The 87351-nt window shown below is 59.5% G+C and carries 77 protein-coding genes (1 of these 77 running past the window's edge); 31 read left to right on the forward strand and 46 right to left on the reverse strand.

Going from position 1 to position 87351, the window contains the following annotated elements:
• Positions 1–355, forward strand: partial view of a DEAD/DEAH box helicase gene (locus tag MMG91_RS13795; protein WP_095078676.1) — the end only. The gene continues 1319 nt to the left of window position 1, outside the view; only the last 355 of its 1674 coding nucleotides appear in the window; its start codon lies off the left edge, out of view; its stop codon occupies positions 353–355.
• Positions 356–456: 101 nt separating this feature from the next.
• On the opposite strand, the gene MMG91_RS13800 is transcribed toward MMG91_RS13795, so the two are convergent.
• Positions 457–1224 carry a class III extradiol ring-cleavage dioxygenase gene (locus tag MMG91_RS13800; RefSeq protein WP_310659903.1) on the reverse strand — a complete coding sequence of 256 codons (768 nt, stop codon included), beginning with the start codon at positions 1222–1224 and terminating at the stop codon, positions 457–459.
• 105 nt (positions 1225–1329) lie between these two features.
• Here MMG91_RS13800 and MMG91_RS13805 point away from each other — a divergent pair, with 105 nt between their 5' ends.
• The gene (locus tag MMG91_RS13805) at positions 1330–1986 is read left to right on the forward strand and encodes a thiopurine S-methyltransferase (protein ID WP_310659904.1); all 657 of its coding nucleotides are present in this window, start codon (positions 1330–1332) and stop codon (positions 1984–1986) included.
• Between the two features lie 184 nt (positions 1987–2170).
• On the opposite strand, the gene htpX is transcribed toward MMG91_RS13805, so the two are convergent.
• Both htpX and MMG91_RS13815 read right to left on the reverse strand, forming a co-directional pair.
• Entirely contained in the window at positions 2171–3058 is an 888-nt protein-coding gene (htpX, locus tag MMG91_RS13810; RefSeq protein ID WP_008075669.1) for a protease HtpX, read from the reverse strand.
• Between the two features lie 317 nt (positions 3059–3375).
• Positions 3376–4587, reverse strand: coding sequence for a pyridoxal phosphate-dependent aminotransferase (locus MMG91_RS13815; protein ID WP_223483802.1), 1212 nt, complete (start codon positions 4585–4587; stop codon positions 3376–3378).
• A gap of 225 nt (positions 4588–4812) precedes the next feature.
• Here MMG91_RS13815 and msrB point away from each other — a divergent pair, with 225 nt between their 5' ends.
• The 3 genes from msrB to MMG91_RS13830 all read left to right on the forward strand — a co-directional run bounded on the left by msrB (position 4813) and on the right by MMG91_RS13830 (position 6251).
• Positions 4813–5208 carry a peptide-methionine (R)-S-oxide reductase MsrB gene (gene msrB, locus MMG91_RS13820; RefSeq protein WP_305446374.1) on the forward strand — a complete coding sequence of 132 codons (396 nt, stop codon included), beginning with the start codon at positions 4813–4815 and terminating at the stop codon, positions 5206–5208.
• A gap of 99 nt (positions 5209–5307) precedes the next feature.
• Positions 5308–5793 (forward strand): glutathione peroxidase, encoded by a 486-nt coding sequence (locus tag MMG91_RS13825; protein WP_008009392.1) that lies wholly within the window; start codon positions 5308–5310, stop codon positions 5791–5793.
• Positions 5790–6251: a MarR family winged helix-turn-helix transcriptional regulator gene (locus MMG91_RS13830; protein WP_038982224.1), complete on the forward strand. Its 462-nt coding sequence runs from the start codon at positions 5790–5792 to the stop codon at positions 6249–6251. The genes MMG91_RS13825 and MMG91_RS13830 overlap by 4 nt, the downstream gene beginning before the upstream one ends.
• On the opposite strand, the gene MMG91_RS13835 is transcribed toward MMG91_RS13830, so the two are convergent.
• The gene (locus MMG91_RS13835; RefSeq protein WP_310659905.1) at positions 6235–8556 is read right to left on the reverse strand and encodes a response regulator; all 2322 of its coding nucleotides are present in this window, start codon (positions 8554–8556) and stop codon (positions 6235–6237) included. The genes MMG91_RS13830 and MMG91_RS13835 overlap by 17 nt on opposite strands.
• A gap of 154 nt (positions 8557–8710) precedes the next feature.
• On the opposite strand from MMG91_RS13835, the gene MMG91_RS13840 reads away from it, so the two are divergent.
• Together MMG91_RS13840 and MMG91_RS13845 are read left to right on the forward strand one after the other, a co-directional pair.
• Positions 8711–9601, forward strand: a complete 891-nt coding sequence (locus MMG91_RS13840; RefSeq protein ID WP_305446371.1) for an ATP-binding protein — start codon at positions 8711–8713, stop codon at positions 9599–9601.
• On the forward strand, positions 9598–10080 hold the full coding sequence (locus MMG91_RS13845) for a GAF domain-containing protein (protein ID WP_310659906.1): 483 nt from the start codon (positions 9598–9600) through the stop codon (positions 10078–10080). The genes MMG91_RS13840 and MMG91_RS13845 overlap by 4 nt, the downstream gene beginning before the upstream one ends.
• Here the strand turns inward: MMG91_RS13845 and MMG91_RS13850 are convergent, their stop codons facing one another.
• The 9 genes from MMG91_RS13850 to MMG91_RS13890 form a co-directional block, all read right to left on the reverse strand.
• On the reverse strand, positions 10081–13026 hold the full coding sequence (locus MMG91_RS13850) for an HD domain-containing phosphohydrolase (protein ID WP_310659907.1): 2946 nt from the start codon (positions 13024–13026) through the stop codon (positions 10081–10083).
• A 49-nt stretch (positions 13027–13075) separates the two neighbouring features.
• The gene (locus MMG91_RS13855; protein WP_310659908.1) at positions 13076–16720 is read right to left on the reverse strand and encodes a transporter substrate-binding domain-containing protein; all 3645 of its coding nucleotides are present in this window, start codon (positions 16718–16720) and stop codon (positions 13076–13078) included.
• Between the two features lie 8 nt (positions 16721–16728).
• Positions 16729–17355, reverse strand: coding sequence for a response regulator (locus MMG91_RS13860; protein ID WP_007895044.1), 627 nt, complete (start codon positions 17353–17355; stop codon positions 16729–16731).
• Positions 17356–17610: 255 nt separating this feature from the next.
• Positions 17611–18015, reverse strand: a complete 405-nt coding sequence (locus MMG91_RS13865) for a response regulator (RefSeq protein ID WP_305446367.1) — start codon at positions 18013–18015, stop codon at positions 17611–17613.
• 170 nt (positions 18016–18185) lie between these two features.
• Positions 18186–19517, reverse strand: coding sequence for a deoxyguanosinetriphosphate triphosphohydrolase (locus MMG91_RS13870; RefSeq protein ID WP_305446366.1), 1332 nt, complete (start codon positions 19515–19517; stop codon positions 18186–18188).
• Between the two features lie 67 nt (positions 19518–19584).
• Positions 19585–20748: an EAL domain-containing protein gene (locus tag MMG91_RS13875; RefSeq protein WP_007895047.1), complete on the reverse strand. Its 1164-nt coding sequence runs from the start codon at positions 20746–20748 to the stop codon at positions 19585–19587.
• Between the two features lie 123 nt (positions 20749–20871).
• The gene (locus MMG91_RS13880; RefSeq protein WP_310659909.1) at positions 20872–21213 is read right to left on the reverse strand and encodes a hypothetical protein; all 342 of its coding nucleotides are present in this window, start codon (positions 21211–21213) and stop codon (positions 20872–20874) included.
• Positions 21210–21599, reverse strand: coding sequence for a phage holin family protein (locus tag MMG91_RS13885; protein WP_007895049.1), 390 nt, complete (start codon positions 21597–21599; stop codon positions 21210–21212). Before MMG91_RS13885 ends, MMG91_RS13880 begins: the two co-directional genes overlap by 4 nt.
• Position 21600: 1 nt before the next feature.
• Positions 21601–21915, reverse strand: a complete 315-nt coding sequence (locus tag MMG91_RS13890; protein WP_008009371.1) for a YqjD family protein — start codon at positions 21913–21915, stop codon at positions 21601–21603.
• A gap of 305 nt (positions 21916–22220) precedes the next feature.
• Between MMG91_RS13890 and MMG91_RS13895 the strand changes: the two genes are divergently transcribed.
• Complete coding sequence (locus MMG91_RS13895; RefSeq protein WP_305446361.1) at positions 22221–23429, forward strand: ammonium transporter; 1209 nt, start codon at positions 22221–22223, stop codon at positions 23427–23429.
• A gap of 1 nt (position 23430) precedes the next feature.
• On the opposite strand, the gene MMG91_RS13900 is transcribed toward MMG91_RS13895, so the two are convergent.
• Positions 23431–25143 (reverse strand): monovalent cation:proton antiporter-2 (CPA2) family protein, encoded by a 1713-nt coding sequence (locus MMG91_RS13900; protein ID WP_310659910.1) that lies wholly within the window; start codon positions 25141–25143, stop codon positions 23431–23433.
• Between the two features lie 209 nt (positions 25144–25352).
• Here MMG91_RS13900 and MMG91_RS13905 point away from each other — a divergent pair, with 209 nt between their 5' ends.
• The 3 genes from MMG91_RS13905 to MMG91_RS13915 all read left to right on the forward strand — a co-directional run bounded on the left by MMG91_RS13905 (position 25353) and on the right by MMG91_RS13915 (position 27035).
• Complete coding sequence (locus tag MMG91_RS13905; RefSeq protein ID WP_301271539.1) at positions 25353–25601, forward strand: glutaredoxin family protein; 249 nt, start codon at positions 25353–25355, stop codon at positions 25599–25601.
• A 150-nt stretch (positions 25602–25751) separates the two neighbouring features.
• Complete coding sequence (locus MMG91_RS13910; RefSeq protein WP_007895054.1) at positions 25752–26072, forward strand: hypothetical protein; 321 nt, start codon at positions 25752–25754, stop codon at positions 26070–26072.
• 72 nt (positions 26073–26144) lie between these two features.
• Positions 26145–27035: a pseudouridine synthase gene (locus MMG91_RS13915; RefSeq protein ID WP_310659911.1), complete on the forward strand. Its 891-nt coding sequence runs from the start codon at positions 26145–26147 to the stop codon at positions 27033–27035.
• A gap of 89 nt (positions 27036–27124) precedes the next feature.
• On the opposite strand, the gene MMG91_RS13920 is transcribed toward MMG91_RS13915, so the two are convergent.
• A complete protein-coding gene (locus tag MMG91_RS13920) occupies positions 27125–27346 on the reverse strand; it encodes a YgdI/YgdR family lipoprotein (protein WP_038982251.1) in 222 nt (73 codons plus the stop codon).
• Positions 27347–27421: 75 nt separating this feature from the next.
• The gene (mobA, locus tag MMG91_RS13925; protein ID WP_310659912.1) at positions 27422–28024 is read right to left on the reverse strand and encodes a molybdenum cofactor guanylyltransferase MobA; all 603 of its coding nucleotides are present in this window, start codon (positions 28022–28024) and stop codon (positions 27422–27424) included.
• Between the two features lie 81 nt (positions 28025–28105).
• Between mobA and moaB the strand changes: the two genes are divergently transcribed.
• Together moaB and glp are read left to right on the forward strand one after the other, a co-directional pair.
• Positions 28106–28645 (forward strand): molybdenum cofactor biosynthesis protein B, encoded by a 540-nt coding sequence (gene moaB / locus MMG91_RS13930; protein WP_310659913.1) that lies wholly within the window; start codon positions 28106–28108, stop codon positions 28643–28645.
• Positions 28629–29855, forward strand: a complete 1227-nt coding sequence (glp, locus tag MMG91_RS13935) for a gephyrin-like molybdotransferase Glp (RefSeq protein ID WP_310659914.1) — start codon at positions 28629–28631, stop codon at positions 29853–29855. The genes moaB and glp overlap by 17 nt, the downstream gene beginning before the upstream one ends.
• 64 nt (positions 29856–29919) lie before the next feature.
• Here glp and MMG91_RS13940 read toward each other — a convergent pair whose 3' ends face one another.
• Complete coding sequence (locus MMG91_RS13940; protein WP_310659915.1) at positions 29920–30228, reverse strand: hypothetical protein; 309 nt, start codon at positions 30226–30228, stop codon at positions 29920–29922.
• 323 nt (positions 30229–30551) lie between these two features.
• Between MMG91_RS13940 and yegS the strand changes: the two genes are divergently transcribed.
• Positions 30552–31469 (forward strand): lipid kinase YegS, encoded by a 918-nt coding sequence (gene yegS / locus MMG91_RS13945; RefSeq protein WP_305502742.1) that lies wholly within the window; start codon positions 30552–30554, stop codon positions 31467–31469.
• Here yegS and MMG91_RS13950 read toward each other — a convergent pair.
• From MMG91_RS13950 to MMG91_RS13960, 3 genes are all read right to left on the reverse strand, one after another.
• Complete coding sequence (locus tag MMG91_RS13950; RefSeq protein ID WP_305446353.1) at positions 31453–32112, reverse strand: response regulator transcription factor; 660 nt, start codon at positions 32110–32112, stop codon at positions 31453–31455. The genes yegS and MMG91_RS13950 overlap by 17 nt on opposite strands.
• Positions 32109–33002 carry a sensor histidine kinase gene (locus MMG91_RS13955; protein ID WP_305449836.1) on the reverse strand — a complete coding sequence of 298 codons (894 nt, stop codon included), beginning with the start codon at positions 33000–33002 and terminating at the stop codon, positions 32109–32111. The genes MMG91_RS13950 and MMG91_RS13955 overlap by 4 nt, the downstream gene beginning before the upstream one ends.
• 416 nt (positions 33003–33418) lie before the next feature.
• A complete protein-coding gene (locus tag MMG91_RS13960) occupies positions 33419–33889 on the reverse strand; it encodes a hypothetical protein (protein WP_310659916.1) in 471 nt (156 codons plus the stop codon).
• Positions 33890–34351: 462 nt separating this feature from the next.
• Between MMG91_RS13960 and MMG91_RS13965 the strand changes: the two genes are divergently transcribed.
• Positions 34352–35287 (forward strand): chemotaxis protein CheV, encoded by a 936-nt coding sequence (locus MMG91_RS13965; protein ID WP_310659917.1) that lies wholly within the window; start codon positions 34352–34354, stop codon positions 35285–35287.
• Positions 35288–35377: 90 nt separating this feature from the next.
• Positions 35378–36181 carry an MOSC domain-containing protein gene (locus MMG91_RS13970; RefSeq protein WP_310659918.1) on the forward strand — a complete coding sequence of 268 codons (804 nt, stop codon included), beginning with the start codon at positions 35378–35380 and terminating at the stop codon, positions 36179–36181.
• A gap of 74 nt (positions 36182–36255) precedes the next feature.
• Here MMG91_RS13970 and MMG91_RS13975 read toward each other — a convergent pair whose 3' ends face one another.
• The 8 genes from MMG91_RS13975 to MMG91_RS14010 form a co-directional block, all read right to left on the reverse strand.
• On the reverse strand, positions 36256–36540 hold the full coding sequence (locus tag MMG91_RS13975) for a pyrimidine/purine nucleoside phosphorylase (protein WP_007895072.1): 285 nt from the start codon (positions 36538–36540) through the stop codon (positions 36256–36258).
• A gap of 74 nt (positions 36541–36614) precedes the next feature.
• Positions 36615–37163, reverse strand: coding sequence for an exonuclease domain-containing protein (locus MMG91_RS13980; protein ID WP_305446347.1), 549 nt, complete (start codon positions 37161–37163; stop codon positions 36615–36617).
• Positions 37164–37233: 70 nt separating this feature from the next.
• Positions 37234–39195, reverse strand: a complete 1962-nt coding sequence (locus tag MMG91_RS13985; protein WP_310659919.1) for an acetyl/propionyl/methylcrotonyl-CoA carboxylase subunit alpha — start codon at positions 39193–39195, stop codon at positions 37234–37236.
• Between the two features lie 97 nt (positions 39196–39292).
• On the reverse strand, positions 39293–40090 hold the full coding sequence (locus MMG91_RS13990; protein WP_310659920.1) for an enoyl-CoA hydratase-related protein: 798 nt from the start codon (positions 40088–40090) through the stop codon (positions 39293–39295).
• Entirely contained in the window at positions 40087–41244 is a 1158-nt protein-coding gene (atuD, locus tag MMG91_RS13995; RefSeq protein WP_310659921.1) for a citronellyl-CoA dehydrogenase, read from the reverse strand. The genes MMG91_RS13990 and atuD overlap by 4 nt, the downstream gene beginning before the upstream one ends.
• 68 nt (positions 41245–41312) lie before the next feature.
• Positions 41313–42929, reverse strand: a complete 1617-nt coding sequence (atuC, locus tag MMG91_RS14000) for a geranyl-CoA carboxylase subunit beta (protein WP_310659922.1) — start codon at positions 42927–42929, stop codon at positions 41313–41315.
• A 2-nt stretch (positions 42930–42931) separates the two neighbouring features.
• Complete coding sequence (locus MMG91_RS14005) at positions 42932–43831, reverse strand: SDR family oxidoreductase (protein WP_305446342.1); 900 nt, start codon at positions 43829–43831, stop codon at positions 42932–42934.
• On the reverse strand, positions 43821–45635 hold the full coding sequence (locus MMG91_RS14010; RefSeq protein WP_310659923.1) for an acyclic terpene utilization AtuA family protein: 1815 nt from the start codon (positions 45633–45635) through the stop codon (positions 43821–43823). Before MMG91_RS14010 ends, MMG91_RS14005 begins: the two co-directional genes overlap by 11 nt.
• Before the next feature lie 178 nt (positions 45636–45813).
• Here MMG91_RS14010 and MMG91_RS14015 point away from each other — a divergent pair, with 178 nt between their 5' ends.
• From MMG91_RS14015 to MMG91_RS14025, 3 genes are all read left to right on the forward strand, one after another.
• A complete protein-coding gene (locus MMG91_RS14015; protein ID WP_237885704.1) occupies positions 45814–46440 on the forward strand; it encodes a TetR/AcrR family transcriptional regulator in 627 nt (208 codons plus the stop codon).
• Positions 46441–46532: 92 nt separating this feature from the next.
• On the forward strand, positions 46533–47327 hold the full coding sequence (locus MMG91_RS14020; RefSeq protein WP_310659924.1) for a transporter substrate-binding domain-containing protein: 795 nt from the start codon (positions 46533–46535) through the stop codon (positions 47325–47327).
• Positions 47328–47426: 99 nt separating this feature from the next.
• Positions 47427–48440, forward strand: a complete 1014-nt coding sequence (locus MMG91_RS14025; protein WP_310659925.1) for a GNAT family N-acetyltransferase — start codon at positions 47427–47429, stop codon at positions 48438–48440.
• Between the two features lie 105 nt (positions 48441–48545).
• Here the strand turns inward: MMG91_RS14025 and MMG91_RS14030 are convergent, their stop codons facing one another.
• Positions 48546–49094 (reverse strand): RNA polymerase factor sigma-70, encoded by a 549-nt coding sequence (locus MMG91_RS14030; RefSeq protein WP_007894994.1) that lies wholly within the window; start codon positions 49092–49094, stop codon positions 48546–48548.
• A gap of 381 nt (positions 49095–49475) precedes the next feature.
• On the opposite strand from MMG91_RS14030, the gene MMG91_RS14035 reads away from it, so the two are divergent.
• Together MMG91_RS14035 and MMG91_RS14040 are read left to right on the forward strand one after the other, a co-directional pair.
• A complete protein-coding gene (locus MMG91_RS14035) occupies positions 49476–62459 on the forward strand; it encodes a non-ribosomal peptide synthetase (protein WP_310659926.1) in 12984 nt (4327 codons plus the stop codon).
• Between the two features lie 88 nt (positions 62460–62547).
• A complete protein-coding gene (locus tag MMG91_RS14040; RefSeq protein WP_310659927.1) occupies positions 62548–63360 on the forward strand; it encodes an alpha/beta fold hydrolase in 813 nt (270 codons plus the stop codon).
• Between the two features lie 95 nt (positions 63361–63455).
• Here the strand turns inward: MMG91_RS14040 and dsbG are convergent, their stop codons facing one another.
• The 3 genes from dsbG to dsbD are packed head-to-tail and all read right to left on the reverse strand — an operon-like array spanning position 63456 to position 66801.
• Complete coding sequence (gene dsbG, locus MMG91_RS14045) at positions 63456–64223, reverse strand: thiol:disulfide interchange protein DsbG (RefSeq protein ID WP_310659928.1); 768 nt, start codon at positions 64221–64223, stop codon at positions 63456–63458.
• Positions 64199–65065, reverse strand: coding sequence for a TlpA disulfide reductase family protein (locus tag MMG91_RS14050; RefSeq protein ID WP_310659929.1), 867 nt, complete (start codon positions 65063–65065; stop codon positions 64199–64201). Before MMG91_RS14050 ends, dsbG begins: the two co-directional genes overlap by 25 nt.
• Complete coding sequence (gene dsbD / locus MMG91_RS14055; RefSeq protein ID WP_310659930.1) at positions 65065–66801, reverse strand: protein-disulfide reductase DsbD; 1737 nt, start codon at positions 66799–66801, stop codon at positions 65065–65067. The genes MMG91_RS14050 and dsbD overlap by 1 nt, the downstream gene beginning before the upstream one ends.
• Before the next feature lie 153 nt (positions 66802–66954).
• On the opposite strand from dsbD, the gene MMG91_RS14060 reads away from it, so the two are divergent.
• From MMG91_RS14060 to MMG91_RS14080, 5 genes are all read left to right on the forward strand, one after another.
• Positions 66955–67635, forward strand: a complete 681-nt coding sequence (locus tag MMG91_RS14060) for a response regulator (RefSeq protein ID WP_305446333.1) — start codon at positions 66955–66957, stop codon at positions 67633–67635.
• Positions 67632–68957, forward strand: a complete 1326-nt coding sequence (locus MMG91_RS14065; protein ID WP_310659931.1) for an ATP-binding protein — start codon at positions 67632–67634, stop codon at positions 68955–68957. The genes MMG91_RS14060 and MMG91_RS14065 overlap by 4 nt, the downstream gene beginning before the upstream one ends.
• Positions 68958–69170: 213 nt before the next feature.
• Entirely contained in the window at positions 69171–69656 is a 486-nt protein-coding gene (locus MMG91_RS14070; protein WP_310659932.1) for a GNAT family N-acetyltransferase, read from the forward strand.
• Between the two features lie 143 nt (positions 69657–69799).
• Positions 69800–71212 carry an aspartate aminotransferase family protein gene (locus MMG91_RS14075; RefSeq protein ID WP_310659933.1) on the forward strand — a complete coding sequence of 471 codons (1413 nt, stop codon included), beginning with the start codon at positions 69800–69802 and terminating at the stop codon, positions 71210–71212.
• Positions 71213–71293: 81 nt separating this feature from the next.
• On the forward strand, positions 71294–71521 hold the full coding sequence (locus MMG91_RS14080) for an MbtH family protein (RefSeq protein WP_008006457.1): 228 nt from the start codon (positions 71294–71296) through the stop codon (positions 71519–71521).
• A 176-nt stretch (positions 71522–71697) separates the two neighbouring features.
• Here MMG91_RS14080 and MMG91_RS14085 read toward each other — a convergent pair whose 3' ends face one another.
• The 10 genes from MMG91_RS14085 to soxR form a co-directional block, all read right to left on the reverse strand.
• A complete protein-coding gene (locus tag MMG91_RS14085; RefSeq protein ID WP_310659934.1) occupies positions 71698–72666 on the reverse strand; it encodes a metal ABC transporter solute-binding protein, Zn/Mn family in 969 nt (322 codons plus the stop codon).
• Positions 72667–73566 carry a metal ABC transporter permease gene (locus MMG91_RS14090; protein WP_007906536.1) on the reverse strand — a complete coding sequence of 300 codons (900 nt, stop codon included), beginning with the start codon at positions 73564–73566 and terminating at the stop codon, positions 72667–72669.
• A complete protein-coding gene (locus MMG91_RS14095) occupies positions 73566–74303 on the reverse strand; it encodes a metal ABC transporter ATP-binding protein (RefSeq protein WP_305502717.1) in 738 nt (245 codons plus the stop codon). The genes MMG91_RS14090 and MMG91_RS14095 overlap by 1 nt, the downstream gene beginning before the upstream one ends.
• Entirely contained in the window at positions 74300–75229 is a 930-nt protein-coding gene (locus MMG91_RS14100) for a metal ABC transporter substrate-binding protein (protein WP_305502715.1), read from the reverse strand. The genes MMG91_RS14095 and MMG91_RS14100 overlap by 4 nt, the downstream gene beginning before the upstream one ends.
• 35 nt (positions 75230–75264) lie before the next feature.
• Positions 75265–75840 (reverse strand): DUF6162 family protein, encoded by a 576-nt coding sequence (locus MMG91_RS14105; RefSeq protein WP_310659947.1) that lies wholly within the window; start codon positions 75838–75840, stop codon positions 75265–75267.
• A gap of 8 nt (positions 75841–75848) precedes the next feature.
• Positions 75849–76169 carry a hypothetical protein gene (locus tag MMG91_RS14110; protein ID WP_305446326.1) on the reverse strand — a complete coding sequence of 107 codons (321 nt, stop codon included), beginning with the start codon at positions 76167–76169 and terminating at the stop codon, positions 75849–75851.
• Entirely contained in the window at positions 76166–76708 is a 543-nt protein-coding gene (locus MMG91_RS14115; RefSeq protein ID WP_310659935.1) for a thiamine pyrophosphate-binding protein, read from the reverse strand. Before MMG91_RS14115 ends, MMG91_RS14110 begins: the two co-directional genes overlap by 4 nt.
• The gene (locus MMG91_RS14120; protein WP_310659936.1) at positions 76705–77910 is read right to left on the reverse strand and encodes a PepSY domain-containing protein; all 1206 of its coding nucleotides are present in this window, start codon (positions 77908–77910) and stop codon (positions 76705–76707) included. The genes MMG91_RS14115 and MMG91_RS14120 overlap by 4 nt, the downstream gene beginning before the upstream one ends.
• Before the next feature lie 284 nt (positions 77911–78194).
• Positions 78195–78653 (reverse strand): VOC family protein, encoded by a 459-nt coding sequence (locus tag MMG91_RS14125; RefSeq protein WP_310659937.1) that lies wholly within the window; start codon positions 78651–78653, stop codon positions 78195–78197.
• 383 nt (positions 78654–79036) lie between these two features.
• Positions 79037–79492: a redox-sensitive transcriptional activator SoxR gene (gene soxR, locus MMG91_RS14130; RefSeq protein WP_310659938.1), complete on the reverse strand. Its 456-nt coding sequence runs from the start codon at positions 79490–79492 to the stop codon at positions 79037–79039.
• A 94-nt stretch (positions 79493–79586) separates the two neighbouring features.
• Here soxR and MMG91_RS14135 point away from each other — a divergent pair, with 94 nt between their 5' ends.
• The 5 genes from MMG91_RS14135 (at position 79587) to MMG91_RS14155 (ending at position 84316) form a co-directional block, all read left to right on the forward strand.
• Positions 79587–79952, forward strand: coding sequence for an antibiotic biosynthesis monooxygenase (locus MMG91_RS14135; RefSeq protein ID WP_305446321.1), 366 nt, complete (start codon positions 79587–79589; stop codon positions 79950–79952).
• A 140-nt stretch (positions 79953–80092) separates the two neighbouring features.
• Positions 80093–80362 carry a hypothetical protein gene (locus tag MMG91_RS14140; RefSeq protein WP_305446320.1) on the forward strand — a complete coding sequence of 90 codons (270 nt, stop codon included), beginning with the start codon at positions 80093–80095 and terminating at the stop codon, positions 80360–80362.
• Positions 80363–80462: 100 nt separating this feature from the next.
• Positions 80463–81077 carry a LysE family translocator gene (locus MMG91_RS14145; protein WP_310659939.1) on the forward strand — a complete coding sequence of 205 codons (615 nt, stop codon included), beginning with the start codon at positions 80463–80465 and terminating at the stop codon, positions 81075–81077.
• Positions 81078–81281: 204 nt separating this feature from the next.
• Positions 81282–82448, forward strand: coding sequence for an aminotransferase class V-fold PLP-dependent enzyme (locus tag MMG91_RS14150; RefSeq protein ID WP_310659940.1), 1167 nt, complete (start codon positions 81282–81284; stop codon positions 82446–82448).
• Positions 82449–82507: 59 nt separating this feature from the next.
• Entirely contained in the window at positions 82508–84316 is a 1809-nt protein-coding gene (locus MMG91_RS14155; RefSeq protein WP_310659941.1) for an aminopeptidase P family protein, read from the forward strand.
• Between the two features lie 58 nt (positions 84317–84374).
• On the opposite strand, the gene MMG91_RS14160 is transcribed toward MMG91_RS14155, so the two are convergent.
• From MMG91_RS14160 to rhtA, 4 genes are all read right to left on the reverse strand, one after another.
• On the reverse strand, positions 84375–84971 hold the full coding sequence (locus MMG91_RS14160) for a 2-hydroxychromene-2-carboxylate isomerase (RefSeq protein ID WP_310659942.1): 597 nt from the start codon (positions 84969–84971) through the stop codon (positions 84375–84377).
• Between the two features lie 37 nt (positions 84972–85008).
• On the reverse strand, positions 85009–85749 hold the full coding sequence (locus MMG91_RS14165) for an SDR family oxidoreductase (protein ID WP_305502694.1): 741 nt from the start codon (positions 85747–85749) through the stop codon (positions 85009–85011).
• Positions 85750–85847: 98 nt separating this feature from the next.
• Positions 85848–86129 carry a hypothetical protein gene (locus tag MMG91_RS14170; RefSeq protein WP_038982303.1) on the reverse strand — a complete coding sequence of 94 codons (282 nt, stop codon included), beginning with the start codon at positions 86127–86129 and terminating at the stop codon, positions 85848–85850.
• A 168-nt stretch (positions 86130–86297) separates the two neighbouring features.
• The gene (rhtA, locus tag MMG91_RS14175; protein WP_310659943.1) at positions 86298–87185 is read right to left on the reverse strand and encodes a threonine/homoserine exporter RhtA; all 888 of its coding nucleotides are present in this window, start codon (positions 87183–87185) and stop codon (positions 86298–86300) included.
• Between the last annotated feature and the right edge of the window lie 166 nt (positions 87186–87351).

The following is an 87351-nucleotide window of genomic DNA, read 5'->3' on the forward strand; positions in this document are numbered from 1 at the left end:
GAAAGAACGTCCGTTGGTGCCGAACAATGCACCGCGTGGCGATCGTCCAGAGCGTTCCGGTGATCGTCCGGACCGTGGTGATCGCGAGCGTCGTGCTCCGGTTCCATTGGCCGAAGGTCGTGCTCGTTGCCGTACCGCGCTGGGTGCGCGTGATGGTATCGCTGCCAAGAACCTGCTGGGCGCTATCCTGAATGAAGGCGGTTTGGCGCGTGAAGCCATCGGCCGCATCCAGGTGCGTGACAGCTTCAGCCTCGTCGAGCTGCCGGAAGATGGTCTGGAGCGTCTGCTGACCAAACTGAAGGACACTCGCGTTGCCGGTAAGCAGTTGAAGCTGCGTCGCTATCGCGAAGATTGATCCGCTGTCGAGCTGATTGATCGAACATAAAAAATCCCCGACTGGTTCGGGGATTTTTTTTGCCTGATCGTTCCCACGCAGAGCGTGGGAACGATCAAGTGTCAGCCAAAACGATAAATATCCATCCCCAGCGCACCCATAGTGAAGCCCTGATGGGCCACGCTGAACTCACCCCCGGCCGCGCGGGCAAAGTACAGCGGCAGCAGATGCTCGTCGCTCGGATGGTTGCGCACAGCATTCGGAGCTTGCTGACGATAATCGTGCAATGCGGCTTCGTCATTCGTTTCAAGCTTCTCAATCATCCAGTCGCGGAACGCCTTGGCCCAGGGTTCGACGCTTTCCGGGCCGGCGTGCCAGTCCAGTTCGCGCAGGTTGTGGGTGATGCTGCCGGAGCCGATCAACAGCACACCGTGTTCGCGCAGGCTGGCCAAGGCATGGCCGACGCGGGTTTGCAGGGCCGGGCCGCCACGGGTGGGCAGCGAAACCTGCACCACCGCAATGTCAGCCTGCGGATACATCAACGACAAGGGCACCCAAACGCCATGGTCGAACGGTCGCTGGGTGTCGATGCGCACCGGCAGGCCATCGGCCTTCAACAGTTCGACCACCTCCGCCGCCAGTTGCGGATTGCCGGGTGCCGGGTATTGCACCTCGAACAAGGCCTGCGGAAAACCGCCGAAGTCATGCCAGGTTTCAGGCTGGGGGTTGCCGCTGACCAGCAGTTCGCTGCTTTCCCAGTGCGCAGAAACCATCACGATGGCCTTGGGTTTCGGTAATGCTGCGGCCAGACGCGCGAGAGCCGGCCCGCTGGCGCCGGGTTCCAGGGCTAGCATCGGGGAGCCATGAGAGATATACAGGCTGGGGAACATGAATGAGCTCCTGAGAGTAAGATGGCACCATCTTCAGTCAGATCATTGATCTAAATCTAATATAAGTTTTAGGGTCTTTTGATCGAATTTTTCGGGGTTAATTTTATGCAGCCGGAGTTTTGGCACAAACGATGGGCGTCGAATCAGATCGGCTTTCATCTGCCGGAAGTGAATCCTTATCTGCAACGGTTCTGGCCAGCGTTGGGCCTGGAAGAGGGCGCCCGCGTGCTGGTGCCGTTGTGTGGGAAAAGTCTGGATCTGTTGTGGCTGGCGCATCAAGGTCATGAGGTCTTGGGGATTGAGCTGTCGGAAAAGGCCGTGGAGGATTTCTTCAATGAGCATCAATTTGACCCGGACGTCAGTGAGCAGGGGCCGTTCAAGGTCTACCGTGCCGGTTCAATCGAGTTGTGGTGTGGAGATTTCTTTGAGCTGACGGCAGGCGATGTCGCCGACTGCAGCGGGCTGTATGACCGCGCGGCATTGATCGCCTTGCCGCCGGCGATGCGTGAGCAATATGCCGAGCATCTGAAGCGGATTCTTCCGAAGGGTTCACTGGGGCTGTTGATTACCCTGGATTACGACCAGACGCAAATGGCCGGGCCACCATTTGCTGTACTTGATGACGAAGTGCAGCGGTTGTTCGGGGCGACGTGGGAAATGAAGATTTTGGAGGATCAGGACGTTCTGGGCGAGAGCTGGAAGTTTCTTGAGGCCGGTGTCACGCGGCTTGAAGAGCGGGTTTATCGGGTTTCCAGTTTATAGATTTGTGTTATTTGTACCGGCCCCATCGCGAGCAGGCTCGCACATTAGGCAGCGTCCGCCTGAGCGACTCGATCCACTGTGGGAGCGAGCCTGCTCGCGATGGGGTCAGATGAGCACCACAACATCCAAACAGACAAAAAAAGGCCCGCATCACTGCGGGCCTTTTCTTTTGGTGCGGAGCCTGTCAGCCCCGACGACGCAATGCGTCAATACGCTCTTCCAGCGGCGGGTGGCTCATGAACATGCGGGCGAACCCTTGTTTGAGACCACCGTTGATGCCGAAGGCATTCAGGGTGTCCGGCATGTGCACCGGCAGCCCTTGTTCTGCACGCAGACGCTGCAGGGCACCGATCATTGCGCTGGTACCTGCCAGGCGTGCGCCGGCATCGTCGGCACGGAATTCGCGTTTGCGCGAGAACCACATGACAATCGCGCTGGCCAAAATGCCCAGGACCAGTTCAGCGAAGATAGTCGCCACGTAGTAGGCAATGCCTTGGCCTTCTTCGTTCTTGAAGATCACCTTGTCGACAAAGTTGCCGATGATCCGGGCGAAGAACATGACGAAGGTGTTCACCACGCCCTGGATCAAGGCCAGGGTGACCATGTCGCCATTGGCCACATGGCCGATCTCATGGGCCAGAACGGCTTTCACTTCATCCGGCGAGAAACGCTCGAGCAGGCCTTGGCTGACCGCGACCAAGGCGTCGTTCTTGTTCCAGCCGGTGGCGAAGGCGTTGGCTTCATAGGCCGGGAAAATCCCGACTTCGGGCATCTTGATCCCGGCTTCGCGGGACAGTTGCTCGACGGTTTGCAGCAGCCATTGCTCGTGCCGGGTGCGCGGCTGGCTGATGATCTGGGTGCTGGTGCTCATTTTCGCCATCCACTTGGAGATGAACAGCGAGAACAGGGAACCGGCGAAACCAAAGACCGCACAGAAAATCAGCAGCTGATTGAGGTTGAGATCAACCCCGTTGGCCGCCATGAACCCGTTGAAGCCGAAAAGGCTCAGGGTGATGCTGGCAATCAGCACGACCGCCAGGTTAGTGGCCAAGAACAGCAAAATGCGCATCATGGTTGTAGAAATCTCCTCGTGCTAAAGATGTAGCGTACTGCGGGGTATATAAGGTGCTGCACCGGGCTATTCAACCGGGTGACTATTTCAAACTGTGTCCTACAGCAGCAGTCTAGCTGTTTGAAGGGCATTTCCGACGTCGGCATGGGAAACGGTTATCAGCCAATTAGCGTTGCAGGCCCCCGCCGTTGTTAGGCGCGGGCATGAAACGTGTCGTCAGTCAGCGCTTGAAACAACGGTGCAGGGCAGGGGGCAAAGATATGTTGCTGAATTAATCACCGTGCGACTTTCGCAAGCGTCGCACGGTGACAGGCCACTTACTGGCGGTAGGACTTGAGGAAGTTGCCGATCCGGCCGATGGCCTGATCCAGGTCATCGAGTCGTGGCAGGGTGACGACGCGGAAGTGGTCCGGCCATGGCCAGTTGAAGGCCGTGCCCTGTACCACCAGCAGCTTCTCGGAGAGCAGCAGGTCGAGTACGAATTTCTCGTCGTTGTGGATCGGACAGACTTTCGGGTCGATCCGCGGGAACGCATACAGTGCGCCCATCGGCTTGACGCAGCTCACGCCCGGAATGTCGTTGAGCAGTTCCCAGGTACGATTGCGCTGTTCCAGCAGACGCCCTTGTGGCAGCACCAGATCATTGATGCTCTGATAGCCGCCCAGCGCAGTCTGGATGGCGTGCTGGCTCGGCACGTTGGCACACAGGCGCATGTTGGCCAGTATGTCAATGCCTTCGATGTAGCTCTGGGCATGATGTTTGGGGCCGGAAATGGCGACCCAGCCGGAACGGAAACCAGCCACGCGATAGGATTTGGACAGACCGTTGAAGGTCATGCACAGCAAATCCGGTGCCAGCGAGGCGGTGCAGATGTGCACGGCATCGTCGTACAGGATCTTGTCGTAGATTTCGTCGGAGAACACCACCAGGTTGTGCTGACGGGCCAGTTCAAGCATGCCCAGCAGTACTTCTTTCGAATACACCGAGCCGGTGGGATTGTTCGGGTTGATGATTACAAGGGCCTTGGTGTTCGGGGTGATCTTGGCCTTGATGTCAGCCAGGTCCGGCCACCAATTGGCCTGCTCGTCGCACAGGTAATGCACCGGGTTGCCGCCTGCCAGGCTTACTGCGGCAGTCCACAACGGATAGTCGGGAGCCGGCACCAGCACTTCGTCGCCGTTGTTGAGCAGGGCCTGCATCGACATCACGATCAGCTCGGAAACGCCATTGCCCAGATAAATGTCTTCAATGCCGACGCCTTCCACCTGCTTTTGCTGGTAGTACTGCATCACGGCCTTGCGAGCGCTGAACAACCCCTTGGAGTCGCTGTAGCCCTGGGCGGTTGGCAGATTGCGGATCACATCCTGAAGGATTTCATCCGGCGCTTCGAAACCAAAGGGCGCCGGGTTGCCAATGTTCAGCTTAAGGATGCGATGACCTTCCTCTTCCAGGCGTTTGGCGTGCTTGAGCACTGGGCCGCGAATGTCGTAGCAGACGTTGGCGAGCTTGTTCGATTTGCTGACCTGCATGGCGATGTGTTCCCGAAAATGAACGATCCAGGCGGCGTATGAACGACCGTACTGGGAATCCTGCGTATTCACACAGGCCTGACGCCTTGAGTGGCGGCACCCATAATCTGTTTGAATGCGCGTGGTCTGGCTGCCAGACTGGCGTTTGACGAGGCGCAATCATACGTGCCGCCCGATCCGTGGAAAAGGTACAGATCGGGCTTTTTCAGCTGCTGAGGTGTGATCATGGAAAAGTTGGAAAAAACCCTGGAAGAATGGCGTGAAATGCTCGATCCGGAGCAGTACAACGTTTGCCGCCTCAAGGGCACCGAGCGGCCGTTCTCCGGTAAGTACAACGACAGCAAGGTCGACGGTGTTTACCACTGCATCTGCTGCAAAGCGCCCCTGTTCGACTCAAAGACCAAATTCGATTCCGGCTGCGGCTGGCCGAGCTTCTACGCGCCGATCGGCGACAGCGCGATGGTCGAGATCCGTGATGTCAGCCACGGCATGATCCGCACCGAAGTGGTCTGCGCCACATGCGATGCGCACCTTGGGCATGTGTTTCCGGACGGTCCGCCACCCACTGGCCTGCGTTATTGCATCAACTCGGTGTGCCTGGACCTCGTTCCCCGCGAATAATCTCCAAGGGAAGGTGTGTGGGGGGGCTATTGATTTATTAAATTGCACGCAATTCAATTGCTCGCTATGTTTGATCTACCTTCATTCGGAGTTCGTGCCATGAGCGACAACCTGCTGAGCATCCCTTGCACTACCATCAAGGGCGAGCAAAAGACCCTGGCCGATTTCGCCGGCAAAGCGGTGCTGGTGGTCAATACCGCCAGCAAATGCGGTTTCACCCCCCAATACAAAGGTCTTGAAGAGCTGTGGCAGACCTACAAGGATCAAGGCCTGGTGGTGCTCGGCTTTCCCTGCAATCAGTTCGGCAAGCAAGAGCCGGGCAACGAGGGGGCTATTTCCGAGTTCTGCGAGTTGAATTACGGGGTGAGTTTCCCGCTGTTCAAGAAGATCGAAGTGAATGGTGCCGACGCCCATCCACTGTTCGTGCAGCTGAAAAAGCGCGCCCCGGGTGTGCTGGGTTCCCAAGGTATCAAGTGGAACTTCACCAAGTTCCTGATCGGCAAGGACGGCCAGCTGGTCAAGCGCTTTGCTCCGGCGACTAAACCGCAGGACCTGAGCCGCGAGATCGAAGCCCTGCTCAAATGAACACGTTGTCAGTTGATTCGCTGAAGCTCGACAGTCAGCTCTGCTTCAAGCTGTACGCCGCTTCTCGGGCGGTGATCCGCGCTTACAAACCGATGCTCGATCAGTTGGGCCTGACTTACCCGCAATACCTGGCGATGCTGGTGCTGTGGGAATGGCAGGAGGCGGCCCCGGAGCAGCCGACGGTCAAGGCCTTGGGTGAGCGCCTGGCACTGGATTCAGGGACCCTGACGCCGCTGCTCAAGCGCCTTGAGCAACTGCAGCTGGTGCAGCGTCAGCGTTCGGCACGCGATGAGCGTGAGGTGCACTTGAGCCTGTCGCCCGCCGGCAAGGCCTTGCGCGATCAGGTCGGGCCGCTCAAGGCCCGCCTGTTGTGCGATAGCGGTGTCGATCTGGATCGCCTGAATGATCTGCGCGATGGCCTTGATCACCTGCTGGGGCAAATCAAAGCGCTGTCGTAGTGGGTATCCACAAGTCAAGCAGGGCGGCCAGTTCTTCCCGGCGGAAAGGTTTGGCCAGGTAATCACTCATGCCCGCCGCACGGCAGCGTTCGCGTTCTTCGGACATGGCGTTGGCGGTCAGGGCGACGATGGGCAACTGTGGCCAGCGCCCGCTGCGACGAATCTGCCGACTGGCTTCATAGCCGTCCATCACCGGCATGTTGCAATCCATCAGCACCAGATCGAATTCGCTCTGCTCAAGCTGATCCAGCGCTTCGCCGCCGTGGGCCGCGACGCTTACCTCGCAACCGAGTTTTCCGAGCATGCCCTTGGCCACCAACTGATTGACCGGGTTGTCCTCCACCAGCAGGATGCGTCCGCGTCGCTGGGGTGAGATGGCTTCGATCCGGGCCCCGTTGATCGTGGTGAGTTCCGGTTGCAAGATCCGCCGCAGTGTCTGGTAAAGCGCATTGCGCGCAAGAGGCCGTGCCTGTTGCTGCAAGGGCGCGAGGGCGTTGACTTGGTCGCTGGGCAGGAAACTGCCGTAAGCGGTCACCAGCAGAATTGGCGCGGTGAAGGTAGGGCGCAGGCCAAACAGGCATTCGGGGCAGTCGGTAATCAGCATATCTGGCTCCAGACCGATCAACCGGTCATCGATGGAACGCTGCTGGTAGTCGAGCCCCCAGCCGGGCAACAGGCTGCTCAGCAGTTCCGCCAGACCGCTGCTGGCGGCGGTAATCGCGACGACGTTGCCCCGCAATGCGGCCGGAGAAATGGCCCGGGTATGGCAGGGCAGGGGCAGGTCGGCGCAGAACTGGCTGCCGAAGCCTGCTTCCGAGCTGATCGTCAGACGCCCTTGCATGGCTTCGCAGAGGCTATAAGTCAGCGCCAGGCCCAACCCGGTCCCGCCGAATTGCCGGGTAATGCCGGCACCGGCCTGGGTGAACGGCTGGAAGATTTTGACCTGCGCGTCCTGGGCGATGCCGATGCCAGTGTCGCAGACTTCGATTCGCACGCCGTCTTCGAACGTTGAAAGACGCACATCGACCCGCCCGAAACGGGTGAACTTGAGGGCGTTGGACAACAAGTTGCTGACGATCTGCCGGACCCGGGTCGGGTCGCCGAGCACCAGGGCGGGAAATTGCGGGTCGATCAGGCATGCCAACTCGACACTCGGCGCGGCATTTTGGGACAGCAGGTTGGCGGTATCTTCGATCAGCGAACCAAGGTCGAATGGAATGTATTCGAGTTCGAGCTGGCCGGCATCGAACTTCGACAGGTCGAGAATATCGTTGAGCAGTTCCACCAGCACTTTGCCCGAGTCATGGGCGATGGACAGCTGTTGTTGCTGCTCGGCATTGAGCGGGCCGTCCAGTGAAAGCGCGATCATCCCCAGCAGGCCGTTGAGGGGCGTGCGGATTTCATGACTCATGTTGGCCAGGAATACCGAGCGCGCTTCGGCCATGTCCAGGGCAGTGCTGCGGGCGACTTCCAGTTCCTCGTTGGATTGGCTGAGGCGGGTATTGATCGCCTTGAGTTCCGCGGTGCGGGCCGAGACGATGTTTTCCAGTTGCGAGAGGTAGTCAGTCAGGCGGTTTTCGGCGTTGCGCCGTTGCTGGATTTCGGTGGCGATATTTTCGAACTGCTGATTGGCGACCTCGACCAAGACCCCGATTTCATCGTTTTCATGCCCCGTCGGACACTCCAGCAACGTCGGTTCCGCGCTACGCGGATCACGGCCACTGAGTTCGCGGATGACCCGCACCAGCGGTTTGGTCAGCATCACGTAAAACAGCGCCAGCAGAATGCCCGTGAGAATCAGGCTGCGCGCGAAGCCGTTGAGCAGGGTCACTTCGGCCCGGCGCAGGAAACGGCTGCCGAAGGTGTAGGTGTCGACTTCCAGGCGCAAGGTCCCGAGGGATTCGTCCGGCAAGTGGTCGAGGTAAAGGCGGTCTTCGAACTGCCGGTTAGCGCCGAACAGGAAGTCGCTGATCATCCGGTCATTGTTTTCCAGACCCGGGCGTTTGACGCTGGCCAGCACGGTATTGTTGTTGTCGATCAATTGGGCGCCGATGATCGCCGGGGAGCGCAGCAGACCCAGGGCCAGTTCCTGAGCGAGTTCGGCATCGATGTTGTAGGCGATGCGGGATGCGGGGTTATGGCTGATTTCCAGCAAGGACAGTATTTCGCGGTTGATGGAGGCGTCTTCGCTGGCATAATCGATGCCTATTTGCAGCAGGCTGAGCAGCGTGCCCAAAATGAAACCGACCAGCACCGTAAGCTTGGCTTGTTTATACGACAGCCGTTGGCTGAACTTGATATCCATGGGATGTTGAACCACTTCCGTTTCCCTTCGCTGCTCAAGCATAGTCGATCATCAATGGATACCGATGTTCTCGCAAAACACCTATAGGGGGTGTAGACGCTGTGTTTCGTCGCTGTATCGGCATCATTACCTTGAACGTGCCCGAGGAGAAGACGTGGATTCCCGATTGAATGCTTTTCTTGAACGCGCCGATGCCGTTCTGGCCCGTATCGAACCGCTGCTGCCCGCGCCTCGGCAAACCATCGACTGGACGCAATGCCTGGCCGCACGCTGGCAGCGCGAGGGGCGCAGCGGTTTTCTGTTGCCGCTGCAAGTCAGCCTGGACACGCGTTTGTCCGACTTGATCGGCGTTGACCGGCAACTGGAGCAACTGGGCCGCAACACTCGACAGTTTCTCGACGGCATGCCGGCCAACCACGCTTTGCTCTGGGGTTCGCGTGGCACCGGTAAATCGTCGCTGGTGCGCGCCTTGCTGTCGGAACACGCCAAGAGCGGCCTGCGGCTGATCGAGATCGAACGCGATCACCTGGCGGACTTGCCGCGCGTGGTCGAGCAGATCGCCAAGTTGCCTCAGCGCTTTGTGCTGTTCTGCGATGACCTGTCGTTCGAGTCGGGCGAGGGCGATTACCGCGTGCTCAAGAGCGTACTCGATGGTTCGCTCGAACAGGCGCCAGACAACGTTCTGCTGTACGCCACCTCCAACCGTCGCCATCTGGTACCGGAAAAGGAAAGCGATAACGAGAACTGGAAAAGGGTCGATGGCGAACTCCATCCCAGTGAGGCGGTGGAAGACAAGATCGCGCTGTCGGACCGTTTTGGTCTGTGGCTGTCGTTCTATCCGTTTACTCAGGAGCATTTCCTCAACGTCGTCGAACACTGGATCGGCCAATTGGCCGACAAGGCCGGCCTTGAGTGGCAGCGTGATGAAGAGCTGGACATCCTCGCCGTGCGCTGGGCCACGGGCCGGGGCAATCGCAACGGACGTTGCGCGTATCAATTTGCCCGCTATTGGGTCGGGCTGAAGCTGTTGGAGCACAAGGCATGATCGATTTACAAAAAAGCGGCCAGGGCCTGGAGGGCTACGGCATGCTATGGGCACAGCTGGAATCGTTGCTGGCAGACGAGCGTGATTTTATCGCTAACGCCGCACAATTTTCGGCGTTTCTGTTCAACCAGCTCGATGACCTGAACTGGGCCGGTTTCTACCTTAATCGCAACGAAGAACTGGTGCTTGGCCCGTTTCAGGGGCAGATCGCCTGTGTACGGATTCCATTCGGTCGCGGTGTGTGCGGAGCGGCGGCGACCACCTTGCAGACTCAACGGGTTGAAGACGTACATGCGTTCCCCGGGCACATCGCGTGCGACAGTGCCTCGAACAGCGAGCTGGTGGTGCCGCTGGTCAAGGACCATCGACTGATCGGTGTGCTCGACCTCGATAGCCCGAAACTCGCGCGTTTTACTGCTGACGATCAGGCCGGTATCGAGCAACTGGCGGCGATTTTCCTGCGTCTGACCGACTGCTGATCAGGCCATCAAGCCGGCCTTGATCAGCAGGCTTGGCGGGTCGACCGCATCAATCTGTTCTGGGTCGAGAAAACGCTTGGCGTATTGCAAGTAGACTTCGTCGTTGATGAACAGCCCGAACAATTCAGCGTCGATGTGGGCATCACGGCACATGGTGGCCATGATGCCCAGCGCTTCGCTCAAGGACTTGGCTTTCTTGTAGGGGCGATCGGCGGCGGTCAGCGCTTCGAAAATATCGGCAATCGCCATCATCCGCGCCGGCAAGCTCATGTCTTCGCGCTTCAACCGTTTGGGATAACCGGTGCCGTCCATTTTTTCGTGGTGGCCGCCAGCGATCTCCGCGACGTTATTGAGGTGGCCGGGAAAGGGCAGGTGACTGAGCATCAGAATCGTCTGCACCATGTGATGATTGATGATGTAACGCTCCTCGCGGGTCAGTGTGCCTCGGGTGATGCTCAGGTTGTAGAGCTCGCCCCGGTTGTACTTGTAGCGAGGTACGTCGAGCTTGAACCCCCAGGGATTGTCGGCCGGGATCAGTTCGCTGTCGGCGCGTTCGAGCAAGTGTTCAGGTTTATCCGCCAGCAGCGGCTCGCTGACTGGCAGGGTCGGCGTCGGGGTCCGGGCCTGGCGACGGTTCTCTTCCCACGAAACCCCAAGTCGATCATCCAGGGTTCGGGTCCAGGTGCGTTGGGCGATGGTGTTCAGGCGTTGCAGGTCGGCCTCGGCCATGGCCTCGCTGCCGAGGTTGCAGCGGGCGATGAACGCGAAATCATCATCCAGCGCCGCCAGGTTCGCATTGCGCAATTGCGCCAGATGCTGCTCGTCACCTCCCAGGGCGATGGCCTGCCAATAGTTGATCCAGGCATCACGCTTGAGCACTTCGAAACGGGTGCGGATTTCGTGGATGCGGTCGTTCAGGGTCTCAAGCTTGGTGGCTTTGTCGACCACGTATTCAGGGGTGGTGACTTTGCCGCAATCATGCAGCCAGGCAGCGATGTGCAGGGCTTCCCACTCATCGTCGGTGGGCTGATAGCTGCTGAAGGCCGGGTCCTGACTGGCTGCGGCCGCCTGCGCCAGCATCAGCGTCAGTGCCGGCACCCGCTGGCAATGACCGCCGGTATAAGGACTCTTGGCATCGATCGCGCCAGCCAGCAATTGAATAAAAGAGTCCAGCAACTGTTTCTGTTTGGCTTGCAGGCGCTGACTTTCGATACTCACGGCGGCGGCACCGGAAACCGCCTGGAGAAACGCGATGCGATCCGGGCGAAGTTTTTCCAGATCGTCTTGCGTGCCGCTGTCGGTCAGCAGCAGGACCAGCAGGCCGACGGTTTCGTTATGACGATTGTGCAGCCGTATACCGATCAGATGAACCCTCGGGCACTCCAGTGCGAGCAAAACCTTCTGCAAATCCGCCGCCTCTTCGAAACCCAGGTGGGTGACGACATTGTTGGCGCTCGACAATTTCTGCATCCATTGAGGGCTCTGCGGATCCTGAGGTGTGTGTCCTTGAATGTCGAATGACGGCAATGCCTGTGAGCTGCCATTGACGATCAGCGCATGAGGCTCCACGCGATCGTCATCACTTTCCCGCAGGTAGAGCAGACCGGCCTGGGCCTGGCCGATCTTCACGGTTTCAAACAGCACCCGTTGCAGCAGCGGGGCGAAACGGGTCTCGGCACTCAGGCTGTCGGTGATCTGGAAAAAACTCGCCAAGGTGTCTTTCATGCGCGCCATCGACACGCTTAATTGGTCGACTTCAAGCACCGGCGAGCGACGGGAGGCCGGAAAATTGAAATCGAAACTGCGAATCGCATCGGCTTCCTGCACCAGGGCGTGCAAAGGTTTGACCAGAATTCTCGAGGTCAGCCAACCCATCGGCAGGCACAACAGCAGGGTCGCCAAGGTAATCAACGCGCCTTGCCAGCGCATGCGGTAGGCATCGACGAGCAATTCGTCCTCAGGCACCAGTAGCGCCAGTTGCAGTCCCTTCGGGCCACCCTCCTGGATGCTGCTGCGTGCCACGATCCATTGGCGGCCTGCGGCGTTCAGGCGTTTGACCTTGTGGGGGCTGGTGAGCAGGGCTGCGAGGGTGGGGCTCAAGTCTGCGGCTTTGATCAGCCGGGCCGTCTGCTCGTCGACGATCAGTTTGCTGCTATCTGGGTAAGCGATGGCATTACCCTCGGCATCGAACAGCACAATTTCGGTACTGGGGGTCACTACATGTTCGGCCAGGGTCGCCGACAGTTCAGCCAGCGTAAGGTCGGCCCCCATCACCGCCTGCTCGCCACTGCGCCGGGCCAGTGTGGTGCCGACGTTGCGGGTGGAGAAAAAAAGGTAGGGCTCGGTGGTGATCTGATCGTGATTGCCGAGGGCGCTGGAGAACCAGGCGCGGGTACGGGGATCGTAGGTCTCGTCGGGGTTGTCCTGATGGCTGATGAGGGCCAGGTTCTGATCGAAAAACAATGATTGGGAGCGGCTCTGACCGCTGCTTGAGTGTTCGATGCTCCACACCTCATACGCCGCCGAGTCCGGTGCCTTCACCAAGTTTTTCAGGGCGGCGGTACGCAGGGGACGAACCATGAAGAAGTCGCCATTGCCATAGCCCAGGTACAGCGAGGCCAGATCGGGGTTGTCCTTGAGCGATTGGCTGAAGGGCTTGAGCAACGCCAGGCGTTGCTCAAGCTCGGGCGCCTCGGTTGCCGGATTGTCCGCCAGCAGGCTCAGCAAATGACGAATCGGCTGATAGGTGCGATGCAGGTCCAGACGGACATCCTGCTCGATGCGGTTGAAGAGCTTTTCGCTGCTGGAAAGAATGATCTGGGTGGTTTGCCGATAATTGAAAATGCCCAGCACCACTCCGGTCAGTAACAACAGGAAGGTGAACATCACGCTGATATGGATGTGCAGAGGGAACCGGCGTTGCTCCGGGTGCAGTGGGCTGGGCATTGCAGCTTTCTCCATGATGATGAACTCACTGCTCAGCCTTCAAGCATAGTTAATGCTCCTTCATTCTGCTTTTGTCATAGCGTGCCATCTGGTGTTGCAATGCCTGCTCCAGTTCAAGCATGGCGCGCGCCATGGACGTGCTGCAATCGGCCACTTCATCCTGGTGGAGCCTGTTATTGCAGGCCTGCTCAAGCGCCTCGCAGCTGTCGATCAGGCGGGAGGCCTGGACGATTCGGGCCGCACCCTTGATTTTGTGGGCAATGTCGAGGAATGACTGGCGGTCCTTTGAGTCGGATAACGCCAGCAGCGCTTTGCGGTCCAGGCGGTTGCTGTTCAGCAGTTCGGCCAACAATCGCTGGTTCAGAGTTGTGTTGCCACCCGTCAATAGATGCAGCCCCTCCAGACTGAAGACAGGAGCGCGGACCGTTGGCCTGATGCCTTCGACCCAGTGGCTCAACGCCGCCAGGCTGAGGGGTTTGAACAGGCAATCGTCCATCCCGGCCAGCTTGCAGCGTTGTCTTTCCTCCGGTTGCGCATTGGCGGTGAAGCCCAGAACAGTGCAGGGAGGACGCTGCATGTGTTGTTCATGTTGGCGAATGGCACGGACCAGCTCATATCCATTCATGATCGGCATGTTGCAATCGGCAATCACCAGGTCGAATGGCTGATTCTTCCATACCTCGAACCCCGCCTCGCCATCCGCTGCGACGTTGTACCGATGCCCCAGAAACTCCAGTTGCTGGCACATGAGCAAGCGATTGGCCGGGTGATCATCGACCACCAGAACGTTCAAGGGAGCAGTGCTCGGATGGATTTGCGGCTCGACCGGTTCTGGCATCCGTTCCGTCGGCAGGGTGGCCAGGTTCAGCGAAACCCGAACCTGTGTGCCGACACCCGGCTGACTGTTCAATTGCAGGCTGCCGTCCATCATCTTGCACAGGTTGCGGCTGATCACCAGGCCCAGCCCCGCACCGCCTCTGGCTAACTGGCCGGAGTTATCGGCCTGGACGAAAGGCTCGAACAACCGCTGTTGATCCTGCTCGCTGATCCCCGCACCACTGTCTTCAACCAGCAACTGCAATTGGACCCGGCCGGGTTCGTCGGTCGGCTGCAACTCGACGCTGATTCTGATTTGGCCCTGTTGCGTAAACTTGATGGCATTGCTGACCAGGTTGGACAGCACCTGCTTGAAGCGCATCGGGTCCAGTAACACATCGAAGGGTGGTTTGGCAGGACTGAATTCCAGTTGCAGCCCAAGATTTTTCTGTCGGGCCAGCCCGTCGAAGATCCGCACCACCGAGGCTGCGGTTTCAACCAGATCGACGCGCTCCGGGCTCAGGCTCAAACGCCCGGATTCAATGCGCGCAATATCGAGAATGTCCCCGATCAGTTCCAGTAGGTCTTTCGCCGAGTGGTACGCGACATCGATGGCCGGTCGATCCGGATGGCTGTGATCGATACGTTTGAGCGTCAGTTCGAGCATGCCGATGATTGCATTCATGGGCGTGCGGATCTCATGGCTCATGGTCGCCAGAAAGGTGCTTTTAGCTCGGTTGGCAGCATCGGCTTGCTCTTTCGCGACCCGCAGTTCATCGAACAGTTGCCGCCGTTCGCTGATGTCGACCCAGCCGCCAATGATGCCTTGCACGTCACCGCTCGAGTCTCGATAGGGAAGAACCCAGTGATAGATCGTCAGCTTGCGGTCGCCGATGTGCAACGGACGGTCGAGAATCAGCGGCGTTCCCTCGGCCATGACGCGCTGGTAGTCCGCCTGATATTCCCGTGCTTCGAAAGCGTTGCCGAGGGCGCCCTGTATGACGCCTTTACCAATGATGTCTTCGCGTTTCGCACAGAAGGTTTCCAGGTAACTGTCGTTGCAGCTTCGCAGCAATCCCTGGCGATCACGCACATAAATGGGATGAGGCGTGCCATTGACCAGTGAGCGCATGAATTCCAGTTGATCGTTCAATGCCCGTTCGGCCGCCTGCCGCTGTTTTATCTGGCGCCTCATATAGGCGTTCCAGGCAACGGATATCAGCAGCAACACGCCGGCGCTGATAACGATCTGATAGAACACCCGGTGATAGTTGCGCCAGGTACTTTGCGAGGCCGCGGAATAGCCACGCCAGCGGCTGTTGATGATGCCCAGCTCTTCCGGTGCAATGCTCAATAGTGCCTTGTCGAGAATCCCATTCAGTTCTTTGGCGTCGCGCCCGGTCGCCAGGGAAAATGCTGCCTGTCGGGTGCCGATGGTGGTACTGATCTGAAGTGCCTGTTCGAAGATCCGTGATGAGATGAAGTAGTTGGCGATCACCAGAGAATTCACCGCACCTTCTGCCTGGCCCTCGGCGAGCAACTGCACGGCGCTGAATGTGTCCGGGGTTTCAACCAGGTTGATCCGCGGAAATTCGCTGCGCAGGTAATCCACCAGGGGATTGCCTTGGGCGATCGCCAGGCGTTTGTCCTGCAATTGCGTGAGGTTTGTCGGGCTGTCGGCCGCTTTGCGCGTCAGCAGCACAAAGGAGTTTTCCAGATAGGGGCGGCTGAAGTTCAACGTCGTTTCACGTTGGACGCTAGGGAGTAGGGCAGCGATCAGGTCGGCCTGATGGTTAACGATCTGCTCGACCATCGCATCATCGCTTCGGCTGCGCAGGATTTCGAAACGCAAACCGGTGCGCAATCTGATCAGCTCGAGCAGATCCGCCGTGACGCCCCGAAAGTTGCCATCGCTGTCGAAAAACGTCAGTGGCGCAAACGCTTCATTGACCACGACGCGCACGACCGGATGTTGTGCCAGCCAGCGTTCTTCGCGGTGGCTGAGTTGCAGTTTGTGATCGGTGAGAAGAATGTCGCTGCCGGCACTCCAGCGTTTGGCAATGTTTTCTCGCTCGCTGGTGGGAATGGCCCTGAGTACCGTGTTGATGATCCCGAGCAGATCCAGGTTGTCCTTTTGCACGGCAAAGCTGAAACCGTGGGCTTCGTGTTGACCGAAGTTGGCCATGCGGATGTTGTTCAGATACCCCTTGTTGATCATGTAGTGGGTTGAAATGGTGTCGCCGAGAAAAACGTCCGCCTGGTCGAAGGCAACCGCATTGATTGCATTCTGGTAGGAGGGATAGGAGGTGATGATTGCCTTCGGATACAGCGCCCTGACCTCATTCAGAGGCAGATAGTGATACACCATGCTGAGCCGCATGCCGGCAAGCCCATCGGTCAGCGATCTGGTTTCTCCTTCTCGTGTCACCAGTACGGGTTGGTCCACCGCATAAGGCATGGATAGGGCAATCTCGGCATTGTCGGCCTCGAACCCATTGGCGGTGCCAAGCATGTCGACCTGGCCTTTTTCCAGCGCCTCGATCGCGGCTCCTCGGGACGCGAAGCGCTGAATTTTGATCGGCAATCCCATAGCGTTGCCGAGGATGCCCGCGTAATCGGCGGTGAAACCTTCATAGTCCTGGCCGCTGAGCGTCAGGTCGAAAGGAGGATAATCCGGAGCAGATGTACCCAGGATCAATTCACGTTTTTCTTTGACCCATTGTCGTTGTGAGATATCCAATTGGACTTCCATGTGCCCAGCCGTCGAGCGACTGAGCAGGGTGTAGTGCTCGCTGGTCGTCTGTGTCGCGAGAACCGGGGTGCTCAGGCATAAACCCGCGGCCATGAGTATCAGATAATCCTTGAAACGACTGGGCATCCTGTTTCTCACACTAACGCGTTACGTTTTGCCATATCGATGAGTTCAACCAGGGATTTGGCTTTGAGTTTTTGCATGAGTCGTTTTTTATAGGTGCTGACCGTTTTGTTGCTAAGAAACATGCCCTTGGCAATCTCTTTGTTGGTGCGACCCTGGGCGAAAAGTTGTAATACCATCAACTCCCGATCGTTAACGGATTTGAATAATTCCAGATCGGCCCAGCGCGCGTCGTCTCGACGGACAGGGTTCAAGGCCTGACTGGGGAAATAGTTGTAACCTGACAAGACTGCTTTGATCGCACTCATCAGTTCACTCAGGTCTTCCTGTTTGCATACATACCCCGATGCACCGGACTGCATGCAGCGAATACCAAAAAGTGTCGGACACTGTGCCGTCAATACCAGTGTTTTGAGTGGTGTACTCATGGCGTTGAAACGGGAAAGAACTTCCAGCCCATCCAGTTTGGGAATGCTGATGTCGAGGATGATCAGGTCAGGCATGCATTCGCGGACCATCTGCATTGCATCGACCCCATTGTCAGTTTCGCCGACGACTTTGTAACCTTCATGTTCCAGCAGCATTCGAACGGCGAGGCGAATGACAGGGTGATCGTCGACAATAAAAACGGAGTTCATAATCAAATCCCATACGTGCACAAATAAAGCGCGCACCTTAGCTCAGATAGTTGAGGGGCCGCATGAACTGAGGTCGCTGTAGCGGCAATATAGGAAAAGTCCTACAAATGAAGAAGAATAGGACTACGTATCAACTAGGTTTTGCATGAAGAAGGGCAAAAGTTCGATCGGGAAAGTCAAGAGATCGAAAGCATTGAGTTAGAGGTGTGAATTGATGTTTTGATCATGGCGTTAGTGTGTTTGGTTTTTTGCGCTTTATGGAGAGGCCAAGGTCAACAAGTTTCTGAAGTCTGATTGTTTCAGTGGTTTGATCAAGTAACCGAGCAAGGGCAAATCATGGTTGCAGGCCATTACTTTAAGTTCGTCCAGTTCGATGGATGTCAGACTGCTTAGAAGTATTGCCTGTCTGATCATCCCCCGGTGGCTGGCGTATGCAATCAAGTCGAGACCTGGCAGGTCGGGCAGGCATTGGTCGCACAGAAGAATATCGAACGGTTGCGCAGCCTTGAGCATGTGTTGCAAGGCGCCTTCGGCACTGTCGGTGGTAGTCAATTGAGTGAAACCATAACTCTCGAGCAGGTATTGGGTCGCTCTTAGTTGAAAAGGATGATCTTCCACCAGCAAGATGCGCCAATCATGTTTGAACATAGGGATTTTCATGCTTCATCTGTCGAGCATTGGGACTTTGATTGTTTCGCGATATGGCCGAACAATCGATCAGTCAGCTCTGCACAAGGTGTAGGGCGATTCTGTCAACGTTGAAATACAAATGAATATCGAGACATTCGATCAGCCGCTCAGCGTCTCTGACGCGGCTGATCGATACGTTTTTATCGGGGGCTTGAACGACCGGTCATTTCCAGCGCCATTTCACCGGCATAGCTGTCGGTCATGCCGGCAATGAAATCAATCATGCGCAAGAAAGAGGTATGCAATGGGCCATGAGGATCGGGCGCATTGTTGCCCAAGAGGTCGAGTATGCGGCGGTTCTTGAAGGATGGCGTGCGGCCGTTGTGCTGCTCCAGTGCCGCGCCGCAAAAGGCGTTGAGCAGGATTTCCAGGGTGGTGTAGGCGCCGATTTCGTGGAGCGTCTTGCGCTTGTCCTGGAAGATTTTTTTGCGCGCCATGTCCTTGGCATTCAAGACGCAGCGTTTGGCTGGGCCATGCATGTGTTCCACCAAATCGCCAGGCAGCGTGCCGGCCAGCAGCGCGTCTTGTTGCTCGACGAAGGCTCGGGCTGCTGCGTTGGTCAGGTGTTCGATGGCTTTGCCCCGCAGGATCGCCAGTTTGCGCCGACGCGAATCCTGTGGGCCGAGCTGGCGATAGGTTTCCGGGAGATCGTCGCCCACCAGGTCCAGCAGCAGGGACTCGACTTCGGCGTATTCCAGCAGCTCCATCTCCAGACCATCTTCCAGATCGATCAGCGCGTAGCAGATGTCGTCGGCGGCCTCCATCAGATACACCAGCGGATGGCGCGCCCAGCGTTGTTCGTCCAGCTGGGGCAGGCCGAGTTTATGAGCGATCTGTTCCAACAGCGGCAGTTCGCTCTGATAGCAGCCGAACTTGTGCTTCTTGTAGCCCAGTGAGTCGGCGTGCCGAGCAGTCCACGGGTATTTCAGGTAGGTGCCCAGCGTGGCGTAGGTCAGCCGGGTTCCTCCTTCGAACTGGTGGTATTCAAGCTGGGTAAGCACCCGGAAACCTTGGGCATTGCCTTCGAAATTGAGGAAGTCATTGCGTTCGGCTTCGCTCATCGCATCCAGCCAGCCACGGCCAGCGGCCTGCTGGAACCAGTGGCGGATCGCGTCTTCACCGGAATGACCGAAGGGCGGATTACCGATGTCATGGGCCAGGCAAGCCGATTGCACCACCATTCCCAGGTCGCTCGGTTCGCACCAGTCGGGCAGGGCACTGCGGATGGTTTCACCAACGCGCATGCCCAGCGAACGGCCGACGCAGCTGACTTCCAGCGAGTGGGTCAGGCGCGTGTGGATGTGGTCGTTGCTGGAGACCGGATGGACCTGGGTCTTGCGCCCGAGACGGCGAAACGCGCCCGAAAAAATAATGCGATCGTGGTCTTTATGGAAAGGGCTGCGGCCGAGTTCTTCCGGGCTGTGCACAGGCTTTCCGAGGCGTTCGCGGGTAAGCAGGGTTTGCCAATCCAAGGCTGGTTTCTCCGTCAGGTGACTGATTCCCTAGCTTCCCGGTTCGAGCCGATACCTGCAAGAAGAACTACAGCCCCGCAGCATCAATATCGATGAGCAGCAGTCGCTCGCCGTTATCGAAAAATTGCCCGGCGGTGAGGCAGTACTGATTGCTGGTGGCATCGCGGTAGGTGTTGGAAAGCGTCAGCCGGCGCTCATCCCAACCCTCGGCCAGCAAGTGATAGAAGTAGGGGCGCCATGACCAGTTATGGCCCAGGTAGCGGTTATCCGCCTCCCAGCCGTTGTTGCGCCATTCCAGATTGGGGGTCAGCTGCGTACCGTGGCGGTCGCATTGATAAAAACGCAACAGCCAGGGAAACGCTTCCAGTTGCGGCAAGGTGCTGAGGGGCGCGCTGGCTTGAGCCCAGGCTTGCAGGATGGTCATCAGTTCGCTGAGTTGCTGGCGCATGATCATCAGGCGAGCGCGCTCAGCCAGTTTTTGCTGAACATAGCGCTGGCGCAGTTGCGCGAAGCGCTCGACAAAGGCATCAGTGGCGAAGAAATCAGCTTGCGCACGGGCGAACAGAAAGCCCTGTACGTAGCGCGAACCACACTCCAGGGCAAAATTCAGTTGAGCTTCGGTTTCCACGCCCTCGGCGATAATCCAGCAGCCGGTTTTCTCCGCCATTTGCGCCAGTGCCTTTACCACGTCGCTGCTGGGGCCACCCAATGCAGCGGCCTGGAATAGCCGCATGTCGAGCTTGAGAATGTCCGGTTGCAGGGCCAGCACGCGATCAAGTTGAGAGTAACCGGCACCGAAATCATCAATGGCGATCCGCGCCCCGGCTTGTCGATAACGGGCCACGACTTCGGCAAGACGCTGGCTGTCGCCGCCCAATTCGGTGATCTCGAAGACGATTCGTTGCGCGTCGACGCCATGCCTGCTCAGCTGCTTGAGGCTCGGCAGTGCCTGGTCCCGGCGCAAGCGACTGATCCAGCGGGGCGATATGTTCAGGCTGAGAAACCAGTCCGGGGGCGCTTCATGCAGACGGCTCAGCGCATCATCGCGAATCTGGCGATCGAGACGACGCAGGGCGATGGCGGGGGTTCGCGGGTCGGCGAACAGCGGTCCTACTGAGGTCAATTGGCCGTCGGCCTGACGCAGTCGACCTAGCGCTTCGACGCCAGCGATGCGGCCCGTGGCAGTATCGATGAACGGCTGAAAGCAGGCGAGCGGTTGCCCGTCGATCACGAGGCCTCCTTAGTGAGGTTTTATTCTGGGTAAACCTGGACACCAAGCAGGTACGCAGGATTAACCTCTCGGTAAAGAGGTTAATCCTGGTGGTATTGCAAGAATGCAGCCAAACAGGACTGACTAGTTTTTGCGCGAAGAGCTCTGCATGATCAGCTTGATCAGTGGCCCCAGCGTGACGCCCAGGCGAGCCAGCCGAGTCAGGCTGCCGATACCGCCACCCTTGGCACCTTTGCCGGTCAGAAAGCCCAACCCGACCACGGCCGCGATGCCCCACAGCGGGGCGTGTTTGATGCCGAGGCCGTCTTGCAGGTTTTGCGTCATGCCACGCACCCGTTGCAGGGGGTGCAGCAGGTGTTGGGATTCGTGGCGAATTTCCTGGCGATGCATTTCCATGCGCAGGCGAATCAGCGCCTTGCGCATTTCTGTGCGCGAGCTGTTGCGGGGAAGTTCAGGCATGTTCATGGCAACAGACGCTCCCGATCATTGGCCAACTCTTCCAGGGTGCCGTGGAAGGGCGAGGACTCATCGAAAATCGCTGCTCTCAAGCGCATCGCACAGAACAACGCTGCGAGGGTATAGAACACACAAAGCCCGATGATTGCTGCCAGGCGATAGGTGTCCCAAAACAGGATCAACACCAGCGTCGACAAGCCCACCAGCAATAACAAGGCAAAGACCAGCGTCAGGCCTGCAAACAGCAACAGGCTTACGGTGCGTGCTTTTTGTTCCTGCAATTCAATGCCGAACAGTTCGACATGACTGTGCAGCAGTCCAAGAAACGCGGCACCGAGGCGCCGCGGTGATGAGCCGGTGCCCGTCGCGGACGGGCCGGATTCGCCGATCGCCATATCAGCGCCGAGTGGCTAGCAGGCCAATCAGGAAACCCACGCCAGCCGCGATTCCGACCGATTGCCATGGGTTGGCCTGGACGTAATCTTCCGTGGCGGTGACAGCAGCTTTGCCGCGCTCGCGCACCGAGTCTTCGGTCAATCTCAGGGTTTCCCGCGCGCGCAGCAGACTGTCATGGATCTGCTGGCGCAACTCATCGGCTTGATCGCCAGCCAGGGATTTGGTGTGTTCCAGCAACCTTTCAGTGTCGGTGACCAGCGTCTGAAAATCTTCCATCAGAACTTCTTGAGCAGTCTTTGCTGTGGTGCGTGCCATTGGTGATCTCCGTAAGTGGCTTCTGAAGCGTTCGAGTATGAGCTTTGCGTGAAGGTTCAGTACAAATGACTGGTACAACTTTTGCTGTGTCGTGGTGCGTCAGCCTGCGCCATTGCGCTGTTGCCGGGCATGATTTCAGTAAAACCTTAACTCAAATAATCAAAACTCGCGCAGAGGCTGCGGTTTTGTGCGCCAAACCGGTTCATCCAGATTAGTACTGCGGTCTGGATGAGCTGCAACTTGGTGCGTCAGTCGTCTGCGCGAACTGCTTTGGTGCTTTTTTCAGCCTTCAGGTCTGCCAATCCATGGAAAATCTGCAAAGTGCTGTGGACAGTCTGGTCCATAGCTCCAATACGTTGTTCATTCTTATCGGTGCGGTCATGGTCTTGGCCATGCACGCCGGTTTTGCCTTTCTCGAGGTGGGTACGGTTCGACAAAAGAACCAGGTCAATGCCTTGTCGAAAATCCTCAGCGACTTCGCCATCTCGACCCTGGCCTACTTCTTTATAGGCTATTGGATTTCTTATGGGGTCACTTTCATGCAACCGGCGGCGGTGATTACTGCCGACCATGGCTATGGGCTGGTGAAATTTTTCTTTCTGCTGACCTTTGCTGCGGCGATACCGGCAATCATTTCGGGAGGCATCGCCGAGCGTGCCCGGTTCGTCCCTCAGTTGTGTGCGACGGCGCTGATCGTGGCATTCATCTATCCCTTCTTCGAAGGCATGATCTGGAATGGCAACTTTGGTTTGCAAGCCTGGTTGCTGGAACGGTTCGGTGCCAGTTTTCATGACTTCGCAGGCTCCGTGGTGGTTCACGCCATGGGCGGCTGGCTGGCACTCGCGGCGGTGTTGTTGCTCGGCCCAAGGCAAGGTCGTTATCGCGACGGAAGACTGGTGGCATTCGCACCGTCGAGCATTCCCTTTCTTGCGTTGGGTTCGTGGATTTTGATCGTCGGCTGGTTCGGCTTCAACGTGATGAGCGCCCAGACCCTGCAAGGGGTCAGCGGGCTGGTGGCGGTGAACTCGCTGATGGCCATGGTCGGTGGCACCGTGGCGGCGTTGATCGTCGGGCGCAATGACCCGGGCTTTCTGCATAACGGCCCATTGGCGGGACTGGTGGCGATCTGCGCCGGCTCGGACTTGATGCACCCGGTGGGCGCACTGGTGACCGGTGCCATCGCCGGGGCACTGTTTGTCTGGTGCTTTACTGCGGCTCAAGGCAAATGGCGTATCGATGATGTGCTGGGCGTCTGGCCTTTGCATGGACTGTGTGGTGTCTGGGGCGGGATCGCTTGCGGCATCTTTGGCCAAACCGCCTTGGGTGGTTTGGGGGGCGTGAGCCTGATCAGTCAGTTGATCGGCACTTCTCTGGGGGTGATCGTAGCGCTGGCCGGCGGTTTTGCGGTGTATGGCGCGATCAAGGCGTTCCATGGTCTGCGCCTGAGCCAGGAAGAGGAGTATTACGGCGCGGACTTGTCGGTGCACAAGATCGGTGCCGTGAGTCAGGATTGAATCACCGTTCCTCATCGTCGGCACCGGGGTAAAAACCGTGCAGCAGACGATAACGGTCACGCCGTACCTGGTCGACCCGGTCTCGCACCTGCTGGCCGGGTATGCCCAGCATGATCAGCGCGTGGGAGGCGAGCATCAGGCTCGACTCCAGCAACTCGGGTACGACTTCGCTGGCGCCGGCGGCCTTCAACTCGGCCAACTGACTGTCGTCCCGTGTGCGCACCAGGATCGACACGCTCGGGTTGAAGCGGCGTGCTTCCTTGAGGATCAACAGTGCGATGTCCGTCTGGTCCACGGCGACCACCAGCAGTCTGGCGCGTTCCAGCCCTATCGCGACCAGCAACTCGCCGCGACGTGAGTCGCCGTAATGAACACAGCTTTCATTGACGGCTGCTTCCTGAACCCGCACCGGGTCGGTATCCAGCGCAATGTAAGGTTGACCTACATTACGCAGGACCCGCCCGATGGATTGGCCCACGCGGCCGTAGCCACAAATTACTACGTGATTGTGCAAGCCTGCATTGAGCGCGCTGATTTCTTCGAGCTCGGCTTCTTCGTTGGGCTTGTGGTGCAAACGTGTGGCGATGTGGGGAGCTGCGCGCAGCAGTAAAGGCGTTACCAGCATCGAGCAGAACGTGGCGGCCAGCAGCAGGCCACCGAAGTCAGCGGGCATCAGTTTGTTCTGCTGCATCTGCGCCATCAGGGCAAAGCAGAATTCGCCCCCTTGAGCCAATGCCAGGCCGCTGCGCCAGGCGGTTTCGACATCGCTGCCGCGCCATTTGACCAGCAGCGCGACCACGGTGCCTTTGATCAGCAGCAACCCCAGCGTCAGACCGAGAATCAGCAGGCCGTGGCTGGCAAACAGTCGCAAGTCGATCAGCATGCCGATGCTGACGAAGAACACCCCGAGCAGAATGTCGCGAAACGGACGGATGTCCGCCTCGATCTGATGCCGGTAGTGGCTTTCCCCCAGTAGCATGCCGGCGAGAAAGGCGCCCAGGGCTGGGGAGAGACCGAGCAGGTGAGTCAGCCAGGCCGTCAGCAGAACGATCACCAGCGCCAACAGCACGAACAGCTCAGCGGAGCGGGCCCCGGCGACTTCATGAAACAGACGTGGCAAAAACCAGCGACTGACCAGCAGCAGACCGACGAACAGCACGATAGTCTTGCCCAACGTCAATGGCAGCGCCCAATACCAGGCCTGGTCGCTGCTGCCGGCGAACACCGGCACCAGGGTCAGCAGCAACACCGCGACCACGTCCTGGAACAACAGCACGGCAATGGCATTCTGGCCGTGGCGGCTGAAAAGCTCACCGAGGCTGCTCAACTCCTTGCTGACAATTGCGGTGGACGACAGCGCCAAACCGGCACCGAGTAACAGTGCAGATATGGTCGGCATGCCAAACAGCATCAGCAAACCGCCCAGCACAATCGCGGAACCCAGCACTTGCAGGCTGCCCAGGCCAAATACCACCTGGCGCAATGCGAGCATTTTCGACAAGGAAAACTCAAGCCCGAGAGAAAACAGCAAAAAGACCACGCCCAACTCGGCAAGGTCGGGTAAATCTTCGCTTTCATTCACCCAGTTGAATGCTGTCGGCCCGATCATCAGCCCCACGCACAGGTAGCCCAGCACCGGTGGCAAGCGCAGGCGCTGGAACAGTGCAATCACCACCAGAGAGGAGGTGAAGATGATCAACAGATTGGCGAACACATAAACTCCGGGTGAGGGTTCTGGCTACTCAAGCGTAGAGGCAAAAAAGAGGCGAGCATCGCGCAAGTGGCAGTTGAGGCGAATGATTTGCGTCAGGAGTTTGCCGAAATCTCTTGAAATCAGCCATTGCTCAGACAGATCGGGCAGCGGCTCGACGGCTTTTGATAGCGGGCCTAGAATGAGCGCTTACTTCGATGGGTCTTGTCGTCATGCCTCCTGAATGTCGCCTATTCGGCACCCTTGGTTGCCATCTTTGTGAAGTCGCCGAAGCACTTCTGATGCCCTTTGTCGAAAACGGTTTGTTGGTGGAGTTGGTCGACATCGCCGAAAACGAAGACTGGGTCGAAGACTATGGTTTGCGTATACCGGTGCTGCGGCGTCTTGATAACGGCGCTGAACTCGATTGGCCCTTCGATGCGGATCAGGTTGTAGCGTTCCTGAGCCGCGACGCCGGTTGAAGACGCCCCACCTGTCGCAGTCCTCGTTTCATCCATTGGCGAAAGGTTGGTTATTCGGTTACTGTATGGGCATACAGTTATTCAGATTGCCTGCCATGCGTTCCCTGTTTCGGGTTTGGCAGTCGATCCCGGACGTCAGAGGGATGAACCTTGGTCAATGTCGAACAATTGAAGAACAGCGTGAACCGGATGTCGGCGGACGTGGTGCGCGAGGCCGTCCTCGAACTGCGTTTGGATGGCCTGGTCACGGAGGGGAAAACGCCCTTCAACAAACTGCATTTCAATACCTGTTTCGCCGAAATCGAAGCCTTGTTCCAGCGTGCGGGCTATCACCGGCAGCTGGATGTCGTGGGCTATCAGGGTTTGTTGTATGCGCTTTATGACCCGGGTCGCTGGGAAGCGGTGGATGTGCTGCGCTGGCTCAAGGAGTTCACCGAGGCGGCCGCTCGAACACAGTCGATACCGGCCTGAGGATTCTCTTCTAGGTTCGTTCCGGCCACTGTTGGATAATGCCGCCCTGCATTGAGGGTTAGAGCTTTTCGTATGTCCATTTCATCTTTTTCTGCTGCACATAACCAGGCCAGCACGCTCTATCTGCCGCCGGGGTCGTGGCAGACCGTACTCGATTGCCTGTGCGAGCACTTTAGCGCCATCGGTCGTGAACAATGGCTGGACAGAATTGCTCGCGGTCGTGTCCTCGATGGGCAAGGGCTGCCGATCGCCCTGGACCTGCCTTACAAGGAAGGTCTGCGGATTCATTATTTTCGTGAGGTGCCGGACGAAAAACCGATCCCGGTGGTGGAGTCGATCCTCTATGCCGACGAGCATCTGGTGGTGGCAGACAAACCCCACTTTCTGCCCGTGACTCCGGCGGGCGAATACGTGGAGCAGACATTGCTGCGACGGCTGATCCGTCGACTGGATAACCCGCATCTGGTGCCTTTGCATCGCATTGACCGGCATACGGCGGGGCTGGTGCTGTTTTCAGCCAACCCTCAGAGTCGGTCGGCGTATCAGTCATTGTTTCCTACACGACAGATCGAAAAGCGCTATGAAGCTATCGCCCGGGCATTGCCGGAACACTCCTTCCCGCTGATCCATAAAAGTCGACTTATCGATGGCGAGCCGTTTTTTCGCATGCAGGAAGGTCCGGGTATCAGCAATACCGAGACGGCTGTCGAGGTCAGGGAAAAGAACGGTGAACTCTGGCGTTATGCGCTGTACCCGGTGACGGGCAAGAAACATCAGTTGCGAGTTCACATGACAGCCCTGGGGGCCAGCATCTGCAATGATCCGTTCTATCCGCGGGTGCTCAAGGACGTTGAAGATGACTATGCCAACCCCATGAAGCTGTTGGCCCAAGGGCTGCGATTTGTCGATCCGGTCACGGGGCAGGAAAGAGAATTCGAAAGCGCCATCACCTTGCAGTGGTGATCGCAGGGTTAACGATTCTGCTTTTCTTCAGCCACGAAAAAGCCCGCTTTTAAAGCGGGCTTTTCTGTATCCGGTTGTCGCCGTAAAGATTACAGATCTTTAACGGTACGGACCTGATCTTTGTTGACGCGGGTTTGCTTGCCATCCAGTTGTTCGAATTCGTAAAAGCCCGATTCTTCATCGTACTTAGGCGCGTCGACGGCCTGGATTTCTCGACCGTCATTCAAGGTGATCACTGTAGGTGATGCGCAACCGGCGAGGGTGGCAAGGCCCAGTGCGAGCATGAAAGTGGCGAGGGTCCGTTGAGTCATGTGTGTGTCTCCGAATGGGAATTCTTTTGATTGCTGAGCTTGAGACGTATACAACGCGCGCAAGTTCCTTCGCTGTCAGTCTGACACAGTGCGGTGTGTGCTTAACAGTTCCGGCGTATTGAGATTGGCCAGGCGAGCGTCGTTATCCGGGCATTGCAGGGCTGTGGCGCCCAGTTTGCGCATAAGGCGGCCCGGGCTGCGCTCGCCTTCGTTCCAGGCGGTCTCGAAAGCGGCTGAAAGGGCGACGGGAATCATGCACAGCAAGGGTTCCCAGTGTTCGCCATGGCGCAGCATCAGCGGTTTGTCCGGATGCTGCCCGGCAGTTTCACGCATGCTCTGGAGCAGCGCCGCATCGATGCGTGGCACATCGCAGGGCAGCACCAGCAGATGAGGATGGCGGGCAGCTTTCAGGCCTGCGCGAATACCTGCCAACGGTCCCGGAAAGTCGCCTTCGTCGTCATGGACCAACAGATCCGCATAAGGCGCATATTTTTCCAGGTTTCTGTTGCAGGAGATGATCAGGTCATCACTCAGCGGGCGTGTCTTGCGGTGCAGATGCACGATCAGCGGTTCGCCGTGCCAATCCAGCAAACCCTTGTCCTGACCGCCCATGCGTTGGCCGCGCCCGCCAGCCAGGAGCAGAATGGAGCAAGGCGCCAGAGGTGTATTCGAGGTCATCGCACTTCTCCATGGGGGCGGCGAAAAAATGAGGCGCTGTGATATAACACCGGGCTGTTTCTCCTACAACTGGACGAGCCTATGAAAGCCAAGGCTGATGTACCTTTCGCACCGCTCAACATCGCGGTGCTGACTGTCAGCGATACCCGTACCCTGGAAACCGATACCTCAGGCCAGGTCTTCGTCGACCGTTTGAGCGCTGCCGGTCATAACCTGGCGGCCCGTGTATTGCTTAAAGATGACCTCTACAAAATTCGCGCGCAAGTCGCCAACTGGATTGCCGATGAAGTCGTGCAAGTGGTGCTGATCACTGGCGGTACCGGGTTCACCGGTCGCGACAGCACACCCGAAGCCGTGAATTGCCTGCTGGATAAGCAGGTCGATGGTTTTGGTGAATTGTTCCGGCAGATATCGGTAGCGGATATCGGTACCTCGACTGTTCAATCCCGGGCCTTGGCCGGTCTGGCCAATGGCACGCTGGTCTGCTGTTTGCCGGGCTCGACCAATGCGGTGCGCACCGGTTGGGACGGCATTCTCGCCGAGCAACTGGATTCGCGTCACCGTCCATGCAATTTCGTGGCCCATCTGAAACAGGCGGCACCCTGTGAAACCCGTGGGTAAGCCAGGCAAGACTGGCAGTCTGATGGCTGTCGAGGTGGCACTGGCGCGCTTACTGGAAATGGCCGACGCCTCGAAGATTCGCGAACACGAACGCTTGCCGTTGGCGCAGGTTCAGGGGCGTGTACTGGCCGCTGACCTGGTCTCGACACTTGATTTGCCGCCTTGGCCCAACAGTGCCATGGACGGTTATGCCTTGAACCTGGCCGACTGGACAGGACAGCCGTTGGTGGTCAGTCAGAAGATTTTTGCAGGCCAGGCCCCGGAGCCTTTAAAGCCAGGTACCTGTGCACGAATCTTCACCGGCGCGCCGGTGCCCGCAGGCGCCGACTGTGTCGAGATGCAAGAGAATGCCGAGGTTCAGGCGGATGAGCGGGTACGTTTCACCGAGACCATGAACCCAGGACAGAACATCCGTCCACAAGGTCAGGAAACCACTGTTGGTGAGTTGATCTTGCCCGTCGGAACGCGTCTGGGGGCTATCGAGCAGGGGCTGGCGGCATCGCTGGGATGCGCTGAGCTGGACGTGGTTCGCAAGGTTCGTGTTGCGGTGTTGTCTACCGGTGATGAGTTGATTGAGCCCGGCCTGGCCCTTGGGCCGGGACAGATCTACAACAGTAATCGAGTATTGCTCTGCAGCTGGTTGCAGCGCTTGGGTTGTGAGGTGATCGATGCTGGCATTCTTCCCGATGATTTAGCGACCACTCGTGCCCGCCTTGGTGAGTTAAAGGATGTCGACCTGATTCTTTCGACCGGTGGCGTATCGGTAGGAGAGGCCGACTTTCTGGGCATTGCCTTGCGGGAAGAGGGCGAATTGACTCTGTGGAAGCTTGCCATCAAACCAGGTAAGCCGCTGACGTTCGGGCATTTTCGTGGCGTGCCTGTGATTGGTTTGCCCGGCAATCCGGCGTCGACCCTGGTGACTTTTGCTCTGTTGGCAAGGCCCTACCTTTTGCGCCGCCAAGGCGTAAAAGAAGTTGAGCCCCTGAAGTTTCAGGTGCCGGCAGGGTTTGTCTGGCCAAAGGCTGGTAACCGACGTGAGTATTTGCGCGGACGTCTGGAGAACGGCCGGGCAATCATCTACGGAAATCAGAGCTCTGGCGTACTGCGCAGTGCTGCCTGGGCTGACGGTTTGGTCGAAGTGCTGGAGGACCGTACGCTGATCGAGGGTGATTGGGTGAGCTTCATCCCGCTGAGTGAAGTCTTGAGCTGAACAGGCACTGGTTTTGCCACGCAAGCCCGGTTAATGGCATTGGGCTTGCGTGCATGATCATTCGTCAATTTGCCAGAAGTGTTACCACCTGGTCGAAGCGGCTGTTGGCGATCCAGGCCAGAAGTCCCAGGATCACGGCTGTTCCGCCAGCTGAATAGGCAAGCCTGTGTTTGATGGATTTGACGTCACCCCGGACTTCATCCATGTCTCTGCGGATGTACTTGAGGTGAGTCTCCAGTTCAATGACGCGAGGTTCCATATCAACTTCTCCGGCGGGCTTTGCGCTGTTTTTGATTTCAGCCTGATGATTGGCGCGATTTTCTGCGAACGGCGCGACCGGGGTTATCGGTAGTCTGAAGTCATGGCTTTGCATGAAGTAGCTGGCTCCTTGCGTTAAAACCATTCAAGTGACCAATGCCATTGTTGCTTGCGCTTTTTGAGGCCCTCAAGGGGGTTTCATTCATTGTTGTCACGTCCCTGTGTAAATTAACGGGTGATAACTGATAACCGGATCCAACGGTGTACCAATTGTTCGGGTGGGTCAATTGAGCCGATTCCTTATGTTTTGTAAGAAAAAATACCGCTCTGTAGGACGCACGTTTCCTTCCCTTGGAAATAATTGGAATCCTGTCGACTTTTATCAGGGGCTGCGAGGTCAACATATCCTATGGAATTGCGGATATGGGAGTAGCAAAAATGAGCGATCGCAACGCGCTGTTGATTCTGCATGGCAAGCAGGCACTTAATGAGGAGGTCCGTGCAGCCGTCGAAGGCAAGCGCCAGCAAGGCTGGAAACTGGCTGTTCGACTGACCTGGGAGGCCGGTGATGCGCAGCGGTTGGTGAAGGAAGCTCTGACGGCAGGTTATACGCAATTGATTGCCGGCGGCGGTGATGGCACCTTGCGTGATATTGCCGAAGCCATGGCGGCGCATTCGACGCAGGCAAGCCTGGTGCTTTTGCCCTTGGGCACCGCCAACGATTTTGCTCGCGCCGCCGGTGTGCCTCTGGAGCCCGCGCAGGCGTTGGATCTTCTGGAGACTGCCCCGCGAGCCATTGATCTGGGCGAAGTCGGCGGGCAGGTTTTCCTGAACATGGCCACGGGCGGCTTTGGCAGTCAGGTCACGGCCAACACCTCCGAGGATCTGAAAAAGATTCTTGGAGGCGCCGCTTATCTCTTCACGGGTTTATCGCGCTTTAGTGAGTTGCATGCGGCCTATGGCGAGTTGCAGGGACCGGATTTTCACTGGCGCGGCGAATTGTTGGCATTGGGCATCGGCAATGGCCGACAGGCTGGCGGTGGTCATGTGCTGTGCCCTCAGGCGCTGGCTGACGATGGACTACTGGATATCAGCATTTTGCCCGCGCCACAGGAATTGGTCGGTACCTTGAAAGACCTGCTGACCGATGGCTTCGGAATCGACAACATGTTTGTGCGCGCTCGTTTGCCATGGGTCGAGATCAAAGTTTCGGAGGGCCTTTATATCAACCTTGATGGTGAGCCTCTGGAAGGCGACAGTCTGCGTTTCTCGGCGCGCCCGGCGGCATTGCGTGTGCATTTGCCCGAGGGCTCGCCGCTGCTGAGCGTCTCGAGTCCAGCTAATCGTCCAGACTGATGATTTGCTCACGCACGGCGAACAGCACCAGGCCGGCCACATCATAGATCTGCAAGCGTTTCATGATCTGCGAGCGGTGGGTTTCGACAGTCTTGATGCTCAGAGCCAGGCCATTGGCGATCTCCCGGGTGGATTTGCCACGAACAATCAGTCGCAGGATTTCCAGTTGACGTGCCGTCAGGTTGTGCGAGTCCTGGGCTTGCACCTGATTTTTCTGGGTTCGGGTCAGTGCCTGATTGATGACGGTATGGGCAATGGCCGGGCTCAGATAGCGTTCGTTATTGCGCAAGGCATCCAGGGCATGTTCGAGTTCGGTGGCTGTGGTGTCCTTGAGCAGGTAGCCATGCGCCCCTGATTCCAGTGCTTGCATGATAAGCGCCGGGTCAGTGTGCATCGACAGGATAAGTACTTTGCACTGGGGGCGTACGCGCTTGAGTCGCTGCAAGGCTTCAAGACCACCGGTTTCCTTCATGGAAATATCCAGCAGAATGATGTCCGGGGACAGCTGCTCGACCATCTCGACCAACAGCGAGCCGTCATTAGCCTCCCCGATTACCGCATAGCCGGGAATATCCAGCACCAGAGCGCGCACGCCAGCCCTGATAAGCGAGTGGTCGTCCACCAGAAGTAAGTTACAAGTCAATGCATAACCTTATTCGTACTGGCCCGTTCTAGCGCACGGGGCGCCCACGGGAAGAGTGCTTCTATTTGAGTGCCTTTGCCGGGTTCGCTGATCACGGTCAGTGTGCCACCTAATTGATCGATCCGTTCCGACATCCCGGCCATTCCGCGTTGCCCTTCGCGAGCGGGATCTGCCGCTGGCGCGAAACCCAGGCCATCATCGCGGATCAACAGGGTCAGGCCCTGGGGCTGGCGTTGCAGGCGGACCAACAGATTTTTGGCCTCGGCATGACGCAGTATATTGGTCACTGCTTCTTGAGTGATTCGAAAAGCCGCCACCGCCATTTCTTCCGGTATGCCCGTCAAGCGCTGATGGCATTCCAGGCTCCAATGCATGGAGGTATTGGCCAGTGTCTTGAGTAAGTGTGCGCGCAGACTGGCTTCCAGCCCGAGACTGGCCAGTTGTCGCGGGTTCAGGATGGCCGAGACGTCACGAACCTTGGTCAGGGTTTCGTCCAGCGTATCGCAAAGTACCGAACACTGACCCTGCAGTTCTTCGGGCAATCGACGTTTGAGCCATTCACTTTGAAGTTTTGCGGCGGTCAGCAATTGACCGATGTCATCATGCAGTTCCCGACTGAGCCGGTGGCGTTCGTTTTCCTGCACTTGGAGCAGTCGGTCAGCCAGTTCTTGAGGTTGAAACTTTATCGATTTGCGCGAGAGGCAATGTCCCACCCAGACACAGGTCAACGCTGCACTATTGAGCACCAGCAGACTCAACGGCAGAGGCATGGACAAGCTATAGACCAGCAGGCTGCCAAGCGCCGAGCAGGTGCACAGTAAAAGCGTGAACCGGCGCGCGTTTTTTCGAGAAGGTGGCCGCAGGGTAATTGACTTGAGGCTGGCGTACATAGCGGATGGAGCCAATGGAAGTTCGCTGCGGGCAGACCGGCCATAAAGGCTGACGGGTCCCTGTATGGAAATTGTTGTGAAGTCGCCTTCATGGCTGTGGTTCAGTGCTGGAAATGCAGCCTTCATGGTGCTTGGCTGGAGTCACTGTGCCATTAATTGGCGTCAACTAATGGTCGGCATACTACCACTTAACATACCGTTGGTCGCGTACGGGATATAGTTCGATATAGTTAAAATATGGTATCTGGACGATGGTTCCACAATGGAAAAACTTTCGATTTTTATCGTTGGAAGATATCGATCACCAGCATTTTGTTTTTATTGCCAGGCACTATCTGAAGTCGAGACAGTTGCGACATGAGCGCATCAAGTTATAGGGCGGCGTCATGGCAATAGAACGGGTAGGACCGATGTTTTTAAGCTTGCCGTTCTGAGAACGAAACCAACCTGAACGGTCTGGAATGGCTGGGAGGCTGAAACTGACTTTGCCCCACTTGAAACGCAAACGCTTCAATCAGCGAGGTCTGTTCACTGTCATCGAGACCAAGGTGGCCGGTAGTCTGATCGATGAGTTCGAGTTGCCAGGCCATTAAAGTGAAGCAGTCCTTGAGCGCGTCCAGGGCTTGATCATGCAGGTCCATGTGGTTCTGCGCGTGGCTCAGCAATCCATGAATATGCAGTGAGAATTCCGAGACCGCCGCCAGTGCCAGAGCATCGGCCTTGCTGGACAGCTTGAGAAGGGTGCTGAGCATGCAATCGATAGCGTCCTTGTCATTGCTGATCAGTTGCAAATGACTCAGGCATTCCTCGGATTTGGCCAAGAGTGTTTCAGCCTCGACGAGGAACTCTGGAAATCGCTGAGCCCACTCTTTGGTGTCGTTCGGCATGCTTATCTCCACAACGTCATGTCAGATGAGGGAATGTCGTGTGTGCCGACGAGAACCATACGTATCCCGGCGCTGCCAAGCTTTCGTGAGATCGCGCTCTGGCAGGTTTGAGCGCCGGCTGGGGAACTCGAGAGGGTGGATGGCCACTGACCTGCGATCGCACACAAAAGCCTGACTCCGTTCATGCAATGAGAATGGCGTCACATTAATGGCTATTGGATATTGCGAATATCAGGTTGGGCCTGATTGTTACTAGGGGAATCCCTTACGCAGGGGAACCTAACGTGCAAACCGAGGTCGCGCCGCAGGAAATGAAAGCAGATGAAATCACGGAGCCAGTAAAGCATGATGTTAATGTGACATCAATGTTTGATCGTGGCATTTTGTCTGAGGGTCAAGGTCCGGCAAAAACAGCCGATAACTCCTTTAGTGAATTCATCAGAACAAGCCCAGGAGTCATTAATGGCCGGCATTCTCGACACGGTAGACCAACGCACGCAACTGGTGGGTGAGAATCGCCTGGAAATTCTCATGTTCCGACTGGCCGGGCGGCAATTGTTCGCGATCAACGTCTTCAAGGTCCAGGAAGTGCTGCAGCTGCCGAAGCTGACCCTGATGCCACAACGCCACCCCTTTGTTTGCGGTGTGGTCAACCTGCGTGGCCAGACGTTGCCGGTGATTGACCTGTCCCAGGCCATCGGCATGCGTCCGCTGGTGCCAAGCCCAACCAGTACCATCATCGTCACCGAGTACAACCGCTCGGTGCAGGCGTTCCTGGTCGGTGGTGTGGACCGCATCGTCAACATGAACTGGGAAGCCATTTTGCCGCCGCCAACCAGCGCCGGTCGCCAGCATTACCTGACCGCCATCAGCAAGGTCGATGATCAGTTGGTGGAAATCATCGACGTCGAGAAAGTCCTGGCCGAGATCGTTCCGTACAACGCGAAGGTATCGCGTGAAAAACTCGACGATCCGGTTCTGGAGCGCGCCCGTGGCCGTGAAGTGCTGTTGGTGGATGACTCGAACGTGGCCTTGTCGCAATTGCGCGACACCTTGGGTCAGTTGGGCGTGAAGATGCACATTGCCAGCGATGGCTTGAAGGCGCTGAACATGCTCAAGGCCTGGGCCGATACGGGCGAAGTCATGACTGACAAGCTGCTGATGATCTTCACCGATGCGGAAATGCCGGAAATGGACGGCTATCGATTGACCACCGAAATCCGTAACGACCCCCGTTTGCGCGGCCTTTATGTGGTCTTGCACACCTCGCTGTCGGGCAGCTTCAACGACTCGATGGTCAAGAAGGTCGGCTGCGACAACTTCCTCTCCAAGTTCCAGCCCGACAAACTCGTCGACGTGGTGCGCCAGCGCCTGATGCTCGACGCAGTACCTGCCTGACAGCACGAGCAGAGGCTGGTTTGACATCGGCCTTTGATTCGGCAAACAAGCTCGTATAGGGTGGCGTTTTTACCCTCTAGGGAGCTGGCCATGCGTCTGAGCGCGCTTTATCGTTTTCCGTTGAAATCCGGCAAGGGCGAGACCCTGAATCAGGTCAGCCTGGACAAACTGGGACTGGACGGTGATCGACGCTGGATGCTGGTAGACGAGGCCAGTGGGCGCTTTCTGACCCAGCGCGCGGTGGCGAAAATGAGTCAGCTGTCAGCATTGTGGAATGCCGATGGCGGCTTGACCCTCAGCGCCCCGGGTCATTCACCGATCGATATTGCATTGCCTGGTGGCGACGCCGAGCTGCGCGGCGTGACCATCTGGCGCGACACCTTGCGCGTCCCCGATGCCGGCGATGCGGCGGGCGCCTGGGTCAGTGAATTCATCGGCAAGCCGACGCGTCTGGTGCAAGTGCCGCTTGATCGCGCACGGACCACCCAGGCCGGCTACGGCAAGGACGATGATCAGGTGGCTTTTGCCGACGGCTTTCCGTTGTTGCTGATTGGTCAGGCGTCGCTGGAAGACTTGTCGAGCAAGGTCGGGCGGCCGCTGGAGATGTTGCGTTTCCGGCCCAATCTGGTAATCGAGGGCAGTGAAGCGTATGCCGAAGATCGCTGGAAGCGCATCCGCATTGGCGATGTCGAGTTTCGCGTGGTCAAGTCCTGCTCACGCTGCATTCTGACCACCATCGACCCGCAGACCGGCGAACGCAGCGAAGATCGTGAACCGCTGGCTACATTGCAGAAATACCGCACCGAGGCCGACGGCGCGATGTTTGGACAGAACCTGGTCAACGACGGCAATGGCCGGCTCGAAGTCGGCATGCCGGTGACGATCCTCGAATAAATGCCCTTCAAAATGAAAAAATGCCCGCGTCCAAGAACGCGGGCATTTTTTTGTCGCTGTGAAAACCCGGGGGGTTAGCCGCGGTATTCGCACAGGTAAGCGGTGTCGACGGCCACTTTGAGCTGGAACTTGCTGTTGGCGGGCACGTTGAACTGGCTGCCGGCGGCGAAGGTTTCCCAAGTGTCGCTGTCAGGCAGTTTGACGGTCAGGGCGCCGGACACCACGTGCATGATTTCGCGCTGGCTGGTGCCGAATTCGTATTCGCCCGGTGCCATGACGCCGATGGTCGCTGGACCTTCAGCGGTGCCAAAGGCGATCGACTTGACGGTGCCGTCGAAGTACTCGTTGACTTTAAACATGGGCGGTTCCTCGAAAAGGGCTAAAAAGGGCCGGCCAGTATGCACAAGGTGTCGATAGGCGTCACCTCCTGCACTCAAGGATTAGCGGGGAAAATCAGCGGTAACAATCGCGCAGTATTGCGCGCGTCTTCCAGTGCCCGATGCTGCTGGCCGTTGAACTGCAGGCCCGCCAGTTGCAAGGCTCCATTGAGGTTCAGCGGGCGCTCGAGCCGACAAGCCTTGGCGAAGCGTTGTTTGAGGTTCATGTGCGGCACCCGGCTCAGGGCGCTGTCGAGTTGCAGGCGCTGCCAATCCTGAAGCAGTTGTTTGCGGTCATAATCGCCCCAACTGGCCCAGCCTTCCAGGCGCGCGTGATGTTGGCTGAGCCAGCGTTCGAACAACGGCCAAACATCGGTGAGCGGCTGTGCGGCATCGATATTGGCCTGGGTGATGTGGGTCAATTCCCGGCAAAACGGCGTCAGCAAGGGCCGGCGCAACGGGCGCACGAAGCACTGGAAGTGATCCAGTTCCTGGCCCTTGCGGTCCACGAGGGTGGCACCGATTTCGATGATTTCCATTTCTGTTACTGGCCAGCCACCCTCATCGGTGGTGGCTTCCAGATCAATGACCAACCAGTGAGGCATCGCAGGGTTCCTGGTATCCGAGTCCTGATGGGCTTGAGCGTAGCCAAACCCGGCGGATCCGCCTAGCGGCTTATTCGACCTCCAACAAAATCTGACGATTTTTGACCTGATCGCCGACCCTTACCTGCAAGCGTTTGAGCACGCCGTCGATACCCGATTTGAGCGGATGCTCCATTTTCATGGCTTCGAGCACCACCAGCAACTGACCTTTGCTGACCGGGCTGCCCTCGCTGACCAGTACATCGACGATCGCCCCGTCCATCGGCGCTTTGAGCGTGCCGGAACTGACACTGGCCTGGCTGCTGACCAGCGCCTGGGTCCGATCGACCAGCCGCAGGCTGCCGGGGCGCGTGAACAACCAGAGTTCCCCAGCCTTGAGGCGGTAGGCATGGCGTTGGCGGATGCCGTCGATTTCCAGGGTGGCCCAGCGTCCGTCGCATCCGATGACTTTCAGTTCGAGGGCGCGAGCGCCAACCTGAGCACGGTAGGGCTTGCCGGGTTCAGCGTTCAGTTCCACCGGCCAATCTTGATCCTCGTGGCCGATTCGGTAGTGCAAAGGCGCGCTGGCGTTGTTGCGCCAACCGGCCAGCGGGGCGCGGTGAGCCTGTGCCGAGGCTTGATAAAACAGCGCCGCGGCGATGGCCAGTTCTTCGATACTCGGCACATGGGGATGCAGGCAGAGATGATCGGCGAAGTACGTGGGGATGAATCCGGTGCTGAACTCGCCGCTGATGAACTGCGGATGTTCCAGCAGGCTGGCGAGCAAGCGCTGATTGCTTTGCACGCCCAGCAGCACGCTGTCTTGTACCGCCCGGAGCAACTTGCGCCGGGCTTCTTCGCGGGTGGCGCCGTGGGCGATGAGCTTGCCCAGCATCGGGTCATAGAACGGGCTGACAGACTGGCCTTCGATCAACCCATGGTCGATCCGCACGCTGCCCTGCAACGCAGGTTCCCAGGCTGCGATTCGCCCGGTTTGCGGCACAAATCCCTGGGCTGGGTCTTCGGCGTACAGGCGCACCTCCATGGCATGCCCGTTGAGCTGCACTTGTTCCTGTCGCAACGGCAGTGGCAGTCCTTCGGCGACGTGAAACTGCCAAGCCACCAGATCGAGACCGGTGACCAGCTCTGTCACCGGGTGTTCCACTTGCAGCCGGGTGTTCATCTCCAAGAAGTAAAACTGCCCGCGAGCATCCAGCAGGAACTCCACAGTGCCAGCGCCGACATAATTCACCGCGCGCCCAGCCTTGAGCGCCGCTTTGCCCATGGCCTGGCGCAACTCGGCGGTCATTACCGGGCAGGGCGCTTCCTCGATGATTTTCTGGTGGCGGCGCTGGATCGAACAATCGCGCTCGCCGAGGTAGATCAGGTTGCCGTGCTGATCGCCGAACACCTGAATCTCGACGTGACGCGGGTCGATCAAGGCTTGCTCGAGGATCAGTTCGTCGCTGCCAAATCCGTGCAGCGCCTCGGAGCGTGCGGTACGGAGTTGCTCCAGCAATTCTCCAGCGCTGTGCACCAGGCGCATGCCACGACCGCCACCGCCTGCACTGGCCTTGATCATCAGCGGGTAACCGATGCGTTCGGCTTCGCGGTTCAGGGTCGCATCGTCCTGTTCGCTGCCCTGATAGCCTTTGATGCAGGACACGCCCGCTTTGATCATGGCGAGTTTCGACAGGCGTTTGCTGCCCATCAACTCTATGGCCTCGGGGCTGGGGCCGATGAAGATGATGCCGGCCTGTTGGCAGGCGAGGGCGAATGCTGCGTTTTCCGAGAGGAAGCCATAACCAGGGTGGACCGCATCGGCACCGGTGCGCCGGGCGGCGTCGATGATCGCCGCAATGTTCAGATATGACTGCTGCACCGGGGCCGGGCCGATGTTCACCGCTTCGTCGGCCATCTGCACGTGCAATGCCTCGGCGTCGGCATCGCTGAACACGGCGACGGTGCGGTAGCCCAGCGCTTGCGCAGAGCTCTGGATGCGGCAGGCGATTTCACCGCGGTTGGCGATCAGGATTTTGCTGAAGGCGGGCATGGGGTGTTCCCTTGGTTTTTGCGGTGAATGTACGGGCCTCTTCGCGGTCAAGCCTCGCTCCTACGGACTGCGTGATATCCCTGTAGGAGCGAAGCTCTTAAATCGCCCAACCCGGTTTTCGCTTTTGCACAAAAGCCATGGTCCCCTCGACCCCTTCATCCCCGGTCACCGCTTCACTGAACCACTCGGCTGCCTGATCCAGCAGGCCATCCGAAAGTTGCCCCGCACTTGCCAGCAAGAGTTTTTTGGTCGCCGCATTCGCCCCGGGCGCGCAACACAACACATGGGCCAGCACTTCATCGAGGCGCTCGGCCAAGGCTTGCGGGTCGTGCTCGACAAAATGCACCAGTCCCATGCGCCGCGCCTGGTTGCCATCGAACCGTGCGGCGGTCAGGGCCAGTCGGCGAGCCTGGGTCAGACCAATGCGCTGCACCACGAACGGCGCGATCTGCGCCGGCAGCAGGCCGAGGCTGGTTTCCGGCAGGCCGAATTGCGCCTGATGATCGGCCATGGCGATATCACTGACGCAGGCCAGACCGAAACCACCGCCAAGCACTGCACCTTGCAGCACCGTGATGACCACTTGCGGCGCGTGCTGGGTTTCTTCCAGCAGGGCACCGAACACACGGTTCAAATCGCGGTAGGCGGTCGCGCCTTGAGCACGGGCATTGGCCATGTCCTTGATGTCGGCACCGGCACAAAAATGCCCACCGGCACCGCCGATCACCAACGCGCGAATCTGCCGGTCATCCCGCACCGTCGCCAACACCGCACGCAGTTCGGCAACCATCTGCAAGCTCATGGCATTACGGCTGTCGGGGCGATTGAGGGTGATGTGCAGGACGCCGTTATGCCGTTCGAGCAACAGGGTCTGACAAACGGGGAGGGTGCTCATTTCTTTTTCCCCGGCAGGATGCCCATGAGTTTGCAGATGATCCCCAGCATGATTTCGTCGGCACCGCCACCGATCGATACCAGTCGCACATCGCGGTAAGCCCGGGCCACCGGGTTGTCCCACATGAAGCCCATGCCGCCCCAATATTGCAGGCAACTGTCGCTGACTTCCCGGCCGAGTCGCCCGGCCTTGAGTTTGGCCATGGAGGCCAGGCGGGTGACGTCCTGGCCTTTGATGTATTGCTCGGTGGCCTGGTAGACCAGCGCCCGCAGGCATTCGATTTCGGTTTGCAGTTCGGCCAGACGGAAATGGATGACCTGGTTGTCGATCAGCACATTGCCGAAGGTTTTGCGCTCCTTGCAGTACTCGATGGTGCTGTCGACGCAGTATTCCAGGCCTTTGATCATGTTCGCCGCGCCGAACAATCGTTCTTCCTGGAACTGCAGCATCTGCATCATGAACCCCGCGCCTTCGTGGCCGATGCGGTTGCGTTGCGGTACGCGTACGTTGTCGAAGAATATCTGGGCGGTTTCCGAGCTGCGCATGCCGAGCTTGTCCAGGTGCGAGCTGAGGCTGATACCGGGGCTGTTCATTGGCACCATGATCAGCGACTTGTTGATGTGCGGTTTGTCGTCCGAGGTGTTGGCCAGCAGACAGATGAAGTCGGCGCTCGGCGAGTTGGTGATCCACATTTTGCTGCCGTTGATCACGTAATCATCACCGTCCTTGCGGGCGGTGGTTTTCAAACCTGCCACGTCGGAACCGGCACCGACTTCAGAGACGCCGATACAGCCGACCTGCTCGCCAGTGATCGCCGGTCGCAGGAATTCTTCGCGCAGTTCATCGGAGCCGAATCGCGCCAGGGCCGGGGTGCACATGTCGGTCTGCACGCCGATGGACATCGGAATGCCGCCGCAATGAATGGTGCCGAACTCCTCGGCCGCCACAATCGAATAGCTGTAATCGAGCCCCATGCCGCCGAATTTTTCCGGTTTGGAAATCCCCAGCAGACCGAGATCGCCCGCCTTGCGGAAGACCTCATGGATCGGAAAGCGCCCGGCCTTTTCCCATTCATCGACATGAGGGTTGATCTCGTGATCGACGAATTGGCGGACGGTGCGGCGCAGTGCTTCGTGTTCCTGGGTTAAGATCATTTTTTATTGTTCTCCTGTGATCGTTCCCACGCTCTGCGTGGGAATGCAGCCTTAGACGCTCCGCGTCATCAAAACCGGGCTACGCCGAAACTGTTGGCTTGCAGCGAACGAACCTCGGCCTCATGGCAGATATCCAGCAAATACCCGAGCAACGTGCGGGTGTCCCGCGGATCGATCAGCCCGTCGTCCCACAGATTGGCGCTGCCATACAGCGCGGTGGACTGGCTGTCGAGTTTCTGTGCGGTGACCTGTTCCAGCATGTCGAGCATTTTCGGGTCGGGCACCAACCCGTCCTTGAGCTGTTTGGCTTCGGTGACGATCCGCAGCACTTTGCCGGCCTGAGCGCCGCCCATCACCGCGGTGCGGCTGTTGGGCCAGGCGAAGATGAAACGCGGGTCGAGGCCACGGCCGCACATCGCGTAGTTGCCGGCACCGTAGGAACCGCCGACGACGATCGTCAGTTTGGGCACTCGGGCATTGGCCACCGCTTGAATCATTTTCGCGCCGTGTTTGATCACCCCTTGCTGTTCCGACTCGGTGCCGACCATGAAGCCGGTGGTGTTGTGAAAAAACAGCAGCGGCGTCTGGCTCTGGTCGCAAAGCTGAATGAACTGTGCAGCCTTGCTCGCGCCTTTGGGCGTGATGGGGCCGTTGTTGCCGATGAAACCGCAGGCTCGACCCTGAATCTGCAGATGCCCGCAGATTGTTTGCTGGTCGAACTCGTCCTTGAATTCGAGGAAGTTCGACGCGTCGGCAATCCGCGCGATGATTTCGCGCACGTCGTAGGGTTTTTTCGGGTCATCCGGGATCAGCCCCAGCAGTTCGTCGATAGGGTAGAGCGGTTCTTCCCACCGACGTTCGGGTAACCATGGCAACTGATCGTTCCACGGCAACAGGCTCATGATCTCGCGCACCTGGCGCACGCCATCGGCATCGTTCTCGGCCAGGTATTCGGCGGTGCCGGCGGTTTGCGCGTGCATCTCGGCGCCGCCCAGTTCTTCATCGGTGGCGACTTCACCCGTGGCAGCCTTGAGCAGCGGCGGCCCGGCGAGAAACAGCTTGGCCTTGCCGCGCACCACCACCACGTAATCCGACAACCCCGGCTGATAAGCACCGCCTGCCGTGGCCGAGCCATGGACCACGGTGATTTGCGGCAAGCCCATGGCCGACATCCGCGCCTGATTGGCAAAGCTGCGCGCGCCTTCGACGAAAATCTCCGCCGCGTAATTGAGGTTGGCGCCTCCGCTTTCCGCGAGGGTGATTACCGGCAGTTTGTTTTCCATGGCGATCTGTTGCAGGCGCAGCGACTTTTTCAAACCACTGGGGGAAATGGTTCCGCCCTTGATCGCGCTGTTGTTCGCCACCACTAGCACCCGTGCGCCGGACACGTAACCGATCCCGGCGATCAAACCGCCGCCCGCCGAGCTGCCGTCCTTGTCGTCGTGCAGTTTATAGCCGGCCAGGCTGGCCAGTTCGAGGAACGGCGCGCCGGGGTCGAGCAGCAGGTTAAGCCGCTCCCGGGGCAGCAGTTGCCCGCGTTTGTCGAACCTGGGCTTGGCTTCGGCGGCTTTGCTCAGCAGGTTCTGTTCGAGCTGACGGACTTGCTCGATGCCGGCCAGCATGGCCGCCCGGTTGCGGGCGAACGCTTCGCTGAATGGGTCGACTTGGGACTGGATGACCGGCATGGTTATTCCTTGTCCTTGAGTTCGTCTGGTTTGGGAGCGTCGGGTCTGAGGACCTCGGGTAAATAGGCGCGGTGAAAGCCGTTGTACGAATGGCTGTTCTGCGCCTTGTGCATCGGCCAGGCCCGTCCGCCGAGGCTGGCGGCGCCGTCGATGCGCAACGTGCTGCCGCTGACAAAAGCGGCTGCCGGGCTGAGCAGGAAAACAATCGCCGCGCTGATTTCCGATTCGGTGCCGATGCGCTTGAGCGGTACGTGTTCGCACAGGGTCGGGATCACGGCCCGGAACGCACCTTCGTAGGTGTCCATGCCGCTGGAGGCGACCCAGCCTGGCGCGACGGCGTTGACCCGCACGCCGGCATAACCCCATTCAAATGCGGCGGTCTTGGTGAAGTTGTCCATGCCCGAGCGCGCCGCGCCCGAGTGCCCCATGCCGGGCATGCCGCCCCACATGTCGGCGAGCATGTTGACGATGGCACCGCCGTGCTTGCTCATCGACTGGTTGAACACCTCCCGGGCCATCAGAAAACCGCCCACCAGGTTGGTGCGCAGTATGGTTTCGAACCCTTTCTGATTGATCGACGCCAGGGGCGAGGGGTACTGCCCGCCAGCATTGTTGACCAGTCCATGAATCGGTCCGTGTTGGCGGATCAACTCGCTGACCAGTTGCGTGACGGCATCTTCATCGCGGATATCGCAGACCTGCCAACTGGCTTTACCCCCGTCTTCGGTGATTTCAGCAGCGACGTTTTTCAGTTTCTCGGCATTACGCCCCACCAGCAGCACCTGCGCACCTAGGGCTGCGAGCTCGTGGGCGGTGCAGCGGCCGATGCCGCTGCCGCCACCGGTGACGATGATGTTTTGGCCGGCGAACAGGTCGGGTTTGAAAATCGAGTCATAAGCCATGGTAATTGACCTGATCGGCGATGCGCTGCGGCACCGGAATCTGGATCTCCAGCAGTTGTTGGGCGAAGGCCTTGCCTTGCGGATCGATCCGCAGGCTGGCCACGCCACCGCCGCCGAGCGCGTTCTCCAGAAGAAAATTAAAGCTCTGAGTGCCCGGTAAATACCAGCGTTCGACACGCCCGTGGATCGGGTCGAGGACATGGCTCATCCAGTCGACCATCACCGCAGGTGTCAGCGCTTCGGCAATCCACGGCAGGTAGTCGGGATGGCGCGCCATGACGCCGATATTGCTGTGATTGCCCTTGTCGCCGGAGCGCGCCACGGCGAGTTTGATCAGGGCCACGCTTGCGTCGGCGCGTTCTGTGGGTTGGGGCGGATCGAACGGTAGCGGCAAGTCATCCGGGTCGAGTACATCGAGGGCGGGCAGGGCACACGGGTGGCGCTCACCGGCGAGGTCGATTTCCAGGGTACAGGCCGTTTTGTCGATCAGGAATGAAAACAGCCGGATCAGCGGGTACACCGTCGGCCGCCCGCCGACGATTCCGGTCAACCCCGGTGCCATGCCGGTGGCGGCCTGGGCGATTTCCCGGGAAAACACAATCAAGGCCTGTTTGCTTGGGTGGCGCACGGCGAGCTTGATCACCACTTCGCGACTGTCCTGGCGCTGACCGTGAGGGCCGTAAGTGGCTTCGCTGCCCAGCAGTTCGATGTTCACTTCGCTGTAGGGCGCCCAGCCGCGCTGGCTGAAGATTTCCGAGGTCTTGTTGATGATCGCCTGGCTGACTCGTCGGGCCTTGGCCACGGCATCGATCCCGGCGATCAGGCAACTGGCGGTGCAGCGAAAACCGTCCGGATACGTGGCGCTGACCTTGTACTGATCGGTCGGCGGCAAGCCTTTTGCGCCATGCACCTGCACCGCGTTTTTGCCTTGTTGCACGAGTTTGACCTGACTGAAATCGCACACCACGTCGGGCAGCAGATAGGCCTGCGGGTCGCCGATCTCATAAAGCATCTGCTCGCCAACGGTCAGGGGCGTGACCAGGCCGCCGGAGCCGTCGGGTTTGCTGACGATAAACTGGCCTTCGGTGCCGACTTCGACGATCGGAAAACCGATGTGTTCGTAGTCGGGCACATCGCGCCAGTCGGTGAAGTTTCCGCCCGTGCACTGGGCACCACATTCAATGAGGTGCCCGGCCAATGCAGCCTGGGCGAGTTTGTCGTAGTCGTGCCACGACCAGCCAAACTCATGCACCAGCGCGGCGCTGACCACGGCGCTGTCGACCACGCGCCCGGTAATCACAATGTCGGCGCCCAGGCGCAGGGCTTCGACGATGCCCGGCGCGCCGAGGTAGGCGTTGGTCGACACACACATCGGCGGTAGGGGCGTGCCATTGAACATCTCATGGAGGCCAAGGCTGCTCAGGCGTTTGAACTGCGGTTGCAGATCGTCACCCAATAGCACGGCGATCTTCAGCGCTACTCCAGCCTTGTCGCAGGCCGCTTGCAGGGCCGCGGCGCAAGCCTGTGGATTGACGCCGCCGGCATTGCTGATGACGCGAATCTGTTGTTCCGCGAGTTGGGCGAGAAGGGGACTGAGCACTTCGATGAAATCGCTGGCGTAGCCGGCCCCCGGATCTTTCATCCGCGCCCCGGCCATGATCGACATGGTGATCTCGGCCAGATAATCGAACACCAGATAGTCCAGCCGTCCACCTTCCACCAGTTGCGCGGCGGCGGTCGAGGTGTCGCCCCAGAATGCGCTGGCGCAACCGATGCGGATTGTTTTGGGCGCAGCCAATTCCATAACCACCTCCGACAGAAGTGTCTCGAGACTACCAAGCAAGCGCTTGGTTTGTAAACGGCTGAAATATCTTCTGCCCAAGCGCTTGCTTGGTCGCCCCCGCCAGCTTAAATTGCCCGCGCAACCCCGCCGTTTTAGCGGGCAGCGGCGCAATTGATTGATCGACTGTAGGAGAGAACGGGTGGACGAGCAAAAAGCCCTGAGGGTGATGCGCGAATTGGTCGACAACGGCCAATTGACCGACCCGGACAGCGCTCGCGGCAAACTGCTGCAAGTGGCCGCTCACCTGTTTCGCAACAAAGGTTATGAACGCACCACCGTGCGTGATCTGGCTGGTGCGGTGGGTATTCAGTCGGGCAGTATTTTTCATCACTTCAAAAGCAAGGATGAGATCCTGCGGGCCGTGATGGAGGAGACCATTCGCTACAACACCGCGTTGATGCGCGCAGCCCTGGCCGAGGCCGGCAGTGTGCGCGAGCGGGTGTTGGCGCTGATTCGTTGTGAATTGCAGTCGATCATGGGCGGCAGCGGCGAGGCCATGGCAGTGCTGGTGTATGAATGGCGTTCGCTGTCAGCAGAAGGCCAGGCGCAAGTTTTGGCGCTGCGTGATATTTATGAAGACATCTGGCTGCAGGTACTGGGCGAGGCCAAGGACGCCGGTTTTATCCGTGGCGACGTGTTTATCACCCGCCGTTTCCTGACGGGCGCGTTGTCCTGGACCACCACCTGGTTTCGCGCCGATGGCAGCATGAGCCTCGATCAATTGGCCGATGAGGCGTTGATTCTGGTGCTTGAAGAACGGCAGTGAGCCGTCTATCTCGGCAAGAAACTGGCTAAGTCGGCGAAACCGCCTAGCTTGAATGCATTGATGGGTATTTTCTTGGGGAGTGGGTTGTTTTGATGTCTTCACCAGTTCGGACAGCGTCTCGGCTATTGCTGGCGGCGCTTGCAGTGTGCTGCGTATTGCCCTCTCAGGCTGCACAGTTGGTGCGGGTCGGTGCCGCGCATTTTCCACCCTATACCGTGCGTCCGGAGTCCGGTGCCGACACCGGTCTGTTGCCGCAACTGGTGGAAGCGCTGAATCAGGTGCAAACCGACTATCAGTTTGAGCTGGTTCCCACCTCCATTCCCCGGCGCTTTGGTGACTTCAAACAAGGCCGGGTGGACATGGCGATTTTCGAGAACCCGGACTGGGGCTGGAAGGACATCCCGCATACCCTCGTCGACATGGGCCTGGAAGATGCAGAAATCTTTGTCGCGCAGAAGAAGCCCGATCGCGATCAGAATTACTTCAAGGACCTGACGGGCAAGCGTCTGGCGCTGTACAGCGGCTACCACTACGAGTTTGCCAATTTTAATGCCGATCCCAAGTATCTGGCTGACACCTACAAGGCCACGCTGACCTATTCCCATGACAGCAACTTGTTGATAGTGCTGCGCGGGCGGGCGGACATTGCCTTGGTGACACGTTCCTACCTGAGCGATTACCTGTTGCGTAACGAGAAAGTCGGCGAGCAATTGTTGGTGTCCCAACGCATCGATCAGGTCTATCACCATTACGCGTTGATTCGCCCGCAGGCGCCGATTACCGGCGAAGCATTTGGCAAGTTGCTGCAAGGCCTGAGAGACAATGGCCAGATGCTGAAGATTTTCGATCCCTACAAAATTGCCCTGGTGCCGGTGGGTAAAGACTGAAACGCGCCACGGGTCGTGTATTTGGCGACGGCGCTTAAATTTCCTGCCCCGGCTCACGTCACATCGTTGAACTGTCGACGATTACCGTGAGCCCCACCCATGTCCAATCTGAATGACCTGACCAGCCTGGCCTTGCCGTCAGGCAACTGTTTTGTAGCCGATGAAACCGCCAGCCGCCTGAGCCTCAGCCTGCAAGGGCAACCGTTGATCGAACTGCGGCTGACCCGCGAGCCGGAGTTGCATCTGCGGCTGGAGGAACGTTTCGGCCGTCCTGACGGTCAGGCATTCTGGGCGGCCTGCTATTGGCTGTTTGCCCGTGATTCGGCTTGTCAGCGTCTGACCTGGCACCTCGATGACGTGCCCACCGAAGCCTTGCTCAGCGGATTGCTGATCGCGACCGAAGTCACCGGCCAGTATCGCTGCGAACGCACGCTGTTCTGGCAATTGCCCCAGCCTTGGCTGGGTGAGTCGCGCACCGGCAGCTATCCGCAGCAAATGGTCATCAGTGGCGGCAAGCGCCATCCATTGCGTGCGGTAAAACCCCGTGGTGAGGTCTATCGACGCTTCGATGCGCGGCTCGGTGCGTGGGTCTCCCTGCGCACGGTAGAAATCAAGCATGACCTGGCGCGTTTCAACCGTTGGCAGAACAGCCCGCGGGTGGCGAGTTTCTGGCAGGAGGAGGGCAGTCTCGAGAAGCATCGCGAATACCTGAGCAAGCTTGAAGCCGACCCGCACACCTTGACGCTGATCGGTTGCTTCGATGATCAGCCGTTTGCCTATTTCGAAGCCTATTGGGCCAAGGAAGATCGCATTGCACCGTTTTATGATGCTGGCGATTACGACCGTGGCATTCACATGCTGGTGGGCGAAGAACATCACCGCGGCCCGCACAAGGTGGCGAGCTGGCTATCGGCGCTGGTGCATTACCTGTTTCTCGATGATCCACGCACTCAACGGGTGGTCGCCGAACCTCGCGCCGACAACGCGAAGATGATCGGGCACATGCACAATCAGTGTTTTCACTGCGAAAAAGAGTTCGACTTCCCGCACAAGCGCGCGGCGCTGATGATGCTGGGGCGTGAGCGGTTTTTTGATCGGTGTTCGTTGGCTTGATGCGTAAGGCTCAAGGTCTGTGGCGGTCTTGAGTCAGTCTTCGCGGGCAAGCCTCGCCCCTACAGGGAATCGCATTCCCAGGAGCGAGGCTTGCCCGCGAAGCTTTTAACGGCGCGCAAAGGTATCCGCACGATTGCCCGACACCTTGCGGCAATGCACCAGCGCGTCACGAATCATGAAGTTCACCAGGGTTGGCGAGACGCCAAGTTCCTTGGCGATGTCTTTTTGCGGTACGCCGTGCAGGCGGTACATCTCGAAGGCGTAACGGGTGCGGCTGGGCAGCTCCGTCAGCGCATCGGCAATGTTTTCCAGGGTCGAGAAATTCATGTGCGAGGTTTCCGGCGAAGCGCCCTGAATCACCACGTTCAGACCTTCCTCTTCCGGGCCCGAATACTTCTGCTCCAGCGCCTGCTTGCGGTAATGATCGATCGCCAGGTTGCGCACGATCTGGAACAGATAGCTGAGCTGCGCCTTGATTGACGATGTGATCTGCGGCGCCGATTGCAGCCTGAAGAACGCATCCTGCACCACGTCTTCGGCGCGTGATCGGCAACCGGTGATGCGGGCGGCAATCTTGACCAGAATCAGTCGGTTGTCGACGAAGGCCTGAAGTAGCGGTGAATCGCACCTGCTTGTGGATACTTGTTCCGTCATTGGAAATCACCTTGCTGCAAATAGGGTCGTGGGACGACAGGGGGGGTCAGACTCGTCCTACACATCGAGCGACAAATTATGTTGAATGATAATGATTGTCAATTGAGAAAGAGAATTAATGCTCCACAGAAGAGCAGAGTGAGAACTGCGACAGGCTGACTCACCTACCGACCTCAAGCCTGCTGGCGCTCTAGCCTGGCGACTAATTATTTCAAGACCTCATCCGTTCTCATTGGTGAATGGCTCCGAGCGCAAGCCCCGGCCAAAACAGCGTTCCCAAGCCTTGCGCGGTCGGCGAAGACCGCGTCCTGCATGTCCATGAACGGGCGTGACGTACGAAAACCGATTCCACTTGCAAGCCGAATTCAGGCAGGAAACCTCATGACCGACGCGTTCGAACTCCCTAGCACACTGGTCCAAGCCCTTCAGCGCCGCGCGGCCCTGACGCCGGACCGGGTGGCCTTGCGTTTTCTCGCCGAAACCCAGGATCAGGCTGCGGTGCTCAGTTATCGTGAGCTCGATCAGCGGGCGCGAACCATTGCCGGTGCGTTGCAGGCCGAGACGTCGTTTGGCGATCGCGCGGTGCTGCTGTTTCCCAGTGGCCCGGACTACGTCGCGGCGTTTTTCGGTTGCCTGTACGCAGGCATCATTGCGGTGCCGGCCTATCCACCTGAATCGACCCGTCGTCATCACCAGGAACGTCTGCTGTCGATCATTGGCGATGCCGAGCCGCGCTTGCTATTGACCAGCGCCGACCTGCGCGACGCGTTACTGCAAATCGACGAGGCGCCGCCGCTGCTGTGTGTCGATACCCTCGACAGCGCCCTGGCCGAACGCTGGGTCGCACCGGACTTGCACGGCGACCACATCGCCTTCCTGCAATACACCTCCGGTTCCACCGCGTTGCCTAAAGGTGTGCAAGTCAGTCACGGCAACCTGGTGGCCAACGAACTGCTGATTCGCCACGGATTCGGCATCGATTTGAACCCCGAGGACGTGATCGTCAGCTGGCTGCCGCTGTACCACGACATGGGCCTGATCGGTGGCCTGTTGCAGCCGATTTTCAGCGGCGTGCCCTGTGTGTTGATGTCGCCGGCGTACTTCCTCGGCCGACCATTGCGTTGGCTGGAGGCGATCAGCGAATACGGCGGCACCATCAGCGGCGGGCCGGACTTCGCCTATCGGCTGTGCAGCGAACGGGTCAGCGAATCGGCGCTGGAGCGTCTCGACCTGAGTGGCTGGCGCGTGGCGTATTCCGGTTCCGAACCGATTCGCCTCGACACCCTGGAACGTTTCGCCGAGAAGTTCGCGGCCTGTGGCTTTACCTCGGACAGCTTCATGGCCTCTTACGGGCTGGCGGAAGCCACGCTGTTCGTTGCCGGCAGCCCGCGCGGTCTGGGCATTCCATCGTTGCGTGTGGATGATCAAGCGCTGGCGCAGAACCGTGCCGAGCCGGGCGATGGCAGTCCAATCATGAGTTGCGGCATCAGCCAGCCGGATCACGCGGTGCTGATTGTCGATGCCGTCTCGCTCGACGAACTCGCCGACAACGTGGTCGGTGAAGTCTGGGCTGCCGGGCCGAGCATCGCCCATGGCTACTGGCGCAACCCCGAAGCCACGGCCAAGACATTCGTCCAGCACGCCGGTCGTACCTGGCTGCGCACTGGCGACCTGGGGTTTTTGCGTGACGGGGAACTGTTCATCACCGGGCGCCTGAAAGACATGCTGATCGTTCGCGGTCACAACCTCTATCCGCAGGACATCGAGCAGACCATCGAGCGTGAAGTGGAGGTGGTGCGCAAAGGTCGCGTGGCCGCGTTCGCGGTCAACATCGAGGGGCAGGAGGGCATCGGCATCGCTGCGGAAATCAGCCGCAGCGTGCAAAAAATCCTGCCGCCCGAGGCGCTGATCAAAGCCATCCGTCAGGCGGTGGCCGAGGCGTATCAGGAAGCGCCGAGTGTGGTGGTATTGCTCAATCCGGGAGCGCTGCCGAAAACGTCCAGCGGCAAATTGCAACGCTCGGCGTGCCGCAATCGCCTGGCCGATGGCAGCCTGGACAGCTATGCGCTATTCCCGTCGGCAGACAGCGCAAGCCCATCTGAAACCAACACTGGCTCAGAGCTGCAAGGCTTGATCGGCAATATTTGGTGCCAACAGCTCAGCGTCCAACAGGTCAGTGCTGACGATCACTTTTTCCTGCTCGGCGGCAACTCCATCGCCGCCACTCAAGTGGTTGCGCGCCTGCGTGAAGAGCTGGGGCTGGAGCTGAATCTGCGCCTGTTGTTCGAAGCGCCGACCCTCGGCGCGTTCGCTGCCGCGGTCGCCCGGCAACAACAGGATGGCGGCGTGGCCCAAGGCGTGATCATGCCCTTGTCGCGCAGCGAAGCCATGCCGCAATCCCTGGCGCAAAACCGTTTGTGGATCACCTGGCAACTCGACCCGCAGAGCAGCGCCTACAACATACCCGGTGCCTTGCGTCTGCGCGGCGAACTGGAGGAAGACGCCTTGCGCGCCAGTTTCCAGCAACTGATCGAACGTCACGAATCCCTGCGCACGCGGTTTTTCGAGCGGGATAGTGTGGCCCTGCAACAGGTCATTGCTGCCGGTGAGTTCAACCTGCAAGTGATCGACATCAGTGACCTGCCGGCCGCCGAGCGTGAAGCCCGCGCGCAGCAGATCCGTGAGGACGAAGCCCGCACCCAATTCGATCTGGAAAAAGGCCCGCTACTGTGGGTGACCCTGGTACGCCTCGGCGATGAAGACCATCAACTGCTGGTGACCCTGCACCACATCATCGCCGACGGCTGGTCGCTGAACGTGCTGATCGACGAATTTTCGCGGCTGTATGCGGCCGCCTCTCAAGGCCAGACCGCCAGCCTTCCAGCGTTGCTGACGCAATACGCCGACTATGGCAGTTGGCAGCGCCAGTGGTTGGCGCAAGGGGAGGGCGAGCGTCAACTCGCTTACTGGAAAGAGCAGTTGGGCGTTGATCATCCGACCCTGAACCTGGCCACCGATCATCCGCGTTCGGCCCAACACACTCACAGCGCCGCCCGTCATACGCTGCGTTTGGACGCCAGCCTGAGCGATGCCATTCGCCAGACTGCCCAGGCCCATGAAGCGACGCCGTTCATGCTGTTGCTCGCGGCATTCAAGAGCCTGCTGCATCGCTACAGCGGCCAACGCGACATCCGCGTCGGCGTGCCGAATGCCAACCGTCCGCGCCTGGAAACCCAAGGGCTGATCGGCTTCTTCATCAACACCCAAGTGCTGCGCGCCGAGGTGGATTCGCGATTGCCATTCGTTGAGTTGCTGGCACAAACCCGTCAAGCCGCATTGGGCGCGCAAGCGAATCAGGATCTGCCGTTCGAACAACTGCTCGAGGCCTTCCCCCAGGCCCGCGAGCAGGGCTTGTTCCAGGTCATGTTCAACCACCAGCAACGGGATCTCAGTGCGCTGCGTCGCTTGCCGGGGCTGCTCGCCGAAGAGCTGCCGTGGCACAGTCGCGAAGCCAAGTTCGACCTGCAACTGCACAGCGAAGAAGACCGCAATGGTCGCCTGAGCCTGTCGTTCGACTATGCCAGCGAGTTGTTTGACGCGACGACTATCGAGCGCTTGGCCGAGCATTTCAGCAACCTGCTGCGAGCCGTCTGCGAACAACCGACGACTGCCATCGGCGACCTGCAATTGCTGACCTCGGGCGAGCACGATCAGCAGTCCATCTGGAGCGCCGCACCCTGCACACCGGCCAGCCAATGGCTGCCTGAGTTGCTCAACGAACAAGCGCGCCAGATCCCGGAGCGCACCGCGCTGCTGTGGGACGGCGGCAGCCTGGACTTCGCCGAACTGCACGCCCAGGCCAACCGCCTGGCGCATTACCTGCGCGACAAAGGCGTCGGCCCGGACGTGTGCGTGGCCATCGCCGCCGAGCGTTCGCCGCAGTTGCTGATCGGCTTGCTGGCGATCATCAAGGCCGGTGGCGCTTATGTGCCGCTGGACCCGGATTACCCGGCCGAGCGCCTGGCTTACATGCTCAGCGACAGTGGCGTCGAACTGCTGCTGACCCAAACCGAATTGCTCGACCGCCTGCCGGCCACCGATGGCGTCAGCGTGATCGCCATGGACGCCCTGCATCTGGAGAACTGGCCAAGCCATGCGCCCGGTCTGCACCTGCACGGTGACAACCTGGCCTACGTGATTTACACCTCCGGTTCCACCGGTCAGCCGAAGGGCGTTGGCAATACTCACGCGGCCCTCGCTGAACGCCTGCAATGGATGCAAGCCACCTACCGTCTGGACCAAACCGATGTGCTGATGCAAAAAGCGCCGATCAGTTTCGACGTGTCGGTGTGGGAATGCTTCTGGCCGCTGATCACTGGTTGCCGCTTGTTGATCGCCGGTCCTGGTGAGCACCGCGATCCGCATCGCATCGCGCAACTGGTCCAGCAATACGGTGTGACTACGCTGCACTTCGTACCGCCGTTGCTTGCGTTGTTCATCGACGAGCCGCTCAGCACCGAATGCACCAGCCTGCGCCGGGTGTTTTCCGGCGGCGAAGCCTTGCCCACGGAGCTACGCAACCGGGTACTGGAACAACTGCCGGCGGTGCAACTGCACAACCGCTACGGCCCCACCGAAACGGCCATCAACGTCACCCATTGGCATTGCACAACGGCTGATGGCGAACGCTCACCGATTGGCCGGCCATTGGGCAACGTGTTGTGCCGCGTGCTCGACAGCGACCTCAACCCGGTGCCGGCCGGTGTGCCGGGAGAACTGTGCATCAGCGGTATCGGTTTGGCCCGTGGTTATCTCGGTCGTCCAGGCTTGACCGCGGAGCGCTTTGTGGTCGATCCGCTGGGCGAGCAGGGCGCACGTCTGTACCGCACCGGCGACCGTGCTCGCTGGACCGCCGACGGCGTGATCGAATACCTCGGTCGTCTCGATCAGCAAGTCAAACTGCGCGGTTTTCGTGTCGAGCCGGAAGAGATCGAAGCGCGTCTGTTGGCGCAGCCCGGCGTCGCCCAAGCGGTGGTGCTGGTGCGCGAAACGGCGGCGGGCGGGCAGTTGATCGGTTACTACACCGCCACTGAAACCAGCGAAACCATCGATGCTCAAACCATGCGCCTGAAAACCGCGCTGGCGGCAGAGCTGCCGGAATACATGGTCCCGGCGCAACTCATGCGTCTGGATGAAATGCCCCTGAGCCCAAGCGGCAAACTCGACCGCCGCGCCTTGCCTGAGCCCCAGTGGCAAGTCCGCGAGCATGTCGAACCGGTCACTGCCCTTGAGCAGCAAATCGCCAGCATCTGGCGCGAAGTGCTGGGCCAAACGCAGATCGGTCTGCGCGATGACTTCTTCGCCCTCGGCGGCCATTCTTTGCTGGCCACGCAAATCATTTCCCGCACGCGCCAGGCCTGCGACGTCGAGTTACCGCTGCGGGCGCTGTTCGAGGCCAGTGAGCTGGGCGCTTTTGCCGAACAGGCTCGCTTGATCCAGGCCAGCGGCAAAACCAACAAACAGCCGCCGATCGAGAAGGTCGACCGCAGCCAACCGGTACCACTGTCCTATTCTCAGCAACGCATGTGGTTCCTCTGGCAGATGGAGCCCGACAGCCCGGCCTACAATGTCGGCGGCATGGCGCGGTTGCGCGGCGTGCTGGATGTCGGGCGTTTCGAAGCGGCGCTGCAAGCGCTGATCATGCGGCACGAAACCCTGCGTACGACGTTCCCAAGCGTCGACGGCGTGGCCCGGCAACAGGTTCATACGGACACCGGCCTGCGCATGGACTGGAAGGATTTTTCCGTGCTGGCGGTCGACACCCGTGAACAACGGGTACAGCAACTGGCCGATGATGAAGCCCATAAACCTTTCGATCTGGAAACCGGCCCGCTGCTGCGTGCTTGCCTGGTCAAGACCGCCGAGCAGGAGCACTACTTCGTCCTGACCCTGCACCACATCGTCACCGAAGGTTGGGCGATGGACATCTTCGCCCGGGAACTGAGCGCGCTCTACGAAGCCTTCGTCGATGATCGCGAATCACCACTGCAACCGCTACCGGTGCAGTACCTGGATTACAGCGCGTGGCAGCGTCAGTGGCTGGAGTCCGGCGAACGTCAGCGCCAGCTCGATTACTGGACCGCGCAACTGGGCCGCGAACATCCGCTGCTGGAATTGCCGGCCGATCGTCCGCGTCCGCCGGTGCAAAGCCATCAGGGTGAACTGTTCCGCTTCGACCTCAGCGATGATCTTGCGGCGCGGGTTCGTGCCTTCAACGCTCAAAACGGTCTGACCCTGTTCATGACCATGACCGCCACGCTGGCGGTGCTGCTTTACCGCTACAGCGGCCAGACCGATCTGCGTATCGGCGCGCCGGTGGCCAACCGCATTCGCCCGGAAAGCGAAGGGCTGATCGGCGCATTCCTCAACACTCAAGTGCTGCGTTGCCAGCTCGACGGGCAGATGTCTGTCGGCGAGTTGTTCGAGCAGGTTCGCCACACTGTGATCGAAGGCCAGTCCCATCAGGACCTTCCGTTCGATCATCTGGTTGAAGCCTTGCAGCCAACCCGCAGTGCGGCTTACAACCCGCTGTTTCAGGTGATGTGCAACGTGCAGCGCTGGGAATTCCAGCAGAGCCGAACCCTGGCCGGTATGACTGTCGAGTACCTGGCCAACGATGCGCGAGCGACCAAGTTCGACCTCAACCTGGAAGTCACCGACCTGGACCATCGCCTCGGTTGCTGCCTGACCTACAGCACCGATTTGTTCGATGAACCGCGCATTGCGCGCATGGCCGGACACTGGCGCAATGTGCTGGAAGCGTTGCTCGACGATCCGCAGCAGCGCCTCAGCGAACTGCCGTTGCTGGAAGCCACCGAACAGCAAAACCTGCTCGACAGCCTTGGTATTGAGCCGGGCGAACATCGCCTCGATCAATGCATCCATCACCTGTTCAGCGAGCAAGCCCTGGTGCGCAAGGACGCGCCGGCCCTGACGTTTGCCGGCCAAACCTTGAGCTACGCCGAGCTCGACAGTCGCGCCAATCGTCTGGCCTGGATGCTGCGCGAGCGCGGTGTCGGGCCGCAGGTTCGGGTAGGCCTGGCGTTGGAGCGTTCACTGGAAATGGTCGTCGGCCTGCTGGCGATCCTCAAGGCTGGCGGTGCCTATGTGCCGCTGGACCCGGAATACCCGCTGGACCGCTTGCACTACATGATCGAAGACAGCGGCATCGGTTTGCTGCTCAGCGATGCGGCGATGTTCGCGGCGCTCGGTGAATTGCCGGCCAGCGTCGGCCGCTGGTGCCTGGAAGAAGACGCCGCTGCACTGGCCAACTACCCGGCCAGCGAACTGCCGTTTATCAGCCTGCCGCAACATCAGGCGTACTTGATTTACACCTCCGGCTCCACCGGCAAACCGAAAGGCGTGGTGGTGTCCCACGGTGAAATCGCCATGCACTGCCGTGCCGTGATCGAGCGCTTCGGCATGCGTCCGGACGACTGTGAGTTGCACTTCTATTCGATCAACTTCGATGCCGCGACCGAGCGTCTGCTGGTGCCGCTGTTGAGTGGTGCGCAGGTTGTCCTGCGTGCTCAGGGGCAGTGGGATGCGCAAGAAATCTGCGGGCTGATTCGTCGGCATAACATCAACATTCTTGGTTTCACCCCAAGCTACGGCAGCCAGTTGGCGCAATGGCTGGCGACCCAGGGCGAAACCCTGCCGGTGCGTATGTGCATCACCGGTGGCGAGGCCCTGACCGGCGAACACTTGCAACGGATTCGCGCGGCGTTCAAACCGAGCCTGTTTTTCAACGCTTACGGCCCGACCGAAACCGTGGTCATGCCGCTCGCCAGCCTGGCACCCGAGCAACTGGAAGAAGGGCTGGGCAGCGTGCCGATCGGCAGCGTGATCGGCGCTCGCGTCGCCTACATCCTCGACGCCGATCTGGCGTTGGTGCCGCAAGGCGCGACGGGCGAATTGTATGTCGGCGGTGCAGGCCTGGCGCAGGGGTATCACCAGCGTCCGGGCATGACCGCCGAACGGTTTGTTGCCGATCCTTTTGCAGTGAACGGCGGGCGTCTGTATCGCACCGGCGACCTGGTGCGCCAGCGTGCCGATGGCTTGGTGGAGTATCTGGGGCGCATCGACCATCAAGTGAAGATTCGTGGTTTTCGCATCGAACTGGGCGAGATCGAAACCCGTTTGCTGGAACACGAATCCGTGCGTGAAGCAGTGGTGCTGGCCCTCGACGCACCGAGCGGCAAGCAGTTGGTCGGCTACCTGGTCACCGACGTCGCCGAACAGGATGAAACGCAACAAGCTGCATTGCGCGAAGCGCTGAAGGCGCACCTCAAATCTCAGTTGCCGGATTACATGGTGCCAACGCACTTGATCCTGCTGGCCAGCATGCCGCTGACCGCCAACGGCAAGCTCGACCGTCGCGCACTGCCGGCCCCGGCCCCGGAGTTGAATCGTCAGCAGTACGTGGCGCCGAGCAACGAACTTGAGCTGACCCTGGCCGGCATCTGGTGCGAAGTGCTGAACGTGCAGCAGGTCGGCCTCAACGACAACTTCTTCGAACTGGGCGGCGATTCTATTCTGTCGATCCAGGTGGTCAGCCGTGCGCGGCAGCAGGGCATCCACTTCAGTCCGCGTGACCTGTTCCAGCACCAGACCGTGCAAACTCTCGCCGCTGTCGCGACCCGCACCGAGCAGGTCACCGCCGAGCAAGGTTTGCTGAGCGGTGAATCGCGTTTGACGCCGATTCAGCACTGGTTCTTCGACACTGAAATCCCCCAGCGTCAACACTGGAACCAGGCGTTGCTGCTGGAGCCGACCGTGGCGCTCGACCCGCATCGTCTGGAGCAAGCGCTGCTGGCGGTGATCGAACAGCACGACGCCTTGCGCCTGCGCTTTACCGAAGTCGCCGGCCATTGGCAGGCCGAGCACCAGGCGGTTTCCGACGCCGCGGTGCTGTGGCAGGTGAAAGTGCCGGCCATAGACAAATGCGTGGCGTTGTTCGCTGATGCCCAGCGCAGCCTCGACCTTGAGCAAGGGCCGCTGATGCGGGCGCTGCTGGTGGATGATCCTGAGGGGCAACAACGGCTGTTCATTGCCATTCACCACCTGGTGGTGGACGGGGTGTCGTGGCGGGTGCTGCTGGACGATCTGCAAACGGTTTATCGTCAAATCGAGTCCCGGCAGTCGGTAAAACTGCCGGCAAAAACCAGCGGCTTCAAGGAATGGGCCGCACGGTTGCAGGCTTACGCCGGCAGCGAATCCCTGCGTGAAGAATTGAGCTGGTGGCAGACGCAGCTGGCCGGTCCAAGCGTTGAATTACCGTGTGATCGTCCGCGGGGCGGACAGCAAAATCGCCACGCGCAAACCGTCAGCGTGCGCCTCGACAGCGAGCGTACCCGCCAACTGCTACAACAGGCGCCGACGGCCTATCGCACTCAGGTCAACGATTTGCTGCTGACCGCATTGGCCCGTGTGGTGTGCCGCTGGAGCGGTCACGAATCGGCGTTGATTCAACTCGAAGGCCACGGTCGCGAAACCCTGTTCGACGAGATCGACCTGACCCGCACCGTTGGCTGGTTCACCAGCGCCTATCCACTGCGCCTCACACCTGAGAGTGAACAGGGTGCGTCGATCAAGGCGATCAAGGAGCAACTACGCGCGGTGCCTCATAAAGGCTTGGGTTATGGCGTGCTGCGTTACCTGGCCGACGGTGTGTGCCGTCAGGCCATGGCCGCGCTGTCGGTGGCGCCGATCACCTTCAACTACCTGGGTCAGTTCGACCAGAGTTTCGGCAGCGATGGGCTGTTCCGTCCGCTCGATGAACCGGTGGGCGCGGCCCATGATCCACACGCTCCGCTGCCTAACGAGCTGAGCGTCGACAGTCAGGTGTATGGCGGTGAGTTGGTGCTGCGCTGGACTTTCAGCGCCGAACGCCACGATCTGCAAACCATCACCGAACTGGCAGAGGCGTATCTGGGCGAATTGCAAAGCCTGATTCAGCATTGCCTGAGCGATAACGCAGGCGGCCTGACGCCATCGGACTTCCCGTTGGCCAGACTGACTCAGCCGCAACTCGACGCACTGCCAGTGCCTGCGCCGATGATCGAAGACGTTTACCCGCTAACCCCAATGCAGGAAGGCATGCTGCTGCACACCTTGCTCGAACCGGGCACCGGCCTTTATTACATGCAGGATCGCTACCGCATCAACAGCGAGCTCGACCCACAACGTTTCGCCCAGGCCTGGCAAGCGGTAATCGCCCGTCACGAAGCCTTGCGCGCCTCGTTCTGCTGGAACGTCGGCGAAGACATGCTGCAAGTGATCCACAAACCGGGCAGCACCCCGATCGAGTATCTGGACTGGAGCGCGGTGGCCGAAACCGAGCAAGAACCGAAGCTGCAGGCGTTGCTGAAAAGCGAGCGTGAGGCCGGGTTCGATTTGCTCAATCAGGCACCGTTCCACCTGCGCTTGATTCGCGTGGGCGCGGCGCGTTACTGGTTCATGATGAGCAACCACCACATCCTCATCGATGCCTGGTGCCGTTCGCTGCTGATGAACGACTTCTTCGAGATCTACACCGCCCTCGGCGAAGGTCGGGAAGCGCAACTGGCCGTGCCGCCGCGCTATCGCGATTACATCGGCTGGCTGCAACGCCAGAGCCTGGCCGAAGCGCGGCAGTGGTGGCGGCAGAACCTGCAAGGTTTCGAGCGCACCACGCCGATTCCGAGCGACCGGCCGTTCCTGCGTGAACACGCCGGCGACAGCGGCGGTATGATCGTCGGCGACCGTTACACAAGGCTGGATGCCCGCGATGGCGCGCAATTGCGCGAACTGGCTCAGGCCCATCAGCTGACCATCAACACCTTCGCCCAGGCGGCATGGGCGCTTGTGCTGCGCCGCTTGAGCGGTGATCGCGACGTGCTGTTCGGCGTCACGGTCGCTGGGCGCCCGGTGGAAATGCCGGAGATGCAACGCACCGTCGGGCTGTTCATCAACAGCATCGCCCTGCGGGTGAAAATGCCCGAGGACGATCAGCATTGCAGTGTTCGTCAGTGGCTCAGCGGTCTGCTCGACAGCAACATGCAACTGCGCGAGTACGAATACCTGCCGCTGGTGAGCATCCAGGAAAACAGCGAACTGCCTAAAGGCCAGCCGCTGTTCGATAGCCTGTTCGTGTTCGAAAACGCGCCGGTGGAAGTCTCGGTGCTGGACCGTGCGCAAAGCCTCAACGCTACGTCGGATTCGGGCCGTACCCACACCAACTTCCCGCTGACGGCGGTGTGTTATCCGGGCGATGACCTGGGCTTGCACCTGTCTTACGACCAGCGTTATTTCGACGAATCCACGGTCGAGCGCATGCTCGGCGAATTCAAGCGCTTGCTGCTGGCGCTGGTCGAAGGCTTCCATGGCGACATGGCCGATCTGCCGTTGCTGGGCACTGAGGAACAGGACTTCCTGATTCATGGCTGCAACCAGAGCGAACACGACTACCCGCTGGAGCAGAGCTATGTCTCATTGTTCGAAGCGCAAGTTGCCAAGCATCCGCAGCGAATTGCCGCCAGTTGCCTGGATCAGCAACACAGCTACGTTGAGCTGAACCAGCGCAGCAACCGTCTCGGCCATGCGCTGATTGCGGCGGGAGTTGGCCTGGATCAGCCAGTGGCGCTGCTCGCCGAACGTAACCTCGATCTGCTGGGCATGATCATCGGCAGCTTCAAGGCCGGTGCCGGTTACCTGCCACTGGACCCGGGCCTGCCGAGTCAGCGCTTGAGCCGCATCATCGACCTGAGCCGTACGCCGTTGCTGGTTTGCACTCAGGCGTGTCGTGAACAAGCCGTTGCGCTGCTGGAAGCGTCCGGTTGTGCCAACCGACCTCGATTGCTGGTCTGGGAAGACGTGCAGGCGCGTGATGTTTCGGTGGCCAATCCAGGCATTTACAGTGGCCCGGACAATCTCGCCTACGTGATTTACACCTCGGGTTCCACCGGTCTGCCGAAGGGCGTGATGGTGGAGCAGCGCGGCATGCTCAATAACCAGTTGAGCAAGGTGCCGTACCTGAAGCTGAGCGACGCCGACGTGATCGCCCAGACTGCTTCGCAAAGCTTCGACATTTCGGTCTGGCAGTTCCTTGCGGCGCCGCTGTTTGGCGCTAGGGTGGACATCGTGCCGAACAGCATTGCCCATGATCCGCAGGGATTGCTGGCCCATGTTCAGAGCCAGGGCATCACCGTGCTGGAAAGCGTACCGTCACTGATTCAGGGCATGCTCGCCCAGGACCGCATGAGCCTCGACGGCCTGCGCTGGATGCTGCCAACGGGTGAAGCGATGCCGCCGGAATTGGCACATCAATGGTTGCTGCGTTACCCGCAGATTGGTCTGGTGAACGCCTATGGCCCGGCGGAATGCTCGGACGATGTGGCATTCTTCCACGTCGACCTGGCTTCGACGCGCGGCAGTTATCTGCCGATTGGCACGCCGACCGACAACAACCGTTTGTATTTGCTCGATGGCGCGCTGGAACTGGTGCCGTTAGGGGCGGTGGGTGAGTTGTGCGTGGCTGGTACCGGTGTGGGACGGGGCTATGTGAGCGATCCGTTGCGCACTGCGCAGGTGTTTGTGCCAAACCCGTTCGGCGCACCGGGTGATCGCTTGTATCGCACCGGCGACCTGGCCCGACGTCGCAGTGACGGCGTGCTGGAATACGTCGGACGCATCGACCATCAAGTGAAGATTCGCGGTTACCGCATCGAACTGGGTGAAATCGAGGCACGTCTGCATGAGCAACCAGAAGTTCGCGATGCAGCGGTGGGTGTGCAGGAAGGCGTGAATGGCAAGCATTTGGTCGGCTATCTGGTCGCAGCCGATTCGGCGCTCAATCCGAACGAACGACTGGAGCGCATCAAGCAACGTCTGCGCGCAGAGTTGCCGGAATACATGGTGCCGCTGCACTGGTTGTGGCTCGACAAGCTGCCGCTCAACGCCAACGGCAAACTCGATCGCAAGGCCTTGCCGGCGCTGGAGATCGGCCAGTTGCAGAGCCAGGACTATCAGGCGCCGCGCAATGAGCTGGAACAGACACTGGCGGATATATGGGCCGAGGTGTTGAAGGTCGAGAAGGTCGGTGTGCGTGACAACTTTTTCGAGCTCGGCGGGCATTCGCTGCTGGCCACACAGATCGCCTCGCGGGTGCAAAAAGCCCTGCAACGCAACGTGCCGCTGCGGGCGATGTTTGAGTGCAGCACGGTGGCGGAGCTGGCCGAGTACATCGACGGATTGGCGGCGAGCGACATTACCGAGGAGAAGGTGGATCGGCTTAACGACCTGATGGCGGAGTTGGAGAGCCTTTAAAGTCAGAAGATCGGGTTGACTGCCGGCCCCCACCGGCTCAGTCTTCCTGTGTTTTTTAATGGATCCGATTTCACCAGGGAGGCAGTCGATGCCCTTCGTAACGGTTGATGGACAAGCGCTTCACTATCTGGATCAAGGCACAGGCCCTGCGGTTCTGCTGGCCGGCAGTTACCTGTGGGACCAAGCCATGTGGGCGCCGCAGATTACGGCGTTGTCGCAGCACTATAGGGTCATCGCCCTGGACCTGTGGGGCCATGGCGAATCCGGACGGATGCCCGAATGCACAAAGTCGCTGGATGACGTGGCGCGCCAGGCACTGGGCTTGCTCGATCATCTGGACATCGATCGCGTCACGCTGGTCGGTCTTTCGGTGGGTGGCATGTGGGGCGTGCGACTGGCGCTGTCAGCACCGCAGCGGCTCGACGGTCTGGTGCTGATGGACACCTACGTCGGCGTCGAACCGGAACCGACCCGCCAATATTATTTCTCGCTGTTCAAGCAGATCGAAGACAGCGGTGTGATCTCGCCGCAGCTGCTCGATATTGTGGTACCGATATTCTTCCGTCCGGGCATCGATCCGCAGTCGGCGCTGTATCAGGATTTCCGCGCCAAACTGGCTGCGCTGCCGGCCGACCGTCTGCGTCAAAGCATCGTGCCGATGGGGCGGATTACCTTTGGTCGTGATGACCTGTTGCCGCGTCTGGGTGAACTGAACCCTGAAACCACGCTGTTGATGTGCGGCGATCAGGACAAACCGCGACCGCCGTCGGAAACCAAGGAAATGGCCGAGTTGATCGGTTGCCCGTATGTGCTGGTACCGGAGGCGGGGCATATCTCCAATCTGGAGAATCCGCAGTTTGTTACGGATGCACTGTTGAAATTTCTAGGTGCGAGGAATTAGCCGATTTTAATGGCCTCATCGCGAGCAGGCTCGCTCCCACAGGTGACCGCATATCCCTGTGGGAGCGAGCCTGTTCGCGATGGGGGCGGTGGGGATTACTTAGGCCCCAGAATCTTCACCAACTTCTCCGGCGACGGCGCGCCTTGTTGCTGTTGCAGCTGGCCCTTGTCATCCATGTAGAAAATCGCCGGGGTGGCGGCCAGTTCCAGCTCTTCCATCAACTGCATGTTCGCCGCGAGTTTCGCCTGAATGGCCGGCGGCACATCTTTCAGGGCTTTGAGCGAACTGTCCTTGCCGGATTTCTCGTGGTCTGCCAGCGCTTTTTGCGGGTCCTTGGCGGCCAGCAGCGCGGCGGATTTGCCCGGGCTGTCCTCGCGAATGATGCCGACCATAATGTGCCGCAACTGCACCTTACCGGCCTTGACCCACGGCCGCGCCTGTTCCCAGAACATGTTGCAGTACGGGCAATTCGGGTCGCTGAACAGATAGACGATGCGCGGTGCGTCCTTGTTGCCATCAGCGATCCAGTTGCTCGCTTCCATCTTGCCCCAGACTTCCTTGGCCATTGGCGCGTAGACCTGTTTCTGCAACGGCGCGCTGCTCAGGTCATTGCCGTCGGCGTCGTACAGATTGCCGACCAGCACATGTTTGCCGCCCGGGGTCAGGTACAGCGTCATGCCGCGGTTCTGGTACTGCGCCGCATAACCGCGCAGGCCGTCGGGTGCGTCGAAGGTGCCGACAATTTTGGCGCCCTTGGCTTCGATCTTCTTGATCGCTTCAGGCAATTCTTCGGCCTGTACCGACGGCAAGTGCAGCAGGGCGGCACCCAGGGTTAACGTCAGCAGGTGGCGGAGGCGGAGCATGGCAATTTCCTTGAAGGCGTGGCCGAGGTGGCCGGGTTCGGGGTGTCGAAGTTTTCCAGGGCGCGGGCCAGGCTGGCTTCAGAGAGTTCGCCCAGATGGCTGCCCAGCAGTTGCCCAGCGGGGCTATAGAACAGCGTAGTCGGCAATGCCATGGAACCCACGGCCTGACCCAATCGACCGCTGCCATCGAACAGCACGTTAGACAGGCTCAGGCCTTGGGTTTCGAGGAAGGTGCTGACGCTCTGCATGCTTTCGGCCTGATTGACGAACAGAAAGGTCAGGTCTGGACGCTGTTGCTGGGCATTTTCCAGCACCGGCATTTCCCGGCGGCACGGCGGGCACCAGGTGGCCCAAAGATTGATGACCAGCGGACCGCCCTGGTAATCGCTGAGTTGCACCGTTTGGCCAGCGGCATTGCGCAGGGTAATCTGCGGCAGACGCGTGCCTTGTTCGTAAATATTCAAGGAGAACGTCGCCAGCAACCAGAACGCCAGACCACTGACCACGCCAAAGCCCAACGGCTTGCGCAGGCCCGGGCGACGCCAGCCTCGATACACCGCGGCGAGCAATAGCACGACCACCCCGGGCCAGGCGAGAAAACCACCGTCGCGCAGGTCGATGATCTGCCACGGATCGTTGCGATACTGCGCCCAGTAGGCGATCACGAAACCGACTCGGGCCGCCAGCATGCCCAGCAGGAATAGGCTGAACAGCACCGACTCCGGGTTCTCGCCGCCTCGCTTGGCCACCCGCCAGCCGACAAAGGTCGCCAGCGCCAGGGCACTGATCAGCAGCAGGTGATTAAGCGCGATGGCAAAGGTGCCGAGGGTAAAAGTCAGCATTAACGAGCGTCTCGGGTGGTGGTCCAGCGTTGCAGGAAGGTGCCGGCATCGACCTCACCGGTGATGCGCTGGCTGCGGCGCTCTTCACCATTGGGGCCGATCCACAACAGGCTTGGCGGCCCCGGCACTTTATAACGGCCGAGCAGTTCGCGGCTGGCGGCATTGTCGGCGGTGACGTCCAGCCGTAGCAAGCGCACATCGCTGAGCGCCTCCAGTACCTGCGGTTTGCCGAAGACCTGTTTTTCCATGACTTTGCACGACACACACCAGTCGGCGTAGTAGTCCAGCAGCACCCATTGACCCTGGACCTTGGCCGCATCGAGTTCGCGTTGCAGGGCGGCGGGCTCCTTGATCGTGGTGAATGCATCATGCGCGCTCGGTGCAGCAACGCCGGTACGGCCGGCGCTGTACACCTGCAACGGCTGATATGGATTGTCACTGCCGCCCGCCGCACCGATGACCAACAGACTGCCCCAGAGACCCAATAGCAGCGAACTGGCGCCGAACAGTTGGGCGACGCGGCCAAACCCTTGCGACTGCTTCCAGGCGCTGTAGGCCGCGATCAACAACAAGGCGCCACACAGACCGAGCCACAGCGATTCATCCAGCACCGGACGCAGCATCAGCAGCGCGGTGGCGAGGAAGAGGAAACCGAACACACCCTTGAGCAGGTTCATCCACGCACCGGGTTTGGGCAGGAAACGATTGCCGACAGTCACCAGCAGCAACAGCGGCAAACCGATGCCGATGCCCATGGCGAACAGAATCAGCCCACCATGCAGCGCATTGCCGCTTTGGGCGATATAGAGCAGGGCGCCGGCCAATGGGGCGGTCATACACGGACCTACCAGCAGGCCGGACAAAGCCCCGAGCACGCCGGCACCGATCAGGCTGCCACCGCGCTGATTGCGCGAAACATGCTCCAGCCGATCTCGCACGGCCACCGGCAATTGCAGTTCGAAGAAACCGAACATCGGCAAAGCCAGCAGCACGAACACCGCCGCAAAGCTGCCGAGCAACCAAGGGTTTTGCAACAGCGCCTGAAGGTTCGCACCGAGCAGCGCAGCCAGCACGCCCATCGCCGCATACACCAGGGCCATATTGACAACGTAACTGCCGGCCAGGGAAAAACCGCGTTTGGGCGTGGCGCCACTGCCCACGATCAATCCCGCCAGTATCGGCAGCATCGGCAACGAGCAAGGGGTGAACGCCAGCAGCAGCCCCAGGCCGAAGAACACCAGCAGGCTCCAGCCCAACGCCCGTTGCTGCAGGCCGCTGGCCAGAGCCTGGTCGGGCGCCTCTTCAGCAAACGCGGCAAGGACGTTACTTGTGCCAAGGTTGATCACTTGAGTCTGCGGCGGATAACACAAACCGGCATCGGCGCAGCCCTGGAAGCCTACTTTGATCTGACCAGTGGCTCCGGCCGGAATCTTCAGCTCCAGGCCCTGGCGGTAGACCTGCTGTTCGCCGAAGAACTCGTCGCTGTGGGACTCGCCCTCCGGTAGCACTGGCATCTGCTCCGGGGCCAGACCGTCGAATTTCAGGCGTTTCTGATACAGGTAATAATTGTCGGCAATTTGCCAATAGAGCTGGGTTTCCCCGGATTCAAGGCGTTCGGAGGTGAAGATGAACGCTTTTTCCACCGGGAGAAAATCGGGTTTGGTCTCAAACGGATTCGTTCCAGCCTGGGCCACACCCGAGATCAACAGAACAAAGAATAAAAACAGTCGACGCATGGGTAAGCCTTATCCCTGTGCAAGTGAGGTGCACAGTGGCGGGTGGCGATTAACCGACGATTAACCACACTCGCCTTGTGACAATGGCTCTTGCGGCATAATGTCCGCTTAATCGGCTACCGGCCTAATCACCTTTTTTCTACGGGGCTCACCATGCATGTACTGGTTTGCGAAGACGATGAGCTGATCGCCAGCGGCATCGTTGCCGGGCTAACTGCCCAAGGCTTGACCGTGGAGCATGTCGCCACCGCCTCGGCAGCCCGGGCGATGCTCAAGGTTGCCGAATTCGACGTCATGGTGCTCGATCTCGGTCTGCCCGATGAAGACGGCCTGAAGCTGTTGCAGCAATTGCGCCATCATGGCCTGGAAATCCCGGTGCTGATCCTCACCGCGCGGGATTCGGTCACCGACCGGGTCGACGGCCTGCAAGCCGGTGCCGACGACTACTTGCTCAAACCGTTCGACCTGCGCGAACTCGCCGCGCGCCTGCACACCTTGTTGCGACGAGTGGCGGGGCGCAGCGTTAATCTGATCGAACACGGCCGTCTGACCTACGACCCGAGCAGCCGCGAAACCCTGCTCGCAGGCCAGCCGGTGGATTTGTCGCGCCGTGAGCAATCGTTGCTGCAAGCCTTGCTGCACAACCGTGGCCGGGTGCTGTCCACCGAGCAGTTGAAGGACAGCGTCTACGGCTTCAATGATGAGCTGGAGAGCAACGCGCTCAACGTGCATATCCATCATCTACGCAGCAAGCTCGGCAAAGGCATCGTCGAAACGGTGCGCGGCCTGGGCTATCGCCTGGGGCCGGCCGATGGCGGAGAACAATCGAAGTGATGAGCCTGCGTTTGCGGCTGAGCCTGACTCTCGGCGCCGCGTTTGCGCTGATCTGGGCCCTGGCCGCCGCCTGGATGCTCAGTGATCTGCGCAACCAGATGATGTTTTCCCTCGACCAACGGCTGGTGGCGTCGGCACGGATGGTGGCCGGGCTGCTGGAGCAACTGCCGGCGTTGCCGAGCAAGGGCGAGGGGACCCATTTCAGTGCTGAACAGCTGAGCATTCCTGGGGGCATGGCCTGTCAGGTCAGCTCGTTGCGCGGCGAAATCCTGGCCCGCAGCCACAGTAGCCCCGAACAAACCCTGGAAGCCGAAAAAATGGGCTTCCACGATCAAATGATCGACGGTGCACCCTGGCGCAGCTTCACCCTGGCGCGCGGTGATGTGCGCATTACCACCGCCGACCGGCAGATCGAGCGCGAAGCACTGAACATGTCCATTCTGCTGGCTGCCTCGGTGCCGGTCGGCGTGGCGCTGCTGGGCTGCCTGTGCCTGTTGTGGCTCGGCATCGGTCAGGGACTGGCACCGCTCAATCGTATGCGCGATGCGTTGATGCGGCGCAGCGCCGATTCCCTGGAACCGTTGCAAATCCAGCCGTTGCCCAGCGAACTGCAGCCGCTGCTGGAAACCCAGAATCAGTTGTTCCTGCGCATCGGCAAGACCATCGAGCGCGAACGGCGCCTGACCGGTGATGCCGCGCATGAATTGCGCAGCCCGCTGACCGCCATCAAAACCCACCTGCAAGTGGCGCGCATGACCGAAGGCAGCGCCCGGGATCAGTCCCTGGCACGGGCTGAAGAGGGCGCCGACCGGCTGCATCGCACGCTTGAACAATTACTGCTGTTGGCGCGTGTCGAGGGCAGTCTGTCGTTCGATGATGGTGTGCAATGCAGCGCCGAGCAGGTGGCGAAACTGGCAATTCAGGATGCAGCCAGCGGTGATCGTCAGCGGATCAAGTTTAAGTTGCCGGCCACCTTCTCCGAGGCGCCGCTGCAAATGCCCGCGGTGCTGTCGATTGCCGCATTGCGCAACTTGCTCGACAACGCCCTGCGCCATGCCCCAGGCGATGGGGCAGTGGAGCTGAGTCTGGAAACCACCAACAATCGCGTGCGTTTTTTGGTCCGCGACCACGGCCCGGGCATTGCCGAAGATGACCTGCAACACCTGACCCAACGCTTCTGGCGCAACGGCCAGAGCACCGGTTGCGGCCTTGGCCTGGCGATTGTCCAAGCCATTGTTCAGCGCTGCGGCTGCACTCTGCATTTCGATAGCCGCCCGGATGGCTTACGGGTTGAATTGACGATGCCGTTGCAGCCGGTCTAACCAACAACACAAAACCCTGTGGGAGCGGGCTTGCCCGCGATGGCGGTGTAACAGTCAACATAGATGTTGGATGTTATGGCCTCATCGCGGGCAAGCCTGCTCCCACACTGTTCATGTTGCACACCAAATGTAACGCCTCTCCATTAGCCATCCAGCCCCCACAGCGCTATCGTCCCCGGCAGCTTTGACTCAATGGATTGAGGTAACAGCGCCATGGATGCATCGATAAACATCTGCAAGGCAACGCCTGCCGACGCCGGGATCATCAGCCGGATCGTCGAGCGCTCCATTCGTGTCGGCTGCGCGCTCGATCACCGCAACGATCCGCGAACCGTCGCCACCTGGACCCATAACAAAACCATCGAACACGTGCAGCCCTGGCTGGCTGACCCGCGGCTGTACCTGAACATCGCCCTGCTGCGGGACAAACCGATCGGCGTCGCCATGGCGGCGATCAGCGGCAAGGTCGCGTTTTGTTACGTGCAGCCGGAATGGTTTCGGCGAGGCGCCGGACAAGCGCTGGTGCAGGACCTCGAGACGTGGTTGATCGCTCAGGGTTTGCCTCAGGCGCGGCTCAACAGCACCCGTACCAGCGAGGCGTTTTATCACCGTCTGGGTTACCGGCCGTGCGCTGAAACCTTCACCGTGGCGGGACTCCACGCCATCCCCATGCACAAGGCGCTGTCGTCGCCTTCATAGAAAGCTGATCGAGGGTCTAAATCCTTGAGGTCCTGATGCGTTTCCAGAACAGGAAAACCTGCAAGTGCGCCCCGTGACCGGAACGCGCACCTGTCCAGTGTGCAGTTTTGGTCACTATCAACAGCGTATTGAGGGATCGAGAGATGTCAGTCGCTATCAGCCTTATCGAAGATCAGCCGGCCCGGATCGTCCCGACGCCTGCCGAGACGCTTTATCAGTTCAATGAATCGCCGCTGCTGGCCCGTCAGAGCCAGCAGGAATCGAATGCTCGCAGCTACCCGCGACGCATCCCCTTGGCACTCAAGCGTGCCAAGGGCATTTATGTCGAAGACGTCGAAGGGCGCAGTTTCATCGATTGCCTGGCCGGTGCGGGGACGCTGGCCCTGGGGCACAACCATCCAGCGGTGATCGAAGCGATCCAGCAAGTGCTGACCGATGAACTGCCGCTGCACACCCTCGACCTGACCACGCCGGTCAAGGATCAGTTTGTTCAGGACTTGTTCGGTCTGCTGCCGCCGGCATTGGCCGCTGAAGCGAAGATCCAGTTCTGTGGCCCCACCGGCACCGATGCGGTGGAAGCCGCGCTGAAACTGGTGCGCACCGCCACCGGGCGCAGCACGGTTTTGTCGTTCCAGGGCGGTTACCACGGCATGAGCCAGGGCGCGCTGAGCCTGATGGGCAGTCTGGGGCCGAAAAAACCGTTGGGTGCGTTGCTCAGCAGTGGCGTGCAGTTCATGCCATACCCTTACGATTACCGTTGCCCGTTCGGGCTCGGCGGCGCGCAGGGGGTGCAGGTCAACCTGAATTACCTGGAAAACCTGCTGAATGATCCAGAGGCCGGCGTGCAGTTGCCCGCTGCGGTGATCGTCGAAGCGGTGCAGGGCGAGGGCGGGGTGATTCCGGCTGATCTCGATTGGCTGCGTGGCTTGCGACGCATCACCGAGAAGGCCGGCGTAGCGCTGATCGTCGATGAAATCCAGAGCGGTTTTGCCCGCACCGGCAAGATGTTCGCCTTCGAGCACGCCGGGATCATCCCGGACGTGGTGGTGCTGTCCAAAGCCATCGGCGGCAGCCTGCCACTGGCGGTGGTGGTCTATCGCGACTGGCTCGACACCTGGCTGCCGGGCGCCCATGCCGGGACTTTCCGCGGTAATCAGATGGCCATGGCCGCAGGCTCGGCGGTGATGCGCTACCTGACAGAGCACAAGGTTTGCGAGCACGCCGCCGCCATGGGCGAACGCTTGAGTGAACACCTGCACATCCTGCAGCGGGACTTCCCGCAGCTGGGCGACATTCGCGGACGTGGCTTGATGCTGGGCGTCGAACTGGTCGACCCGACCGGCATGCCGGACGCTCAGGGCCATCCGCCGATATTCGGGCGTCTGGCGCCGCTGGTGCAGCGCGAATGCCTCAAGCGCGGGTTGATCCTCGAGCTGGGCGGGCGTCACGGCGGTGTCGTGCGTTTCCTGCCGCCGCTGGTGATCACTGCCACAGAAATCGATCGGGTGGCCGACATTTTCGGCAGGGCCATGGCCGCCGCCACCACCAGCCTCTAAATTTTTTGGTGCCTTGAACGTTCCTTCTACATAACGGCTGCGCACGGCGCGCAGCCCACCTTACAGCGATGGAGAGACAACATGACGTCAGTATTCGACCGCGAGGACATCCTCTTTCAGGTCGTGGTCAACCACGAAGAGCAATACTCGATCTGGCCCGACTACAAAGCCGTGCCACAAGGCTGGCGCACCGTGGGCAAGAGCGGGATGAAAAAGGAATGCCTGGCCTACATTGAAGAGGTCTGGACCGACATGCGTCCACTGAGCCTGCGCCAGAAAATGGAAGAACAGGCGGCCGTGGCTCACTGAGCTGTCAAGTGAGACGCGGAGCGTCTCTGGCTGCATTCCTTTGCGGCGCCTGGGAACGAAAAGCCCGCTGAACCGGTGACGGTCAGCGGGCTTTTTCAGGCCTGGAGGTTTATGTCGCCTGTCAGACCGTCATCGCGGGCTTGCCCGCGAAGACCGATAACGCGGTCTAACTGACGTTACACCCCGCTCAACCCTTTAATCACCAAATCCACATTCCCTTCCAATTCGGCCACCGGATCCACCGCATCGACACTTAACATCACCAACCGACTGCCAGCCTCGGCAATCACCGCTTTCACCGCGTCCGACGGCTGGCGATGATGCAACACCACCGCTACGTCATTGTCCTTGAGCGTTGCGCCCAATTGCTTGAGCGCCTTAGGCGTCCACTCGGCATCCGGCCGTGCATCGAGGCCGATCAGCTCAAGGTTGAGGCCGCCGATCAGGTAACCGAAATGATCGCTCAAGCTCATCACACTCAGGTTGTCGGCACTGGCCAGTCGTGACTCGCTGTCGGCGCTGAGCTTGAGCAAGCGCTGTTTGAGCGCTGCCAGGTTGGCGTCGATCTTAGGCTTGGCCGCTGGCGCCAGGCGCACCAGGTCTGCCGCCATCACATCCGCCATCCGCCCCATGTTGTTGCTGGCCAACCAAGGCTGACTGTTCAAACCATCGACCTTGCCAGGCTGCACGGCGATGCCAGGCAGGGCGCCGTCCACCGGACGGGCGGCGTCGATTTCAATGATGCGGATATTGCTGCGGCGAGCGTTCGGGTACAGCGGATCGTCCGGCCATAGCGAGCGCAGGCCGATGACCGCATCGGCATCGGTTGCCAGTTTACTGAGCGCCGGAGCGCCACGACCGGTGAAATAAGCGGTCTGTCGGCTGCCGGGCAGCTTGGCCGGCGCGGCGCGCTCAAGGCTGATATCGGTGCCCTCCAACAGCAGGGCACCCAGACCGTAGGTAACAGGCAAAGCCGCCAGGACCAGCACTTTGTGAGTTGAAGTCGAGGCGAACAGCGCGGTGTTACCGACACCGTGATTGGCCACCAGACGCATCGGTTCGAAGGCGTCGGTGGCGAATGCGTTGAACGAGGCTGGCCCACACAAGGTCACCGCCAGGGTCAATTGACGCAGAGAAAAAGACATTTATCCGAGATTCCCTTTCAGACTTGGAACGATGCCGCGAGCAATCGCGGCCAGGGCGAACGCGATACCGGCCACCAGAATGATCGCGGCACCGGACGGTATGGGCAGGTCAAAAACAATCGGCGCGAGAATTCCGCACAGCGTGCTCACCGTGGCGATCAGCACCGAACACCAGAAGAAACCCTTCAGCGACTGGCTGAGCAAGCGCGCGGCCGCTGCTGGAATCACCAACAGGGCACCGACCAGAATTGCGCCAATGACTTTCACTGCCGCCACCGTAATCAGGGTCACCAGGATCACGAACAGGTAATCCAGGGTTTTCACCGCCACACCGCGCACCGCCGCCAGTTGTGGGTTGAAACTGGCGAGCATGATGCGGTTGTACAGCGGCAGGGCCAGCGCCATCACCAGTGAACCAACGATCGCCAATACCAGCAGGTCGTTGCCGTTGACCGTCAGCACCGAACCGAACAGCACGTTTTCCAGAATGTGCACATTGATCTTGCCCGCCAGAATCAACAACAGGCTGGCGCCCAAGGCCAACGACACGGAAAGAAACACACCGATCAAAGTATCCGGCGCCAGCCCCGTGCGATTACGCAGGTAGTTGAGCAGAATGCCGAACAGCAGGCAGTAACCGAACAGGCTGCCATAAGGCCCGGTGTAGGGTTCGCCGAGCAGAATACCGATGGCCACGCCGGTCAGTGCCGCGTGGCCCACGGCTTCGGAGAAAAACGCGAAGCGCTTGACCACCACCAGCGTACCCAAGCCGCCCAACACCGGGCCGATCAACAGCCCGGCGAGCAGCGCGTTGACCACAAATCCATAGGCCAGCGCTTCCGGCAGGTAACCCGACGAGGCCCAACCCTGGACCATCAAACGAAAGGCTTCGTAACTCATCAGGCAGCACTCCGGGGATGGGTCGAGAACAAGGTCAGTAATCGCTCCGGGGTCAGTGCCTGTTTCGGTGTGGCATCGAACAGCACCCGGCGATTGAGGCCGGTGACCCGGTCCGCCAGGCGCCCGACCGCTTCCAGATCATGCTCGATCCACAGCACGGTAATGCCGCTTTGGCGCCAGTCGCTCAGTAGCCGTTCGAACACCTGAATGCCGGCCTCATCCAGAGCCGACATCGGTTCGTCGAGCACCAGCAACTGTGGCGCCGGAATCAGCCCTTGGGCCAACAAAACGCGCTGGCGCTCACCGCCGGAGAGGGCGCCCATGCGCCGCTTGCGCTTGTCCTGCATGCCGACCCGTTCCAGCGCTTCGCCGATGGCCACCGCGTAATGTTTGCTCAACCCGAGGAACGCCGGGCGCCGCTGGCACATGGCGGCCATGAAGTCATCGACAGTCATCGGTAAACCGCGATCGAATTCCAGCGCCTGGGGCACGTAGCCGATGGTCCCCGGATCACCAGGCCATAGCAGGCTAAGGCGACCCTGATGCGGCATTTGTCCCAGCAGGGTCTTGATCAGCGAACTCTTGCCGCCGCCGTTGGGACCGACCAGTGCATGCACGCTGCCGGGCTGGACTTGAAAGGTCACCTTGTCGAGGATCGTCGTGCGACCCAGTGTGAGGCTCACCGCGGCGAAGTCGAGGGTCGGGCCGTAAGCGATCAGGGTTTCTTGAGCAGTCATGCGCCGGACTCCTGAATCGCCCGGACCACGGTATTGAGGTTGCCGGTCATTTCTTTTTCGTACTTGTCGGCGGTGTATTCGCCATAGGAAATGTGCGACAGCGGGTACAGCTTCACCCCGGATTCACGCTGGATGGTCTCGACGTAGGTGGACGGGAAGTCCATCTCCGAGAAGATCACTTTCACGTCCAGCTCCCGCAGCTGATCGATGGTCTTTTTCAGCTGGCTAGGGCTTGGTTCGATGCCGTGGGCCGGCTCGACCACGGCGGTCACTTCCAGGCCGAACTCGCGCAGCAAATAGTCGTAGGCGGCATGGACGGTGGCCACGCGCAACTCGGCGTTCGGCGCCTGGGTCAGTTTTGCCAGGGCGTCGGCGCGCATCTGCCGCAGGCGTTTGCCGTAGGCGCGGGCGTTCTGGGTGTAGGTTTTGGCGTTGGTCGGGTCGAGCTTGCCCAGTTCCCGGGCGATGTTGTTGACCTGGGCAATGGAAGCACTGATCGACAGGAACGTATGCGGATTGACCACCTTGCCGGCACCGCGGGCAGCGACGCCGGTGGCGGCCAGCAGGGGCACGTTTTCGTTGGCTTCGATCACCTTGATGTTCGGGGTTTCGCTGGCGGCGATCATGCGGTCGGCGAAGTCGTCATGGCCCACGCCGTTGAGCACGACCACGTCCAGTCCACCGATGCGTTTGATGTCCTCGGCCCGAGGTTCGTAGGCATGAGGGTTGAAACCGGCCGGGATCAGCGGCACCACTTCGGCCTTGTCACCGACGATGTTGGCCACGTAACTGTAATAAGGGTGCAGGGTGATGCCGATGCGCAGGCGCTTGGTTTCATCGGCACTGGTCAGTGGTGTCAGTAAACAGGTAAGCAGGCCGACCAGCAGCAGGCGAAAAAAGGAAGGACGTTGAGATGAACTAGGCATGGGAAAGCGGTCTTCTCTCGGGTGAAGGCGAGGGTTCAATGCCGATGCTGGCGGGTGACGCCGGCATCGAATTGCGCGACGATCTGCTGCCAGCCGGCGCCGTTGAGCGCAGCGTCGGTGAGATCGTTCGGTGCGGCGAGGGCGTTACCGCGGTTGAGCCAGATGTCTGGCGCCGTGTCGTCTTCAGCGGTCAAACGCATCAAAAACGAACCGGCGACGGTTGGAGTCTGGCTCTGGCCGAAGTACGCCTTGGCGCCCAGCAACTGCCAGGCATGACCGCCACGACTGACAGAACTGGCGTCCCGGGCAAACGGCGCAAAGCCTTCATCGGCGAGGGTGGCGGGTGTGGGCAGCGCCTGCTGTTCCTGACGCAACAGATGGATTTCATCCAGCGTGACCCGCAGGTCGGCGTAAATACCTTGCTCGGATGCGCTCAGATCACGACGGGCATCCAGCTGATGGCTGCCCACGCTGCTCACTTCCTGAGCCTCGCCACGCCAGGCGACTACCGAGCCGGCAATGGCCAGGATCATCAGGCACAACAGCAACACAAAGAGGGTTTCATGGCCGGCACCGGCCGGGCGAACAACTTGGGTGGTGGGCGAGGTCATGCTCATGTTCAGGGCGCCTCGATGTCGGCTTGGTCGATTTCGACGACATGGCCGGGACCGGCGTCGAACAGCACATAGAACTCAGCACCGGGCTTCTTGAACGTCAGGGTCGAATCGGCGCCGAGCTTGCCCGGCACCAGAATGGTTTCGTCGTAGCCGATCACGTCCAGGGTCACTCCTGGTGCGCCGCTGCCGTCGGAAAAACCGCCGGTGCATTGAATCTGTTCAGCGTCGATGGCCTTGCATTCGCACATCGGGTTATGGGCCAGTGCGGCGGTGCTGAAGGCGGCGCAGAACATCAATAGAGCGGGGCGAAAAGCGTTGATCATGGTTTGCCTCCTTGTTTGTTCAGCCATGCGAGAGTGGCCGGGGATGCCTGGCTCAGGGGGATGGACGCTTGATGCATGGCACCGTCCCAGCCTTCCATGGTGATCCACAGCTCGGCATCGGCTTTGGTCTTCTCGGGCACTAGCAGCATCGCGCCCATGCGGTAAGGCGTACCGAAGAAAATCGCCCCGGCCGCGCGCAGGCTGCGGGGTTTGCCGATGCGCAGATAAGTCGCCTTGACCTGATCGCGACAGCGTTCGCACAGCGCTGCGTTGAAGCCTTTCATGTAGCCCGCCGGGCCGGTCAATCGTGGCGCTTCGTTACGCAGTTCGGCCAGTTGCAGGCTCCAGGGGCCGACCTGGATTTCGCCGATCTCCCGTTCTCCCAGTCCGCTGTCGCCACGAAACAGCGAGGCGTCGGCAAAGTATTTGGGCATGAAGCCCAAAGGGATCAGCAGCAAGAAAATGTTGATGTGGAAGCGCCATTTGCGCCAGAGCAGGCTCACCCGGGAAGGCTGCGGTGCAGTGATCGTCTTGTTCACAGGTTGCCCTCCGGAGCCTGTTGGTTCATGACCGCTTGCGGTCTCGACACCGGGCGCGGCGCCTTGTTGCTGCGCTTGAACGCATTGGCGGTGGCCAGGGCGGTGCGTTTGGTCCAGATCAGCAACCCGCTGAGCACCATCATGCTCAGCAGCAAACCGAAGAAGAACCAGATCAGCTTGATCCAGATCCCGCCAAAGTCACCGGTGTGCAACGGACGCATCGACTCGGTCACGAATTCCAGGCCGGTGCGATCGGTCAGCAACCGCGTGCTGGCGATATCGCCGTTGTACGGGTTGACCTCGGCCGTCTGGAACATCAGCGGATACCAGCTGCGACCGCCCACTGACAGGTGGCTGTAAGCGTTACTCGGCAAGGTGACGAAACTGGCATCGAGTCCGGGGATCTGCTCTTGAGCGACCTTGATGGCCTGGTCCAGATTGATCATCGGGGCCGGCTTTCCGGTGCTGGTCAGCGGCACGCTTTCGCGCGAGACGACCGACACCACCGGTTCTGTGGTAATCGAAATCTGGTTGTCGAACAGAATCGCCTTGATCAGGAACCAGACACCGGTGATTGAGATCACCGCGATGAACCAGATCGACCAGATGCCGCTGAGCCGGTGAAAATCGCCCCAGAAAATCCGCGCGCCATGGCGAATGCGCAGGGTCGGTCGGAAGAAGCCTTTCCAGAACCGTTTGTAGACCACCAGCCCGGTCACCAGCGACGCCAGCATCGGCAACGCGAGAAACGACACCAGATACCAGCCCCAGCTATAGCCGTTGGTGAACGGCACCAGCCACCAGCCATGCAGTGCGCGGGTGAACGCCTTGAAGTTGAATTGTGGCGCGGTGCCCTGAATCACCCCGCTGTAGGGGTTCACATAGACTGTCACCGAGCGTCCGTCCGGGTAACTGACGTCCACGTCCAGGGCGAAATGCGACTCGTCGGGGCGACTGATGCCCTGGACCAGTGTCTGGGGTTCGGCCTTTTTGATGGCGGCAATGATCTCGTCATAATTGAGCCGCGGCGCATCGTCCGAAGGCGGGCTGGCACGCATTTGCGGGTTGGCCAGCCAGACGACTTCCTGACTGACCACCGCCAGCGTGCCAGTCACACAGACGATCAATACAAAGAACCAGATGGGCAGCGCCAGCCAGCTATGGACCAGAAACCAGAGTTTTGAGCGGGATTTCTTCGACATGATTAAAGGTCTTGTTTCGATGAGAGGACCACTGCTGCGGGCTTCCCAGCGTTGCGGTCCATGAAAAGTCCGGCCGTGGCTTTTGCCTACGCGACCGACTGCATCTAAATAAGACGTATGAGCATCGGAAATCCCGAAAGGGGATATGAAAGTAAATGTTTCGTATTGCTGCTGCCCAGGGCGGGCTTGCTCACGATAGCGATCTGACAGTCAAAATAGAGGTTGAATATGATGGCCTCATCGCGGGCTTGCCCGCGATGAGGCCCGATCACGCACCGAAGATCTCAACCCTGCTTAAACATCTCCTTCGCCCGCTGTTCGATCTGTTCCTGAGTCAGATCCTCTTTACGCGTGGCCAAAAACCACAGATGCCCATAGGGGTCCTTCAAAGTCCCCGAGCGGTCTCCATAAAATTGGTCCTTGACCTCGGACACCACCGTGGCACCGGCATCGATGGCCTGTTTAAAGGACTTGTCTACATCGTTCACATACAGATGCAGACCCACGGACGGCGACTTGTCCGGGTTTCTCAATGGACCCTGGTCGCAGGGTGTGCCAAGCATGATCGGGCAGTCGCCGATACGCAGCTCAGCGTGCCCGATGCCGCCATCGGGCATGGACAGGCGCATGACTTCGGTGGCGTTAAAGGCTTTTTTATAGAAGTCGATGGCTTCGGCAGCTTTCTGAATGCCCAGATAAGGGGTGATGCTGTGGTAACCCTCTGGAATAGGTTTTACGCTCATGACGGTTCTCCTTTTGTTGTGGGGTTAAGGTGTTCCTTCGCCGATTTCCGGTCGAATAACTATAGGTCAGCCCTTTTCCCGCAACCGAGTGCCCGACGAGCAGCAGTGCCACTGTTCAGCATCAATCGACCACACCGATCGCTCCCACGCTCTGCGTGGGAATGCCTCAATGGACGCTCTGCGTCCGCTGTTGGGACGCGGAGCGTCCCGGGCTGCATTCCTTTGCTGCGCGTGGGAACGATCATGACAGCAGCTGCGCCCCCGGTCCTTGCTCACCCAACACATCACCAAAGTTACGCAGCGGACACGCCTCCATCGACAAACATCCGCATCCGATGCACCCATTAAGCCTGTCCCGTAGCAGGGTCAGTTGATTGATCCGCTCATCCAGANGACAGCAGCTGCGCCCCCGGTCCTTGCTCACCCAACACATCACCAAAGTTACGCAGCGGACACGCCTCCATCGACAAACATCCGCATCCGATGCACCCATTAAGCCTGTCCCGTAGCAGGGTCAGTTGATTGATCCGCTCATCCAGATCCCGGCTCCACTGGGCCGACAACACCTTCCAGTCTGCTGCTGTCGGTGCACGGTTATCCGGCAGGGATTTCAACGCCTCGCCGATCTCCGCCAACGGAATCCCCAAGCGCTGGGCCACTTTGATCAGCGCCACCCGGCGCAACACTTCCCGCGGATAACGCCGCTGATTGCCTTGATTGCGATTGCTTTTGATCAGGCCTTTGGATTCATAGAAATGCAGCGCCGTGACCGCCACACCACTGCGGGCGGCCACTTGGCCGACGGTCAGTTCTTTATGCAGGTTTTGCGAGGTGATCATTTAAAAAATGCCCCTTGACCTCTAGTTAGCTCGAGGTTTTACCCTGCAGGCCTTCGGATCGCAAGATCCGGCTTACAGTGAGTGGGGACTATTCATGCACGCGCCAGAGAAGAATCGCAGCTTCACCCAACTGATCGAATTCGAGATCGAGCCCCGTCAGCAGGCCGCGCTGGTGTCGGCACTGTCGGCGCACACCGAACGTCTGGCCCAGAGCTACCCAGGTTTCTTGAGTGCCAACATCCAGGCCAGCGACGATGGCCGGCGGGTGCTCAACTACCTGCAATGGCAATCCCGCGAAGCCGGAGAAGCTGCCTTTCAGAGCTTCGAAAGCGGCGAGCAGGATTTCTGGCAGCTGATTCGCGCCCATCGGGCGAAAACCGTCACTTTCGGCTCATTTCAGGTGCTGCATAGCTTGGCGCTTAGTCACGACAACGCATTGCACTGCACGCTGATTGGCTAAATCGACAATTGCATCAAACGTTCGCCCTGCAGGCGTTTACCAAAGTCGATAGCGACTATCGAGAGCGTTGATTTCTACCCTTCGAGCGGCACCGGTAGCCTGTGTTCATTGCCCCGAACCCAGATCACCGGACACCCGAAATGAAATCACTATTCGCCACTATCTTATCGCTCGCCATCTCCGTTCTAGCCGGATGTGCCACCCATGTTTCACCGGAACTGCGGCCCTACACTGCTGAAGAAACCCGGGAACTGGCGCTGGAGGCCCTGAATCGTCGTGGCTTGTCCTTCGATGAGTACCACGCAAAGAAAGCCGAATTGCTCGGCCAACCGCCAAAATCGTTCAGCTTCGACAAACAAGGCGAGATGAACGCCGAACGCGCAGTACAGCTGCATGGTCGTCCAAGCTGAGCGACGACTGTATTGCCCGAACTTTCACGCAACTGTCCATGGGTTTCCTTCAAGGCGTGCGATAGGGTCTATATCTGACTGACCCTGATGGACTGTCTCCATGACACTTTCGCTCGACCTGCTGCTGGGTTTTGCCCTGTTTGCTCTTGTCACCTCAATCACCCCCGGCCCGAACAACACCATGTTGCTGGCATCGGGCGTGAATTTCGGTTTTCACCGCACCATTCCCCACATGCTGGGCATCACCTGCGGCTTCTTCGTTCTGGTGGTCGCCGTCGGTTTCGGCCTGGGCACGGTGTTTCAAACCTATCCAATGCTGTACACCGTGTTGCGCTATGCCGGCGCGGCGTATTTGCTGTACCTGGCATGGAAGATTGCTCATTCCGGTCCGGTAGCCGAGGGTGAACAGGGCGAGGGCAAGCCGATCAGTTATTTGGGCGCGGCAGCGTTTCAATGGGTCAACCCCAAGGCCTGGATCATGGCCATCGGAGCCATCAGCACCTACACGCCGATGCAGGGCTATTTCACCAATGTGATTGTGATTGCTGCGGTCTTCGCCTTGATCAACCTGCCAAGTGTCGGGGTGTGGGCCGGTTGCGGCACGCTATTGCGCAATGTGCTGTGCGATCGCCGCTGGTTGCGGCTGTTCAACTGGGGAATGGCCTTATTGTTAGTGGCTTCGCTGTATCCGTTATTGCTCGAAAGTTTTAGCTGACGCATTGCTTCATCCGGTGGCCCGATGCCTGTTAAGCTCGACTTCAGGAGCGTTCCTACGCACTTTTAAATGAAGTTGTTCTTCTTTAATGGCCTCCGATCAGGTATTGCTGTCGTTCTGAAAATTCGGTGTCGCTCATGAGGCGCGCTTTGAAACTTCCAGTGACGAGCTTCCTGATCCCGGAACACGCTCTGCGAGTCTTTTATGAATAAACGTCCGTTGTATTTCGACTACGCCGCCACCACGCCGATGGATGAGCGGGTCATCAAGGTCATGGTCGAGTGTCTGGGTTTCACCGGTAATTTCGGCAATCCAGCGTCCAGTTCCCACGTCTTCGGCCAACAGGCCCGGCAATCGGTTGACCAAGCACGGTACCAGGTCGCCGAGTTGGTGGGGGCTCAGGCGGAGCAGATTGTCTGGACCTCCGGCGCCACCGAATCCAACAACCTTGCCCTCAAGGGCGTGGCCCAGGCCCGCGGCGTGTCCGGCGGACACATCATCACCAGCCAGATCGAACACAAAGCGATTCTCGACACTGCAAAACAGTTGCAGGACGCAGGCGTTGCGGTGACGTATCTGGTGCCCGATGCCGAAGGCCTGATTACCCCGCAAGCGGTCAGCGAAGCGATGCGTGAGGACACCTTTCTGGTGTCATTGATGCTAGTCAATAACGAACTGGGCACCCTCAACGACATCCCGGCCATTGGCCAGGTGGTGCGTAATCGCGATGCGTTGTTCCACGTTGATGCGGCTCAGGGCGCGGGTAAAGTGGCGATCGATCTGGCCCGGTGGCCGGTGGATTTGATGTCGTTCTCGGCGCACAAGGTCTACGGTCCCAAAGGCATCGGCGCGCTGTATGTCGGCCCGCGTGCGCAGCAACGTCTGCAGGCGCAGATCCACGGCGGCGGTCACGAGGGCGGGTTGCGTTCCGGCACGCTGGCGACGCACCAGATTGCCGCAATGGGAGCAGCGTTCGCGTTGGCGGCCACCTCGTTCGATGAAGAAAAAGCCACCATCGCGCGTCTGCGTGAACGCTTGCTCGAACCTTTGCTGAGCATTCCCGGCGTGCGTCTCAATGGCAGTCCGACCCAGCGCATTCCCCATACCCTGAGCCTGACTTTCAATGAAGGCGAGTTCAGTTCCGCGGCTTTGAGCACATCGATCGCGTTTTCCGCGACCTCGGCCTGTAATTCCGGCAGCAATGCGCCGTCCCATGTGCTGCTGGCCCTGGGACATGACGCTCGCTCGGCCAGTCGCACCATTCGCTTGAGCCTGGGGCGTTTCACCACCGAACAGGATATCGATCAAGCGGTACACCTGATTAAAGCAGCTTGCGCCAGTGCTCCGGCATTCTGGGCGACAGGACCTTAAAAGCGCTGACGTCGATCGGCACTCAACAATAATGATGAAAGTGGTTAGCAGGAGACACGATGAGTACGCAGCCTTCGATCAATGGATCGGTGCCCCAGCGCCTGTCGCAAATCCGTGAACTGATGAGCCGGGAGGGCATTCATGCTCTGCTGGTGCCGTCGGCCGACCCGCACCTGTCGGAATACCTGCCGGGCTATTGGCAGGGACGGCAGTGGCTGTCGGGTTTTCATGGTTCGGTGGGCACGCTGATCGTCACGCCGGATTTTGCCGGCGTCTGGGCCGACAGCCGCTATTGGGAACAAGCGAGCAAGGAACTCAAGGGCAGCGGCATCGAGCTGGTCAAGCTGCAACCGGGTCAACCCGGCCCGCTCGATTGGCTGGCCGAACAAACCCCTGAAGGCGGGGTCGTCGCAGTCGATGGGGCGGTGATTGCCGTGGCGTCGGCGCGTACCCTGAGCGGCAAACTCGAAGAACGTGGCGCACGTCTGCGCACCGACATCGATCTGCTGAATGACGTCTGGAGTGACCGTCCGAGTCTGCCAAACGAGCCAATCTATCAACACTTGCCGCCTCAGGCGACGGTCAGCCGTGGCGAAAAACTCGCCAAACTGCGTGAGGTGCTGAAAGAGCGCGGTGCCGACTGGCACTTCATCGCCACCCTTGATGACATCGCCTGGCTGTTCAACCTGCGCGGCGGCGATGTGTCGTTCAACCCGGTGTTCGTGTCCTTCGCCTTGATCAGCCAACAGCAGGCCACCTTGTTCGTCGCCCTGAGCAAAGTGAACGCCGAGCTGCGCGCCATTCTCGAACAGGACGGCGTGACCCTACGCGATTACAGCGAAGTATCCGCCGCTTTGCGCGCGGTGCCGAGCGGCGAGAGCCTGCAAGTCGATCCGGCGCGGGTGACGGCGGGTCTGCTGGATAACCTGAGCAGCGGCGTGAAATTGCTCGAAGGCCTGAACCCGACCACCCTGGCCAAGTCGCAGAAAAGCCTGGCCGATGCCGAGCACATTCGGCGGGCCATGGAGCAGGATGGCGCGGCGCTGTGCGAATTCTTCGCCTGGCTGGAAGCGGCCTTGGGGCGTGAACGCATCACCGAACTGACCATCGACGAACACCTGACCGCGGCGCGTACCCGACGCCCGGATTATGTGTCGCTGAGCTTCAACACCATTGCCGCGTTTAACGCCAACGGTGCGATGCCGCACTACCACGCCACCGAAGAAGAACACGCGGTGATCGAAGGTGACGGCCTGTTGCTGATTGACTCCGGCGGCCAATACCTGGGCGGTACAACCGACATCACCCGAATGGTGCCGGTGGGTACGCCAACTGACGAACAGAAGCGCGATTGCACCCGAGTGCTCAAAGGCGTGATTGCACTCTCTCGTGCACAGTTCCCACGAGGCATTCTGTCGCCGTTGCTGGACGCTATTGCCCGCGCACCGATCTGGGCCGAAAGCGTCGACTACGGTCACGGCACCGGTCACGGCGTTGGCTACTTCCTCAATGTTCACGAAGGCCCGCAAGTCATCGCCTATCAGGCCGCGGCGGCACCGCAAACCGCGATGCAGCCAGGCATGATCACGTCCATCGAGCCGGGCACTTATCGTCCGGGTCGCTGGGGTGTGCGGATCGAGAATCTGGTGTTGAATCGTGAAGCAGGCAAGAGCGAATTCGGTGAGTTCCTGAAATTCGAAACCCTGACCCTGTGCCCGATCGACACCCGTTGCCTGGAACCGTCGCTGCTGACCGAAGACGAAAAGCAATGGTTCAACGGCTATCATGCCGAGGTGCGTGAACGCTTGAGCCCGTTGCTCGACGGGGCGGCCCTAGAATGGTTGAACACCCGAACCGCGGCTATTTGAGCGGTTTGAGTCCAGGCGCTGTTTTCAGCGTCTGGCTCAGGTCATAGGCAGGCGCGGACTATTGCGCACGCAGGGCTTCAAGGACGAAGTCCAGCCGATCCTGGCCGAAGAACAACTGACCCTCGACAAACATGCTCGGCGCACCGAATACGCCACGTCGCACCGCTTCCTCGGTGTTTTCCTTGAGAGCGGTTTTGACGGCCTCATCGGCGGTCAGTGCCAGCACCTCATTCGGATCGAAACCCTTTTGCGCCAACACGGCGGCGATGGTCGCTGGATCATCGAGGCTGCGTCCTTCAACCCATAGGGCATGAAACAGGCAATCAATAAACGCCTGAAAACGTTCGGGATGACGCAGTTGCATCCCCGTGACAGCACGCATCAGCATCAATGTATTGATCGGGAAGTTCGGATTGAACTTCAGCGGTACGCCATAGCGTTTGGCATAGCGGTCCAGGTCCTGAAACATGTAGCGACCCTTGGCCGGTACGGTAATGGGAGAAACATTGCCGGTAACTTTGAAGACACCGCCCAGCAGCATCGGTCTGTAGATCAGATGACTATCGGTCTGTTCGCAGATCTTCGGCAATTGGGTATAGGCCAGGTAAGTGGCGGGGCTGCCGAGGTCGAAAAAGAACTCCACGGTTTTGCTCATGGTCGATGTGCTCTTCTTATTGTTGGAAGGGGAGGGCTTACCAGCGTTCGTTCCAGGGGCGCAGATCCAGCTCGAAGGTCCAGGCGTCCCGTGGCTGGCTGTGCAGGTACCAAAAGTTGTCGGCGATGTGCTCGGGATTGAGGATGCCGTCCTGATCCTTGGTTGCGTATTTTTCTGGAAAATTGTCGCGGATAAAGTCGGTGTCGATGGCTCCATCAACGACGACGTGGGCGACATGAATGTTCATCGGTCCCAGTTCGCGGGCCATGCTTTGCGCCAGGGCGCGAATCCCGTGCTTGGCACCGGCAAAGGCGGCGAAACCCGCGGCGCCGCGCAAGCCAGCAGTGGCGCCGGTGAACAGGATCGTGCCCCGGCGGCGGATGACCATGCGCTTGGCCACTTCACGGGCGTTGAGAAACCCTGAGAAACAGGCCATTTCCCAAATCTTGAAATACTTGCGGGCGGTTTCTTCGAGAATACTGCACGGCACATTGGCGCCGATATTGAAGACGAACGCTTCAATGGGGCCGAGCCCTGTTTCGATCTGCTCGATGAGCGCTATCACGTCTTCTTCATTGCGCGCATCGCAGGCAAAACCGTGAGACTCGCCACCACTGGCTGTGATGGACTCTACCAATGGCTGGAGTTTGTCTGCGCTGCGACGTGTGACGCAGGCGACATAACCTTCACGGGCAAAACGTTTGGCGATGGCGCCGCCGGTGGCATCGCCTGCGCCGACAACCAATACGATTTTTTTGTTATTGATAGCGGTGGTCATGGATATCGCCCTTTGCTGAACGGTCATTGACTGACAAACGTTAGCAGCATCCGGGCGAAGCGCCTGTCGGGCTGCGCAAGCCTGACAGGAAGGAAGAGTTATTTGCAGATGACGATCATGCTGCGGCTGGTATAGCCGGCAGGGTTGAGGCCGAACGGATAGTCACCGGGTTCTTCCACAGCATCCCCGGACTTGGCGATGACCTTGTATCCCTTGGGCGCACACGAATTGGCGGCGCTGGTGTAGCACTTGTCCCACGAGGACGAGAGCCCCGAACAGTTGATATGCAGCCCTCTCTTGCCATGTTTCGTCTGGGGTTTCGAGGTCGCCGCGCAGCCCGCAATTGCAAGTACGGCGATCAGTATCAAAATTCGTTTCATTACTATCCTTAATAGCGGCCCCGGATCTGTGCCTGGGTCTGCCTGCATTCGCTTTTGCTTGAAGCGTTCTGATATCCCTATCTGAAAAAATCCATGTCTGACACTGAGTTACATAGCCTAAACATGGCCTAATTGAGCGGTAAATACCAGACCTTCGTCAATCTCGTTTCAATCCGCTGCGATCACAGGCTTGGCGGTACTCCCCATGGTCATGGTCGCGCCGACGGAAGCCAGAATGATGCACAGGATAGCCATCCACTGTGACAGTGAAAGGTATTCCTGGAGGAACAACAGGCCGGACAGCGCGCCGATCGCAGGTTCGATGCTCATTAACGTACCGAAGGTCCGGGTTGGAATCCGTGTGAGGGCGACCATCTCCAAGGTATAGGGCAGAGCGGTGGACAGAATGGCGACCCCAATGGCCACGGGAATCAAGGAGGGTGTCAGTAACGCGGCGCCAGCGTGGACAATGCCGATGGGCGCTACGAACAGGGCGGCAATCATCACGCCCAATGCTGCTGTCTGTACCCCATGATCAGCACCAGCCTTTTGGCCGAACAGAATGTACAACGCCCAGCAGACACCAGCACCCAGCGCATAACCTGCACCGACCAGGTCGATGGCTGTGGTCGTGGAGCCTGTCGGAATCAATAGCAGTAAACCCAAGGCTGCCAGAGCGATCCATAAAAAGTCGATCGCTCGGCGTGAGGCATAGATAGCGACTGCCAATGGGCCGGTGAACTCCAGGGCTACGGCGATACCCAGGGGGACTGTGCGCAAGGACATATAGAAGAGGAAGTTCATGCCGCCCAATGCCATCCCGTAGACGATAACGGTGCGCAGGGATTTCGCGGTGAGCTTTGCTCGCCATGGGCGCAATAGCAGCAGCATGATCACGCTGGCAAAGATCAGTCGCAGGGTGGTCGTTCCTTGAGCACCGATAACCGGGAACATGCTTTTGGCCAGTGAGGCTCCGGACTGGATCGATGCCATGGCTATCAAAAGCAGGCCAACCGAGAACAGGGTCGAGGCAAGACTGCGGGGGTGGTCATTCATTGCGTGGCATCGTCCGAAGTAGCAAGCGAGAGTATTGTTTTATATGTTGGGCAATATACTGCGCATTCGTTGCGGGCGCGTCTATATATAAGCAGGGTTTTTGAACATCCTGATAGAAAAACCACATCAGGGGTTGACGGCAGATTCTGAAAGCCTATAATTCGCC

This window comes from Pseudomonas sp. JL3, assembly GCF_031570575.1.
In the GTDB taxonomy this organism is placed as follows: Bacteria; Pseudomonadota; Gammaproteobacteria; order Pseudomonadales; family Pseudomonadaceae; genus Aquipseudomonas; species Aquipseudomonas cucumis.

Coding starts and splice junctions, on each gene's coding strand:
- MMG91_RS13800 (WP_310659903.1), bottom strand. CDS start 1,224: ATGTTCCCCAGCCTGTATATCTCTCATGGCTCCCCGATGCTAGCCCTG.
- MMG91_RS13805 (WP_310659904.1), top strand. CDS start 1,330: ATGCAGCCGGAGTTTTGGCACAAACGATGGGCGTCGAATCAGATCGGC.
- htpX (WP_008075669.1), bottom strand. CDS start 3,058: ATGATGCGCATTTTGCTGTTCTTGGCCACTAACCTGGCGGTCGTGCTG.
- MMG91_RS13815 (WP_223483802.1), bottom strand. CDS start 4,587: ATGCAGGTCAGCAAATCGAACAAGCTCGCCAACGTCTGCTACGACATT.
- msrB (WP_305446374.1), top strand. CDS start 4,813: ATGGAAAAGTTGGAAAAAACCCTGGAAGAATGGCGTGAAATGCTCGAT.
- MMG91_RS13825 (WP_008009392.1), top strand. CDS start 5,308: ATGAGCGACAACCTGCTGAGCATCCCTTGCACTACCATCAAGGGCGAG.
- MMG91_RS13830 (WP_038982224.1), top strand. CDS start 5,790: ATGAACACGTTGTCAGTTGATTCGCTGAAGCTCGACAGTCAGCTCTGC.
- MMG91_RS13835 (WP_310659905.1), bottom strand. CDS start 8,556: ATGGATATCAAGTTCAGCCAACGGCTGTCGTATAAACAAGCCAAGCTT.
- MMG91_RS13845 (WP_310659906.1), top strand. CDS start 9,598: ATGATCGATTTACAAAAAAGCGGCCAGGGCCTGGAGGGCTACGGCATG.
- MMG91_RS13850 (WP_310659907.1), bottom strand. CDS start 13,026: ATGCCCAGCCCACTGCACCCGGAGCAACGCCGGTTCCCTCTGCACATC.
- MMG91_RS13855 (WP_310659908.1), bottom strand. CDS start 16,720: ATGCCCAGTCGTTTCAAGGATTATCTGATACTCATGGCCGCGGGTTTA.
- MMG91_RS13860 (WP_007895044.1), bottom strand. CDS start 17,355: ATGAACTCCGTTTTTATTGTCGACGATCACCCTGTCATTCGCCTCGCC.
- MMG91_RS13865 (WP_305446367.1), bottom strand. CDS start 18,015: ATGAAAATCCCTATGTTCAAACATGATTGGCGCATCTTGCTGGTGGAA.
- MMG91_RS13880 (WP_310659909.1), bottom strand. CDS start 21,213: ATGAACATGCCTGAACTTCCCCGCAACAGCTCGCGCACAGAAATGCGC.
- MMG91_RS13885 (WP_007895049.1), bottom strand. CDS start 21,599: ATGGCGATCGGCGAATCCGGCCCGTCCGCGACGGGCACCGGCTCATCA.
- MMG91_RS13890 (WP_008009371.1), bottom strand. CDS start 21,915: ATGGCACGCACCACAGCAAAGACTGCTCAAGAAGTTCTGATGGAAGAT.
- MMG91_RS13895 (WP_305446361.1), top strand. CDS start 22,221: ATGGAAAATCTGCAAAGTGCTGTGGACAGTCTGGTCCATAGCTCCAAT.
- MMG91_RS13905 (WP_301271539.1), top strand. CDS start 25,353: ATGCCTCCTGAATGTCGCCTATTCGGCACCCTTGGTTGCCATCTTTGT.
- MMG91_RS13915 (WP_310659911.1), top strand. CDS start 26,145: ATGTCCATTTCATCTTTTTCTGCTGCACATAACCAGGCCAGCACGCTC.
- MMG91_RS13920 (WP_038982251.1), bottom strand. CDS start 27,346: ATGACTCAACGGACCCTCGCCACTTTCATGCTCGCACTGGGCCTTGCC.
- mobA (WP_310659912.1), bottom strand. CDS start 28,024: ATGACCTCGAATACACCTCTGGCGCCTTGCTCCATTCTGCTCCTGGCT.
- moaB (WP_310659913.1), top strand. CDS start 28,106: ATGAAAGCCAAGGCTGATGTACCTTTCGCACCGCTCAACATCGCGGTG.
- MMG91_RS13940 (WP_310659915.1), bottom strand. CDS start 30,228: ATGCAAAGCCATGACTTCAGACTACCGATAACCCCGGTCGCGCCGTTC.
- yegS (WP_305502742.1), top strand. CDS start 30,552: ATGAGCGATCGCAACGCGCTGTTGATTCTGCATGGCAAGCAGGCACTT.
- MMG91_RS13955 (WP_305449836.1), bottom strand. CDS start 33,002: ATGTACGCCAGCCTCAAGTCAATTACCCTGCGGCCACCTTCTCGAAAA.
- MMG91_RS13960 (WP_310659916.1), bottom strand. CDS start 33,889: ATGCCGAACGACACCAAAGAGTGGGCTCAGCGATTTCCAGAGTTCCTC.
- MMG91_RS13965 (WP_310659917.1), top strand. CDS start 34,352: ATGGCCGGCATTCTCGACACGGTAGACCAACGCACGCAACTGGTGGGT.
- MMG91_RS13970 (WP_310659918.1), top strand. CDS start 35,378: ATGCGTCTGAGCGCGCTTTATCGTTTTCCGTTGAAATCCGGCAAGGGC.
- MMG91_RS13975 (WP_007895072.1), bottom strand. CDS start 36,540: ATGTTTAAAGTCAACGAGTACTTCGACGGCACCGTCAAGTCGATCGCC.
- MMG91_RS13980 (WP_305446347.1), bottom strand. CDS start 37,163: ATGCCTCACTGGTTGGTCATTGATCTGGAAGCCACCACCGATGAGGGT.
- MMG91_RS13985 (WP_310659919.1), bottom strand. CDS start 39,195: ATGCCCGCCTTCAGCAAAATCCTGATCGCCAACCGCGGTGAAATCGCC.
- MMG91_RS13990 (WP_310659920.1), bottom strand. CDS start 40,090: ATGAGCACCCTCCCCGTTTGTCAGACCCTGTTGCTCGAACGGCATAAC.
- atuD (WP_310659921.1), bottom strand. CDS start 41,244: ATGATCTTAACCCAGGAACACGAAGCACTGCGCCGCACCGTCCGCCAA.
- atuC (WP_310659922.1), bottom strand. CDS start 42,929: ATGCCGGTCATCCAGTCCCAAGTCGACCCATTCAGCGAAGCGTTCGCC.
- MMG91_RS14005 (WP_305446342.1), bottom strand. CDS start 43,831: ATGGCTTATGACTCGATTTTCAAACCCGACCTGTTCGCCGGCCAAAAC.
- MMG91_RS14010 (WP_310659923.1), bottom strand. CDS start 45,635: ATGGAATTGGCTGCGCCCAAAACAATCCGCATCGGTTGCGCCAGCGCA.
- MMG91_RS14020 (WP_310659924.1), top strand. CDS start 46,533: ATGTCTTCACCAGTTCGGACAGCGTCTCGGCTATTGCTGGCGGCGCTT.
- MMG91_RS14025 (WP_310659925.1), top strand. CDS start 47,427: ATGTCCAATCTGAATGACCTGACCAGCCTGGCCTTGCCGTCAGGCAAC.
- MMG91_RS14030 (WP_007894994.1), bottom strand. CDS start 49,094: ATGACGGAACAAGTATCCACAAGCAGGTGCGATTCACCGCTACTTCAG.
- MMG91_RS14035 (WP_310659926.1), top strand. CDS start 49,476: ATGACCGACGCGTTCGAACTCCCTAGCACACTGGTCCAAGCCCTTCAG.
- MMG91_RS14040 (WP_310659927.1), top strand. CDS start 62,548: ATGCCCTTCGTAACGGTTGATGGACAAGCGCTTCACTATCTGGATCAA.
- dsbG (WP_310659928.1), bottom strand. CDS start 64,223: ATGCTCCGCCTCCGCCACCTGCTGACGTTAACCCTGGGTGCCGCCCTG.
- MMG91_RS14050 (WP_310659929.1), bottom strand. CDS start 65,065: ATGCTGACTTTTACCCTCGGCACCTTTGCCATCGCGCTTAATCACCTG.
- dsbD (WP_310659930.1), bottom strand. CDS start 66,801: ATGCGTCGACTGTTTTTATTCTTTGTTCTGTTGATCTCGGGTGTGGCC.
- MMG91_RS14060 (WP_305446333.1), top strand. CDS start 66,955: ATGCATGTACTGGTTTGCGAAGACGATGAGCTGATCGCCAGCGGCATC.
- MMG91_RS14070 (WP_310659932.1), top strand. CDS start 69,171: ATGGATGCATCGATAAACATCTGCAAGGCAACGCCTGCCGACGCCGGG.
- MMG91_RS14075 (WP_310659933.1), top strand. CDS start 69,800: ATGTCAGTCGCTATCAGCCTTATCGAAGATCAGCCGGCCCGGATCGTC.
- MMG91_RS14080 (WP_008006457.1), top strand. CDS start 71,294: ATGACGTCAGTATTCGACCGCGAGGACATCCTCTTTCAGGTCGTGGTC.
- MMG91_RS14085 (WP_310659934.1), bottom strand. CDS start 72,666: ATGTCTTTTTCTCTGCGTCAATTGACCCTGGCGGTGACCTTGTGTGGG.
- MMG91_RS14090 (WP_007906536.1), bottom strand. CDS start 73,566: ATGAGTTACGAAGCCTTTCGTTTGATGGTCCAGGGTTGGGCCTCGTCG.
- MMG91_RS14095 (WP_305502717.1), bottom strand. CDS start 74,303: ATGACTGCTCAAGAAACCCTGATCGCTTACGGCCCGACCCTCGACTTC.
- MMG91_RS14100 (WP_305502715.1), bottom strand. CDS start 75,229: ATGCCTAGTTCATCTCAACGTCCTTCCTTTTTTCGCCTGCTGCTGGTC.
- MMG91_RS14105 (WP_310659947.1), bottom strand. CDS start 75,840: ATGACCTCGCCCACCACCCAAGTTGTTCGCCCGGCCGGTGCCGGCCAT.
- MMG91_RS14110 (WP_305446326.1), bottom strand. CDS start 76,169: ATGATCAACGCTTTTCGCCCCGCTCTATTGATGTTCTGCGCCGCCTTC.
- MMG91_RS14120 (WP_310659936.1), bottom strand. CDS start 77,910: ATGTCGAAGAAATCCCGCTCAAAACTCTGGTTTCTGGTCCATAGCTGG.
- MMG91_RS14125 (WP_310659937.1), bottom strand. CDS start 78,653: ATGAGCGTAAAACCTATTCCAGAGGGTTACCACAGCATCACCCCTTAT.
- MMG91_RS14135 (WP_305446321.1), top strand. CDS start 79,587: ATGCACGCGCCAGAGAAGAATCGCAGCTTCACCCAACTGATCGAATTC.
- MMG91_RS14140 (WP_305446320.1), top strand. CDS start 80,093: ATGAAATCACTATTCGCCACTATCTTATCGCTCGCCATCTCCGTTCTA.
- MMG91_RS14145 (WP_310659939.1), top strand. CDS start 80,463: ATGACACTTTCGCTCGACCTGCTGCTGGGTTTTGCCCTGTTTGCTCTT.
- MMG91_RS14150 (WP_310659940.1), top strand. CDS start 81,282: ATGAATAAACGTCCGTTGTATTTCGACTACGCCGCCACCACGCCGATG.
- MMG91_RS14155 (WP_310659941.1), top strand. CDS start 82,508: ATGAGTACGCAGCCTTCGATCAATGGATCGGTGCCCCAGCGCCTGTCG.
- MMG91_RS14160 (WP_310659942.1), bottom strand. CDS start 84,971: ATGAGCAAAACCGTGGAGTTCTTTTTCGACCTCGGCAGCCCCGCCACT.
- MMG91_RS14165 (WP_305502694.1), bottom strand. CDS start 85,749: ATGACCACCGCTATCAATAACAAAAAAATCGTATTGGTTGTCGGCGCA.
- MMG91_RS14170 (WP_038982303.1), bottom strand. CDS start 86,129: ATGAAACGAATTTTGATACTGATCGCCGTACTTGCAATTGCGGGCTGC.
- rhtA (WP_310659943.1), bottom strand. CDS start 87,185: ATGAATGACCACCCCCGCAGTCTTGCCTCGACCCTGTTCTCGGTTGGC.